Origin of the sequence: Lysinibacillus sp. RS11 (assembly GCF_042019215.1) — a bacterium.
GTDB lineage: Bacteria > Bacillota > Bacilli > Bacillales_A > Planococcaceae > Lysinibacillus > Lysinibacillus xylanilyticus_A.
On sequence record NZ_CP168124.1, the window covers coordinates 3,401,956 to 3,517,298 of the forward strand.

At 36.5% G+C, this 115,343-nt stretch carries 109 protein-coding genes, 1 pseudogene and 2 other annotated features (2 of these 112 only partly in view); of the genes and pseudogenes, 24 read left to right on the forward strand and 86 right to left on the reverse strand.

All coding sequences use genetic code 11. The annotated features are described in order from the left end of the window. On the forward strand, positions 1-980 hold the 3' portion of the coding sequence (locus AB9L17_RS17550) for a putative polysaccharide biosynthesis protein (RefSeq protein WP_068983750.1). The gene continues 538 nt to the left of window position 1, outside the view; the window shows 980 of its 1,518 coding nt (coding positions 539-1,518); its start codon lies off the left edge, out of view; the stop codon is at positions 978-980. On the opposite strand, the gene AB9L17_RS17555 is transcribed toward AB9L17_RS17550, so the two are convergent. The 8 genes from AB9L17_RS17555 to AB9L17_RS17590 form a co-directional block, all read right to left on the reverse strand. Then, positions 977-1,612, reverse strand: coding sequence for a DUF421 domain-containing protein (locus AB9L17_RS17555; protein ID WP_068983751.1), 636 nt, complete (start codon positions 1,610-1,612; stop codon positions 977-979). The two genes, AB9L17_RS17550 and AB9L17_RS17555, sit on opposite strands and share 4 nt — an antisense overlap. 141 nt (positions 1,613-1,753) lie before the next feature. Then, complete coding sequence (yajC, locus tag AB9L17_RS17560; protein ID WP_068983752.1) at positions 1,754-2,014, reverse strand: preprotein translocase subunit YajC; 261 nt, start codon at positions 2,012-2,014, stop codon at positions 1,754-1,756. Positions 2,015-2,187: 173 nt separating this feature from the next. Next, positions 2,188-3,333, reverse strand: a complete 1,146-nt coding sequence (tgt, locus tag AB9L17_RS17565; RefSeq protein WP_068983753.1) for a tRNA guanosine(34) transglycosylase Tgt — start codon at positions 3,331-3,333, stop codon at positions 2,188-2,190. A gap of 58 nt (positions 3,334-3,391) precedes the next feature. After that, on the reverse strand, positions 3,392-4,432 hold the full coding sequence (queA, locus tag AB9L17_RS17570; RefSeq protein ID WP_068983754.1) for a tRNA preQ1(34) S-adenosylmethionine ribosyltransferase-isomerase QueA: 1,041 nt from the start codon (positions 4,430-4,432) through the stop codon (positions 3,392-3,394). 17 nt (positions 4,433-4,449) lie between these two features. Continuing rightward, on the reverse strand, positions 4,450-5,454 hold the full coding sequence (gene ruvB, locus AB9L17_RS17575; protein ID WP_068983755.1) for a Holliday junction branch migration DNA helicase RuvB: 1,005 nt from the start codon (positions 5,452-5,454) through the stop codon (positions 4,450-4,452). An 18-nt stretch (positions 5,455-5,472) separates the two neighbouring features. Further along, entirely contained in the window at positions 5,473-6,093 is a 621-nt protein-coding gene (gene ruvA, locus AB9L17_RS17580) for a Holliday junction branch migration protein RuvA (protein ID WP_068983756.1), read from the reverse strand. A gap of 116 nt (positions 6,094-6,209) precedes the next feature. Beyond that, the gene (locus AB9L17_RS17585; RefSeq protein ID WP_068983757.1) at positions 6,210-7,007 is read right to left on the reverse strand and encodes a phosphotransferase; all 798 of its coding nucleotides are present in this window, start codon (positions 7,005-7,007) and stop codon (positions 6,210-6,212) included. Between the two features lie 70 nt (positions 7,008-7,077). Beyond that, positions 7,078-8,112 (reverse strand): LysM peptidoglycan-binding domain-containing protein, encoded by a 1,035-nt coding sequence (locus AB9L17_RS17590; protein WP_375199540.1) that lies wholly within the window; start codon positions 8,110-8,112, stop codon positions 7,078-7,080. Between the two features lie 141 nt (positions 8,113-8,253). On the opposite strand from AB9L17_RS17590, the gene AB9L17_RS17595 reads away from it, so the two are divergent. Then, positions 8,254-8,787, forward strand: a complete 534-nt coding sequence (locus AB9L17_RS17595; RefSeq protein ID WP_068983759.1) for a transcription repressor NadR — start codon at positions 8,254-8,256, stop codon at positions 8,785-8,787. 415 nt (positions 8,788-9,202) lie between these two features. Here AB9L17_RS17595 and AB9L17_RS17600 read toward each other — a convergent pair whose 3' ends face one another. The 23 genes from AB9L17_RS17600 to AB9L17_RS17710 form a co-directional block, all read right to left on the reverse strand. Beyond that, entirely contained in the window at positions 9,203-9,592 is a 390-nt protein-coding gene (locus AB9L17_RS17600; RefSeq protein ID WP_375199541.1) for a thiol-disulfide oxidoreductase DCC family protein, read from the reverse strand. Between the two features lie 24 nt (positions 9,593-9,616). After that, the gene (gene pheA / locus AB9L17_RS17605; protein ID WP_068983761.1) at positions 9,617-10,492 is read right to left on the reverse strand and encodes a prephenate dehydratase; all 876 of its coding nucleotides are present in this window, start codon (positions 10,490-10,492) and stop codon (positions 9,617-9,619) included. A 428-nt stretch (positions 10,493-10,920) separates the two neighbouring features. Next, positions 10,921-11,376, reverse strand: coding sequence for an ACT domain-containing protein (locus AB9L17_RS17610; RefSeq protein WP_053484814.1), 456 nt, complete (start codon positions 11,374-11,376; stop codon positions 10,921-10,923). A 24-nt stretch (positions 11,377-11,400) separates the two neighbouring features. Further along, positions 11,401-12,690 carry a GTPase ObgE gene (obgE, locus tag AB9L17_RS17615; RefSeq protein WP_068983762.1) on the reverse strand — a complete coding sequence of 430 codons (1,290 nt, stop codon included), beginning with the start codon at positions 12,688-12,690 and terminating at the stop codon, positions 11,401-11,403. A 5-nt stretch (positions 12,691-12,695) separates the two neighbouring features. Continuing rightward, positions 12,696-13,223, reverse strand: coding sequence for a Spo0B domain-containing protein (locus AB9L17_RS17620; protein WP_068983763.1), 528 nt, complete (start codon positions 13,221-13,223; stop codon positions 12,696-12,698). A gap of 1,175 nt (positions 13,224-14,398) precedes the next feature. Next, positions 14,399-14,698, reverse strand: a complete 300-nt coding sequence (gene rpmA / locus AB9L17_RS17625) for a 50S ribosomal protein L27 (protein WP_053484817.1) — start codon at positions 14,696-14,698, stop codon at positions 14,399-14,401. After that, a complete protein-coding gene (locus tag AB9L17_RS17630; protein WP_068983764.1) occupies positions 14,695-15,051 on the reverse strand; it encodes a ribosomal-processing cysteine protease Prp in 357 nt (118 codons plus the stop codon). The genes rpmA and AB9L17_RS17630 overlap by 4 nt, the downstream gene beginning before the upstream one ends. Before the next feature lie 16 nt (positions 15,052-15,067). After that, the gene (gene rplU / locus AB9L17_RS17635; protein ID WP_036124117.1) at positions 15,068-15,376 is read right to left on the reverse strand and encodes a 50S ribosomal protein L21; all 309 of its coding nucleotides are present in this window, start codon (positions 15,374-15,376) and stop codon (positions 15,068-15,070) included. 14 nt (positions 15,377-15,390) lie between these two features. Next, positions 15,391-15,466 (reverse strand) — a sequence feature (ribosomal protein L21 leader region). Between the two features lie 45 nt (positions 15,467-15,511). Further along, positions 15,512-16,141, reverse strand: coding sequence for a stage IV sporulation protein FB (locus AB9L17_RS17640; RefSeq protein WP_254660125.1), 630 nt, complete (start codon positions 16,139-16,141; stop codon positions 15,512-15,514). Next, positions 16,113-16,667, reverse strand: a complete 555-nt coding sequence (locus AB9L17_RS17645; protein ID WP_068983766.1) for a M23 family metallopeptidase — start codon at positions 16,665-16,667, stop codon at positions 16,113-16,115. Before AB9L17_RS17645 ends, AB9L17_RS17640 begins: the two co-directional genes overlap by 29 nt. 93 nt (positions 16,668-16,760) lie before the next feature. Continuing rightward, on the reverse strand, positions 16,761-17,558 hold the full coding sequence (minD, locus tag AB9L17_RS17650) for a septum site-determining protein MinD (RefSeq protein WP_068983767.1): 798 nt from the start codon (positions 17,556-17,558) through the stop codon (positions 16,761-16,763). 1 nt (position 17,559) lies between these two features. Beyond that, positions 17,560-18,228, reverse strand: a complete 669-nt coding sequence (minC, locus tag AB9L17_RS17655; protein WP_223553552.1) for a septum site-determining protein MinC — start codon at positions 18,226-18,228, stop codon at positions 17,560-17,562. Between the two features lie 27 nt (positions 18,229-18,255). Beyond that, positions 18,256-18,780 (reverse strand): rod shape-determining protein MreD, encoded by a 525-nt coding sequence (gene mreD, locus AB9L17_RS17660; RefSeq protein WP_068983769.1) that lies wholly within the window; start codon positions 18,778-18,780, stop codon positions 18,256-18,258. After that, on the reverse strand, positions 18,780-19,694 hold the full coding sequence (mreC, locus tag AB9L17_RS17665) for a rod shape-determining protein MreC (RefSeq protein ID WP_068983770.1): 915 nt from the start codon (positions 19,692-19,694) through the stop codon (positions 18,780-18,782). The genes mreD and mreC overlap by 1 nt, the downstream gene beginning before the upstream one ends. Positions 19,695-19,707: 13 nt before the next feature. Beyond that, positions 19,708-20,727, reverse strand: coding sequence for a rod shape-determining protein (locus tag AB9L17_RS17670; RefSeq protein ID WP_068983771.1), 1,020 nt, complete (start codon positions 20,725-20,727; stop codon positions 19,708-19,710). Between the two features lie 722 nt (positions 20,728-21,449). Then, positions 21,450-22,121, reverse strand: a complete 672-nt coding sequence (radC, locus tag AB9L17_RS17675) for a RadC family protein (protein ID WP_083226948.1) — start codon at positions 22,119-22,121, stop codon at positions 21,450-21,452. Between the two features lie 34 nt (positions 22,122-22,155). Beyond that, complete coding sequence (locus AB9L17_RS17680) at positions 22,156-22,749, reverse strand: Maf family protein (protein ID WP_223553551.1); 594 nt, start codon at positions 22,747-22,749, stop codon at positions 22,156-22,158. Positions 22,750-22,848: 99 nt separating this feature from the next. After that, positions 22,849-23,496: a hypothetical protein gene (locus AB9L17_RS17685; RefSeq protein WP_068983773.1), complete on the reverse strand. Its 648-nt coding sequence runs from the start codon at positions 23,494-23,496 to the stop codon at positions 22,849-22,851. 539 nt (positions 23,497-24,035) lie between these two features. Next, positions 24,036-25,289 carry a bifunctional folylpolyglutamate synthase/dihydrofolate synthase gene (locus tag AB9L17_RS17690; RefSeq protein WP_068983774.1) on the reverse strand — a complete coding sequence of 418 codons (1,254 nt, stop codon included), beginning with the start codon at positions 25,287-25,289 and terminating at the stop codon, positions 24,036-24,038. Then, complete coding sequence (locus AB9L17_RS17695) at positions 25,286-26,578, reverse strand: bifunctional folylpolyglutamate synthase/dihydrofolate synthase (protein WP_263297415.1); 1,293 nt, start codon at positions 26,576-26,578, stop codon at positions 25,286-25,288. Before AB9L17_RS17695 ends, AB9L17_RS17690 begins: the two co-directional genes overlap by 4 nt. Before the next feature lie 362 nt (positions 26,579-26,940). Next, entirely contained in the window at positions 26,941-29,586 is a 2,646-nt protein-coding gene (locus AB9L17_RS17700; RefSeq protein ID WP_068983776.1) for a valine--tRNA ligase, read from the reverse strand. Between the two features lie 125 nt (positions 29,587-29,711). Beyond that, positions 29,712-30,000 (reverse strand) — a binding site (T-box leader). Positions 30,001-30,277: 277 nt separating this feature from the next. Continuing rightward, on the reverse strand, positions 30,278-30,946 hold the full coding sequence (locus AB9L17_RS17705) for a valyl-tRNA synthetase (protein ID WP_223553547.1): 669 nt from the start codon (positions 30,944-30,946) through the stop codon (positions 30,278-30,280). Between the two features lie 327 nt (positions 30,947-31,273). Next, positions 31,274-31,720, reverse strand: a complete 447-nt coding sequence (locus tag AB9L17_RS17710; RefSeq protein WP_068983778.1) for a CoxG family protein — start codon at positions 31,718-31,720, stop codon at positions 31,274-31,276. A 668-nt stretch (positions 31,721-32,388) separates the two neighbouring features. On the opposite strand from AB9L17_RS17710, the gene AB9L17_RS17715 reads away from it, so the two are divergent. Both AB9L17_RS17715 and AB9L17_RS17720 read left to right on the forward strand, forming a co-directional pair. Beyond that, a complete protein-coding gene (locus tag AB9L17_RS17715) occupies positions 32,389-33,084 on the forward strand; it encodes a VC0807 family protein (protein WP_068983779.1) in 696 nt (231 codons plus the stop codon). Between the two features lie 696 nt (positions 33,085-33,780). Then, positions 33,781-35,343: a glycoside hydrolase family 10 protein gene (locus AB9L17_RS17720; protein ID WP_068983780.1), complete on the forward strand. Its 1,563-nt coding sequence runs from the start codon at positions 33,781-33,783 to the stop codon at positions 35,341-35,343. A 453-nt stretch (positions 35,344-35,796) separates the two neighbouring features. Here AB9L17_RS17720 and hemL read toward each other — a convergent pair whose 3' ends face one another. From hemL to AB9L17_RS17770, 10 genes are all read right to left on the reverse strand, one after another. Then, a complete protein-coding gene (gene hemL / locus AB9L17_RS17725) occupies positions 35,797-37,089 on the reverse strand; it encodes a glutamate-1-semialdehyde 2,1-aminomutase (RefSeq protein WP_068983781.1) in 1,293 nt (430 codons plus the stop codon). Continuing rightward, positions 37,090-38,070 carry a porphobilinogen synthase gene (hemB, locus tag AB9L17_RS17730; protein WP_068983782.1) on the reverse strand — a complete coding sequence of 327 codons (981 nt, stop codon included), beginning with the start codon at positions 38,068-38,070 and terminating at the stop codon, positions 37,090-37,092. It lies immediately after the preceding gene. Further along, complete coding sequence (locus AB9L17_RS17735) at positions 38,067-38,828, reverse strand: uroporphyrinogen-III synthase (protein WP_068983783.1); 762 nt, start codon at positions 38,826-38,828, stop codon at positions 38,067-38,069. Before AB9L17_RS17735 ends, hemB begins: the two co-directional genes overlap by 4 nt. Next, positions 38,818-39,750, reverse strand: a complete 933-nt coding sequence (gene hemC, locus AB9L17_RS17740) for a hydroxymethylbilane synthase (RefSeq protein ID WP_068983784.1) — start codon at positions 39,748-39,750, stop codon at positions 38,818-38,820. The genes AB9L17_RS17735 and hemC overlap by 11 nt, the downstream gene beginning before the upstream one ends. 18 nt (positions 39,751-39,768) lie before the next feature. Further along, positions 39,769-40,596, reverse strand: a complete 828-nt coding sequence (locus AB9L17_RS17745; RefSeq protein WP_068983785.1) for a cytochrome C assembly family protein — start codon at positions 40,594-40,596, stop codon at positions 39,769-39,771. A gap of 194 nt (positions 40,597-40,790) precedes the next feature. After that, complete coding sequence (hemA, locus tag AB9L17_RS17750) at positions 40,791-42,155, reverse strand: glutamyl-tRNA reductase (protein WP_068983786.1); 1,365 nt, start codon at positions 42,153-42,155, stop codon at positions 40,791-40,793. A gap of 408 nt (positions 42,156-42,563) precedes the next feature. Continuing rightward, positions 42,564-45,470 (reverse strand): vWA domain-containing protein, encoded by a 2,907-nt coding sequence (locus AB9L17_RS17755; protein WP_068983787.1) that lies wholly within the window; start codon positions 45,468-45,470, stop codon positions 42,564-42,566. Between the two features lie 17 nt (positions 45,471-45,487). Next, the gene (locus tag AB9L17_RS17760; RefSeq protein WP_068983788.1) at positions 45,488-46,939 is read right to left on the reverse strand and encodes an S-layer homology domain-containing protein; all 1,452 of its coding nucleotides are present in this window, start codon (positions 46,937-46,939) and stop codon (positions 45,488-45,490) included. Between the two features lie 170 nt (positions 46,940-47,109). Continuing rightward, positions 47,110-48,783: a hypothetical protein gene (locus AB9L17_RS17765; protein ID WP_223553538.1), complete on the reverse strand. Its 1,674-nt coding sequence runs from the start codon at positions 48,781-48,783 to the stop codon at positions 47,110-47,112. Positions 48,784-48,946: 163 nt separating this feature from the next. After that, a complete protein-coding gene (locus AB9L17_RS17770) occupies positions 48,947-49,120 on the reverse strand; it encodes a YjfB family protein (RefSeq protein ID WP_083226928.1) in 174 nt (57 codons plus the stop codon). A gap of 160 nt (positions 49,121-49,280) precedes the next feature. Here AB9L17_RS17770 and AB9L17_RS17775 point away from each other — a divergent pair, with 160 nt between their 5' ends. Continuing rightward, on the forward strand, positions 49,281-49,457 hold the full coding sequence (locus tag AB9L17_RS17775; protein ID WP_175401690.1) for a hypothetical protein: 177 nt from the start codon (positions 49,281-49,283) through the stop codon (positions 49,455-49,457). Positions 49,458-49,483: 26 nt separating this feature from the next. Here the strand turns inward: AB9L17_RS17775 and yihA are convergent, their stop codons facing one another. The 5 genes from yihA to AB9L17_RS17800 all read right to left on the reverse strand — a co-directional run bounded on the left by yihA (position 49,484) and on the right by AB9L17_RS17800 (position 57,002). After that, positions 49,484-50,065 carry a ribosome biogenesis GTP-binding protein YihA/YsxC gene (yihA, locus tag AB9L17_RS17780; RefSeq protein WP_068983790.1) on the reverse strand — a complete coding sequence of 194 codons (582 nt, stop codon included), beginning with the start codon at positions 50,063-50,065 and terminating at the stop codon, positions 49,484-49,486. Positions 50,066-50,069: 4 nt separating this feature from the next. Next, positions 50,070-52,394 (reverse strand): endopeptidase La, encoded by a 2,325-nt coding sequence (lon, locus tag AB9L17_RS17785; protein WP_068983791.1) that lies wholly within the window; start codon positions 52,392-52,394, stop codon positions 50,070-50,072. A 229-nt stretch (positions 52,395-52,623) separates the two neighbouring features. Next, positions 52,624-53,895, reverse strand: coding sequence for an ATP-dependent protease ATP-binding subunit ClpX (clpX, locus tag AB9L17_RS17790; RefSeq protein ID WP_068983792.1), 1,272 nt, complete (start codon positions 53,893-53,895; stop codon positions 52,624-52,626). Positions 53,896-54,609: 714 nt separating this feature from the next. Further along, positions 54,610-55,899: a trigger factor gene (gene tig / locus AB9L17_RS17795; RefSeq protein WP_068983793.1), complete on the reverse strand. Its 1,290-nt coding sequence runs from the start codon at positions 55,897-55,899 to the stop codon at positions 54,610-54,612. Positions 55,900-56,012: 113 nt separating this feature from the next. Further along, entirely contained in the window at positions 56,013-57,002 is a 990-nt protein-coding gene (locus tag AB9L17_RS17800) for a hypothetical protein (protein ID WP_068983794.1), read from the reverse strand. Positions 57,003-57,615: 613 nt separating this feature from the next. Between AB9L17_RS17800 and AB9L17_RS17805 the strand changes: the two genes are divergently transcribed. The 6 genes from AB9L17_RS17805 to AB9L17_RS17830 all read left to right on the forward strand — a co-directional run bounded on the left by AB9L17_RS17805 (position 57,616) and on the right by AB9L17_RS17830 (position 64,381). Further along, positions 57,616-58,458: a DUF2785 domain-containing protein gene (locus AB9L17_RS17805; protein ID WP_068983795.1), complete on the forward strand. Its 843-nt coding sequence runs from the start codon at positions 57,616-57,618 to the stop codon at positions 58,456-58,458. A gap of 823 nt (positions 58,459-59,281) precedes the next feature. Then, on the forward strand, positions 59,282-60,235 hold the full coding sequence (gene qoxA, locus AB9L17_RS17810) for a cytochrome aa3 quinol oxidase subunit II (protein WP_068983796.1): 954 nt from the start codon (positions 59,282-59,284) through the stop codon (positions 60,233-60,235). A gap of 27 nt (positions 60,236-60,262) precedes the next feature. Beyond that, positions 60,263-62,206 carry a cytochrome aa3 quinol oxidase subunit I gene (gene qoxB / locus AB9L17_RS17815; RefSeq protein ID WP_068983797.1) on the forward strand — a complete coding sequence of 648 codons (1,944 nt, stop codon included), beginning with the start codon at positions 60,263-60,265 and terminating at the stop codon, positions 62,204-62,206. Between the two features lies 1 nt (position 62,207). Beyond that, a complete protein-coding gene (gene qoxC / locus AB9L17_RS17820; RefSeq protein ID WP_068983798.1) occupies positions 62,208-62,807 on the forward strand; it encodes a cytochrome aa3 quinol oxidase subunit III in 600 nt (199 codons plus the stop codon). Then, positions 62,807-63,091, forward strand: coding sequence for a cytochrome aa3 quinol oxidase subunit IV (qoxD, locus tag AB9L17_RS17825; protein ID WP_068983799.1), 285 nt, complete (start codon positions 62,807-62,809; stop codon positions 63,089-63,091). Before qoxC ends, qoxD begins: the two co-directional genes overlap by 1 nt. A gap of 429 nt (positions 63,092-63,520) precedes the next feature. Then, positions 63,521-64,381 (forward strand): DUF6612 family protein, encoded by an 861-nt coding sequence (locus AB9L17_RS17830; RefSeq protein WP_068983800.1) that lies wholly within the window; start codon positions 63,521-63,523, stop codon positions 64,379-64,381. 131 nt (positions 64,382-64,512) lie between these two features. Here AB9L17_RS17830 and AB9L17_RS17835 read toward each other — a convergent pair whose 3' ends face one another. From AB9L17_RS17835 to AB9L17_RS17865, 7 genes are all read right to left on the reverse strand, one after another. Beyond that, on the reverse strand, positions 64,513-64,935 hold the full coding sequence (locus AB9L17_RS17835) for a universal stress protein (protein WP_068983801.1): 423 nt from the start codon (positions 64,933-64,935) through the stop codon (positions 64,513-64,515). Positions 64,936-65,216: 281 nt separating this feature from the next. Beyond that, positions 65,217-65,378: a hypothetical protein gene (locus AB9L17_RS17840; protein ID WP_175401692.1), complete on the reverse strand. Its 162-nt coding sequence runs from the start codon at positions 65,376-65,378 to the stop codon at positions 65,217-65,219. A 377-nt stretch (positions 65,379-65,755) separates the two neighbouring features. Next, complete coding sequence (locus AB9L17_RS17845; protein ID WP_254660126.1) at positions 65,756-66,907, reverse strand: DUF418 domain-containing protein; 1,152 nt, start codon at positions 66,905-66,907, stop codon at positions 65,756-65,758. Positions 66,908-67,360: 453 nt separating this feature from the next. Next, on the reverse strand, positions 67,361-67,564 hold the full coding sequence (locus AB9L17_RS17850) for a GNAT family N-acetyltransferase (protein ID WP_083226929.1): 204 nt from the start codon (positions 67,562-67,564) through the stop codon (positions 67,361-67,363). Between the two features lie 215 nt (positions 67,565-67,779). Continuing rightward, positions 67,780-68,241 carry a tRNA (N6-threonylcarbamoyladenosine(37)-N6)-methyltransferase TrmO gene (gene tsaA / locus AB9L17_RS17855; RefSeq protein WP_068983803.1) on the reverse strand — a complete coding sequence of 154 codons (462 nt, stop codon included), beginning with the start codon at positions 68,239-68,241 and terminating at the stop codon, positions 67,780-67,782. 237 nt (positions 68,242-68,478) lie between these two features. Further along, positions 68,479-69,684 carry an MFS transporter gene (locus tag AB9L17_RS17860; protein ID WP_068983804.1) on the reverse strand — a complete coding sequence of 402 codons (1,206 nt, stop codon included), beginning with the start codon at positions 69,682-69,684 and terminating at the stop codon, positions 68,479-68,481. Further along, entirely contained in the window at positions 69,668-70,723 is a 1,056-nt protein-coding gene (locus tag AB9L17_RS17865) for an ArsR/SmtB family transcription factor (RefSeq protein ID WP_068983805.1), read from the reverse strand. Before AB9L17_RS17865 ends, AB9L17_RS17860 begins: the two co-directional genes overlap by 17 nt. Before the next feature lie 198 nt (positions 70,724-70,921). Here AB9L17_RS17865 and AB9L17_RS17870 point away from each other — a divergent pair, with 198 nt between their 5' ends. Beyond that, positions 70,922-71,926, forward strand: coding sequence for a hypothetical protein (locus tag AB9L17_RS17870; protein WP_375199542.1), 1,005 nt, complete (start codon positions 70,922-70,924; stop codon positions 71,924-71,926). A gap of 153 nt (positions 71,927-72,079) precedes the next feature. Here the strand turns inward: AB9L17_RS17870 and AB9L17_RS17875 are convergent, their stop codons facing one another. From AB9L17_RS17875 to AB9L17_RS17895, 5 genes are all read right to left on the reverse strand, one after another. Beyond that, positions 72,080-72,805, reverse strand: coding sequence for a metallophosphoesterase family protein (locus AB9L17_RS17875; RefSeq protein ID WP_223556059.1), 726 nt, complete (start codon positions 72,803-72,805; stop codon positions 72,080-72,082). Between the two features lie 22 nt (positions 72,806-72,827). Next, complete coding sequence (locus AB9L17_RS17880; RefSeq protein ID WP_068983808.1) at positions 72,828-73,331, reverse strand: DinB family protein; 504 nt, start codon at positions 73,329-73,331, stop codon at positions 72,828-72,830. Positions 73,332-73,420: 89 nt separating this feature from the next. Then, complete coding sequence (locus tag AB9L17_RS17885; RefSeq protein WP_223556065.1) at positions 73,421-73,963, reverse strand: TlpA family protein disulfide reductase; 543 nt, start codon at positions 73,961-73,963, stop codon at positions 73,421-73,423. A gap of 528 nt (positions 73,964-74,491) precedes the next feature. Then, positions 74,492-74,977: an NUDIX hydrolase gene (locus AB9L17_RS17890; RefSeq protein WP_223556068.1), complete on the reverse strand. Its 486-nt coding sequence runs from the start codon at positions 74,975-74,977 to the stop codon at positions 74,492-74,494. 71 nt (positions 74,978-75,048) lie between these two features. Continuing rightward, positions 75,049-75,972, reverse strand: a complete 924-nt coding sequence (locus AB9L17_RS17895; protein WP_223556071.1) for a substrate-binding domain-containing protein — start codon at positions 75,970-75,972, stop codon at positions 75,049-75,051. Positions 75,973-76,133: 161 nt separating this feature from the next. Here AB9L17_RS17895 and modA point away from each other — a divergent pair, with 161 nt between their 5' ends. Beyond that, on the forward strand, positions 76,134-76,922 hold the full coding sequence (modA, locus tag AB9L17_RS17900) for a molybdate ABC transporter substrate-binding protein (protein WP_068983812.1): 789 nt from the start codon (positions 76,134-76,136) through the stop codon (positions 76,920-76,922). Between the two features lie 3 nt (positions 76,923-76,925). Next, entirely contained in the window at positions 76,926-77,582 is a 657-nt protein-coding gene (gene modB, locus AB9L17_RS17905) for a molybdate ABC transporter permease subunit (protein WP_223556113.1), read from the forward strand. A 95-nt stretch (positions 77,583-77,677) separates the two neighbouring features. Here the strand turns inward: modB and AB9L17_RS17910 are convergent, their stop codons facing one another. From AB9L17_RS17910 to AB9L17_RS17935, 6 genes are all read right to left on the reverse strand, one after another. Beyond that, positions 77,678-77,983, reverse strand: coding sequence for a hypothetical protein (locus AB9L17_RS17910; RefSeq protein WP_068983813.1), 306 nt, complete (start codon positions 77,981-77,983; stop codon positions 77,678-77,680). Positions 77,984-78,184: 201 nt separating this feature from the next. Continuing rightward, the gene (gene moaD / locus AB9L17_RS17915; protein ID WP_068983814.1) at positions 78,185-78,418 is read right to left on the reverse strand and encodes a molybdopterin converting factor subunit 1; all 234 of its coding nucleotides are present in this window, start codon (positions 78,416-78,418) and stop codon (positions 78,185-78,187) included. Continuing rightward, positions 78,411-78,890, reverse strand: a complete 480-nt coding sequence (locus AB9L17_RS17920; protein WP_068983815.1) for a molybdenum cofactor biosynthesis protein MoaE — start codon at positions 78,888-78,890, stop codon at positions 78,411-78,413. Before AB9L17_RS17920 ends, moaD begins: the two co-directional genes overlap by 8 nt. Positions 78,891-78,892: 2 nt before the next feature. Next, on the reverse strand, positions 78,893-79,411 hold the full coding sequence (gene mobB, locus AB9L17_RS17925) for a molybdopterin-guanine dinucleotide biosynthesis protein B (protein ID WP_375199543.1): 519 nt from the start codon (positions 79,409-79,411) through the stop codon (positions 78,893-78,895). After that, complete coding sequence (glp, locus tag AB9L17_RS17930; RefSeq protein WP_375199544.1) at positions 79,372-80,664, reverse strand: gephyrin-like molybdotransferase Glp; 1,293 nt, start codon at positions 80,662-80,664, stop codon at positions 79,372-79,374. The genes mobB and glp overlap by 40 nt, the downstream gene beginning before the upstream one ends. A gap of 13 nt (positions 80,665-80,677) precedes the next feature. Next, positions 80,678-81,694, reverse strand: a complete 1,017-nt coding sequence (locus AB9L17_RS17935) for a thiazole biosynthesis adenylyltransferase ThiF (protein ID WP_375199545.1) — start codon at positions 81,692-81,694, stop codon at positions 80,678-80,680. 206 nt (positions 81,695-81,900) lie between these two features. Here AB9L17_RS17935 and AB9L17_RS17940 point away from each other — a divergent pair, with 206 nt between their 5' ends. From AB9L17_RS17940 to moaC, 3 genes are read left to right on the forward strand one after another with little or no spacing between them, the layout of a single operon-like run. Next, positions 81,901-82,395 (forward strand): MogA/MoaB family molybdenum cofactor biosynthesis protein, encoded by a 495-nt coding sequence (locus AB9L17_RS17940; RefSeq protein WP_068983818.1) that lies wholly within the window; start codon positions 81,901-81,903, stop codon positions 82,393-82,395. Continuing rightward, positions 82,392-82,982, forward strand: a complete 591-nt coding sequence (gene mobA / locus AB9L17_RS17945; protein ID WP_375199546.1) for a molybdenum cofactor guanylyltransferase — start codon at positions 82,392-82,394, stop codon at positions 82,980-82,982. Before AB9L17_RS17940 ends, mobA begins: the two co-directional genes overlap by 4 nt. Beyond that, the gene (gene moaC, locus AB9L17_RS17950) at positions 82,975-83,457 is read left to right on the forward strand and encodes a cyclic pyranopterin monophosphate synthase MoaC (RefSeq protein ID WP_068983820.1); all 483 of its coding nucleotides are present in this window, start codon (positions 82,975-82,977) and stop codon (positions 83,455-83,457) included. The genes mobA and moaC overlap by 8 nt, the downstream gene beginning before the upstream one ends. 337 nt (positions 83,458-83,794) lie before the next feature. Here the strand turns inward: moaC and moaA are convergent, their stop codons facing one another. The 3 genes from moaA to AB9L17_RS17965 form a co-directional block, all read right to left on the reverse strand. Continuing rightward, the gene (moaA, locus tag AB9L17_RS17955) at positions 83,795-84,811 is read right to left on the reverse strand and encodes a GTP 3',8-cyclase MoaA (RefSeq protein ID WP_375200809.1); all 1,017 of its coding nucleotides are present in this window, start codon (positions 84,809-84,811) and stop codon (positions 83,795-83,797) included. Between the two features lie 257 nt (positions 84,812-85,068). Further along, positions 85,069-85,872 (reverse strand): formate dehydrogenase accessory sulfurtransferase FdhD, encoded by an 804-nt coding sequence (gene fdhD, locus AB9L17_RS17960; RefSeq protein WP_375199547.1) that lies wholly within the window; start codon positions 85,870-85,872, stop codon positions 85,069-85,071. Between the two features lie 12 nt (positions 85,873-85,884). After that, positions 85,885-86,232 (reverse strand): DUF2294 domain-containing protein, encoded by a 348-nt coding sequence (locus AB9L17_RS17965; protein WP_223556087.1) that lies wholly within the window; start codon positions 86,230-86,232, stop codon positions 85,885-85,887. 788 nt (positions 86,233-87,020) lie between these two features. Between AB9L17_RS17965 and fdhF the strand changes: the two genes are divergently transcribed. From fdhF to AB9L17_RS17980, 3 genes are read left to right on the forward strand one after another with little or no spacing between them, the layout of a single operon-like run. Continuing rightward, positions 87,021-89,954 (forward strand): formate dehydrogenase subunit alpha, encoded by a 2,934-nt coding sequence (gene fdhF / locus AB9L17_RS17970; protein ID WP_375199548.1) that lies wholly within the window; start codon positions 87,021-87,023, stop codon positions 89,952-89,954. 4 nt (positions 89,955-89,958) lie between these two features. Beyond that, positions 89,959-90,435: a DUF1641 domain-containing protein gene (locus AB9L17_RS17975; protein WP_068983825.1), complete on the forward strand. Its 477-nt coding sequence runs from the start codon at positions 89,959-89,961 to the stop codon at positions 90,433-90,435. Between the two features lie 16 nt (positions 90,436-90,451). Further along, positions 90,452-91,498 carry an Mrp/NBP35 family ATP-binding protein gene (locus AB9L17_RS17980; protein ID WP_068983826.1) on the forward strand — a complete coding sequence of 349 codons (1,047 nt, stop codon included), beginning with the start codon at positions 90,452-90,454 and terminating at the stop codon, positions 91,496-91,498. Between the two features lie 88 nt (positions 91,499-91,586). Here the strand turns inward: AB9L17_RS17980 and AB9L17_RS17985 are convergent, their stop codons facing one another. Next, positions 91,587-91,874 (reverse strand): hypothetical protein, encoded by a 288-nt coding sequence (locus tag AB9L17_RS17985; RefSeq protein ID WP_068983827.1) that lies wholly within the window; start codon positions 91,872-91,874, stop codon positions 91,587-91,589. Between the two features lie 799 nt (positions 91,875-92,673). On the opposite strand from AB9L17_RS17985, the gene AB9L17_RS17990 reads away from it, so the two are divergent. After that, positions 92,674-93,618 (forward strand): tetratricopeptide repeat protein, encoded by a 945-nt coding sequence (locus AB9L17_RS17990; protein WP_375199549.1) that lies wholly within the window; start codon positions 92,674-92,676, stop codon positions 93,616-93,618. Positions 93,619-94,072: 454 nt separating this feature from the next. Here AB9L17_RS17990 and AB9L17_RS17995 read toward each other — a convergent pair whose 3' ends face one another. From AB9L17_RS17995 to AB9L17_RS18005, 3 genes are all read right to left on the reverse strand, one after another. Next, positions 94,073-94,450: an SET domain-containing protein gene (locus AB9L17_RS17995; RefSeq protein ID WP_068983829.1), complete on the reverse strand. Its 378-nt coding sequence runs from the start codon at positions 94,448-94,450 to the stop codon at positions 94,073-94,075. Positions 94,451-94,816: 366 nt separating this feature from the next. After that, complete coding sequence (locus AB9L17_RS18000; RefSeq protein WP_068983830.1) at positions 94,817-96,052, reverse strand: chloride channel protein; 1,236 nt, start codon at positions 96,050-96,052, stop codon at positions 94,817-94,819. Positions 96,053-96,299: 247 nt separating this feature from the next. Beyond that, complete coding sequence (locus AB9L17_RS18005; RefSeq protein ID WP_375199550.1) at positions 96,300-96,491, reverse strand: hypothetical protein; 192 nt, start codon at positions 96,489-96,491, stop codon at positions 96,300-96,302. Between the two features lie 579 nt (positions 96,492-97,070). Here AB9L17_RS18005 and AB9L17_RS18010 point away from each other — a divergent pair. Further along, entirely contained in the window at positions 97,071-97,328 is a 258-nt protein-coding gene (locus tag AB9L17_RS18010; RefSeq protein WP_375200810.1) for a histidine phosphatase family protein, read from the forward strand. Positions 97,329-97,599: 271 nt separating this feature from the next. Here AB9L17_RS18010 and AB9L17_RS18015 read toward each other — a convergent pair whose 3' ends face one another. The 12 genes and pseudogenes from AB9L17_RS18015 to AB9L17_RS18070 all read right to left on the reverse strand — a co-directional run bounded on the left by AB9L17_RS18015 (position 97,600) and on the right by AB9L17_RS18070 (position 109,869). Then, the gene (locus AB9L17_RS18015) at positions 97,600-97,800 is read right to left on the reverse strand and encodes a hypothetical protein (protein WP_068983831.1); all 201 of its coding nucleotides are present in this window, start codon (positions 97,798-97,800) and stop codon (positions 97,600-97,602) included. A 139-nt stretch (positions 97,801-97,939) separates the two neighbouring features. Continuing rightward, on the reverse strand, positions 97,940-98,359 hold the full coding sequence (locus tag AB9L17_RS18020; RefSeq protein WP_375199551.1) for an NUDIX hydrolase: 420 nt from the start codon (positions 98,357-98,359) through the stop codon (positions 97,940-97,942). 490 nt (positions 98,360-98,849) lie between these two features. After that, positions 98,850-99,555, reverse strand: a pseudogene (locus AB9L17_RS18025) (DNA alkylation repair protein). A 393-nt stretch (positions 99,556-99,948) separates the two neighbouring features. Continuing rightward, a complete protein-coding gene (locus AB9L17_RS18030) occupies positions 99,949-101,481 on the reverse strand; it encodes a thiol-activated cytolysin family protein (RefSeq protein ID WP_375199552.1) in 1,533 nt (510 codons plus the stop codon). A 190-nt stretch (positions 101,482-101,671) separates the two neighbouring features. Beyond that, positions 101,672-102,799, reverse strand: a complete 1,128-nt coding sequence (locus AB9L17_RS18035; protein WP_375199553.1) for a DUF4261 domain-containing protein — start codon at positions 102,797-102,799, stop codon at positions 101,672-101,674. A gap of 313 nt (positions 102,800-103,112) precedes the next feature. After that, positions 103,113-103,538 carry a YfmQ family protein gene (locus AB9L17_RS18040; RefSeq protein ID WP_223556094.1) on the reverse strand — a complete coding sequence of 142 codons (426 nt, stop codon included), beginning with the start codon at positions 103,536-103,538 and terminating at the stop codon, positions 103,113-103,115. Between the two features lie 455 nt (positions 103,539-103,993). Beyond that, positions 103,994-105,424 (reverse strand): PLP-dependent aminotransferase family protein, encoded by a 1,431-nt coding sequence (locus tag AB9L17_RS18045; RefSeq protein ID WP_223556096.1) that lies wholly within the window; start codon positions 105,422-105,424, stop codon positions 103,994-103,996. Positions 105,425-105,645: 221 nt separating this feature from the next. Beyond that, a complete protein-coding gene (locus AB9L17_RS18050; RefSeq protein WP_223556119.1) occupies positions 105,646-105,888 on the reverse strand; it encodes a DUF6241 domain-containing protein in 243 nt (80 codons plus the stop codon). Next, the gene (locus AB9L17_RS18055; protein WP_068983837.1) at positions 105,884-106,240 is read right to left on the reverse strand and encodes a hypothetical protein; all 357 of its coding nucleotides are present in this window, start codon (positions 106,238-106,240) and stop codon (positions 105,884-105,886) included. Before AB9L17_RS18055 ends, AB9L17_RS18050 begins: the two co-directional genes overlap by 5 nt. Positions 106,241-106,985: 745 nt before the next feature. Next, positions 106,986-107,777, reverse strand: coding sequence for a putative hydro-lyase (locus tag AB9L17_RS18060; RefSeq protein ID WP_375200811.1), 792 nt, complete (start codon positions 107,775-107,777; stop codon positions 106,986-106,988). Positions 107,778-107,846: 69 nt separating this feature from the next. Beyond that, a complete protein-coding gene (locus AB9L17_RS18065) occupies positions 107,847-109,064 on the reverse strand; it encodes an NRAMP family divalent metal transporter (protein ID WP_068984076.1) in 1,218 nt (405 codons plus the stop codon). Between the two features lie 40 nt (positions 109,065-109,104). After that, positions 109,105-109,869, reverse strand: a complete 765-nt coding sequence (locus AB9L17_RS18070; protein ID WP_068983838.1) for a LamB/YcsF family protein — start codon at positions 109,867-109,869, stop codon at positions 109,105-109,107. Between the two features lie 278 nt (positions 109,870-110,147). Between AB9L17_RS18070 and pxpB the strand changes: the two genes are divergently transcribed. Both pxpB and AB9L17_RS18080 read left to right on the forward strand, forming a co-directional pair. Then, on the forward strand, positions 110,148-110,888 hold the full coding sequence (gene pxpB / locus AB9L17_RS18075; RefSeq protein WP_068983839.1) for a 5-oxoprolinase subunit PxpB: 741 nt from the start codon (positions 110,148-110,150) through the stop codon (positions 110,886-110,888). Continuing rightward, positions 110,879-111,868 (forward strand): biotin-dependent carboxyltransferase family protein, encoded by a 990-nt coding sequence (locus tag AB9L17_RS18080; protein ID WP_068983840.1) that lies wholly within the window; start codon positions 110,879-110,881, stop codon positions 111,866-111,868. Before pxpB ends, AB9L17_RS18080 begins: the two co-directional genes overlap by 10 nt. A gap of 116 nt (positions 111,869-111,984) precedes the next feature. Here the strand turns inward: AB9L17_RS18080 and AB9L17_RS18085 are convergent, their stop codons facing one another. From AB9L17_RS18085 to AB9L17_RS18095, 3 genes are all read right to left on the reverse strand, one after another. Next, positions 111,985-112,743, reverse strand: a complete 759-nt coding sequence (locus AB9L17_RS18085) for an IclR family transcriptional regulator (protein WP_139114387.1) — start codon at positions 112,741-112,743, stop codon at positions 111,985-111,987. Positions 112,744-112,972: 229 nt separating this feature from the next. Beyond that, positions 112,973-114,232: an MFS transporter gene (locus tag AB9L17_RS18090; protein ID WP_375199554.1), complete on the reverse strand. Its 1,260-nt coding sequence runs from the start codon at positions 114,230-114,232 to the stop codon at positions 112,973-112,975. Positions 114,233-114,430: 198 nt separating this feature from the next. After that, positions 114,431-115,343, reverse strand: the 3' portion of a protein-coding gene (locus AB9L17_RS18095) for an aldehyde dehydrogenase family protein (RefSeq protein ID WP_375199555.1). 560 nt of this gene lie beyond the right edge of the window; 913 of the gene's 1,473 nt are visible here — the last part of the coding sequence; the start codon falls outside the window, past its right edge; it ends in the stop codon at positions 114,431-114,433.

Genomic DNA, 115,343 nt, shown 5'->3' on the forward strand with positions numbered 1-115,343 from the left:
CCGTTACAGCAGCTTCTGCCATGGGGATTACGCTTCTAGCTGAAGTCGTTGCTTTCTTGTATTTATGGTTGCATTATACTGTCTCAAAGAAAAAATTATTGACACGAAAAAGCAAAATCGAAGCTTATCCTGCCTCCCCGATGTTACGAATTGCCCTTCCTTCTGCAGGAAGCAAGCTATTCGGATCTTTTACTTGGTTTTTAGAGCCCATAATTTTTTTAAAAGCTTTAACAATGGCTGGATTAACTGCTTCAGCAGCGACAATTTTATATGGGGTTATTTCAGGTGTATTAGTCCCTCTATTATTATTCCCAGCTTTTGTGTCTGTAGCACTTTCGATAGTCCTTATACCGGCTGTTAGTGACGCTGTTGCCCGTCAACATATACCGCTCCTACAGGAACGTATTTCTGTATCATTACGACTATCTTCCTTGGTAGGCTGTGTTGCCGCTACGTACTTTTTCGTTCATGGCGATGAATTAGCAGTGAAGCTCTTTCACCTAGAAGAAAATCGTGGTTATGTGAAAATATTAGCGCCTATTTTTTATTTTTATTATATTCAAAGTCCATTGCATTCGATCTTACAAGCAATTGGTGAAGCCCGTGCTGCCATGATGAACTCCATTTACGGTGGTCTTGGAAAGCTCTTTGTCATGTTCGTACTTGCTTCTCAGCCTGGTATACAGGAAAAAGGTGCCGTTGTAGCAATTGGCTTTGGTGTTTTACTAACTTCGTTTTTGCATATCGCAACAGTAAGACAGCGCAAAAATTTACGTGCCGGCTTTAGAATGTTTGTTGTTCCATATAGTTGCTTTATTGCTGTTTGTGTTACCCAGTATTTCCTGATGCAAATGTTGCCACTACCATTCATTTTAAGTAGCTGTGTGACCTTATTTTTACTATTTACATTTTTACTATTATCCAATCAGTTACGCATTACAGACTTGCGCTACCTTCGTAAGTTGGCCAAGAAAGTTTAATTTTCTTTCAACTGAATATGCAGCCGATTATCCTCCCAAACACAAAAAAATACAGTGCGACTATCTTGAATATTATTTTTAGCGAGTTCTGCCATTAACCAATCAATATCTTTATGCAATATTTTTAAATGTCTATCCTGAATATCACCATCAGTAATAAGTGGGTAAACAAATGCCTTTTCATCTTTTTTATAAACAGAAAGATTGCCTGAAGGCTCTAAATAGGCATAAGCAATATCTGTGACAGAAGCAGTACCATTTTCGCGTAGTTGTTGACATAAATCATCTAAATTATAGCGTTGCTTGCGCATTTCACTTTCTAAAAGGACACCATCTCTTATGAGTAATACTGGATCACCATCAACTAGGTCACGGAATTTTTTACTTTTTAGTGAAAAATACGCACTTGTTATTTGAATGAAAAATAATATGATGATTGGTAAAATTACATTAAATAAAGGACTTTCAAAGTCATCAAGCGCAAACGCTGCAACTTCAGCCATTAAAATGGATACGACTAAATCTATTACAGATAATTCGCCGACCTCACGTTTACCCATTAAACGAAAAATTATTAGGATAAACACATATAAAAAGCATGTTCTAAAAATAATCATTAAATAATCTTCCATGCAGTCACCCCCCATATTATCAAGGTGACCGTGTAAGTTACTTTTTATACAAAAAGCCTGATCAAAATGGTTATTTTGACAAATCTAAATAAAATAAGTAAGGCGTTGTCCACATAAATGATGGACAACGCCTTATAAATGTTAGTTATTTACAATACGTCCGATTGCTTGACGATCAAATTTCACGCGCACATTGTCTGCGATTTTTAATGTTACAGCAGTGTCCTCAATTGAGTCGATCTCTCCGTGTAAGCCACCGATTGTAATAACTTTATCTCCACGTTGCAAATTACTCTGCATATTTTGTGTTTCCTGCTGTCTCTTTTTAGCAGGGCGGATTAAAATAAACCACATTGCAACGAACATTAGTAATATTGGTGCTAATCCAATTAGTTGTTCCATGATTCTTGCCCCCTCTCCAATTCTCACTTTTTTAGTATAGACTATTTCACCTTAAAAAAGCGATGACCAAGCCCAAAATTTTTCTATATTACTAATATTTTTTCTATAATAGACAATTTTTTGCTAGTAATATTCACAATTCACATAAATTTACATGATTTTTTTACTAAAGATTAGAAGTTCTTTGCATTTGGTCCGTTAAAACCATATTTCTCGAAAAATTCTTCTCGGAAATCGCCAAGACGATCTTCACGAATTGCCTCACGTACTTGCTCCATTAGCTTCAATAGGAAGTGTAGGTTATGGTATGTCGTTAAGCGGATACCAAACGTTTCTTCAGTACGAATTAGGTGGCGAATATACGCGCGTGAATAGTTTTTACATGTATAGCAATCACAGTTCGGATCAATCGGCCCAAAATCACGTGCATATTTTGCATTTTTAACAACTAAACGACCTTCTGAAGTCATTAATGTACCATTACGGGCAATACGTGTTGGTAGTACACAGTCAAACATATCAATACCTCGAATAGCCCCATCAATTAATGAATCCGGCGATCCTACGCCCATTAAATAGCGCGGTTTGTTCGCTGGCATCATTGGCGTAGTAAACTCTAAAACTCGGTTCATGACGTCTTTAGGCTCCCCAACAGATAGCCCTCCAATTGCATAACCTGGGAAATCTAGCTCTACTAAGGCTTCTGCAGAACGACGGCGTAAGTCCTCGTATTCTCCCCCTTGAATGATACCAAATAGACCTTGTTCTTCTGGACGGTTATGAGCTTCTTTACAACGCTTAGCCCAACGCGTTGTGCGATCTACTGATTGTAGCATATAGTCATATGTCGCAGGATAAGGTGGACATTCATCAAATGCCATCATAATATCCGAACCTAAATCATTTTGAATTTCCATTGCCTTTTCTGGACTTAAAAACAGTTTATCCCCATTCAAATGATTACGGAAGTGAACCCCTTCTTCTTCAATTTTACGGAATTGACTAAGTGAGAACACTTGGAAACCACCTGAATCTGTTAGAATTGGGCGATCCCAGTTCATAAATTTATGCAAGCCCCCTGCTTCTTTCACAATATCATTACCTGGGCGAAGCCATAAATGATACGTATTTGACAGAATAATACCTGCATTCATTTCTTTTAAGTCCTCAGGTGACATTGTTTTTACAGTTGCTTGTGTACCAACAGGCATAAATGCTGGCGTTTCAAAAGAGCCATGTGGCGTATGCACGATGCCAAGGCGTGCTCCTGTTTGTTTACAAGTATGAAGTAGCTCATAACGAATTGCTGGTTGTGTCATAAAATAAATATTCCTCTCTTATCTAAAGTAAAAACAGTACTTCGATTTTTTCTTTAGTTTATCCTTTTGGACGGATAAACATAGCATCACCAAAGCTAAAGAAGCGATATTTTTCTTCTACAGCTTGTTTATATGCACTTAAAATTGTTTCTCTTGTCGCAAGTGTGCTAACAAGCATGACAAGGGTTGATTTTGGTAAATGGAAGTTTGTTATTAAACCATCTACAACCGAAAATTCGTATCCTGGATAAATGAAAATGGACGTCCAACCTTGCTCTGCACGAACCTCGCCTCCATATTTAGAGCCGATCGTTTCCAAAGTACGGTTAGAAGTTGTCCCAACTGCTATCACCTTTCCACCATTACTCTTTACACGGTTAATAATAGATGCCGCTTCTTCCGTTACACTATAAAATTCGGCATGCATTTCGTGATTTTCAATTGAATCTACACTTACAGGACGGAAAGTTCCTAGTCCTACATGTAAAGTGATAAATACAACTTCGACCCCTTTTGCTTTAACTTGCTCTAGTAATTCTTCTGTAAAATGAAGACCTGCAGTTGGTGCTGCTGCTGAGCCACGTTCTTTAGCATAAACGGTTTGGTAACGATCCTTGTCCTCTAATTTTTCACGAATATACGGAGGCAATGGCATCTCACCAAGTTGTTCTAAAATTTCATAAAAAATCCCATTATATTTAAACTCAAATGTACGCCCACCATGATCAAGCTCTCCTGTACAAGTAGCAGTCAATAAACCATCTCCAAATGTCACAACTGTACCGACCTTTACACGTTTAGCTGGCTTAACAAGTGTTTCCCATTCATCCGTACCAGCCATTTGCTTTAATAGCAGTACCTCTATATGAGCACCTGTTTCTTCTTTAACGCCCATTAATCGCGCTGGTAAGACCCTTGTATCATTTAATACAAGACAGTCTCCTGCTTGTAGCTCCTCTAAAATATGAGCGAAATGATGATGCTCAACATTTTGTGAGCCTGGTGTCACGACCATTAATCGACTAGCTGTACGATCAATAAGTGGTGTTTGTGCTATGAGTTCCTCTGGCAATTCAAAATCAAAATCTTCTACACGCATGAAAATACTTCCTTCTTCTAGGTTTGTTGGGGATATTCATATCCAAAATGTTCGTAGGCTAAATTTGATGCCACACGTCCACGTGGCGTCCGTTGAATAAAGCCTATTTGCATCAAATACGGCTCGTACACATCCTCTATTGTTACACGTTCCTCACCAATAGATGCTGCCAACGTATCTAAGCCTACAGGGCCACCACGGAAGCGCTCAATCATATTGGTCACAAGTTTATGATCAATATGGTCAAGTCCTCTAGGATCGACTTGCAATAGCTCAAGAGCTTGCTTAGCAAGTCCCTCAGTTATCATACCATCTCCAAGCACCTGTGCATAATCTCGCACTCGTTTAAGCAGGCGATTGGCAATACGTGGTGTCCCTCGCGAGCGTCTCGCCATTTCAAGTGCTGCTACTTGTTCAATATCAACATCAAATAAGTGTGCACTACGCTCTACAATTTCTGCAAGTGAAGTATTATCATAATACTCCAATCTTAATAATACGCCAAAGCGATCCCTTAAAGGTGCTGATAATGCGCCAGCTCTTGTTGTTGCACCAACTAGTGTAAATGGCGGTAAATCAAGCCGTACAGAACGCGCTTCTGGACCTTTACCAACAACTATATCTAAACAAAAATCCTCCATGGCTGGATAAAGCACCTCTTCTATTGCACGAGGCAGGCGATGTATTTCATCGATAAATAGCACATCTCCTGGCTCCAGTGAGCTTAAAATCGCCGCCAAATCCCCAGGACGTTCGATTGCAGGACCACTAGTCATGCGCACATTAACATTCATTTCATTAGCAATGACCGCAGCTAATGTCGTTTTACCAAGTCCAGGTGGTCCATATAACAGCACATGATCTAAACTTTCCTGACGAAGCTTTGCCGCTTCAATGAAAATTTGTAAATTCTCCTTTACCTTATGCTGTCCAATGTATTGTGCTAATCTTTGTGGACGTAAAGATAATTCAAACTGTTCATCATAGCTACCCGCCTCACTAGCAATCATACGTTCAGACATGTACTTCCCCCCCTTCCACTATTTTAACTTTAATAGCAATTGTAATGCTTGTTTCATAAATGCATCTGTTGTTTCAAGCTTGTCATTTTCCTCAAGCTGTGGACGTATTTTTTCAAGTTCTTTTTCAGAATAACCAAGTGCCATTAACGCAAGAATAGCTTCTTCAAGCTCATGTTTAAATGGATTCACACCAAATAACGGCAGCTCATCCTCTGAACTAGGTAGCTCGATAGTCTCCATTAATCCACCAAGTTTACCTTTTAAATCTAGAATCATTTGACGGGCCGTTTTCTTGCCAACACCCGGGAATTTTACTAAAAACGATTCATCCTCTCGTTCAATGGCACCTATCACCTGTTGCGGGTTCCCAGTAGCTAAAATAGCTAACGCACCCTTTGGTCCAATTCCTGATACTAATATAAGCTTTCGAAACAGCTCTCGTTGGTCTAAATTTGGAAAGCCATATAACACTTGAGCATCCTCACGCACATGCAAATGTACAAAAATTTGCTGCTCAAGTGCAGATGTCCTAAACGCAAATGGATTAGGTGTATTGAGCTGCCAACCAATTCCTTGTTGTTCAAGCACAATATACTCAGGAGTAATACGCTTTATTTGTCCTTTTAAATAATCATACATTTTCTATAATCCCTCACAATCATCGTCTTCGATTATAGCATATAGCGAACGAATGCTCGACTATAAGAAAAAGCACAAGTAATCGTTCACACACAAAAATGACCGCCTAAAGACGGTCATTTCTTCATCATTCTATCAATATCGTACCACAGTTTTGGCCAATATGTGAGGGCACGTTTTGTAAACGGCACTAAATAATCTAAAAACACTAGCTGTTGATCTAATGGTAAATCCACTGCGAAAAGCCATTCACGTAAAAGCTCATTTGGATATTTTAAACGATGTAGCTTTCTTTTATCTAAACGGTTCAGCTCCGGTAACTCTGCAAATATTTTACTAAGGTCATAATCTACAGCTGGCAATACACGATGTAACCATAAAATATATTCATCATCCGCTTCTCCAAGATGAGCTAAATCAAAATCAATTAAACGCAATTCCCCATCTGAGCACCATAAAAAATTATGATGTACGACATCTCCATGTAAAAGCGTTATTTCTTTTTCGGGTACATCCTCCCGTGCGATTAACTGTAACGACTTCTCACTATAGTGTAAAATTTGATCGATTTCTTCTTTCGTTAAAAAAGCACGAAATTCATTCCGCCTGCTCTTAAAACGCATATGACGCATTTGCCATTTTAAAAGCTGTGAATAGGTATGCAAGCCCGGCATCCGCTGCCAAGCAATTTTCTTATGTGTATCATGTAAGGTATTTAATAACTTAAGTGATTCCATCCGATCTTTTTTATGTGCAAAATTTGCACTATGACTTCCTTCTTGCCAAACTTGCACGATTAAGTACTCATCATCACTTTTCATTAAAGGTAAAATCAGTGAGGGTTCAAGTCGTCCAAGCTGTCGATGGATAACCCTCACCTTATCTGCTATTTCTAACTGCTTTGCACGTTTCACAAAATAATTATTAGATTGATATTTATACTTCCAAATATTAGACTTTACTTCTTCAATGATATACGCTTTTTCACCATCGATAAGGCGTCATCCCGCCTGGGTACATGTGCGGTGACATCCATGGCCCTGATGAAGAATACGGCGTTGGGCACTGGGATGGACATGGCATTGGACATGGTGGTGGGCACGGTGGTGGACATGGCGGTTGGCATTGACATGAATCCATTTTCCAATTCGGCATCATGATTGGTTGTGCATTACAACCACAGGATTGCTTCATTTCCATCTCCTGCATAGGCTCATATCCAGGCTTCATAGGGAAGAATGGAGATGTACTAGATTCTAAGAAATCAGGCATTCCAGCAACTTTACTGCATGGCTCACATGATGGTTGCTCCGGCATCGTATATGCTTCTACTTGTTGTTCCATTGGCATTGGCATCGGCATCGGCATATGCCACCACATATGATGATGCACCGGCTGATGACAGCTTACACAATGAGGTACTACTGGCATATGTGGCATTGGTTGTGGCATTTGTGGCATGATATAAATCGGTTGTGGCATTGGTTGTGGCATTGGTTGTGGCGGTAGTTCCGGTTGTGCTACAGGCGGTGGTGGTTGAATTTGAACTGATGGCGGTATAACCATTTGAGTTTGTTCTACTTGTGGCATGACTACTTGTTGATGCCAATTAAGCTCTACAGGCTGTGGTACAAACGTCGGTTGCTGAGGCATTGGCATTGGATACGGAATTGGAATCATCTGTGGTTCTGGCATCGGTGGTGGTGGTGCAACAATAGGTGGTGGCATCGGTCTTTGCACCTCTTTTTTGATACTTTCTTTAACAGGCCTTGTAGGTGACTCCTTATGCATAGGTCTTTCCTTATGCCCTTCCCTATGCATATCCCAATTTGTATCTCTATTTCCTTCTCTATGCGGTTCTTTGTTTATTTTTTCAGGCAAAATAATTTCCATGCCCGGTACTATATAATCTGGGTTGGCAAGATGGGCATTGAGTCGTTTTAAATCTTCAAATGAAATACCATACTCTTTTGCAATCTTCCACAACGTATCTCCCTTTTGAACAATATGAATACGCAATTTTTTCCTCCCTTCCTCTCTACGTATCATATGTTCAATGTTTCATTTGGATACAAAAATTTCACGCATGTTGCAAAGGCTTCATGGTACACTAGTTTTAAGGAAAACGGCTTCCTTTATTACAGGCAGAGGTGATCTCTTATGAAAAAAATGTTAGGCGAAGAACGCCGACTGCAACTTCTCGCACAGCTAAAAAAAAGCAACACACCTATAACAGGGACGGACTTGGCGAAATTTGCTAACGTTTCTAGACAAGTCATTGTCAATGATATGACATTATTAAAGGCTAGAAATGAACCTATTATTGCAACTAGCCAAGGATATCTTTATATGCATCAGGAACAATTACATCAAACTGTTGAACGTACTATCCCTTGCTTCCATACCTCAGAGGATGCAGAAGATGAACTTATAACAATAGTTGATTGTGGCGGTACAGTAAAAAATGTTATTGTAGAACATCCTATTTACGGAGAAATTACTGCGTCTATTATGGTCTCTAACCGTCATGAAGTAAAAAAATTTATTCAACGTGTTACTGATACACAGGCAAGTTACTTATCCGAACTAACGGGTGGTACACATCTCCATGTTATTTCTGCGCCTTCTGTTGAAATTTTAGATTTAATTGAGCTTACCTTACACAAAAAAGGCTATTTAGTAGTTGATCAATAATCAATTTTTACTTAGCTGCTGGCTTTCACAAAGGCTAGCAGCTTTCTATTTTTATGAATTTAAATGATTTACTATCAGGTGTATTGATTAGCCATTTTTATACAGAATTAATTCAAAGAGGCTGATTTCCGCTACGAGCGACTCGATTACCCGCGAGAAGCTTTGCCCTGCGATGATAGTGAAGCAACAGGAGCACTCGAGTATCCCTACGCTACAATCAGTTAAAATGGAAATATATTAGCAACATAGTAACAAAAAAAGAGGCTGAGACAGAACTCGATTATTTTGAAAAATAGCGAAAATAGGTAATAACTTTTTCGCTTTAATGAGTAGAGTGTTCCTTCCTAAATCAAAAAAATGTTAGACCAATGCAATCGGTCTAACATTTTTTCTTTTTGTCCCAGCCTCTTCAAAGTTAGAGAAACCTTTTACGCTGTGAAGGCGTTGGCAATAAGCACATTTCTTTTTGACCGAAAAGGCGATACCGATTTTTTGCAAATATTCGATACATCATATTCCGTATAAATGATGGGATCAGGATGAAAACATAGAAGACTGGCCAGAAACTACCTAATCTCCGACAGATTTTAAGTGCAGCTGTAGATTCAAAATATGCCTTTCCATGTTCAAATAATATGACACTATCTATATTTTCAGGTACTTCGTATTGTGCAAGTAATGCCTGCCCTACATCACTTTGGATTGAGGCAAATTGAAAATAGGCTCCCTGATCATGTTTGATAATAAATTGCACACTACTGTCACAAAAATTGCATACTCCGTCAAACAAAATAATGCCGCCCACAATGATTCCTCCTAGCCACTTTGGTTACTCTTCTGACGTTAGATAAGTAAAGTATGTACCAAGTGACTTCACCTTGCAACCAAGTGCAGCTAGTTCTTCCATGGCCCCACGCATCATAGGCTCCTTTTCATCTGCCAATACATCAATCATAAAGAAATAATCACCTAAGCCCGTTTTTAATGGTCGTGATTCGATTTTACTTAAATTTAGCTGTCGCCATGCAAATACTGATAGTACTTGATGTAATGCCCCCGAACGGTCCGTTGGCAATGTTATCATGAAAGTTGTTTTTGCCTGTCCATCCGATAATTCTTGCGGTAATCGTATGTTTTGCTTAGATAATACGAAAAAACGAGTATGGTTAAAATGGAAATCATGAATATTATCTTGAACAATTTCTAAGCCATATTTTTCTGCCGCAGCTGCATTACCAACTGCCGCAATACATTCGCTTGGATTTTCGGATACATATTTTGCCGCTGCCGCTGTTGATGTCGTTTGATGTAACGGAACATGGCTGAATCGATAAAATAAGTATTTATGACATTGTGCTAGCGCATGTGGATGTGAGTAAACTCCATTAATTGATTCCCAATTGTTCTTCTGCTCTTGATTGACCATTAAATGCTGCTGTATTTTCAACTGAAGCTCCCCTGTAACATATAGTGTTGCCTCATGAAATAAATAATCGAGCGTTAAAGGAACGGAGCCTTCTAAAGCATTTTCCAACGGTACAACTGCTAAATCTACCTTCCCCTTTGCTACTGCCTCAATACATTCTGGAATTGTAGCACAAGGGACAAGCCACTCAGTTGGAAAGGTGGCTTTAGTCGCTAAGTATGTAAATGATGCTTCCGGCCCTAAATAGCCAATTCGTTTTTCCCATTGTTCTTTTGTCATGATATTTACCTCCCTCACTACAATTGTAGTATAAAGTTTGAGTTTAATTTACTGTGTGTAATATTTGCAAATAAAAGATTTAACATTTCTATTTTTCAGAAAATTAATTTTATGGTACTACATAGAATGTTAGGTACGTGCGAAGTTCTCAACACATGTCGGTGACTGCCCGACCCTTTATGAATGTTCTATCCGTCTCTTTGCTTGTTCTATACAACGACTTTTTTTACTCTTTAGTTATAGAATAAGGAGCTGTCCCATCAGACAGTATTACATCATGTGGGACTGCTCCTTTTTGAGCTTTATAACATATTTGCTAGTGCTTTTATAGTTGAATTCAATCTGCAAATTAAACACGGCTGTTTACATTTGTCAATAATTCAAGCTTGCTTATAAATTATGGTTTTAATTATTACTATCAACAGTTACTACAATGCACCAGAACTAATTACTTCCGCAGACTCTACAAAATCTAAACGTTTGAGTTGCTGTATTAAATCATCAAGTTCACATGTCATGCTAGTTACATCTAATGACAACGTAACATTGGCACGTCCTTGAATCGGTATAGTTTGATGGATAGTCAGTACATTGCAATGCGTAATTGTCACTGTTTCTAAAAGCTTTGCAAGTGTTCCTTTACGGTCCTGAAGCTGTAAAAAGACTGTTAAAATGCGTTCCTGCACAATTGAGTGAAAAGGAAATACAGCATCACGATATTTGTAAAACGCACTACGCGATAAATCCACCTGCTTTACCGCATCCCAAATGGAAGATACCGAACCACTTGACAGTAAGTGTTTCGCCTCCAAAGTTTTTTGCATAGCATCCGTTAAAACATCTTCACGAACTAAATAATATCGCTGATTCGCAACATTCTTCATACGCTTCCCCCTAAAACTCTTGTCTTAATCGACAAATTCAAATTCAAACTCTTGCAGACGAACTGTATCGCCATCTTGTGCTCCACGTTCGCGTAGTGCTTCATCCACGCCCATTGCACGCAATTGACGAGCAAAACGGCGAATACCATCTTCACGGCTGAAGTCAGTCATTTTAAATAGGCGTTCAATTGCGTAACCACTAATGATAAATGCACCATCATCATCACGAGTAATTTCGAAATCTTCACCTTTTCCTTCATGTTTATACATTACCGTTGCATCTGATTGCTCTTCTAAATCATCGTATAGAGGGAATTCAGGCGTTACTTCCAGTAAATCAGCAATGGCAAATAGTAACTCTTTTAAGCCTTGACGTGAAATTGCTGAAATCGGGAAAATTTGAATGTCTTCTCCCACTTTTTTGCGGAATTCCTCTAAGTTTTCTTCTGCTTCTGGCATATCCATTTTATTTGCCACAATAATTTGCGGACGCTCTGTTAAACGAAGATTATATTGTTTTAGCTCTTCATTAATCGTTAAATAATCCTCGTATGGATCTCGACCTTCCATCCCAGACATATCAATTACATGGACAATAACACGTGTACGCTCGATATGTCGTAAAAACTGATGGCCTAAGCCCACTCCTTCATGAGCTCCTTCAATAAGTCCAGGTAAATCTGCCATCGCAAAGCTACGATGATCATCCGTTTCAATCATCCCTAAATTTGGAACAATCGTTGTGAAATGATAAGCACCAATTTTTGGCTTAGCAGCAGAAACAACAGATAGAAGCGTTGATTTACCAACACTTGGGAAACCTACTAGTCCCACATCCGCTAAAACTTTTAACTCTAATATAACATTTAATTCTTGTCCTGGCTCACCTTTTTCAGAAAGTTCTGGAGCTGGATTTGCTGGTGTTGCAAAGCGGGAATTTCCTCGTCCACCTCGACCAGCTTTGGCAATTATAGCTGTTTGACCATGCTCGACTAAATCAGCAATTACGGCATTTGTTTCTTCATTGATAACAACTGTGCCTGGTGGTACTTTAACGATTAAATCCTCTGCACGTTTACCATGCATTCCTTTACTCATACCATGCTCACCACGGTCAGCCTTGAAGTGGCGTTTATAGCGAAAATCCATTAATGTTCGCAAACCCTCTTCAACTTGAAATACTACGTTACCACCGTGTCCACCGTCACCACCGGCTGGACCACCATTCGGTACATATTTTTCTCGGCGGAAGGCAACCATTCCGTCACCACCGTCGCCACCTTTTACATAAATCTTAACGTGATCGACAAACATTTAGTTCACTCCCTATTTGCATTCAATACATATTGCCAGCACGTATTCGTCTGTTCAATTGTTTGAATGTCTAATTGTTTCAAACCTTTTTCGGTGAATGCATCAGCACTCCATAGCCCATTTAGCGTGAATGTCACGGCAAATGTATGATCGTCAACACGTACATCGAGCGCTAAGCTCTGCTCTGTAAATGGATCTAATGTATCATAAACATGCATAACTGTTTTGTTTAAGTAATCTACAATTTCCGTATCAATATTATTTGTGACGGGCTTTTTTATCTCACCGCTAAGTTTCATTGGTAATGATTGATAGCGCCAGCCTGCTGTTTGCAGCCACTCGATTGTTTGCGGTAATTGTAGACGATTAAGGATAGAAAGTGCTTGTAATTGTTCCGAATAATTTTGAATAAGTTTTTTTGATTCATCAATTCTACCTAAATCTAAATTCATGCGAATAAGCTGGAGCTGATTCACATAATCATGATTTGCAAAACGTAATACTTCACTAATGGTTAGTGATTGATTGTTCATCCCATTCACTCCAATAAAGTTATCCTTACTAGTATAACAAGTTTTGCTGTATTTTTCCCTTAAATCTTTATCAATTATTCCTCGGTATAATTGTGTCCGAAATCGGCTTTGTGCTTAGGCCTGCAAATGTTTTATGTGCGAAAGCGTAGTGTTAACGTAGCGACAGCAACAAATGTTTTTTGTGCGAAAGCGTAGTGCTAACGTAGCGGCAGCAACAAATGTTTTTTGTGCGAAAGCGTAGTGCTAACGTAGCGGCAGCAACAAATGTTTTTTGTGCGAAAGCGTAGTGCTAACGCAGCGACAGCAACAAATGTTTTTTGTGCGAAAGCGTAGTGCTTAACGCAGCGGCAGCAACAAATGTTTTTTGTGCGAAAGCGTAGTGCTTAACGCAGCGACAGCAACAAATGTTTTTTGTGCGAAAGCGTAGTGCTAACGTAGCGACAGCAACAAATGTTTTTTGTGCGAAAGCGTAGTGCTTAACGCAGCGGCAGCAACAAATGTTTTTTGTGCGAAAGCGTAGTGCTAACGCAGCGGCAGCAACAAATGTTTTTTGTGCGAAAGCGTAGTGCTAACGCAGCGGCAGCAACAAATGTTTTTTGTGCGAAAGCGTAGTGCTAACGTAGCGGCAGCAACAAATGTTTTTTGTGCGAAAGCGTAGTGCTAACGTAGCGGCAGCAACAAATGTTTTTTGTGCGAAAGCGTAGTGCTAACGTAGCGGCAGCAACAAATGTTTTTTGTGCGAAAGCGTAGTGCTAACGTAGCGGCAGCAACAAATGTTTTTTGTGCGAAAGCGTAGTGCTAACGTAGCGGCAGCAACAAATGTTTTTTGTGCGAAAGCGTAGTGCTAACGCAGCGACAGCAACAAATGTTTTATGTGCGAAAGCGTAGTGTTAACGTAGCGACAGCAACAAATGTTTTTTGTGCGAAAGCGTAGTGCTAACTTTTTTGTCCGTTCGAAAGCGAAGCGACAGCAAAAGGGTTTTAACTGCGCGACAGCATAGCGGCAACACAGCATGATGTTGGTCACTCAGTCGTTGCCACAGGACGTAGCGTTCTTAGACTGAGTTCCATATTTCAGCGGATGTTTGGACGCCCACTGAACTAAGTTGAAATTTAGCCAAAAAAAGGACTGCAATAAATGCAGTCCTACGCTTTATGTTTATCTTTTTTAAAGATTAAGCTTCTTGTGATGCTGGGTAAACAGATACTTGTTTGCGATCGCGACCTAAGCGTTCGAATTTAACAACGCCGTCAACTTTAGCAAATAGTGTATCGTCACCACCACGACCTACGTTTGTACCTGGGTAAATTTTTGTACCGCGTTGACGGTAAAGAATTGAACCACCAGTTACGAATTGGCCATCAGCACGTTTAGCACCAAGTCGTTTTGACTCAGAGTCACGTCCGTTTTTAGTAGAACCTACCCCTTTTTTAGATGCGAAAAGTTGAAGGTCTAATGCTAATAATAATTTCATCGTGTTCCACCTCCTACTTGGTTGTAGTTGATTTGGATGTATTGTCCGTAATTTTGCACCATAGAATACACTTGGGCAGTCATTACTTGGACAATTAACTGTAGTTTTGCATCAATCTCAGGCTCTAAATCTGATGGTAAATCTACCTTAAGATAGCCTCCACCTTCAGCAGCTTGTTCGACTTCTGGCTGTAATTGTAATAGTGCATAAATAGCATTCACCGTACCTATGGCAATGGTAGATGCTCCTGCACATACTAAATCCTTACCAGATTCATCGTATTCAGCATGTCCTGAAAATTCGAATGCTGACACATGTCTATTTTCATCGTGATGAATCGTAACTTGTATCATTCGTTACACCTCACAATTAAGCGTTGATAGCTTCAACAACTAATTTTGTGTAAGGTTGACGGTGACCTTGTTTACGACGGTAGTTCTTTTTAGCTTTCAATTTGAAAACAACGATTTTTTTCGCACGGCCTTCTTTAACAACTTTAGCTGTTACAGTAGCGCCTTCTACGAATGGAGCTCCAACTTTAACGTTTTCGCCACCAACGAATAAAACTTTATCGAAAGTTACAACCTCGTCAGCTTCTACACCTAATTTTTCAACATAGATTTCTTGACCAGCTTCTACTTTGATTTGTTTACCACCAGTTTCAATAATTGCGTACATTTTACTGCACCTCCTCATAGACTCAGACTCGCCTGTTTATAAAGGTGATCATACGATACTTAAACCTTTCCAGTGCGGTTGTAGTAGCACAGGTGCTACAAACAATAACATTAAGATATTACCACACGATTTATTTTAAGTCAATCTATTCATTACATATTTCTCAAATGCTAAACGATATTTTCGATAATTCCATTCTTTTAACGCTTGAAGCCATATAAATAAACATAGAATTGCTAAAAAAATAGATTGTGGGAGGTAATATAAAGTTATCATGAGTAGTATAGTCGCAATTGCAAGAGATAGCCAGTAGTAATATTCAAATACCCGAACACTTGGAAAGACTAAAAATAAAGACGCTAAAAGTATTCTGCCACCGTCCAATGGAATAATCGGTAATACATTGATTGCTAATAGCACAAGTTGTGCATTGATGAGCTTTGCAGCAAGTAGTTCAGGCATAAAAAAAGCAAGGCCAATCCCTAATATTGTAGCGATTGGTCCCCCTAAGGCAATCCAAAGGAGTGACGTAGCTGGCACAACCGCTGGATTTTCAAATTCTATTTCCCCTCCATAAGGTGTTATAACGCATGATTTTACCTTAACACCACAAATCATTGCAGCTAACACATGACCTGCTTCATGCCATAGTAACGAAGATAAAATAATAGCATAATAAGCAATTTGACCACTAAAAATCATTATAAATACGAAAGGGATACATAGAAGATGCAGTTTAATTTTCATTGGACGCCGCTGTTTCAAGCCACTGTACAACCTGCTCTAAACTATAAGATGTCTTATCTTTTTCAATCGAGATATAGAGTTGTCCGGCCTCTTTCATGCCGATTAAATCATTTGCCTGTACTGTTGTATACGGCAGTTGCGCTAAACTATCAAGCATCCCATAGGAAACTGTGGTGCCATCATCATAGCTAATCGTCATTGTTTTACCAGTATATTTTGTATGACCAGTGAAAACAACAAGACCATTCTGCCCAGCATACACTGGAAGACCAGCATCATACTGCAATAAAAAGCCCTCCTTAAAAACTTGCGCATCGGCAAATGTTAATAGTTCAGTTTGCCCAACATCACTTGATACTAAAATGGTTTCCTCCTCTTTATTTAGCCAGCTTTGTCCGAGCTCGCTTAAATAAGTTAAATCTGCTGATGTTGTAACAAGTTTTCGCACAGGTGTTTCCAATATACCTTGATCCTCTAAACGAATTACAAGCATAATTGCAGCCACAAGTAATATTGTGACTAACCATCTCCATTTCTTAAACAAGCCCTCACCCTTTTTTCACACTATATGAGGCCGCATGTCCATTCATGCACAAGAAAAAAACCTTCTCGTACTAATGCACGAAAAGGTTTAAGATTATCTTGAAAATAACGCTTTAAGTTTTGAGAATACACCTCTATGTTCATCTTCAATTGACATAAGTGGCACAGATTCCCCAAGTATTCGACGGGCAATATTACGATAGCCTAGAGAGGCTTTGTTAGTTGGATCCATCACTACAGGTTCACCTTTATTGGAAGACGAAATAACCCCTTCACTATCTACAATTATCCCTAATAGATCGATAGACAAATGTGTTGTAATTTCATTCACATCCAAAGTATCGCCGCTTCTCATCATATGTTGGCGAATACGGTTAATAATTAGTTTAGGAGCCGTGATTTCTTCCTGTTCAAGCAAGCCAATAATTCGATCTGCATCACGTACAGCAGAGATTTCTGGTGTTGTTACGACAATTGCATGATCTGCACCAGCAACAGCATTACGATAGCCTTGTTCAATGCCTGCTGGACAGTCTATTAAGACATAATCATAGTCTCGTTTTAATTCCTCTACTAAGCTCTTCATTTGCTCAGGATTAACAGCATTTTTATCTGTCGTTTGAGCAGCAGGTAATAAAAATAGTTTCTCATCTACACGTTTATCTTTTATTAACGCTTGATGAATCTTACAGCGCCCTTCAATAACATCTACTAAATCATAAATAATACGATTTTCAAGGCCTAAAATTACGTCTAAATTACGTAGACCAATATCCGTATCTACTAGACATATTTTTTTACCCTGTAGAGCCAATGCAGTCCCAAGGTTAGCCGCGGTCGTTGTTTTTCCGACACCGCCTTTACCTGAAGTTATGACGATTGCTTCTCCCACACTAGCTTCCTCCCTTAGACACATTTAACAATGGTCGAATATTTTTTAACGCGTGAATTTGATCATACGTAATGCGCCCATCATAGCCGATAAATGCACAAGTCATCTCTTCCTGATTTTTTGCTTTTACATGTTCGTCTGACATTACCTGAACCTGATCAGCAATCATGATATGTGTAGCTTCAAGGCGAGATGCTGCAATAATCGCTTCTTTATTACCATGAACCCCAGCATGTGCAATCCCTTTGAGTTTACCTAGGACATACACATTGCCACCAGCTTCTACACGTCCATTCGGATTGACATTCCCGACGATAATAATATCGCCTGGCGAACGCAGAATTTGACCAGATCTGACCACACCTAAATATGTATCTTGTTGACTTTCAATCCTTTTCTGGTCGCTCTCATGGACAGTCAGTACTTCACTTTGCACCTTTGAGACGATTAATTGCTCTGTTTCTTGAACAATTTTAATAAGCTCTTTGATTTGTTCATCAGAACAGTATCGATAACCTAAATATAATTGTACATCTACTTTGCTATCGATACCGCTTTCTGAAACTTTCTTTTTAAGCTCTTCTACTAAATCGACATACGCGCATTGATCGTCTAAATGAAGAACAAATCCATCCTTTGTTCCCTTCATATTAACCAACTGTTTTTTCATGAATGCCTCACCCCACGTTGCTCTTTGTTAAGAAACTTCACGTGCTCTCTGTAAGACACGCGCATTAATTAGATATTTGAAGGCCCAACCAAGAATCATTAAAAATAGTGCATTAGCAATGATCGTTGGTAATAGTCGTGAACGTAAGAAATCCGATAATGGGATCGATGTAAAGTCGATAAGATAGAAGAATTGATAGAGTATAAATTCTAAAATCGCTACTAAAACAACTGAAATCGTCGTTGTCACAACTAAGTGCTGATGAATAATTTTCACAATAGACCCTGCTAAAAAACAAATAAGCGGAAACAGTACTGAATATAATCCAATAATATCAATGTAAAAGACATCATACAAGACACCAAAAAAAAGTCCATACATTACCGCTCTCTGACGGCTGTAATAGATGGAAATAAATATTAAATATAAGATTAAAAATCTTGGCACTAAATAATAGATTTGTCCTTTGATTTCAATGGGTGAAAGCATAGCAAACTCTGGTTCTAGTAAAAATAGTAAAACCGCCACAGAGGGGATGAGAAATCGAACCATTATTTTTCCTCCTCTTTACTCGCCTCTGGTGGATGTGTTAAATCCTCGTTCGTTGCACTACCATCAGATCCATCTACCACAGTAGTGGAGCGTTTAGCAATAACAACATAGTCTAAAATTGAAAAATCTGCAGATGGTTTTACATAGGCCATTTTTGTTAAGCCAAAATCATCTGTACTTACTTCAGTAATTTCTCCGATTGGCACATTCTTTGGGAAAATACCCCCAAGTCCTGATGAAACTACTTGCTGACCTTTTTTAACTGGTAAACTTGAATCGATTCGCTTCATAATGAGTTCATTACGTTCTTTATCAAAGCCCTCAATTAAACCGTATGCTTCAGTCTCTCCTAAAACCATCGCAGAAACACGATAATTTGGATTACTTGTATATAAAAGCTCTACCTCAGAAGTGAAAGGTGTCACTACTGTAACTTTACCGACTAACCCTTTCGCTGTCATAACTGCCATATTTTTTTCTACACCGTGTGAAGAACCTTTATCTAAAATAATTTTTTCTTCCCACTGGTCAGGATTTCTAGCAATAACTGTGGCATGAATCGGATTAAATTCTTTTAAGCTCTCTGATTTGTCGAGAAGCTCACGAAGCTTTTTATTATCTGATTTTAATTCCGTAGCCTCAGCTTGTACAGCTGCAAATTCTTCTAAGCGTGCTTTTAAACGTTTATTTTCTTCGTACGTGTTTAAGAGGGAATCAATATTATTAAAAACACCTGCAATATAATTCGCCGGCTTCGCAACAATAGATTGTGCGACGCCGACAGTATCTTTAATAATTTGCTCTGGTAAAGTTGCATTCGTCCGATCACGTAATGAGAAGCTAATCAATGCCACAAGAAAAACCATGCCTACAAGCAGCAAAATTAATTTCTTATTGAAAAAAAAATGTGGCATTGCCTAAACCTCCTTACCCTTTAACTTGTTGTGAACGGATTAAATCAATATGTTCTAGAGCCTTACCTGTACCAATAGCAACACAGTCCAGTGGATCTTCTGCGATAAATACTGGCATATTCGTTTCTTGGCTAATAACTTTGTCTAAATTTGTTAATAGCGCACCACCACCTGTTAAAACAATTCCGCGTTCCATTACGTCTGCAGATAATTCAGGAGGTGTTTGTTCAAGTGTTTTGCGAACGCCATCAATAATTGATGATACCGCTTCACGTAAAGATTCAGAGATTTCTTGTGAAGAAATTTCGATTGTTTTAGGTAAACCTGTTAAAAGATCGCGTCCTCTAATGTCCATTCTACTTTCTGGACCCTCAGCCAACGCTGTACCAATTTCCATTTTCACTGCTTCTGCAGTACGTTCACCAATTGTTAAATTATATGTTTTACGAATATACGAAATGATGGATTGGTCCATTGCATCCCCGCCAACACGCACGGATTCACTTGTTACAATACCACCTAATGATATAACAGCTACCTCTGTTGTACCACCACCGATATCAACGACCATTGACCCTGTTGGATCCCAAACTGGTAAGTTAGAACCGATTGCTGCTGCAAATGGCTCTTCAATTGTAAATGCTTCTTTAGCTCCTGCTTGGCGAGCAGCATCAATAACCGCACGTTGTTCAACCGATGTAATACCATAAGGCACACAAATCATAACATTCGGCTTTTTCCAATTTCCACCAGAATTTTTACAAGCTTCTTTTAAATAGTATCCTATCATTGCTGTAGTAATATCAAAGTCAGCAATAACGCCATCTTTCATAGGACGGATTGCTACGATTGAACCAGGTGTACGACCAATCATATTTTTGGCATCATTACCAACTGCAACGATATCTCCAGTTTTTGTATTTTTCGCTACGACTGAAGGTTCGCGTAAAACGATTCCCTTCCCTTTAATAAACACTAATGTATTCGCTGTGCCGAGGTCAATCCCGACATCTTTACTTCCTAATCCAAACAATTTGTGTACTCCCTTTCTATTTAAGCCATACTTTCGTTGACATCATCTACACTCCTGCGCGTGAAAAAACTACACACTCAATCATCTCACACCTGTTGAAGTGAGAGGCTTCTTCTGAATAAAGATAAAATCATACCGTTCATTATAACGGATAAACGCAAGAATTTATAGTGCTACATGCTCTTCTCGCGGAAAAGATACTATTTTAATTCCCTCCTAAACTAAAAATAGTACGTATAGATTAGCATATAATTTTTATTCTTGTAAGACAACGTGTAATAGGCTACCAATTTTTGTGAATATTATAGACATTTCTACGAGTACAATAACGTTTTATTTAAAAAAAGGTTCGCTTTCATTTTAGTTTTTCGCAAAAAAATACAAAAATATTTATTTTTAAAGTAACGAAGAGATTTGAAGCAACATCAAATGTTAAGATGCGAACAACGCGAGGGATTTCTAAAGCATTCCATATTCTCTCTTTTTGATGTTCTACCCGTTTCTTTTGAATGTTCCTGCGAATCCCCCTACATAGAACCAGCTATTTTTATTTTATATAGACTAAGTCATAAAAAAGAGGCTAGGACAAAAAGAAAAATGTTAGACCGATTGCATCGGTCTAACATTTTTTTGATTTAGGAAGGAACACTCTACTCATTAAAGCAAAAAAGTTATTACCTATTTTCGCTATTTTTCAAAATAATCGAGTTCTGTCCCAGCCTCTAAAAATATCCTTTTTCTTTCAAACTAATAAATTGATGATCGCCGATGATAAGGTGATCAATCAAATCAATGCCCATAATATATCCAGCCTCTAAGATTCGTTTCGTCACTTCAATATCCTCTTCACTGGGGGTCGGCACGCCGCTGGGGTGATTATGCGCACAAATTATCGAAGCCGCAGATCTCTTTACAGCCTCGCGAAATATCTCTCTAGGATGGACGATTGAAGCATTTAGACTGCCTATAAAAATCGTCTGCCTATGAATAATTTGATTTTTTATATTTAAAAAAAGAACTACAAAATGTTCTTGATTCAGTGAGGTCATATCAGGCATTAAATAGGCGGCGGCATCTTGCGGTGAACGTATCGTATATTTTTCATCGCTTTGTTTCTGAGCAAGACGTCTACCAAGTTCAATGGCTGCTAATATTTGAATGGCTTTAACCTCACCAATCCCTTTAATCGCAACCATTTCTTCTATAGTTGCATGTTTTAAATAATGTAAACGCTCAAAAACACTTAGTATGCGATTTGCAAGTACAAGTACAGACTCTTCTTTAGTGCCTGTCCTTAGTAAAATGGCCAGTAGCTCCTGATTCGATAAACTCATTGCCCCTTGTCGCAGTAGTCTTTCACGAGGTCGATCCTGTATATTAACGTCTCGTATCATCATTCTTGGTAAAACATCATTTGGCAAAAAAGCCTCACTCCTTCGCAAATTGGATAATATCGAGACCTACCAAATGCGTAAACAACGCTGCAAGTGGTAAGCCGACAACATTGTTATAATCTCCTTCAATTCGCTTAACTAAAAGTGTACCAGCAGTTTGAATGCCATAACCACCTGCTTTATCAAATGGGTCTCCCGAATCTACATATGCTTCGATCAGCTCCTGCGATAAATGATGAAAGACAACATTTGTCTCCTCGATAAATGTTGTTTCATTACCGTCAGGCTCAATAATGGCAACAGCTGTCATGACCGCATGATGCTTGCCTGATAAACGTAATAAGTGAGAAATTGCCTCCTCACGATCTGTTGGTTTATGAAGTAGCTTATTATCATAAACAACAATAGTGTCTGCTCCAATAATCGTTGCATTTGGCGCTTTTTTTGCCACATCCCTTGTTTTTAATAGAGCTACACCTTTTACATAATCTTGCATTGTAGTTGCCTGGACACTTGTCTCTTCTACTTCACTGGTGATTATGTCAAATGGAAGTGATAGCATTGCAAGCAATTCCTTTCGTCTAGGTGAGGCAGAAGCGAGCACTAGCTTGTGATTTGTATTAAACATTATCTGACCATTCCTCCTTATTAGTTATCATAACGGAGAATTTAGGTTTTGAAAATTTTCAAAAAATCAAGATAATGCTTATTTTGCCATCTTTCATGCTTAAAACTTCACTTGAAGACAAGTATTTTTCGATTTGTAATGGGCAAAAACATGTAAACGAATGATGCTAATATCGTTTGAAATTGAAGAGGCTGCCGCACCAATAGATTGCCAATCAGCAGGGAGTGTAGAATCCTTCGAATTATCCTTAAAATTTAATTTTGTTGCCTTTTTGTCAGCTAGCACAGATGGTAGCTCTGCAATCGTAGCCTCCTTACAGCTGTCACTACTTACACTAAATGCTTTTTTAAATGTGGGAGGATCTTTTAAAAAGACTAGCTGACTTTCATCGGTTACCATACTTGTCCAAACGTAAAACTTCCCATCAACCTCGACAATGGCACTCTCTTTTAATGAAGGGTGTTCAGCTACAAACGAGCTTGCACTTTCATAATTTGAATAAACCCCCGCTTGACTTGCAAAAAACATAGTTCCATCCATCGCTTCACCTGCTGTCGGAATTGTTTCTGCGTCTGTATTTTTATTATTACTATTACTGGCTATATCACCGCCATTATTTTCCAAAGAAAATTGAGTGCTCGCTTGAAGAACACCTAAAAAAATAGCTACACCAAAAAGTCCCACTACTCCTCCAATAAACATCGCACGAAATATTTGTTTTTTCATGACCTGACTGACAATTTTCATTCGTCCATCACCTCTTCCTTCACGTATCAAAGCCTATCTATAAAAAGACAAGACTGTTTATGACTACAATTTGATATAAGTATATGTATAAAAGTATGTGTAAATGCTAATTTACTTCATTTTGATTTAGTAGTGGTTTTTGAGGTTTATCATAAAAATTAAATATTTTGTATCCAAATTTTTTACCATCGAATTCCCTTTTTGCGAAACATAAACTAGATAAAACCGTTTATAGCCTCTCTAATCTAATGAAAAACGGGCAAGTCACAAAACAACCATTAGCTTTCACCAAGAAAAACTCTCCAATCAAAATGTAATAGAGGAAATAGAAACATATTAGGGAAAAGTGCTTGAAGAAATCCGAGAGAGGATATCAGAATTTTAATAGTAATAGTAATAGGAGAATTATAATGAACCCTATTTGTCCCAATGACCTTGGAATAACTAATCTGCAAAAAAGCCCTACCGTTCACACAATAAAAAAGAAAATCAGGGCCTCTCTTTATAATGAGAACCTGATTTTCACTAGAAATTACATATTATACATTTTTTAATCTACTACGTACTTCAGTTAATAAATACAACGAACCCGTTACAATAGTTCTCGACTTACTTTCTGACTGTCGTTGTAAAAATTGAACATAATCTTCTAACACTGCTTTATGAGAAGCATTGGACAGCTCAAGCATTTTTTGAGCAGCCATCGCACGAGAATTACTGAAATCAACAAAGTAAAAATAATCACTTACCTGCTCAAACTGAAGCAATATCTCTTTTACAGCTTTATCAGCAAGAATGCCAATGACAAAAGAAATCTGCTCTTCTGGGAACTCATGTTTTATCGTTTCTATTAATTTCTCAGCACTCGCCGGATTATGAGCACCGTCTAAAAAAATATAAGGCAAAATTTCTTCAAAGCGTCCTAAAATGGTTGCGTTTTCCACAGCTTTTTGAATAGCCTCTTTACTAACTTGTATCCTACATGTGGTCGCCACTTCAAAAAAGGCTGTAATAGCAAGTGCCATATTATTCGCCTGATGTGCTCCCTTCATTGTGCGTATGAGCTCTGTAATACGGAAGCCATTATCATTATGCACATAACTCTCTCCATCATTTCTCTGCTCCACATAAAACTGATGATTTAACTCAAAAACGGATGAATGTATTTTTTTAGCTTCCTGATAAACTATATTCTTTGCCTCTAACGGCAACTCACCGATAATAACTGGACGATCCGGCTTAATAATTCCGGCTTTATGGCGGGCAATACTTTCAATCGTATCTCCTAAAAAATTCGTATGCTCTAATGCGATACTCGGGATGATTGACACAATTGGTGTAACCACATTTGTACTATCAAGTAAGCCCCCCATCCCTGCTTCAATAAGGGCAATATCTACATTACTCGCAACAAAATGTAAAAATGTTACAACAGTTAAAAGTTCAAAATCTGTTAATTTCCCACTAAGTCCAGCTGCCTGCATTTGTTGGAATACCCGATTCATTTCCGCTTCCGTAATTGCTCGGCCCTCTACTTGAATTTGGTCATGTACGTCCAAAATACAAGGAGACATAAATTTACCAACACGTAAGCCATGTTCTTTGGCGATTGATTCTAGAAATGTAAGAGTCGAGCCTTTACCATTAGTCCCTGCAAAATGCACGACTCGCAATTTTTTCTCTGGATTACCTACTCGTGCCAATGCCTCTTCAATTGCAGTTAGACCAGGCTTAATAACATCATCGCTTAAAACATTCCATTTTTCTTTATAACTATTAAATTTGGGGATCATCGTTGTTCCCCCTGTAGCCATTGTCGTATTTCAGCTATGAAATACAATGAACCTGTAATGACTATAATATCCTCATCATTTCTTTGATGTAGCACTGTTTGAACCATTTCACGCCAATCCACACTATACGTTTTGTTCGTATTTGTCGATAATGAAGCTAATTTTTCAGCAGGCATAGCATTCGGCAGTTCAATTTGTGTAAATGCTATTGATGTAGCAATACTATCCATTAAAGCAATACTATTCGCATGATCTTTATCTGACAATGCTGCATATATAAATCGATAGTTTTGATGTGGATATACCGTTTTAAGTGTTTGAATTATTGCAGCTGTTCCTTCTGAATTATGCGCTCCATCTAGTACTATATTGCCAGATAATTGCTCAAAACGTCCTGCCCACTGAGCGATCGCCAATGCTTGACGAATTGACTCATCTGAAATGTCAATTGCTCCATTCTCTCTTAACACGAGGATAGCTGTAATCGCTAGACTTGCATTATCTATCTGATGTGGCCCGGCCATTTTTACTGGGACATCTACCATCTCTACATTTGCTTTTTGGTAATTAAAGAGCTGTATATTAGCACTTTGCACAATGTTTTCAACCGTAAAATCTTTTCCTAAAACAAAGCATGGCGCATGACGCTCATTTGCTATCTCCTGGATAACAGTAAGTGCCTCTTCACTTTTAACCCCGACAACAACTGGTACACTTTCTTTAATAATTCCTGCCTTTTCAAATGCTACCTTTGCTAATGTATCTCCTAAAAACGCAGTATGTTCTAGTGAAATCGTTGTAATAATTGAAATAAGTGGCGTAACGACATTCGTTGCATCTAAACGTCCACCAAGTCCTGTTTCAATCAGTACAATATCCACTTCTTCATCCGCCAAGTATTGGAACATAATAAGTGTCACGACTTCAAAAAAGCTTGGATATTCACCTTTATAATGTGTCTCAATAATAGTAGAAACTTTGTTCATATAATGTAAAAATTGCGCATCAGAAATTTGATTTCCATTAATAGTTATTCGTTCATTGACACACTCTAAATGAGGTGAAGTAAAGGCACCAACTTTGTAGCCAGCATGTTGTAGCATTTCTCTTAGTGCATTCACTGTTGAACCCTTACCATTTGAACCCGCTAAATGAATAGCGCGTAGCTTGTCCTGCGGGTTACCTAGAATCTCCAGTACCTCTCGCATCAATACAAGTGGTGCCCGTTTATGATCAACTGCCTTTAACATAAAAATAAAATCTGTACATTCTTTCATCGATTTAAACAAAAGAAACACTCCCTCTTACTACAATATCTCTATTTTAGTACAAGTGATGCCCAATACACATATATTTCGAAAAAAACTCTTGTTTACTTACACCATTTCACTGAATTTTGAGGTGGGCGTCTTGTACCTGCCTCTTTGCTTTCGATACGATAAATTACTGCCCGTTCATCCGAGATAAAAATACCTTTCGCTATAATAATTACGAAATTCCGACAATTTACCATCAACTGGTAATTAATTAGCGAACCATACTATTCAACAACGGGTATAATGAATTGTTTTAAAAATACATTCCCTATAATGTATATCTTTTGGCGCATATAAAAACAGCGGATGACTTTTCATCATCCGCTGTTTCCTATTTACATATTTTTTAGTTCTTCTAAACGTTTTAATACAATCGCATGTTTACTTTCGTAATCGGCTAATTTTTCACGCTCCGCATTAACTAATGCTTCCGGCGCTTTAGACACGAATTTCTCATTCGATAATTTACCAGTTACAAGCTTCACTTCTTTTGCCCATTTTTCTAATTCTTTTTCAAGACGAGCAATTTCTTCTTCTAGATTAATAAGTCCAACAAGCGGTAAGAATAGCTCAGCTCCAGTTACTACTGCTGTCATTGACTGACCAGGAGCCTCTAAACCTTCTCCAATTGTTAGTGATTCTGGATTACAGAATTTTTCTAAGTACGCTTTATTGGCTTCAAGTACTGTAACCGTTGTAGCATCCTTCGCTGAAATATATAACGGCACTTTTTTGCTCATTGGTGTATTAACTTCCGCACGAATATTACGTACTGAACGTATAATATCCATTAGGAGCTTCATATTGTCTGCTTCCTCTGCAAAATGAAGATCCTCACGTACAGTTGGCCATGCTGCCACTGTGATTGATTCACCTTCATGAGGTAAGTGCTGCCAGATTTCTTCCGTAATGAATGGCATGAATGGGTGTAATAGACGCATCGTTTGATCTAAAACATAAGCTAAAATAGAACGAGTTGTTTTCTTAGCTGCTTCATCATCACCGTATAACGGTAATTTCGCCATTTCAATATACCAAGAACAGAAATCATCCCAAATGAAGTTATACAGCTCGCGGCCAACTTCACCAAATTCGTAGCGCTCTGCAAGAGATGTTACACGTTCAATTGTTTCATTCAAGCGAGTAAGAATCCATTTATCGGCAACTGATTTTTCACCAGTTAAGTCGATTTCATCATATGTCATACCTTCCATGTTCATTAAAGCGAAACGAGAGGCATTCCAAATCTTATTAGAGAAGTTCCATACAGCTTCTACTTTTTCAGTTGTATAGCGTAAATCTTGACCAGGTGATGATCCAGTAGCTAAGAAGTAACGTAATGAATCGGCACCGTATTGATCAATAACGTCCATAGGGTCTACACCATTGCCAAGTGATTTACTCATCTTGCGTCCTTCACCATCACGTACTAAACCGTGAATTAATACATCTTTGAATGGGCGCTGACCTGTAAATTCAAGACCTTGGAAAATCATTCGAGATACCCAGAAGAAAATAATATCATAACCAGTTACAAGTGTGCTTGTTGGATAGTAACGTTTATATTCTTCATTTGTCTCATCTGGCCAACCCATTGTTGAAAATGGCCATAGCGCTGAAGAGAACCATGTATCTAATACGTCTTCATCTTGTGTCCAATTCTCTGCATCTGCTGGCGCTTCTTTTCCTACGTAAATCTCACCTGTTTCATTGTGATACCATGCTGGGATTTGATGACCCCACCATAATTGGCGAGAGATACACCAGTCACGGATATTTTCCATCCAGCGAGAATATGTGTTTTCAAAACGAGATGGTACGAAGTTTACTTTTCCTTCTTCATCTTGTTGAAGCGCAAGTGAAGCATCAGCAAGTGGTTGCATTTTTACGAACCATTGTGCTGAAAGATATGGCTCTACAACAGCACCAGAACGTTCAGAGTGACCTACTGAATGGGTATGCTCTTCAATGCGAATAAGCACGCCTGCCTCTTGTAGATCAGCTACAATTTGCTTACGGCATTCAAAACGGTCCATACCATTATACTTGCCAGCAAGCTCGTTCATTGTACCATCTTCATGCATTACAAGAATACGTTCTAAGTTGTGGCGGTTCCCAACCTCAAAGTCGTTTGGATCATGTGCCGGTGTCATTTTTACAACTCCAGTACCAAATTCCATATCTACGTAGTCATCTGCTACGATAGGGATTTCACGACCAACAATTGGTAAAATAACTGTTTTACCAATTAAGTGTTGATAACGCTCATCATTCGGGTGAACTGCTACTCCCGAGTCACCTAGCATTGTTTCAGGGCGTGTTGTCGCTACTTCCACAAATCCTGAGCCATCAGCTAATGGGTATTTCATGTGATAGAAAGCACCTTGAACATCATGATAGATAACTTCAATATCTGATAACGCTGTTTTCGCAGCAGGGTCCCAGTTAATAATACGTTCACCACGATAGATTAAACCTTTTTCATATAATTGAATGAACACGGTTTTAACTGCATCGGAAAGACCTTTATCAAGTGTGAAACGCTCACGAGAATAATCTAATGCAAGGCCAAGCTTCGCCCATTGGTCGCGAATATGACTAGCGTACTCCTCTTTCCATTCCCATGTTTTTTCGAGGAATTTTTCACGACCTAAATCATAACGTGTAATATTATCTTCACGCAGTTTAGCCTCTACTTTTGCTTGTGTCGCTATACCTGCATGGTCCATTCCAGGTAACCAAAGTGCATCATACCCTTGCATGCGCTTCATACGAATTAAAATATCTTGTAACGTTGTATCCCAAGCATGACCAAGATGTAGTTTACCTGTTACATTCGGTGGTGGAATAACGATTGAATAAGGTTCCTTTTCACTCGTAGGCTGTGCCTCGAAAAATTTCCCTTGTAACCACCATTCATAACGACCCGCTTCAATGGACAGCGGATCATATTTTGTTGGCATTGAGATGTTTTCTGTCATTTTGACTCCTCCAGTTGATTCATTAGTTTCACCAATGTGAGATCGTACCAATCATTCTGTTTTATGTCTCATACCGAGGCACATTGACCAGAAGATTTAATGAAAATAAAAAAACTCCTAACGTCTAAAAGGACGAAGGAGTTTAAATTCGCGGTACCACCTTTAATTCCAGCAGAGGCGAGTTAAGCAGTCACTTTACACACATTCCATCAGGAAATAGCATGCACTACTTTGCTTAAGCCTTTTACTACTGGCTCTCAATTCGGTAACGGTGTTTAACCGGCTTTAACTACTGTTAGTTCACTAAAGCTGCTCGAGGGCTACATTCAATTAGGTACATATAGAAACTTTTCAGCTACCGTTTCCTCTCTTAAAATGTACTATTAATTTACTCTTCCCTGTCATAGCATCTATATTCGACTTTTTCACATTGTACCGCAGAATCGTACAATTTTTCAAGTGATTTAGTCATTTTTTAGGAAGCACTACAAAGTAAGTAGAAAAGGAAGTGAAAATTCAAATGCGACGACGTAAGTATAATCCCTGGCTTTTACCACCATGGATACGACAAGTTCGTTTTTATTGTAGAACGATCATCGTGCCAATTTGTGCTTTTCAATTTATACGTGTCATCATTATTCCAACATCCGGTGATTTCATCATCCTATTGCTCTTGCTACTTCTATGCTATTTACTTTTGAATGATATTATTTAAAACACGAACCTTTAGCGGTGTATAGTCTTCCGTTAAATCCCAAATCATTGATGGAACTTCATGCCAAGAGCTAGACTCACGAACTACAATATGACTTGAGGATTCTCTCAACACTGTTTTTTGCTCAATCGATGTAGTTTTTTCTTTTTTGGCTGAAGCTACTGTAGCTTCAGACTTTTCCTTTTGTGCTGAAAATGTTACAGCTTTTGATTTTTCTTCTTGTATCGAAGCAACTACAGCTGCAGGTTGTTTTACTTGCGCTGTTTCTTCTACAAGCGTAACCTTCTCTATTTGGGCTGAAGCATTTACAGCGATAGACTGTTCTTCTAAAACATGAGCTTTTTCAAATGTTTGCTCATGCTCATTAAAAATACTTGTAACCGTCCATTCGAGCTGACACATTTGATTTGTCAGTGTAGGTCGAATATCCTTGACCATTAAATCTTCAATAGCAGAATCCCTAGGTAAATCCACATTTAAAGGAACTGCATACTCAAAATACCCAGTATCTCCTTGAATATCAAGTGTATCAATTTGTACTAATTCTTCATCATCCATGAAAGCTTGCATGTCTCGAAAATCAAAGCGAACATGTGCAGTGATGTGATAAATACCCATTAATCTTAGTGAATCTTCTAGCTGCATTGTCTGCCACCTCGGTTTAATTTGCACAGCTGCTATTTCTGTTGGGCAGCCATAACCAGGAAAACAGAAAGTTTCACTCATATTCCAAGTTTTGTGTTCGATAATAATCCCTCCCCTTGCATCATATGAAGCTTCGGAGATTAATATGCTATAAGAATAGTAAATAAGGGTACTGATGATCAAGAAGGTTTTTCGACGCTCATCCCTTCTTGATAACTAATATAATTGCTTACAAAAGTTCACGTAGAAATTTTTATTTTTTCATTAAAAATGGCATACTAGAAAATACTTCTAGCATGCCATTTTACTGTTGGTTTAACAGCTTTATTATACATTCACCAATTTAATTTTATTTGCTACACGATCTGTTAACATTTGTGTTGCTTTTGGTACGATTGGCTTAAAGATTGGATTTAAAACAGGACCAGCTAATCCTCCTGCCTTTACTTCTAAATAGCCTGTCATTTTTGTATGATCTGCATCAATACTTTCTGCAAGGAAATAACCGTTCCCTGAAAAGTTATCAGAAAGTCCCTTTAATTCGAAAGTTACTTTAGTAGGTGCTAACCACTCTAAAATAGTAATTTCTACTTCAACTGTTTTTTTCAGAACACCGACGTTACCTTTAAACGTCCATGTTGAATGTTTTTCATCAATCATTTCATGTGCATTATAACCTGGGACAAGCTTTGCCCATTTTTCCATATCACTGACGAAATCCCATACATTTTCAATTCCTACGGGTACTTCGACTATGTGTGTGCCTGTTGCCATATCAATTCACTACTTTCTTTTATGAATAGATATATTATAAACGATTTCGCCCACAATTTGGCTATGCTGAAAGTTTTAATTTTGACAAAAAAAAATCTTCCAGTAAAAACGCTCGTCTTCCGATTTACAAAATTCAGAAAATCCATTCAAGATAAATCCATAGCTGTATTAAAGTGAGACTTTGAGTTGTTGCTCTCTATTTACATGCTACTTTCACGTAGAGTATGTTGATCGCTGTTTCACTTTTGCAGACACCTACTTTCCACTATGTAATTATCTGTATAAAATTATTACCTTTAAGGAATTTCATATTTTTACCTATGTACTGCTGCTTTTTCAGCTATCTAACTAATAGAGCAATTAAACAGGTTTACGAAGTGTTTTATCATGGATAAGCCAATGATTAGATTAGTGGAGGTTTAGACTTCATCGTCTCACCCTGCTGTAACAGTAAATCTTTCTTGCTAGTCATACCTGTTCATATTACCTAATATGTATAAATGTAGTATACTAGAACGAAATGTCCGATTATTCAGTCATTAAAACAACATAGCAATTAAGTTTAAGAACAATATTTTAGCTTGTTCAACTATTGGGCAAAATTATGTAGTTTAATCTTCTATAAGTATTAAAAGGCGCAAGCTGAATAGGGATAAATGGAGGGAAATATGGTGAAAAAACAACGTTCAAACAAAATATTAATTTTATTCGAGTTGATTTTTTATGCAGTATTACCTTATTTTATATGGAATTTTGGTAGAGAGCCTTTAGGTGATTATACAGCAATGCTAATTTCAACCATTCCCGGGATTGTTTATACCATTTACCGCTTTATTTTAGATAAGCAATTTAACATTACAGGCTTATTAATTTTATGCTCTCTAACACTAGGTACGACGGTTAATTTGCTATCAGGTTCAGCAGAGCAAATGATTTGGAATGGTGTATATCTAAGTCTCTTCTATACATTTCTTTATATTGTTACGCTAATGATTAAGCGTCCTCTTTCTTTATATTTTGCTGTTGATTTTGTATATTTGCAAGGTTATGCACGAATGGAGAGCCGAGCATTATTTTTTCAAAAAGGCATCTTTAAATGGTTTCAATTTATTCAGGTTATTTTCATCATAAGAGGACTTTTTATGGCAGGATTAACAGTATACCTACTCCAAAAATACGGAATTGATGGTTATGGTGGCATGTTGATATATAAGCAAATCGCAGGTTGGGCTTTCTCGATTTTACTTATAGGTATGTTCTTTTATATAAATGTCCCAGTACGAAACTTTTTTGCTCAGCAACAAAATAAATTACAAGACAACAATAATCTAGCTCTCCAACAATCAAACGCAACTGTTGAATAGGCTTTATTTTCTTCTTCTCCTAACAGGGGCTTTCGTTTAATAAAAATAGGGCATCAACGAAGTAGTTATAGAAGGCCCTAACAAGAAAAATGATTGAGCTGATTGAGTTTATTCCTTTTCTCTTGGCATTGCCTTAGATATTCCCGCAAATGTAAATGAGTTACGTCCTCAACATTGATTGTAGCTTTGTAAAAAAGATTGATTGTTTATAATAAAGATTGATAAAAATCATCTCTTTAGTTATCCTTTGAGATGATTTTTTTATTGGACATTTATGTTAAAACTGATCCTTATCTTGTAAAGAATTTCTTCCAATCCTTCCACCGTATGGTCCACTTTATCAAACGAACTTAACAATTGACCAAATGGTTGCTATTCAACGCTCTCATAAAATTGGCGTCAAGAATATAAATAAATGGAATTTACCGGTGAAGGGAGAATAATTGGGGGTTTGTGGTATTATATAGTTAGCGAAGAAATAGAATAAAATTTTCCAACGAGCTTCGCAAACAATTGAAATTACCAATAGAGGGTCCTACCGACAAAATGCTACAGACCAAATTACTGTAAGACACTTTTTGGAAGGATAAATCAGTTCCTACTTTTATAGAATAGGCTCTAAATGGTATTTACTTAGGTTATAGTAACAGCTAGGTTTTTAATAGCTGAGAATTAAAAGGAGAGATTTCATTATTTATGTTTAAAAATTTTTTTGGAAAGTGCTTAGTAACTTTTTTTGTTTTACTTTTACTTATCCCTGTATTTACAAATCAAAAGGCTTCAGCTAATTCACTACCTCAAAATGAAATGCGTGCAGCCTGGATTGCAACAGTATCTAATATTGATATGAAGGCAGGTATGAGTAAAACCCAATATACTCAATGGGTTCAAAGTACCTTAGACAAATTAAAAGCTGATAACTTTAATGCAGTTATTTTTCAAGTTAAGCCATTAAATGATGCACTGTACCCGTCTAAGCTTGCTCCATGGTCATCGTATATAACAGGCAATACACAAGGGACTAATCCGGGTTTTGATCCATTGCAAATAATGCTAGACGAAGCACATAAGCGAGGATTAGAACTTCATGCTTGGGTAAACCCATATAGGGTCACTATGCCTTCGCAATCTTTGACTAATCTTGCTGCCGATAATGTAGCCCGTAAAAATCCTAATTGGGTAGTGAAATACGGTAAACAATACTATTTAGATCCTGGTTTGCCGGAAGTTCAAAATTACTTATTATCAACCATAGAAGAATTAGTAAGCAACTATGATATCGACGCTGTACATATGGATGATTACTTCTATCCTTATAAAATAAAAGGAGAGACTTTTCAAGATCAACAAACTTTTAAAAAGTATGGTGGCTCATTCAAGAATATTGAAGACTGGCGCAGAAATAATGTTAATCAATTAGTAAAAAAGGTTTATGCAAGCATTAAGGCAATTAAACCTCATGTTCAATATGGAATATCTCCGTTTGGAATTTGGCGAAACAAAGGGCAAGATTCTACTGGTAGTAATACGAATGGAATGAGTAACTACGATGATCTTTATGCTGATACAAGACAGTGGATTAAAGATGGAAGTATCGATTATATTGCTCCTCAAATCTATTGGTCCAGAAATCATAAAGCAGCAAATTACTCTGTTTTATTAGATTGGTGGGGAAGAGAAGTTCAAACGTACGCAAAAGTCCATCCAGTTAATTTATATATTGGCATGGCCAATCATAAAGTTGGAAATGATTCTGATACTGCATGGAATAATAAGACGGAACTTGTCAACCAAGTAATCGCCAACAGAGCAAATAAAAATGCTCAAGGACAAATGCATTTTTCTCTAAGAAGTATTAACAATAACGCTCTTGGATATGCTTCTTATCTAAATCAGCAACTATACAATTATAAAGCTTTAACACCTACAATTTATTGGAAAGGCTCTGCAATACCTTTATGTCCAACTGATGTTAAATTGAGTAAAGAGTCTTTCGGCATGAAGCTTACTATTACAGATGAAAATAGTACTCAACCAAGGAAATATGTAATATACCGATTTGATGGAACAAAAGAAGGATCATATGAAGACGTTAAAAATATAGTAGACGTGGTTTATAACACACAAGGTAATACTATTTATGTAGATACTATTGCAAATAATAGTAAAGTATACACATATGGTATAAAGTCTATATCTGCTACAGGTGTGGAAAGTAAAACTGCTTTTGTTCTAAAATACGGAGATCCTTACCAGTAGCAATAAAGCCAACACCTGAAGGGCCAGAGAAACCAGAATAACCTGTAGATTCAAAGTCTATTAGTAGAAAATAATCGATCTTTTTTATTAAAACCAATCTTATATTTGAGGGATAAGAATCCATTTTGATCAATCTTTTTTCAAAATGGATTCTTTTTATTTATCGAAAAATGCTGGCTTGTGAAGAATTTTTGATCAAACTTTATTTTAAAGCAACATTGATTAGCCCCTTATCAAGGCAATGTTCAATAAATAGATAGAGTTTAATTTTGCACGTTTACTTAAGTATGTTGTTGAATCGTCTATCTGCAATAAATCCTCATGTGCAAATTTTATAAGCATACAAAAAACCACCTCCTATCAAATGTTAGAATTGATAAGAAGTGGTTACTAATTTGTTAATGGATTGAGAATTACACTACTTCATAAAAGGAACGTATTTTCGCTCTCTTTTTATCTTGCTAATTGTGCAAATACTTTATGGAAGGCTTCAACCGTTTTTGCGATATGCTCCTCCGTATGTGCAGTAGAAATGAATAATCCTTCAAATTGAGATGGCGGTAAGAAAATACCTTCCTCTGCCATTAGACGGAAATATTCAGCGAATAATTGTAAATCAGACGTTTTTGCTGAAGCAAAATCAATAACATCTTCATTCGTAAAGAAGAAACCTATCATGGAACCGGCACGATTAACAGTGTGTGGAATATTGTATTTCGTTGCTGCCTCTCGGAAACCAGCTTCTAATTGATCACCTAATTTTTTGAAGTATTCATACGTACTTTTATCTAGGCGAGATAATGTTTCATAACCAGCAGTCATTGCTAATGGATTACCTGATAATGTTCCAGCTTGATAAATTGGACCTGCTGGTGCTACTTGCTCCATAATCTCTTTTTTTCCTGCAAATGCACCGACAGGAAGTCCACCGCCAATTACTTTTCCTAATGTTGTCATATCTGGTGTTACATCAAAATAACCTTGTGCACAGCCATAGTCAACACGGAAGCCTGTCATCACTTCATCAAAAATCAACAATGTTCCATGTTCCTTTGTTAATTCACGTAAGCCTTGTAGGAAGCCTGGTAGTGGAGGCACTACGCCCATATTACCTGCGACTGGCTCAACAATTACTGCTGCAAGCTCTGAACCAAATTTTTCGAAAACTAGTTTTGCCCCTTCCAAATCATTGTACGCTACAGTTAATGTGTTACGTGCAATATCTGCTGGGACACCAGGGCTGTCTGGTAAACCTAATGTAGCTACACCAGAGCCAGCCTTAATAAGCAAGGAATCTCCGTGACCATGATAAGAGCCCTCAAATTTTAATATTTTATCGCGCCCTGTAACACCGCGAGCTACGCGTAAAGCAGACATCGTAGCCTCTGTCCCTGAAGACACGAAGCGAATCATTTCCATACCAGGAAGTCGATCTAATACTAATTTAGCTAATCGATTTTCTGTATAGCTTGGTGCTCCAAACGAAGAGCCTTTCGCCGCCGTTTCTGCAATTGCTTTGACAACTTCTGGATGCGTATGACCTAAAATAAGAGGTCCCCATGATAATACATAATCAATATACTCATTGCCATCAATGTCTTTAATGATAGCGCCATGACCAGACTCCATGAAAATCGGATCCATATTTACGGATTTGAATGCACGTACTGGACTACTAACACCACCTGGCATTAAGTTAATGGCTTCAGCATAAGCTTGTTTTGATTTTTCGTAAGAACGCGTCATTTATTTCTCCTCCAACCAACGTACAACATCTTTAGCATGATACGTAATGATTAAATCTGAGCCTGCACGTTTCATGCTAAGTAACGTTTCAAGCACTACTTTTTTCTCTTCAATCCAACCATTAATTGCAGCTGCTTTAATCATTGCATATTCACCAGAAACGTTGTATGCAACAATCGGTAATGTATAGTTATTTTTCACATCACGAATAATATCTAAATAACTTAGAGCTGGTTTAACAATTAAGAAATCTGCACCTTCTGCAATATCCGACTCTGCTTCACGGAATGCCTCCATACGATTCGATGGATCCATTTGGTATGATTTACGATCGCCAAATTGAGGCGCACCATCAGCTGCTTCTCGGAATGGGCCATAGTAGCTAGATGCATATTTTACGGCATATGACATAATCGGAACATTTTCAAAGCCAGCTTCATCTAGACCTGCACGAATCGCTGCCACAAAACCATCCATCATATTGGAAGGAGCGATGATATCCGCACCAGCTTTTGCTTGTGATACTGCTGTACGTGCTAAAACATCTAATGAAGAATCATTTAGAATTTGATCGCCTTCAATTAAGCCACAATGACCATGGTCTGTAAATTCACATAAACATGTATCTGCAATAACTAAAAGCTCTGGGTAACGAGCTTTAATAAGTCGTGTTGCTTCTTGAACAATACCATGATCATGGAATGCACCAGTTCCGACTGCATCTTTTTCTGCAGGTAAGCCAAATAAAATAACCGCAGGAATACCCAAAGCAACAACTTCATCAATCTCAGCTTCAAGTTTATCTAATGAAAATTGAAAAACTCCCGGCATAGAAGATACTTCGTTTTTAATATTTTCGCCTTCAATAACGAAAATTGGATAAATTAAGTCTTCTTTGTGTAAGTATGTTTCTTTTACCATAGATCGTATTGCAGCATTTGCACGCAAACGACGATGTCTTTGAAATTGTAATTTTGTCATTTTCTTTCTCCTACTTTCATTATTTCCTCGATGACTGCTTGCATTGTATATACGTTCGGCATAACATCCACAGTAGCACCGTAATGTAAAATAGCTGCTTCTGTAATATGACCGATTGCTGCTAGGCGTGCTGTCTCCCAACCAATTACCGAAGCTACATCCTTTGCGTAGACATCAACAGCGGAAGGGCTAGCAAAAATCACGGTGACGTCACTATTCTTATGGATACAATCCATAATTACTAGTTTTTGATCGTGTCGCTCAATCGTTTCATAAACTGTCCATTCCTCCAATTTAAAGGGCAGCCCTTCCTTCAATGTCTGTTTCGCTTTTTCTCCACGAATAAATAGACAAGTAGAATTGCTACCTACTACGCTAGGAAATTCTTGGACAAATACATCTGCACTAAATATAGAAGGCATAAAACTCACATGGAAGCCTAGGTTTTCTAATGCTGAAGTAGTTTTAGAACCAATAGAAGCAATCTTCACTTGAAAATTCTCAGTACTCAAATTAAAGCGTTGCATTTTACTAGCAAATGCATCTACAGCGTTTTGACTCGTAAAAATGAGCCAATCAAATTGACGCGCAACCTCTAAACGCTCATCATCATTTCTATCGATCAGCTCGCAAGTTTCAATCAACGGGGCAATTACTGCTTGTCCACCTAAAGCTGTAATGTCATCTATAATGGTTGTCGTCTTAGATGTACCTGTCAAAATAATTGTTTTACCTTCTAAAGGCAAATTACTTTGCATCTTGCTCTGCCTTTACTCGTTGAATTAATTCAAAAGCACCTTGCTTCGTTAAAATCTCAGCAAGCTCTTTCCCAACTGTTGCCGCATCAGTGCCAACTACTGTTTCCTTGTAAACAACTGAGGCATCTGGTGCAGCAACAAGACCAGTTAATGTAATTTCTTCCCCATTAGACTTCGCATATCCTGCAATAGGTACTTGACAGCCACCATCCATAGCCGCTAGGAAAGCACGTTCTGCATGTGCTTCTTGCCATGTAATACTATCTGTTAACTTGCCTAATTCCACTAATAGCTCCGTATCGTCTCCACGGCATTCAATACCTAGAGAGCCCTGTGCTACTGCTGGTAGACAATCCTCTACAGGTAAAAACTCAGTAACTACTTCATCGCTCCAACCAAGGCGTTTTAGTCCAGCCGCCGCTAAAATAATGGCATCGTATTCATCAGTTTCAAGTTTAGCTAAGCGTGTATCTACATTTCCACGAATCCATTTAATTTCTATATCTGGGCGGACTGTTAAAAGTTGAGCACTGCGACGAAGAGAACTTGTCCCAACTACAGCTCCTGCTGGAAGATCAGCAAATTTCACATGCCCTTTTGAAATAAATGCATCACGCGCATCTTCACGGGGTGGAATACAGCCAATTACTAATCCTTCTGGCAGTATAGCAGGCATGTCTTTCATAGAATGAACAGCAAAGTCAATTTCTTTGTCATAAAGTGCTTGTTCAATTTCTTTTACGAAAAGTCCTTTACCTCCTACCTTAGATAGCTGCACGTCTAAAATTTGGTCGCCTTTCGTGACAATTTCTTTCACTTCAAACTCAAATGGTGCACCAGCTGCTTTTAACTCATTAATAAACCAATTTGTTTGCGTTAAAGCTAGCTTACTTCTTCTAGAACCTACAATAATTTTTCTCAACAGTCTCCAACCTCTCTTCTAATACCATAAATGGAATCGCGATAAACTACTTCCTAAAAAGAAGTTAACAACAACTAAAAGATAAGCGTATATATGTACCCACGCATAAGTTGTCCCTGTCAGCTTACTTTTACGATTCACATACAATATAAAGCAATACAAAATTAAAATAATAAAGGACCCAATAATCTTCGCATCAAAAACCGAAAGAGTATCTAGCGTTAGTAATGCCCATTCAAACCCTAAAACTAAACTTATAAACAGCACTGGGATCCCAATGAAAAATGACACATTCATCCAGCTGCTTGTCTGTTGTAGTGATGGTAGCCTTGTCCATAAATGTGACCACTTTTTCTTTTTAAGCAAACGATATACGACTAAATACAATATCGCAAAAACAAAAGTTAATGTAAATGCTGCATACGATAACATCGCAAACGATATATGAATAAAAAGCATTTCCGAAATTAAAGTATCGCTAACTGCTCCCGTTGGTCGTTTCGGCATAAAAGTAAAAATACTAGCGAACAAAAACCCTAGTATATTAATAATGAACACCGGAAGATCAACTCGTGCAATACAGTGCAGAATAATAGATAGTGTTACGAGCAGCCAGGAATAAAAGAGAATCCCTTCAGACAAGGATAAAATCGGAAAACGCTTCGTTTCCACAAAAGTTAATATAATAACGGCACCTTGAATTACCCATACGAATGAAACAAGCCAAAAAGCAATTCGCCTTGCACGTACTTGCTTATAAAAGTAATCAGTAAAGTAAAATACTAGACTGATCGCGTACAAGACGATTATCACTTCGTAGAGCCTTGTCATTGTCAAATCAGCCAATAGACATCCCTTCTTTATATTGAAAGTGCTAAAGTGGTGTACTTTAGCCTAAAAAAAAAACGTTTTCGTATCCTTAGTTTACCATACAGATACGAAAACGCCTCATTTAATATCAGTAGAAAATCTCGTTCGCGGGAAAAGCTCAAAGGATCAACTTTTACTTCTAAAGTTGCACCGCGAACATTTAGACATCTTTAGAAAGAGTACTTTGGTTCAGTGGAAGATTGTGATGACTGTAAGCGTTCTTTGCGTTCAAGCTCTTGCTTTGTCATTGTAGCAATTTCAGCTTCCACAGCGTCCTCAATACCGAAAATTTGTTGGAATAAACGTAACTGTTCATTTGCTTTTGATGAATTTGCCATTTCCTTAGCTTGTAGAATCGGTTCTTTTAACAATTGATTAATAATGGACTTTGTATGCTTACTCAAAATTTTACGTTCTCGATCCGTTAAATCTGGCATTTTATTTTCAATACTAATCATTGTCTCTTCTTGAATATGACTCGCTTTTTTACGTAATGCTGAGATGACTGGGACAACGCCAAGAGTGGCAACCCAATCTTTAAACTCTATAACCTCTTTACTAATCATTGAAGTAATATCAGCCGCAGCGTGTTCACGCTCAGCTAAGTTTGCTTCAACGATGCCTTGTAAATCATCTATATCATATAAGAAAACATTTGGTAAATCCCCAACATGTGGATCAATATCACGTGGAACTGCAATATCTACCATAAATAATGGTTTACCTTTACGCAAACGTTCAACAAATTGCATCAATTCATAATCAATAACATAATCTGTTGCACCTGTAGACGTAATTAAAATATCTGCTTCCAGTAACGAACATTGTAGTTCCTTCATGGATTTTGCTTCGCCGTGGAATTTAGCTGCTAAACTTTCTGCTTTTTCGAACGTACGGTTAATAACGGTTACTTTCCCTACACCGCTACCGTAAAGGTTCTCAATTGCAAGTTCCCCCATTTTTCCTGCACCTAAAATTGCCACATGTTTACGTTTTAAAGATCCGAATATTTTCTTTGCTAATTCAACTGCTGCATAAGAGACTGATACCGCGTTCTCACCGATAGCCGTTTCATTATGTGCACGCTTCGCAAATGTCACCGCTTGTTTAAATAGCTGATTGTATATCGTTCCCGTTGTTCCAATCTCTTGTCCACTTAAGAAGCTTTTCTTTACTTGTCCTAAAATTTGAGTTTCGCCAAGTACCATCGAATCAATTCCAGCTGTCACTTTAAATAGATGCTCGATTGCCTCATCTTCTTCACGAATTGTTAAATACGAAGAAAATGACTCCACCGGCAAGTCGAACCAACCTGCTAAAAATTGTTTAACAAAATGACGTCCAGTATGCAATTGATCAACTACTGCATAAATTTCTGTACGGTTACATGTCGAAACAATCACATTTTCTAATATACTTTTCTGTTTTTGTAGCGCTTCCATTGCCTGTGGTAGTTCACTCTCAATGAATGATAACTTTTCACGAATTTCAACTGGCGCTGTTTTATAATTCAAGCCTACTACGATGGCATGCATGAATAACACCTCTCACGTTCTAATTCATAAATCTCATTATAGCACAGTTCGACAAGAGTTCATCTATTATTTGTGAACATGTCATGAAGAACTGTAATTCGTCATCTACATTAGAATTATTATAAATTAAGTGTACCAAATTATACGTCCTGTTTCAAATTTAATGTTTGATCCTAAATCTTTATAAAGAATCCAGGTGTATTAATTAACCATTTTTATATTTCCTTATTAATCGGAAGGTAATGATTTGCTCTGTGCGAAAGCGGAGCGGCAGCAACAAATGTTTTATCTGTGCGAAAGCGGAGCGGCAGCAACAAAGCGCCTATCACAACCCCACGTTATGGTGATGAGCAAAAAAAGCTGAACTAATTGTTAGAATTAGTTCAGCTTAAAAATAACTTTTATCTATTAATTTGTGATTGTCGCAGTTTTTAAAGCAATAATTTTACCATCTTTATCATATGCTATAAACTCTATTTCATCATTCACTTTGAAGTCCTGCATCGTTTGAACTGGTTTTGTTAGCATGTAGACATTATCACTACGCTTCGTCAATTCAAATTGTACATCACCACTTAGAGAAGAGAAACGTACATTTACCTTTTCAACATTTGCACAATTACCATTAATTCTAGCATTCATTGTAATATTGCCTTTGCGTAATGTGACAGTCGTTTCTTCAAATAAATCTTCAGGATTTACGCAACTTGAAGACGATGTTTTATATAAAATTGAATCAATAATTTTTTGGAATACTTGATGTAATTGTAAATTATCAATCGCGTGATAATAAGCGCCACCAGTTTCAGCAGCCAACTGCGTTAAAATCACATCATTCACTTGTGATTTTTTGCCCATACTCACTGTATAAACTTTAACGCCTTGCTTCTTGGCATCGTTCAGCACTTTTGTCATCTTCGATTTACTTGTCTTACCATCTGATACGACAATGATCGCTTTCGAAGTTTTCGTATCATTTGAGAATTTAGACAGTGCTAGTTCTACACCTGCAAAAATATCTGTAGCACCCTTCTCTTTTGATGCTTTATACAGATCTTTTTTCAACACATTTTCTGTACTACCTTCTCCAAGTACAGTAGCTTTTGTATTTGTTTCAATAACAATATTGTTTTTAGCTTTGAGTTGATCGATGACGTCAATCATTTTCTTACCACGATAATTTGACTGATCCATAGCTTTCATAGACGCAGAGTAATCAACTACGTATGCGACCTCCGTTGCTAAAGAAGAAGAATTTTTACTGAAGTAAGGATTAGTGAAGATTTCCTTAGTAAATGTTTTATCTTTTAAATCTTTCAATATTGTTGCATAACGAGGATCAATTTTATTTACTAATGTTGCTTCAACTTTAGATTTCCCATAAATAACTGAATCGAAGTAAGCTACAGCTGTTCCTGGTCCCCCTGTTTTATCTAGATAATCCGAAGTATTTGTAACAAATGAAGCTGTTTTCTCAACACCGTTAAATTTAATTTTTACTGTTCCTTGATAGTCAGTAATAGGTTCTCCACCTGGTCTCACTAATGTAACCATTACTTTTGTATAACGATCTTTACCAGATGGTCTTGATGCCGCGTCCGCACTTTCCTTTAATGCTTCCACTCGTTTTTTATAGGCTTCTACTTGACCGAGCAATTTCCCACCTTGGTATTTTAATAATACTGTTCGATCATAATTACTCAAACCTGTTAAAATAGCATAGATTTTCATCACACTATCATAATGCTCTAGCGTCAGTTGTTTTTCCTCTGGCATATAGCTCATAAGTTGAATAATAGAACCAACTGGGTTAATGTTCTCAACCTGCGAGGCAATCGCATCATCAATTCCTTGAATACGATAAATTGGACGCCCATCCTCTGAAATCATATACATAATTTCTATCGTCTTTTTATCATTAACAGAATCTTTTAAGCGTTTTTGAATAATCGTTTCAAATAGCCAGACTGAAATATTGTAGTTTTCAAATTGTAAAATGGCATTTTTATAACCTAATGCAGGATATTTTTTATCACTACCACCATATTGTAAATAAACATTTTCAACTTTTCCTAAAGCATTCGTTACATTTGTTTGTTGTCCAATACTAAATAGCTTTTCTTCTGGATTAATCCAATGGACATTAATTATATTTTCTGTAAAGAACTCTGGTAATTTTTCAAACGGTACATATGGAGGCGTTACACTTCCATTATCATCAGTATTTGCCGGATCATACACTTGATAATCAATGCGCATTTCTGGCTGAGGCGAATAATGTACTTGTGCATTTAGTTTTTCACCCTCAAGACATTTCATAGCAGGGTCTGTGTTGTTAATAAGCTCAAACGAAATTGTATCACGTACAGATTTTGTTAGTTTTGGCGCAATAACAATTGCAGATACAGTTGAGCCGTCTGATTGTACATTACGAACAGCTTCACCTGATGTGTCAACGATTTTTGCACCATATGATGAAGTTACACGGAATGTGTAAGACTTATCGTCAGGAATTGGATCTCCTTTACAAGTCTTTAAAGATACAGTAATTAGCGTTGAATCTTGGTCATTTGCGATTAAATTTGGTTTTTCAATATCGATACTTTGTAGTGCATTATTGACATACTTTGGTCCAGTAAAATCATTAGAATTGTCCTTCGGCTCTTCAAAGTCTGCGTTGTTTGAGCCCATGAAGCCTGGTGGTAAAGTGATTTTATCGTTATCACGGCCCGCTGCAGTACGTTTTAATCCTTGTACAGCAAAGTTGCCGCTTTGCACAGCACGATATAAAAACTCAGCAATATCTCCACGAGTTAGCTTTGTAGAAGGATTAAAATCGGCAAATGTCTTTTTACCAGTGCTTCCTATTGAAATATCGTTTGTGTATAAATATTGAACTGCCTGAGGCTCATCTAAATCTAAGCCTTTAAAGGCAGCATATATACGTGCAAACTGTCCGCGTGTAACAGCTTTTGAACGATTGGCTGTAGTATAGGTACCATTAAAAGGTAAATAAAAATCACTATAAAAATTATAAGCTACACTGTCGTTATATGTTAATGCATAGTTTCGATCAAGCTTTGCAAACATTACGACAAGCTCTCGCTCAGTAATCTGTTCATTAGGTAAAAAGTTATTAGCGCTATTCAATGAAAGTAAATCATTATCGACTGCCCATGAAATAGCTTTGTAATTGCTATTATTTGTTGGTACATCATTTATTGTCGTAGCTGCCTGAGTAACCGCTGGAGTTGCTGTCACAAAAACTAGTACGAAACAAAGCAATGATAGAAATGCTTTTTTAGCATATGTCATTTGTTTCAGTCCTTTCTTTAATTAAAGAACAAGATGTCGTCGCGATAGTTTTGTTTTAAGTCGTTTTCTAAATATTTTAAGAAACGTTCTAATGCTACAGATGCTTGCGCTCGCGTTAACTCTTGGTTTGGATTAAAACGACCTGTTACAGAGTCACCAGTCATTAACCCTAATTCATTTGCAATGTAAATACCGTCTTTAGCGTACGGTGGAATTTGTGCATCATCCTTAAATTTTGTTACATAACCTGGGTCTGGCGCTTTGTTTTCAAGTCCTAATGCACGCACAAAAATCGTAGCGGCTTGGGCACGTGTAATTGGATTATCTGGTTTAAAATACTCTGGCGTCACACCTTTAATAATTCCCTTTTTAACCGCAGATTCAATATAGGCATAATCTTTTAAAGAAGGTTTCACATCTTTAAAGATACTTGTAGCCGTTGTTTTTTTCGATTTTTTTTCTTCCATAACACGCAAGTCAACTGCCTTACCAATGGCTGTTGTAAAATCAATTCGCTTCATTGGTGTATTTGGCGAGAAGAAGTTACTTGCATCAGAATAAATACCTAATGAGTATAATTTTTCAATAGCTCCCTTAGCGTAATGATTTGTTAAATCACGGAACTTAGGAATAATTAAACGTTCAATTGTTGGCATATATTCTTTGTCTAAGTTAACTGTACCTTTTTGTCCAGAGGCTAAATCATACGTATATTCAGAAATTATATCCTTGTTACTAACAACTGCATAGCCTCCATCAAAGCTACCTAAACTCCCTAGATTTTCCTCGTAGTTTAGTACACGTGATTTACTTGTAGATAATCGATTTTTAACATGACTTGTCTTACCATCACTATAATTATATACAGATTCTGTAATTTGCGTTTCTGTTGCTCCCCAGAAGTTTTCATAGCCCGCATGTCGACTATCCGTATCAATCGTTACAGTATTTTTGACTGCATTTTTCCCAGTCCCAGTTTGATAAGCATATGTTTTTCTCGAAATCACATTCCCTGAGTAATAATCAGAGGCTGCACGATTGTCCGTTACTGTACCTTGAGAAAATTGGTAATCTACCAATGTGTATGTTATTTTCCCAACAACAATTTTCTCTGTATACTTTTTCACTACACCATTCGATGTTTTTTGACCAATCGAAGCATGATCTACAACATCAGATTCATATGCAATATTTCGTGTCAGTGTAGCACCATTACTCGCTGTAAGCTTTAAACTATGTGTTTCAGTTACCTTACCTTTAGATTCTTTTTGTGAAATTTTAATGTCTTTACTAGTGCCTTTAAATATAATAGGTGTTCCTGTAATAAAAACAGCTTCCTCATATGTATACTCATTTTTTACTGCACCTGTTGTTTCTAATGTAGCAGCTGATGCATTTACTGGGATCGTCATTCCAATAACTACAAAAGCAAGAACAACTAACATGAATTTAGATAAATGTTTTCGCATTCGTTTTTGTGTCCCTCTCTTTCATTCAAATGCATACTTCATATACGAAGTTGTCAAATATGTTATTCAACTCAAACTTAAAATCTGCTCGTCTTCTGCAAGTATGCTTTTACGTTTCACATAACTAAAATAAAGAATACTATTTGCAGAAGATTTGCAGATTCTATTTATTAATCAACTAATACAAAATGAGCTTTGCCAAAACGATCTGATAATACTACTAAACGATCAGCTGGTTTTAAATCCGATGGTTGAATAACTTTACCAGCTTTAATAAGCGTAGCTTGGTTAATATTCATATCTACCATTTCCCCTGCTTCATACCATCGACCATTTTGCCATTGACTAACGCTCTTCACATTAATCGTAGCTGGATATGTCGATTTTACTGACTGTAGTTTACCAGTTAACATCAATGGTGCAACAGGCTTAGCTTTATTAAGAATATGAAGGGCCTGTACATGTCCATCTTTCACATAGAAGTAACCATATTCACCTTCAGATAAATGAAGCTCAATATCAGGGACTACACTATATGTTTTGTTGCCATCATCGACCATTGCCTTCGTTGAATTACTAACTGACAGTACAGTACGATCTGTTTTCTTGAAAACATTTGACTCGATCTTCATTGCGTCATCGATTTCAATTAAATAGCCGTCCGCTTGTGATAAACGTCCATAATATAATTCATGACCTGATAAGTTTGGTGACATAAAGCTGTCACTTGTTACTTGAACAACTTGTGCATAATGATCGCGCGCAGCGCCGTCTGAAATAACAAAAGCCGTACCATAAGCCATCAATCCAGTAGGTTCGATTAAACGACCATTTCGAATTAATATCGTTCCATCGTGGAAGTACAATGTACCTGCCGATTTAAGTTTTAATAATTTATATTCTGTATCTACAGAAAGCATAGGCTCATAATAAGTACGCTCGTTATTTTTCAAAACAACAATCTTCTCAATGACTTCTTTGCCGAATTGTTTAACGGTCGCATAGTATGCTTCACTGCCAATATAATTTTTTAGTTGGCCTTTTTCAATCTTTGTATTTCCAACATAAATCGGTACCTTTGATGAAAAATCCATCGTTGATAAAGCTGTTGTTGTGCTTGAGCCAAATTGCCAATTTACAAATGCATGTTGATTTTTTACAGTTAACTTATTTGTATTGGCATTAACTGCTTGTATTTCACCTTTATATAGGTTTTCAACTAATGTACCTGTCTCACTAATTTCTATTTTTGTGACAATGGATGTATTTGGGTTTTTAAGATTAAGTTTTACTCGATCCCCTACGTACAGTGCACTAATATCGACAGCTGAAGAGTTCTTTTGATAAGTTGTATCTTTATTGATATAGTAGGTTGTTTCCTCCCCAATATCTGGCTTCAGCGTAATGAATAACCCATTTGGATCGATACTTGTCACTACTCCAGCAAGTTTTTTAGTATTTTGTCCAACTGGTGTAGATTCTGTTTCTTTTTCTTTTTCTGCTGTGGTATTGGAAGTACCTCGTAGCTCAACAACACTTCGAAGGGAAATATCCGCTTCTACTTTCATACCCATCTTAAATCCTTCAATTGTTGTTACTGTATTATTAATATACAGACGGGCATTATCATTTATATTGTATGTAACTGTACGACCGCTATCATTTTGCAAAGTAATTTTACTAAGCTTTTTTTCTATTACTCCATTAGAATTTGCATATTCCGAAAATGTTACATCAACAAAAGTCCCAGTTACCATTTGCTCAGCATGCGCTGTTTGATTTGATGAAAATCCGAGAACCGTTAGAAATAAAATCAGTAATATGTATGGAATTTTCTTCAACAAATCCCGCCTCCTTTAAAAGTTGCTATTTATACAGTATATCGTATTATTGGTAGTTTTTCCTATTAAAAAAGTTACAAATTAGCATATTGTCCTTTCTTTATAACAGCTACCATTAGATATAAAGATAGAGGTAGCTTCTAACTTCAAGCTACCTTTTCCTTCATCACACTTGAATGTCAATTGTATGTCCAGATGTCGGATGTGGAGCATCTAACATTTCAACTAACTGTTCAGAATTTTGTTGCTGCATGTCCATAGCTTGCTTTGTTACAGCTAGCGATACGTTTTGCATTAAAGTCGCTTGATTCATTGCAATTGATAAAGCCGCGATATCCATATAGTCCACCTCCTATCTGATTTATCGGCCAAATGTTTCAATCATCAAGCGATTTCCCCTTTTTTCTACATAATTTTCTGTTGCTCTCGCTACTGGGAACCTCCACAACTTTCGTAACAAAAAAAAAAACATCTACTGTCCTAAATATTAGACGCAATAGATGTTTTTTTATCTTCATTTAGCAGATCTTTTCTGTGCGAAAGCGAAGCGACAGCAACAAAATGTTTTAGTAGCAAAAGGAAAGCCTCAGTTACAGAGGACTCCTACCTCTAAAGGTGGTAAGTTGAAATGTGGAATAGTTCCTTTTTCAATGGATGTCCAAACACCTACTGCATGAAGATAAATATCCTCCGAAGGATAGCATTACATTTTATTTTCGATAGTACGCCAAGCTTCTTCAAAGCCAATTCCTTTTTCTGAAGAAAAGACAATAATTGGATCATTTTTCTCCATATCTAGCGTTTCTTTCACGATTTTTTTATGCTTATCCCATTTACCTTTTGGAATTTTATCTGCCTTTGTTGCAATGATAATACAAGGAATATTGTAATGCTTTAAAAAATCATACATCAAACGATCATCAGCTGTAGGGGGATGACGTAAATCAACAATTTGTACGACTGCCTTTAATTCATTGCGCCCTGTAAAATAGCGCTCGATCATTTTTCCCCATGCTTCACGCTCAGTCTTTGAAACCTTTGCATAACCATAGCCCGGAACATCTACGAAAAACAACTGTTCTTCGATTTTGTAAAAATTAAGCGTTTGTGTTTTTCCGGGTTTAGAAGAAATACGTGCTAAAGCTTTACGACCGATCATTCGGTTAATGAAGGAAGATTTCCCTACATTTGAACGACCGGCTAGTGCAAATTCTGGCAGTCCATCTTCTGGATATTGGTCTGGTCTTACAGCACTTATGACCATTTCGACATTATGGACTTTCATGTTCTTAAAAACCTCCGTCCAGTGCATAGGCCAATACTTCATCAGCCGATGACACTAGTTTAAATGTTAGTTGTTCGCGTACACTCTCAGGAATATCTTCAATATCTCGCTCATTATCTTTTGGACAAATAATTGTTGTTAAGCCCGCTCGATGTGCACTGAGTGTTTTTTCCTTTAAGCCACCAATTGGCAACACACGTCCGCGTAATGTAATTTCACCCGTCATGCCAACCTCACGGCGTATTGGTCGATGTAACATTGCGGAAACAATTGCGGTTGCCATTGTAATACCTGCTGAAGGTCCATCTTTTGGCACAGCTCCTTCAGGAACGTGAATATGAATATCATGTGTTTCAAAATATTCTGCATCCACTTTTAGCTCTTCCATCTTTGTACGGACATACGATAAAGCCGTTTGAGCAGATTCCTTCATGACATCGCCTAGCTTCCCAGTCAGCTGCAATTTCCCTTTACCAGGTGTTAATGATACCTCAATTTGCAATGTATCACCACCCACAGTTGTATAAGCAAGCCCCGTAGCTACACCGACTTGATTTTCCTTCTCTGCTTGTCCATAACGGAAGCGATGTTTGCCTAGTAATTCTTCTAGTGACTTTGAGCTAACTGTTACTCGTTTCTTCTCACCTGAAACGATAATCTTAGCAATTTTACGACATAGTGTTGCGATTTGACGCTCTAGTCCTCGGACTCCTGCTTCACGTGAATAATAACGAATAATATCTATTACCGCTTCATCTTTAATAATAACTTGTGTTTTTTTCAAGCCATGCTCTTTTAATTGTTTTGGTATTAAATGGTTTATTGTTATTTGCACCTTTTCAATTTCTGTATAACCAGCAATTGAAATTACTTCCATACGATCTAGTAACGGTCCAGGAATTGTACTTAAATCATTGGCAGTTGCAATAAATAATACATTTGATAAATCGTAAGGTTCTTCGATGTAATGATCGCTAAATGTATTATTTTGGGCTGGATCTAAAACTTCAAGCATTGCTGCTGCAGGATCTCCCCTGAAATCATTAGACATTTTATCAATTTCGTCTAGTAAGAACACGGGATTAATCGTCCCTGCCTTTTTCATACCTTGGATAATACGACCTGGCATTGCCCCAACATACGTACGACGATGACCACGAATTTCTGATTCATCACGTACCCCACCTAATGAAATACGGATAAATTTACGATCCAAGCTTTCCGCAATAGATCGAGCTAACGACGTTTTACCGACACCTGGAGGGCCAGCTAAACATAATATTGGTCCACGTAACGAGTTTTTCAACTGTCGTACAGCCAAATATTCCAATACACGTTCTTTTACTTTTTCTAAACCATCATGATCACGATTTAAAATGTTTTCTGCATGTTCGATATTCATACGGTCTTCAGTCGCATTTGTCCATGGTAGCGCTACAATCCAATCAATGTAGTTTCGGATTACGCCACTTTCCGCACTAGCTCCTGGTAACTTTTCATAGCGATCTAACTCTTTAAGCACTGCTTCTTTCGTTGATTCAGGCATTCCTGTTTCGTCAATACGCTTACGTAATTCAGCTACTTCGCCAGTTTTTCCTTCACGATCCCCTAGCTCTGTTTGAATAGCTTTCATTTGTTCACGTAAATAATATTCTTTTTGCGTACGTTCCATAGATTGCTTAACTTTTGTACTAATTTTCTTCTCAAGATCAAGCACTTCTTGCTCGTCGTGCAAACGAATAATTAAATGATCTAGACGTTTTTTGACACTGAGCATCTCCAATACTTCTTGTTTATCAGCAATCTTAATTGGCAAATGTGATGCAATGATGTCTGCTAAACGACCTGGCTCTTCAATGTCTACCACAGTATTAATGGTTTCAGATGTAATCTTATTAGAGGCTTTCGCGTATTTTTCGAAATACGTTAACAACGTGCGCATTAAAGCCTGTGTTTCAACATCCTTATCGATTGGTTCTTCCTTAACATCGATGTCTACAACCGTATATTTTTCCAACGCTTGATAGTTACTCCACGAAGCACGGGCTACACCTTCCACTAAAATACGCAGTGTTCCATTTGGTAATTTTAGCATCTGCTTAACATATGCAATCGTGCCAATTGTATATAAATCTTGTTCATCAGGCTGTTCATCATGCATTTCTTTTTGTGTTACCAATAATATCAATTGGTCCTCTAACATTGCCTGTTCTAGCGCTGCTACAGAACGATTTCTACCCACATCAATATGTAACACCATCGACGGGTATACTAAAAGTCCACGTAAAGGCAATAATGGTACATTTGTTGTTTTTTGTATTGTCACCATGCGGGTATTCACCTCCGTCAAAATTTTCTTGTTCACATCCCGCGCTACTAGTATGTGTCTAAAAAGTCGATTCACACTAGTTTATCAAGCGAGCCAAAAATTTCATTTTTTATAGCCGGCTTTATGTATGAATGAATAAAAAGCTGACTATCGATATGTGCGAATATTGCACAATCGAAGTCAGCTAAATTACTCTTTATCTCATAACAATAGACAGCCACGCTGTTCGTTATGCTGAAGTTTTTGTGTCGCTACCTTCATCGAGTTCCGTGCCATCTTCAAGAAGCAATTTCGGTTTTTCTTTATCCGTAATTGTTTTTGCAGTAATGATACATTTTTTCACGTCTTCACGTGAAGGTAATTCGTACATTACATCAAGCATTGTTGACTCAATAATTGAACGAAGACCACGTGCACCCGTTTTACGTTCAATTGCTTCTTTTGCAATTTCCGCAAGGGCACCTTCATCAAACTCAAGCTCAACACCATCGAGTTCAAGCATTTTTTGATATTGCTTAGCTAGTGCATTTTTAGGCTCCGTTAAAATTTGAACAAGCGCAGCCTCGTTTAATTGCTCTAGACTTGCAAGTACTGGTAATCGACCGATGAATTCTGGTATAAGACCAAATTTCAACAAATCCTCTGGAATTAGCTTTGCCATTATTGAGCCTTCATCCACATCGATTTTGTTTGGATCTGAACCAAAGCCAATTACTTTTTCACCCTGACGACGTTTAATAATGGATTCTATTCCATCAAACGCTCCACCCACAATGAATAAGATGTTTGTAGTATCGATTTGTAAAAACTCTTGATGAGGGTGCTTACGTCCGCCTTGTGGTGGGACACTCGCAACTGTTCCTTCTAAAATTTTAAGAAGGGCTTGTTGTACACCTTCACCTGATACATCACGTGTAATAGATGGATTTTCAGATTTACGCGCAACTTTATCGATTTCATCAATATAGATGATTCCTTTTTCAGCACGCTCAATATCGTAATCTGCCGATTGAATTAATTTTAATAAGATATTTTCAACGTCCTCACCTACATAGCCAGCCTCTGTTAGAGAAGTAGCATCCGCAATAGCAAAAGGAACATTTAATATACGCGCCAATGTTTGAGCTAATAAAGTTTTACCGCTACCAGTTGGGCCGATTAACACAATGTTCGATTTTGCTAATTCTACATCATCAATTTTACTATTCGTATTAATGCGTTTGTAGTGATTGTAAACCGCAACTGCTAAAGCTTTTTTAGCACGTTCTTGTCCAATTACATACTCATCTAAAATCGCTAAGATTTCTTTTGGTTTTGGAATATCTTGGAATTCAATTTCCTCTTCAACGCCCAGTTCCTCTACAACGATTTCTGAACAAAGCTCGATACATTCATCACAAATATAAACACCAGGACCTGCAACTAATTTACGCACCTGTTCTTGTGGCTTTCCACAGAATGAGCATTTTAAATTGCCTTTTTCATCATTAAATTTGAACAATATGTTTCACCCCTATTCAAGCAACAATCTTACAAGATTATTGAATCTTTATCAAATAAATTGTCTGCACCCATTTACACCACGGCGTTTATGGTTCGAGATTTTAAAATATGTTTACGACATGCATAGTGCGGAAACACTGATATTTACCGTAAAGCTAATCATTATTATAATTGATGAATTTACAATTATACCTTTCATTTCCACACATGTGTAACTTACTCGTTCTTCAGAAACTCATAGCAACCAGAGAACTTACGCTTTTCTTAAAATCTTTTACATTTGCCAGAGGCTTAACTTCATTCAGAAGAGGATGTATTTGCTGTATAGTTTAAACCTTCAGAGCATTGTATCTCATTTGGAAGAGTGAGACATTTTTTATCTTCATTCAGTAGATGTTTGGACACCCACTGAATGAAGATAAAAAACTAAGCTCTGCTCTGCTGTAATGAAGTTAAAATTTAGCATCGTGTGAAAAGTCAAACAATACTATGTATAAGAGAAGTGTAAAGGCTCTGCTTATCCCCTCTTCAAAAAAGTACTTCCTTTGGGAGAATGCTTTTTGCGGTGAAAGTAGTCGTAACATCTAGTAACTATGTCCAACCAAACCTAAAGGGGAATCTGGCTCAACCTAAACAAAATATATGTGATAAAACAAGGCACGGTTTAATGCCGTACCTTGTTTTCATTTATCTATCCAGTTACAAAAAAATCCTATTCAGTAATTTTAGCGTTTTCTACTAAAAATTCAACTGTTTTTTGAATTTTAATGTCGTTTTCAAGAACTGTAGTACCACCTAAAGCTCCTGTAATTTGCTCTTTTGTCATGTTGAATTGAGCAGCCATTTTTTCTAATTCAGCTTCGATATCAGCTTCAGTTGCTTCAATTTTTTCTGCTTCAGCAATTGCTTCAAGTGTTAAAGATACACGTACACGGCTTACTGCTTCTTCTTTCATTTGTCCACGTAAATCTTCTTCTGATTGACCTGAGAATTGATAGTAAAGGTCTAAGTTCATACCTTGCATTTGTAAACGTTGACCAAATTCTTGTAACATACGATCAGTTTCAGAGTTAATCATACCAGCTGGCACTTCGAATTCTGCATTTTCAGCAGCTTTTTCTACTAATTCATCACGAAGAGCTGCATCTGATTCTGCTTGTTTTTGGTTAGCAGTTTGCTCTTTGATTTTAGCACGTAAAGCTTCAACGCCTTCAACTTCTGGGTCTACTTCTTTAGCGAACTCGTCGTTTAATTCTGGAAGAACTTTTGTTTTAACTTCTTTTACAGTTACTTTGAAAGTAGCTTCTTTACCAGCTAATTCAGCTGCATGGTATTCTTCTGGGAAAGTAACAACTACGTCTTTTGATTCGCCAGTTTTCACACCTACAAGTTGCTCTTCAAATCCTGGGATGAATGAACCAGAACCGATTTCTAGTGGGTAGTCTTCACCTTTACCACCTTCAAACGCTTCTTCACCTACGAAACCTTCAAAGTCGATAACAGCTGTATCGCCTTCTACGATTGCTTCGTCTTCTTTAATTTCAAGCTCTGCTTTACGAGCTAATTGATCTTGAATTTGTGCTTCTACTTCTTCATCAGTAACTTCTACTGGTAGTTTCGCAACTTCTAAACCTTTGTACTCACCAAGTTTTGGCTCTGGTTTAACAGTTACTTGAGCAGTGAATGCGAAATCTTTACCATGTACAAAGTTTTCTGTACCAGAAATCTCTGGGTAATCAACTGGCATAATACCAGCTTCATCGATCGCTTTTGAATAAGCCTCAGGAACGATGATTTCTAATGCATCTTGGTATAAAGATTCGATACCAAAGCGTTGTTCAAACATTTTACGAGGCATTTTACCTTTACGGAAACCTGGTACGTTAATTTGTTTTACAACTTTTTTGAATGCTTGATCCATTGCTGCGTCTACTTCTGCAGCTGGTACTTCGATTGTAAGAGTACCGATATTACCTTCTTGTTTTTCCCATTTTGCTGACATGTATAAATACCTCCAAATAAATAATCAAGTTTAAAATGTTAGACAATTCATTCGTAACTACGATTTTGACAACCATTTTAGTATAACATAGATGCGTATAGTTTCAACTTATTTCATACTTCATGTAGTTCTGTGAGTTTTTCTAACATTTGTAAAAAGTCGATGATTTCATAGTCCATTTCCTGCACTTTTCCAAGCATGGATTGTACAAAGTCAATATAACCATAGGCAATATCATCAGCTTCGAATGAGTGCCATTCAAACGGAAACGTCACAATGGCATGCTTTGCCATTAAATATTGTACCATTTCCTGCGTCGATGGGTCTTGCTCTAATTTACTTTCAATTATTTTTTTCACTTCCCCATACTGCGGCAACTGATTTGGTAGTACTAAATTAATAGGATTAATAGTCATTTTTTTATTAAACTTTGAAACAGTAATCTCAATTGAGACTTCTTGTTCCACTAATAATATTAGTGCTAAGCTCTGGACAAATGGATGGATCGTTGGACATTCAATAATAGCTTTCAATGCTGTTTTTAATTGTCGTACATTCGTATCCATTAAGCGATGTAATCGAATAGATTGTTCGTCTGGTGTTAATGCACTAAATTTCGACAGTTCGAATTCTTGCTCTTCTAATAATCGTTGTGCATCTTCTTTTTTTTGGAGATTCTTAGCTACTTCTTGATTCAAGCTTCTCAAACGTTCAAATTTCTCTAGCTGATCTATCGGAAATGCATTTTCTTCAATTAATGTCGTAATTAACGACTCGACTTGATGGAATTCCTTTAGCTGCATACATACAGTAACATACAGTTCCATTACTTCCACATATAATGTCGTTCCCATAGCAAGCAATTGCTCACAAACATTTTTAACTTTATCGTATGCCTTTAATTCGTATAAAGCATATGCATAGGCACTTAATGCTAATTCATCTCCATCTTCATATAAAAATGCTTTTTCAAAGCTTGCCACTGCCTCTTCATATTGATAATTTTCCGCATACATATGTGCTTCACGTATTAATGTTTGAATAGCACCAGGAAATACAACAATATTGTCATGTTTTATAACATGTCGTTTTCGTTTTGTCATTCCCCTCACCTCTTTACTACTATTTTCTTATTAGGTCATATACTAGCTCATCACCCTAACGTGGGGGTGATTGACCCTAAGAGTCACAAACTCTTCACGCCAATCCACTTACACGGCATTCATTTTAACAAATGTCAGCTTCAACTTTCCGTGATCAATTTCTAACCCTTGTTTATTTTAACGAAAAGTCATTGCTCTAAGTATCGACAAAAAAATATGTAACGAATCTTACAGCACTATTAACCGAATTTTCATTATAGTGAATGGCTGTTCGGTATAAAGTCAGCCGTTATATCGGAATCAGGAAGAGACACATTTAAAATAGGTGGTATGTCTTGCTATTGTGCAACCCTTCATAAGTCTATCCCTTTTTGTTGCTTTTCTATCATATCAACTTTATATAGATTCTGGAATTCCCATTGTAAATATACTCCTATATCACTAGAAAACTTCACAATTCAGCAAACTTGTCTTTGAAAGGCTATAATGAAAAGACTTAGCTCCATAGTAAGCAATTTAATAAAAGTAGTGGCAATGACAAGTGATCTTTAAGAAACACTTAATAAAAATTGCTTTTATAGAGAACCTAACTTAACTTTCGGGGGAATTATATATGAATATCAAAAATGCATTACAATCATTTTCAACTATGACACATTCAGCACGCCAACAATTTATGTTACAAGAAGGCGATTGGTTGTTACAAGAAATGTTAACACACATCGGTTCACCAGATGCAGAACTACGAGACCAATTAATTTATCGTACTTTTATCGATTTACTCAGCGACAATTTACTGAGCACTCAACAGCTACAAAATTTATTTGATACAACGACAAGCGACGATTTTTTATATAGAAACATAGGCGAAGAAATGACAGATAGTGTCTTTACACGTTCGTTTTCTGCTTTACTTGTAGCAAATCTTCTTGCAAAGGATGCCGAACTACTGATTTTAAATGATGATCGTCTACAAATTTTCTTTCAAAAGATTGGTCGTTATTTATTATTGGAAAAAGATACGAGAGGTCATGTTCAAGACAAGGGGTGGGCGCATAGTATTGCACATGGTGCCGATTTAGCAGCAATGACGATTAAACATCCTAAGTTTGATTTACAACATGCACCTTCAATCTTACATGCATTGAAACTTGTTTCATGGAAAGGTACTGTCTTTGTCAACGATGAAGAGGAACGCTTAGTTAATATAGTTGAAGCGTTATTGACTTGTGACTACTCCGAGGAAGCATTAATAGAATTTATCGAGCAAGTATTCGATAAATTTGAAATTCATTTAATGACACAAGGCTATAACGAATCCTTTTTTAGTGGACGTACATGCACATTAAATTTAATGAAAACATTGTATTTTGCCTTAAAAATGAATAACCTAGCCCCAAAACTTCAAAATACTATCTATGGACAAGTAGCAAAATGGCTAAAGCTAGGGGCATAAAAATTCACGTTCTTTCTGCTTAGAACATCTATTTTCGTCCTCATAACCTAAATTTAGCAAACTAGGAATATTCTTAGTTTGCTTTTCACCCTGATACAATTTTTTACTTTTCAGACAAAACATATCACCTCCAATATATGGTATTAAGTAGTTATATTAACATAATTAATATCAGTTCCCAATAAATCCCTTAGCATTCATTCCTTACATTGAGAATATATCCTGATATATCCTTTTCACCGCTTTTCATCTACTCCTTTTTTTAAAAAAACGCAACAAAAAAGCATTCAATCCCTTAAACTAGCGCTGATTTTATTACAAATTGACGTCTAAAATGTGAAATGATATTTTCACAAAAAAAACTATTTACTTAGTTAAAGATGATAAACTCAGTATTTTCAACGTTTTAACAGTGTTTATTTTATAAAACACAATAATACCAATATTGAAATAACATTTTTTGTTCAAAAAATGTTCATATTCACCCCTTCTTTGCTATTAATTCAATAACAAAATAATTTTTTTTCTTCGAAACGAGGCGTATAATCACTGTTGCAAACATCAACATTTGTGTCTCTCGATTTTGACAACATAGTCTAAAAATCGGTTGCACAGATTCATAACTTTGCGAACGCTTGCACAAGACCAATCAAATACTAGATTCAATGTTTCATATTGAACCATATCATTGTAAGTATTTCTGATTATTTGATTGGTACGACAATTAAAAGAGGTGACCTTATTTACCCACTATTTATAAATTCGAATCAATACTCAAACACATGAAATTTATGAATAGCCGTTTTATAGAAAGGAGACAAACATGAAGAAAAAGTTAAGCTTAATGTTTATAGCATTTGGTGCATTAGCAATTCTTACTGGCTGTGAACCGCTAACAGTCTTTGATACAAAAGGTCCAAACGCTAAAACATTATCAGACACAATTATTTTATCCATTATTACAATGGCCTTTATATTACTAGTCGTGTACGTGCTTTTAGTAGTTATGCTAACTAAATACCGTGCTTCAAAAACACCTGCCGATTATGAGCCACCTCACGAAGAGGGAAGTCACGTGCTTGAAATAATATGGACAGTTATTCCAATTATCATCGTAGCATTCCTAGCAGTTGTTACAGTAAAAACAACAAGTACAGTAGAGTCTCAACCTGAAGGTTATGACAATAAAGAGCCACTTGTTATTTATGCATCGTCTTCTAACTGGAAATGGCACTTTAGCTATCCAGAGCAAGGGATCGAAACTGTTAACTATGTTAATATGCCTATCGACCGTCCAATTGAGTTCAAACTTTACTCATTCGGACCAATCACAAGTTTCTGGATTCCTCAGTTAGCTGGTCAAAAATATGCGATGAGTGACATGTTAACAACTATTCACCTTGCAGCAGATGACATTGGCTCATTCATGGGTCGTAACTCTAACTTCAGTGGTCGTGGTTTTGCTGAAATGGAATTTGAAGCACAAACGATGACACAAGAAGACTTCGATAAATGGGCTGCCGATGTAAAGGCAAACGAAAAACCATTAACAGAAGAAAAATTTGATGAACTATTAAAAGCAGAACATGTTGGTCGTTCAAGCTATTCATCTACACACTTAGAATTTAGACCTGCTCCTATGGAACATAGTGAACACATGAAAATGGGTGACATGGATCATAGTGATATGGATATGTCTGAAGATGAAATGGATCATTCTAAAATGAACCATGAGGATCACTCACAAGAAAAGTCTGAAGAAACACATTCACATTAATTTTTAAACATGAAAGGAGCGCATCCAATGAGCATGGAAGAAATTTTCCATCCACTGAAAGAACCGATGATTATGGGGGCAGCTATTAGTATCATAGTTGGAGCAGTGGTTATCGCAGTTGGCCTTACTTATTTCAAAAAATGGGGCTATTTCTACAAAAACTGGCTATCAACTGTTGACCATAAAAAAATCGGTATTATGTATATCGCCACAGCACTTTTGATGCTATTCCGCGGTGGTATCGATGCATTGTTAATGCGTGCACAAACTGCAGTTCCTGATAATGGACTTCTTGATGCACAACACTATAATGAGATTTTTACAACACACGGTATAATCATGATTTTATTCATGGCAATGCCATTCGTAATTGGTTTAATGAACATTGTTATCCCACTGCAAATTGGTGCACGTGACGTTGCCTTCCCACGTCTGAATGCAGTCAGCTTCTGGTTATTTGCAGCTGGTTGCGGTTTACTAAACCTATCATTTATCATTGGTGGTTCACCAGATACTGGTTGGACAGCCTACTTCCCACTAGCAGGGACAGAATTTAGTCCAACTGTCGGGAACAACTACTATTCTTTAGCTTTACAATTATCAGGGATTGGTACGTTACTGACTGGTGTTAACTTCATCACGACAATCATTAAAATGCGTGCACCTGGTATGACATTAATGAAAATGCCAATGTTTAGTTGGTCAATTTTAATTACAAACGTTATTATCGTATTCGCTTTCCCAGTGTTAACTGTAGCGCTTGCATTAATGATGTTAGACCGTCAATTCGGTACACAATTCTTTGCAATGCAAAATGGTGGTATGGACATGCTTTGGGCCAACCTATTCTGGGTTTGGGGACATCCTGAAGTTTATATCGTTATCCTACCTGCATTCGGTATTTTCTCAGAAATCATTGCGACATTTGCACGTAAAAACTTATACGGCTATAAATCAATGGTTATGAGTATGGTTGTTATTTCGTTACTATCATTCTTAGTATGGGCCCACCATTTCTATACAATGGGTCACGGCGTTATGGTAAACAGCTTCTTCTCTATTACAACAATGGCGATCGCTGTTCCGACAGGGGTTAAAATATTTAACTGGTTGCTCACAATGAGGCACGGTAAAATTCAATTTACAACCCCTATGCTTTATGCACTTGGTTTTATTCCAATCTTCACAATTGGTGGGGTTACAGGGGTAATGCTAGCAATGTCTAGTGCGGACTATCAATATCATAATACGATGTTCTTAGTTGCCCACTTCCACTATGTATTAATTCCAGGTACAGTATTCGGTGTACTTGCAGGTTACCACTACTGGTGGCCAAAAATGTTCGGTTTCCGATTAAATGAAAAACTAGGGAAAGCTGGTTTCTGGTTTATCGCAATTAGCTTCAACGTTGCTTTCTTCCCTCTATTTATTTTAGGTTTAGATGGTTACGCTCGTCGTATGTACACTTACTCTGAGTCAACTGGATATGGTCCATTAAGCATGGTATCGTTCATAGGTGCAATTGGTCTTGCTGTTGGCTTTGCGTTAATCGTATACAATATTTACTACAGCTGGAAACATATGCCTCGCAACGAAAAAGCAGATGTTTGGGATGGTCGTACGTTAGAATGGGCTACTCATTCTCCAGTTCCTGAATACAACTTTGCAGTAGTTCCGACTATTTCACGTTTAGACGAATTCTGGTTCGCTAAAAAAGAAGGTCGCGATATTACAGCAGGTAAGATCGAAAAAATTCATATGCCTAACAACACTGGCGCACCTTTCTGGATGAGTGGATTCTTCTTCCTTGCAGCATTCTTCGCTGTATTTAGTCTATGGACTCCAGCCATCATTAGTATGCTATTTGTATTTGGCTTTATGATACATCGTTCATTTGAAGACGATCATGGTCGTTACATTTCAGTTGAAGAAGTTATGGCAACTGAAAAAAGCTTGAGAGGTGATAAATAAAATGAAAATCGATTCTTCACTTCCATTAGAATATAGTACAGAGGAAAATCGCCTGAAAATCTTTGGTTTCTGGATTTTCCTTGGTGCCGAAATCATGTTATTCGCTACACTATTTACAGTGTATTTCACACTTCATACACGTACAGGTAGTGGCCCGAATGGCGCTGAAATTTTTGAATTAACACCAGTATTATGGGAAACATTCTTATTATTAGCAAGTAGTTTCACAATTGGCCTAGGTGTTCATGCAATGCGCCTTGGTAATAAAAAAGCTATGATGACGTTTTTCATCATCACGCTTCTATTAGGTCTTGGCTTCTTAGGTATTGAGATTGATGAGTTTGTCACTTATGTTCATGAAGGTGCTACAATTCAAACTAGCGCATTCTTATCAGCATTAATGACTTTACTTGGTACGCACGGTGCCCACGTAACATTCGGTTTCTTCTGGGGCGTTGCAATTTTAATCCAAGTAGCAAAACGTGGTTTAAACCCACAAACGGCTAACAAAGCGTTTATCTTCTCACTGTACTGGCACTTCCTAGACGTTGTTTGGATTTTCATCTTCAGCTTCGTCTACTTGAAAGGACTGATTAGCTGATGAAGGAATTATTCCCAAAACAACATGTGATGGGCTTCGCCTTCTCACTATTACTAACAGTTGTAGCTTTAGCTGTTGTTAAGTTTGATATGTCTGCTAACATGGCATTTGGTATTTTACTAGTAACTGCTATTGCACAAGCAACTGTACAATTAGTATTATTCATGCACATCGGTGAATCTGAAGATAAGAAAACGTTATATATAACGATTTTATATGCAGTATTCGTAGGTGTTGTTACAATCCTAGGTACATTATTCGCAATGATCTGGGGCTATAACTGATAAAAAAAGCCGAGAAAATGATTTCATTTTCTCGGCTTTTTCTTTTCTGACAAATAGTATTTTCATTAAATGAACAATATCTCCTACTCTACAAGCAATTAAGCCTCGAACACTGGATCAACACTACATACTGAGCTCACCTATTTCAAATCATTTGGAGCCTATCGCAAGAAACTGATCTACTAGCCATTTGTATCAGCACTATTGCAATACAAAGCTATATGAATTTTTGAAACAACACTATTATTCATGTACTATTTTTTCTTGTACTTAGTGTGCAAGAAGGCCATATTAATAAAGGTATACATTAGGTATTTACTATTATTTTAATATTATAATAGTATTTTTTTCAAAATAACGAAACTTTTCCTTTTATAGTAATGTATACTAATAGATATTGTTTTTTATTATGAATAGGAGATGAAATTAATGAAGAAAGTTTTTAAAGTTTTAAGTGTTGGAGCACTAGCACTAACACTAGCAGCTTGTAACAGTAGCGCTACCCCAACGAAAGACACATCTAAAAAAAGTGATCTCACTTTAGAGCAAGTATATGACAAAGCAGTAGAACGCCAAGCTGACATTAAAAGCGTAAGTGCAACAATGGAGATGTCACAAAAAACAAAAGCTGGATCAGGTGATCAAGCTATGGAGATTGCCATGGATTCAAAAATGGAGATGGATGTAATTTCTGATCCACTTGCTGCGCACATTACAGGATCAATGACAGTGCCTGATATGGCTAGTGAAGATAAAAAAACTATGGATATGCCGATCGATATGTACATGAAGAAGGAACAAGGCTTTTTCATGAAAGATCCAACAACTGAAAGCTGGTTTAAATTACCAAGCGAACAGTTTGATGCAATTTTAGAGCAAACTGCATCATCTGCAAACGCTAAAGAACAATTAGAACAGCTTAAAGAGTTTATTGGTGATTTCAAATTCGAGCAAAATGATGATGCATATATTTTAACTTTAGACGCAAAAGGTGATAAATTTAAAGAACTTATCGATTCTGAAATGCAAAAGTCAATGAAAGACCTTGGTCTTGAAGAAAATCCACTTGATAACATAACAATCGATAAAATAAACTACGTTCTACAAATCGATAAAGAAACTTTCGATACTGAAAAAATGGATATGAATTTTGATTTGAAAATGAAAGTTGAAGACCAAGAAATTTCAACTTCAACAAAATCAGTTGTAACTTATACTGAATTCAATCATCTAAAAACAATCGACATTCCACAAGACATTATCGATAAAGCAGCAACACCTGGACAATAATTAAACATAGCTATCTTCAAAGCTATAAAAAAGAAATCTGCTTGCTTCTATAGGAATGCATGCAGATTTCTTTTTATTTGATTATAAGAATTCTTAAAGTGTAAAATTTAAACACCCTTTTTATAACCTTATTAACGAACAATTAGAACATCGCATTTGGCGTGTCGGACGATTCTCTCTGCAACTGAACCTAGTACCATTTTCTCCATTCGATTCAACCCTGTTGCGCCACATACGATTAGGCTCACATCAGGTAGTTCAGTTAAAATCCCTTTCGGAGAACCAGTTACTACAACTGCTCCTACCTCTTTTACTCCTGCTGCTAAAACTTTCTTTTTTAGCTCTTCCATTTTATTTGAGTTGTCGTTTTTTAATTCCTCAGCGTATTTTAAATCATAGGCTGAAATTGCCCCAAAGGACTTTGTATCAATAACGTTAACTAATTCTAAAGCGGCATCATACTGTAAAGTTAATTCAATAGCTTGTTCCAATGCTTTTAATGATTGTTCTGAAAAGTCAATTGCCACTGCAATTTTTTTATAATTTGTAGTCATAGTAGATCTCCTTGTCCATCAACATCATTGAATGTTTTTTATTTCATTATATCACAAATGGAATACAATACAGTTATTGTCATAATCTACCCCTAACGTAGCCTTAGTTTTATTATTGGCCGTTGTAAAGCGCTGAGCAACCATCTCTTGCCGTTTTTCGCTACCATCAATAATCGGCCTTTTACTTTGATACAGAGCATCCTACGAACAGCAGCATTGTTAGCCATTTCGAGTTAACGGCTTTCTTCCCCCTTTTCATTTAACTCCAAAAGAAAAAGACGTCACTTAGACGCCTCTCCCATTATGCTTTCAAACTCTAATATTTCACCTTTAGCCTTTGTTTTTTCCAGCACCTCTAAATACTCTTCTTTTCGATTGATGAGTCGTTCCTGCTGCAATTTTTGGTATGAATTAAGAAAATCATAACTAGCTGCTTTTTCCATTAACTCACCTCATAAAGTATGTTTTATTGTCACTATTATAATGTTGGTATTTTTTCCTGACAATTATATTTATTGTTTTTGATTATAACGTACCAATTGCATGAAGGCTAAAAGATATAACCTATTAGCTTAACATTCATATTTTTCTAAACTTCTTAGACATATTCCCTATATAGAAGAATTTTACTTTTGTTTCAAGCCACTCTCCCTGTCTAACTTAGTGTAGCCTATCCACCCTAGGTATCTAAACTCAACGGGTAAGATGGACTATCAATTTTGCCTCGGCATAATTGATTAACGTAAGCGAAGGGGATTCTCCAATCCCCTTCGTTGAAAAGTTATTAACTTAAAATCTATTATAGAAAATTTCTTTAAAATCACTCTATTATATTATTTATATTCTGTACTTTTTGCTTTAATCGACCATCAAGGGACCAATTCGTCCACATCCTTAGAGCCTGCTCAAATGGACCACGTTTAAATCTTTTAAAATACAATACACTGCCAATGCATTGTGCACTATAAACTACTAACCCAAACAGCATTCCATTCAAGATTCCTAATTTTCCGTACAGCCCAAAACCGTAGCCGAAAAAAACAGTTGTACAAATAATGGATTGCATTAAATAATTAGTTAAAGACAGCTTGCCAACACATTCAAAAGCATAAATAAAAGACGACGTACACCATTTCTTATAAAGCAAGGCAGCTACACATACATAACCTAACGCTAAAACTTGTGCCCCACTCATCTGAAGCATAGTAGATAAATCTCCTTCTTTTAAGCTCGAATATTTACATAATACTCCAATCGGTACAAGTATCAGACCTAACCTATACCACTTTTGCTCCCGCTCCATATTTTCAAATGCTCGCATTTTCGCAAGAGCCATGCCAAGTAAAAATAACGGTACATAGAATAAAGGGGCTACAAGTAATAGAATGGATCCTTCCTGTTCAGGCATCAACCTATTTAAACGATGATTCACGACATCTAAATAACTACCATTTGCATAAACGTTATTTGCTTTTTCAATATACACATCTATCTCCTGCTGATTTGCCGTAAAATTCAAGTTAATATTCATCATAAATGCAACGGAGAATACAAAGAAGATACTAGCCCATATGATGATTGTTTTTACTTTTCGATTAATGAATGGTAACAAAAACAAAATCATAATACCGTAGAATAAAAGTATGTCACCTTCCCATATAAAAGTAGTGTGCAGCCAGCCTAATAAAATCAGGCCCAAGCTTCGTCTAAGTATAATCCATCGACTTTTTAGTCCTTTTTCACGAACAGATTCTATTAACTTTATAAACGAAAATCCAAACAACAGCGTAAAAATAGGCATAAAAGATCCGCCGATAAACACTTTTACAAAATCCCCTGCACTTTGCGACGATAAATTTTTTAAGGCTCCATGCATACCATATTGAAAAACTACTAAATTAGCGAGTAAAATCCCTAGCAAACTAAATCCACGTAGACTATCAATAAATGAAACCCGTTTCACTCCCATCATGTTTCCCCTCTCCATTCATTTAATCAAAGGATAAAGAAATAACCTTATGGCCATTTAATGGTTATCTTAATATGGTCTTAAAATTTGGAAAATAAGTGTTATTTAGGATCATTACCATAACGTGTAGATGATTTACGTTTCGACTTGGCGCTTTCCTCGGGGCCGACACGATAGTGTTCACGAAGGCGTTATCATAGGACGTGTGCCCTTAGCCTTCGATTCTCTACTTGCTCGCTCCTGGTCTCATCTGTAACTAATCCCCAAAGAGTCACCTAATCTCTAACCAATAAAAAAACTTCTACATAATAATAAGTAGAAGCTTGTTCGCTTAACACATCTATTTACTTTTTTGAAATGTAGCAGTTTCAATAGAATATTGCATGAACCCTTCAAAATCTTTTAATTCTGGATTTAGATTGTTATACGGATATTCATAGTTCATTCCCAGCTTATCTAAAATTCGGATAGATGCAACGTTTTCAGGATGACGACAGCGATAATTTTAAGTAAACCAATTTTATAAAATACATAATTCATTAAAGCATTTGCAGCTTCATACGCAATCCCTTGTCCTCTTGAAGTTTGTGAAATACCGTAATAAATTTCGATTTCTGATCCCTTTACATCATCTGGGCCTAGCCCGCATAGCCAATTAATTTTTGACTTTGCTTATTTACAATGGCTAGATTAAGCTTATGAATTTGGGTAGGCGTGTTTTTTTCGTTACAACGAATAAACCACTATTATTCGCTGAACATCGCCTCGACTAGGCACATCCTCTGGGATAAATTGATAAAAATTAGGCTCAGAAACGAAAAAATTCAAGATTACCCTTTAACTTTAAAAGGTGCAGTAATTGTTGTGTAAATATACTAATCCCAATAATTCTTCATTAACTCTGTTGCCCAATATGGTTGTTTTATTTCACCTTTTGGTAGAAACTCTTTCATTACTGGTTTTATATCTATAATAGGTGTTCCATCAATAGCGTCTAAGCCTTTAACGATTAATGTTCTATCCTTCAATTCTAGTAATTCCACAACCGTTACACCTATTTTATTTGGCCTATTTTTACCTCTCTGTGCAAAAATACCGACTTCTGGATAGTCCTTATTTTTTCTTGGATGTCTCGCTTCATATTGGATTTTCTCATCTGAAACTTTGTCAAAATAAAATATAATTTCTAAATGAGAAAAATCATCAATTCCTTTTAAAGAAGATTCATGCATATCCTTTGTCAATTCAATAGTAGAAATAACGCCACCCCAATTGTCATCTTCAATCATCTTTCGACTATTGCTTACTGCAGCTATTGGTTTAATGTTATATTGCATATAATGACCCTCTTCTATTGTGGATTTCCTTTCGATACACCTTCCGTTTAATTCCAGTATACTCCAGCTACTAGCAATGTCAATTTACGACAATTAGCCTACAATCATTGGCTTCATAACATTTAAACAAAAAACCGTACGCTATAATTCTTCTAACAGGCGTGTAGAAGGAAAATAATCAACACCTATTGAGACACTACAAACTAAACAAAGTATCATATAACAATCGTACGCTAATTATTCACTTTCAAGTATGTTATTTATTGTCTTGAAGAAAAACAGATAAAATAATCCTGGGAGAACAATTGCTAAACCAACAATTCCATACGCTTGTCTTGTACTTAAATCAAAAAAAGAAGTCGAAGCAAATACTATTCCTATTGGCATTGTCACTCGAAGAAAAAGTAATCGAACAGCACTTAGTTGAGCTAATCGTTCTTTAGGAGCCTGCGATTGAAAAATTGCTGCACTCTGAGAGTTGAATAAAGGAAATAAAACCCCTCCTATTAACTCACACATCCACGCAGCTGGAATTGATTTAACAAAAAAGAGTAAAACAAATGAAAGACCTCCACCAATTAAACCTACATGCATGGTGATATATGTCTTCGGAATCTTTTTAAGTAATAACATCCCAATTACATATCCAATTGGAAAAGCCCCAGCAAATATTCCATACTCCCATGACTCTCCATTAAGGTCGCTTCGAATAAATGGAATACTTAACACGGTTGTTGCTCCTACAGCAAACTGAACTGTTGAGGAGAGAAATGTAAGTCGTAAAAGATACTTATATTTAAAAAACGTACGATATCCCTCTTTCATTTCCCCCCACCATAGCTTCTTGGTCCAAACTGGTACTGTTTGTTTGCTTGATGAAGACATTTGACAGAGTGATATATAACTAATACCAAACATAATGCAGGAAAACATATAAATAAATTGCATATGGACAGCTAATAACAGTAAAGAAGTTATTCCAGGAGCAAGAAAACTCATAAGTCGAATAGTTCCATCTAATAGCCCATTAGCTTCAGTTAAATCTTTTCTCTCACATACCTCAGGTAAAAGCGAAAACGAGAGGCTAGCGTAAATTGGTTGCATTAATCCTAAAATTAATTGTAAAGCAATTAACCCTATAATTGTCCCAATGTTTTTATCAATTACAAAGCCTATTAAAGGAAGAAGATAGGCACTTGAACGAATCAACTGTATATTTCGAATCATTTTCCCCTTCTCAACATGATTCAAAAACGGTGCCGTGACACTTTGTAGAATCAATGAAGGGATAAAATAAACTAGCCAAAGGATCCCCATCCATTCTTTCGATCCCGTTATTTCATAAAGTAACAATCCATTAGTAATCCCACCAGCTGCACTACCCAGTTCTGATACTATTTCACCTATCCAAAGTGCTTTAAATGACTTAGAATACTTCTTCATCTTTAATCCTTAGATATTGCGTGAGACGTGAAAATATTTTTTCTATTTCCATTGGGTTTGCAGAATAAATCCCTTTATCAACTTTAATTAATCTCGCAGCCTTTAACAGAGATAGTTGATGATGGAGTGTCGTTTTATTCATAGTGAACTGTGCACTCAACTCTTGCAATGAGGAAGGCCCTCTTAATAACTGATATAGTAATTTCAAGCGCAATTCGTCTCCCAGCGCTTTATAGCTACGAACTAAATCCTTTGGAGGGACCCCAAGCTCTTGTAGTAGTTCCTCTTTTAAAGGATAAAAGAAAAGTTTTGTATCACTTGTTCTTTTTTCTAAAATCCAAGGTCGATATGATACATGTGGTATAAGTTTGACAGTCCAAATTGAAGGCTCAAGTTGATATTTTACGCCACCTGTAATATGTTCAATCTTTTCCATTGGGTTTGTAACATTTAATGACTGATATTGTTTCTCTTCAAAATCAAGTGCTTGCAACCACTTGTCCCATTTTTCGTGTTTACTTATCCAGCTATGCCATTCATTTAATACACTAGAAAATAGTTCACATAACTCTTGATACGAGTAGTGGCAGAGATATCGTATGTATTCTCCTAAATAGTCATGATCGTCGAAATGAACTGCATACTCTTCAAATAGATTAGGATTATTGTAACTAGCAGCAGTTTCCCTTCTCCTAAGTTCTGTTTCACGATTTTTATAAGGTAAAAGTATTTCATAGAAGCTTTCAATTGCTATATCGTAAAGTTGGTTTGAAAAATCTTGAATGGTTAAAGATGAAATCTCATTCTGTAGCATAATCAAGCCATACCAAAAATTAGTTTTCTCAATTAATTTTAACGATTCTACCAATGATTTTGGCATCGATTCTCGAGCATTTGTCCATTCTTCATCAAATTCAAACGTATGTCGAAGCTGGATATGTGTGTATCCAGCTATTCCAAGAATGACTTCCCATACAGGTGATGATTCAACTTGTAAAGAAATTTTTTCAGTAGGCTGTGGCGAATAAAGGTAATTCATGAAAATCCCCCTTTGATTTACGTTAGTATAATTCTAAAATATTTAAATTTAAAATTCAATATTTTTCGAACAATTAACAAACTCAGAAGTATTAAAAACGTTAGATCACTAATCTTTTGAACTAAAAAATATTATGAAATGTTGTGAGGGATGTGATATGGTATAGTATCTACAATGAATTTTTAGAAGGTGAAAAACATGCTAGAAGTAAGTGATAGTAAGTTAGCACAATATATTATACATTTTATTGGGGATACACTCGTGTTAGGCGAGGAGCCCTTTTCGCAACCAGAGGTTATGCTAGAGGCAGCTTTTACACAGCTAGCATTTAGTAAAATCGATTTAGAGCAGCAATACGAATTTTTTCATGAAACAGATATTGGATTAAATGAGGTATACACATATGTGAGGGCTATTTTTGATGAAGAGAATAATCTCCTTGAGCAATCAAAAAACATTGCTACACACTTACATAGTGTATCTCAACATCCTAACATTAAAAGTGGCGAATTGTTTATTGGGTTATTTGACAATTGTTTTCTGTCTACAGAAGTTAAAAAAATAATTGCCATTATTAAAATTGATGAAAAAGAAATGTTTTTAGATGTAAAAAGCGACCAAAACAAAATGGTGGTCAATGGCATTGACGGAATTAATGTCAAGAAGATCAATAATATGGCCATCATCGTAGATATGGGGACGGATGAGGCACCTGCTGTCTTTATGAAAACAAAAAGAAAAGAAGATATTGTTTATTGGCAAGAACGATTTTTAAAGATTAAAGCAGCGGATGAACATTATTATAAAACGAATTTAGCGCTAACAGAATGTAAAAAATATATTTTAAAAGAAGAGAGCTTTACGAATACTGAAAAATTGGGGCTTTTGAACAAAACGCTTGATTATTTTAGAAATGAAGATGAATTCCAAGTAAACGATTATATTGAAACGGTATTTGAAAATGCAGAGCCAACACAAAAAGATATCATCATAAATTCGGTAAAACCTTATGAAACCGTTATTTCTGAGAGTGCACTTGAAAAGGCTGAAAAGAAATATAAACGTAAAATTAAACTCGATTCGAATATTGAAATTCAGGTGAACGTACAGGACATTGAGCAAGTGGATGAACTCATTGAAGTAGGCTACGATGAAGCGACAAATCGAAAGTTTTATAAAATTTATTTCCAGGAAGAACTATAATATACTCAGAGGCTTTCCTAAGATTTATCGGAAAGCCTCTGATATTTTATTTATCCAAAAGAAGAACCTAAGACAAAGCCCACGATAATATTTAAGTTCATAGAATAAAGGACTTGTTTTAATGTTTTATCAAAAAATCCTTTTACTCTTCTATTATACTCTTCCACATTTTAATGCTCTGGCCCAATCAGGTCTATTTTGGTCTTCACTTTGTTTAATAACTTCCGTAGTATCATAAGGAACGCTTAACTGCTCTATAATCCATTCATCATTCCTTTTTTCTACAACTGTATAATTCGCAAATGGTGTGCCTGATTCAATCTTATAATAGAACGGTTCTTCTTCTTCATAAGCAGGCAAACCGACACTCCCCGGATTAATAATGATTTTGTTATTAGGTAAATAAACAATCGTCGGTAAATGGGAATGACCACAAAAAATAATATTTTGAGGAATATCTTTTACAAAATTCATTATTTCTTCTGTCTGTTTTATAGTAACACCATTTGGAGTAATTTCATTCAACATATACAGCTCATCATTTTCAGGTGAAGCATGACAAAAGTAAAAATCATCTGTCTGAATTGAAAATGGCAGGTTTAATAACCAGCTTTTATGTTCTTCCGTGAGCATATCTAAGACATATTGAATAGTTGGATTTTCCGATGAAGACTGTAATAGTATCCGATCACAATTTCCACTTACACCTTTAATATCTGTACTCTTTATCATTTCATATGTTTCTAACGGAAATAATGGTCCATAAAGAGTATCACCTAAATTATAAACCCTATCGATATTTCTATATTTTATATTCTCTAACACTGCTTTTAACGCATCTTTATTTCCATGAATATCTGATAGTACAGCTATTTTCACAATATCCTCACCTTAATTATTTTTACATTTCCGGAGCTTCCATCCCAAAATTTCCCCATTCCTCTTTAGCTGGACCATAAATGCCTGGGACAGTTAATCCCGCCTGTCGCATAAGAACCGTCATTTGTCCTCGATGATGATTCTGATGTTGAATTAAAAACATTAAAAGTGTACCAATTTCCATTTCTTGACCGAAAAATTCAATGTGCTCTTGAAGAGTTTGATCAGTCCAATTGGTTTTTACTGCTTGCACAAACGCATTATTGACTTGAGAATAGCTATCTGCAATAAATTGTGCTGAAGTAGGAACAGGATAATCTTTAGTTGGAGCATCAAATGTTACACTTGTATTTGAAGTAATGATGCGAATTGCAGTAACAGTATGCCAAGCAATACGTCCTAAAGTCCAATTTTCAGACGTTATTTCCTGTCTTAGTGATTCATCAGTTAGATTATTCAATAATTTCTGTGTACAATTGGCTTCAAACTCCCAAGACTTAAAAAAATCATTTAAAGTCTGATACATAATAATCCCCCTTTTTCCTTGCGTGATCATTCATAATTTCATCTTTAAAACAGAAAAGTGCTCTCATCTAAAGGAACTGCGTTTCCAGATTAGTAGAGTTGATCAATATACTTATTTAATTCTTGTTGATTAATCTGTCCTTTTATTGTGTGCTTTAATATACCTTTAGAATCAAATATAAAAGTTGTTGGGTAAGCCAATACTTCAAATGATTTTTGAAGTGTATTATCTAAATCAAGAAATATAGGGAAACTCAAATTGTATGACTCTTGGAACTTTATTGCATTTTCATGACTATCATGTGAAGTAGCATTGATTGCTAACAACTCAACATTTTCAGGTTTATTGTTATAAAAATCCCTTAAATCAGGAGCTTCTTCTTGACATGGCTCACACCAAGATGCCCAAAAGTTAACGATTAGGACCTTTCCATTGTATTCTTTAAGTGTTGTTGTTGATTCGTCTAATTTTGTTAACTTTGTATCGAAAACAAGCTGTTTTGTTCCATCCTCTTTTTCTACTATCGGATCAACCGTTGCTTCTTTTATGAATACATTTTTCAAAACAATTCCTACAAGTAATACGACTAACAAAGCTGAAAAATACAAACCTAAACGTTTTTTAAATTTCATAAACGATCACCTAAGATTCCCTTGTGTATTTGTACCTTATAAGTATATCTATTATATCACGTGTTAAATTTTTACATTATATTCAGGGAAATAATAGCAGTAACAGATTAAAATTCACGCTTGCTAATAATAGAATCTAAAAAAATATTTAAATAAAGACACTCCTAAAATAAGAGTGCCCAAATTCGTCTATTAACATTTTAGTGGCAAGTGTTGTTTTAAATATCACATTCCTACCACCATTAGTTTTTGGCTGGTTTGGTCTGCCTGAGTTTGGATTAAACGACGAAGCCCCCTATTACCTTCTGTGTGCATTTTGTATTACAATATGCATGCTTCAAGCTCGGCTGACAAAAACGAACTTTAATAGCAATGCTACGCGATTAATTATCATTATAAATCCTGTAGATAAAGTGGAATGCAACTTTGCCTACAGGAATTTTTTATTATCGATTTTAATCGCTTTTAATTTACAATATCGAAATACACGCTATCCTTCAAATTTAAGATCATCATGGAGTTGTCTTTTTAAAAACAGATTACTTTAAAATATTCAAGAGTTGGTACTATGTAATTAGAGTTATACATATTTTCAAGCTCGGACTTTGTTACCCATTTAATATCGCTCACTTCATCTTCTTGGAGTACTGTTTCTGGAATTTCAAAACTTTGATCAAAAAGCCATACATCGTAAAAATCATTGTACGCATCCCTACGTTCACTCTTTATCATTTTACCGTTCGACCTAGATAAATTTATCCCGATTTCTTCTTTTACTTCTCTTATAGCACCATCGAGACTACTTTCACCTGCTAAAATAGAGCCGCCTGGACATTCCCATAAGTTAGGGAAAGATTGATCCTTATGCCTTTTCGTTAAAAGAATTTCACCCTTATTATTCCTTATCCATACATGTACAACTATATGATAATCACCATCTGCTAACTTAGCTCCACGTACATGACTTTTATTTGTTTTACTTCTATTTTTATCGTAAACATCCCAAACCTCCATGAACGACCTCCTACACTCCATAATCATGAAAATATACTACCTTACACAAAGGGGATTGGCGTCATACTTTATTAAAGCGTTTCATAAATAATTTGTCCCATTTGAGTGACGTCATAATCACCTAGTGCGGCTACTTCTGATTGGAAATCTGGTGACGTTAAAATCTCTTTCACCGATTCAATCAGTTGTTGGTTTTCAGGCGTTTTTAATAGCACAATATCATAACGTTCTCTAATAAGTGGTATAAAATCAACCTCTATGAGTTTAGATATTTTTTCAATGCCTATGCCAATATCTGCATTCCCATTTGCCACAGCAGAAGCCACATCGATATGGCTCATTTCCTCTTCGTTATATCCTTCAATTGAGGATGGAGCTATGTGGTGAACTCGTAATTGTTCATCTAATAAAGTTCGAGCACCTGAGCCTTTTTCACGGTTAATCAGTTTTAGTGATTTGGTCTTAAAATCATCGAATGATTGAATTTGCAATGGATTTCCTTTTGGAACATAAAAGCCTGCTCGGCGTGAAATTAGATTGATGAGAACATAGGCGTGACTCACAAAAATCTTTTTCAAATAAGTCGTATTATAATCCCCTGTATCACCGTCGTACAAATGTAAACTCGCAATATCACATTCTCCATTATACATCGCCATGACACCATTAAAGCTACCTTCATGGGAGCGTAATACTTTATTGGATTGTTTTTTCTCAATATATTTTCCTAATAAGTCTAATACTAAATCTTGTCCACTAATAATAATTTTTTTATTCTTTATCGTAAGGGTAGTCGGTGCAGTAGACGAAGTAGGAGTGGCTCCCGTTTTGCTCTTTTGTATATATATTTGTAAATCTGTTCGGTCCACACGCATTTGTCGACCTACACGAAAAACAGGTAAATCTCCCTTTTTCACCAAATCATAGATCGTTAATTTGGAAACCTTTAATAATTGCGCAACCTCTTCAATCGTATAGGAATGTTCATGTGACATGTAAAAATCTCCTTCAATGCTTCTATTGATACCATAGTAACGTATTTATGCTTTTTTAACATCTTAAAGGTTACTAGCAATTAGGTATTTCTTTTTTAGACATAACTAATTATAATTAGTTATGTCTTGTTATAACGAGTTATATAAGGAGTATATTCAAAGTGAAAAAGTTTTATAGTTTATTCGCTTCATCGTTACTACTTGTTGGTATTTTAACAGGTTGTGGTAGTCAAGGTAGTAACAACAAAACAACAAACGAACCTGTTGAAATAACAATTTCCGCAGCGGCTAGTTTACAAGAGTCATTAGAAGAACTTCAAAAAACCTATGAAAAAGAACATGATAATATTAAAATCATCTATAACTTTGGTGGCTCTGGAGCATTACAGCAACAAATTGTAAAAGGTGCTCCTGTAGATCTTTTCTTTTCAGCAGCAGAAGATAAATTTGATGAACTAGTAAAAAACGGTTTAATCGACCAACAACAAGGAACGGACCTTTTAGCTAACGAATTAGTTTTAATCGTTCCTAAGAAAAATGAAAAACACATTCAATCTTTTGAAGATTTAACGAAGGCTGATAAGATTGCCGTTGGTACACCAGAATCGGTTCCTGCTGGCAAGTACGGTGTAGAAACATTGACAAATATGAAACTTTGGGAAGATGTAGCATCAAAAGTTGTGTATACAAAAGACGTACGACAAGTACTTACTTATACAGAAACTGAAAATGTTGATGCAGGTATGGTATATAAAACAGATGCCCTTGTTTCAGATAAAGTGGATGTTGTTACTACAGCACAAGGTGATACACATACACCTATTATTTATCCTGTAGGTGTTATCAAAGATAGTAAGCATGCTAAAGAAGCGGAAGATTTTTATAACTATTTACAAAGCGATACGGCGATGAAAGTATTTAAAAAATACGGCTTTCAAGGAGCTCATTAATTGATGAGTACCGATTTCTGGTCACCTCTTAAACTTTCTGTTGAAATTGCATTTGTGTCAGGAATCATTGTTATAGTAGCAGGTATTCTATTTGGTAAATGGATGGCAAAACGCAAATTTAAAGGGAAATTATTTCTTGAAACGGTACTGCTTTTACCATTGGTATTACCTCCTACGGTAGTAGGCTTCCTTCTGATTATTATTTTCGGCAAAAACAGCGTGTTAGGTAGCTTGATTACATGGCTTTTCAATCAACCCGTTATGTTCACATGGTGGGCGGCAGTTATCGCCTCTACTGTTGTTGCATTTCCTTTAATGTATCAATCGGCAAAAACTGGATTCGAAGCTGTTGATGAGGATATCGAGAACGCCGCACGTGTTGATGGTGCTAACGAATGGCAAGTCTTTTTCTTCATTTCTATTCCTCTTGCATTAAAAGCGATTGTGGCAGGTGGAATTTTAAGTTTTACACGAGCTTTAGGTGAATTTGGGGCAACTTTAATGTTTGCGGGAAACCTTCCAGGCAAAACGCAAACAACGCCACTTGCTATTTATATGGCGATTGAATCGGGTAACATGTCACTCGCTTGGTCATGGGTGATTTGTATGATAGGTATTTCCTTCCTTATGCTTCTGAGCGTCCATCTATTGAAAGCATAACAATACAACTGTATCTTTGTAGCAAAAGAGCATGTTTTGAAAAGGATTGATCAAAACATGCTCTTATTTAATGTGTCAGACCTAGTTGTACTATTTTAGGAATCTTTTTCATCTGTGAATATTTTAAGTGCGCCAAATGCGACTACTAAAGGAATTACCACTAACGTAAATCTAAGAAAATAAATATCAAAGATGAAACTAATGACAACGATGGGTAATCCAATCATAACGACCATTGAGGCGAATTTAGTATAACGGATTATTTCATTCGATAACTGTGGTTCTTCTTTGTACATCCATCTTTTCCCGAACAACAGACTTTCTTCAGGATAAAAATAAGACCAAATTACTAAACCATAAATGGGCATCATTAAAATAAAAAATAAAATCTTTTCAGCCATACTATCCCACCTTGTTCTTTTACCACTATTTTACTAACATCTCATCCAATTTTCTTGTTTTAATAACCTGCTTCGTACAAAAATTTACAATCCACACAGTCAAATTCACATGAATATCCAACAAAAAAATTATCTTACCTCTAAGAAATAGAGGCCAGATAATTTTAAACAGACTATATTATCAAGCTACATCTTTACTCTTTACCCACCACTAATTGGTGGAATAAAGGCGATTGTGTCCCCTGTTTTTATAACCGTTGAATCGGTTGCAAATTCCTCATTTACCGCTGTCATAACATGTTGCAAAGAAATTTGTGGATATTGGCTTTCCATCCATGCTTTAATTTGTCCAACTGTACGGTCTGACAGCTCTACAGTTAATTTTGGCTCACCGATGATTTCTTGTAAGTGTGCAAACAATAATATGTTAATCACCAAAATCCTCCTCACTGATTGTTGGGTTTCCTTTTGGATAAGGTACATTTTCTAATTGATCGCCAATCCACTCGGTTCCATCTTCCCAATACTCTTTTTTCCAAATAGGCACAATTTGTTTAATACGATCAATAGCAAATTCATTTGCTGCATAGGCCATTTTACGATGGGGTGATGAAACCGCAATTACTACAGCAATATCCGAGATTTCTAAATGACCAACACGATGCGTAATGGCCACTTTCGCCTCTGGCCATCGCTCTTGTATTTCTTTAGAAATTTGTTCAAACATTTTAATGGCCATAGGTGGATAGGCTTGATATTCCAAATGTAATGTTTTCTTTTCTTTCGTCATTTCACGTACTGTTCCGATGAAAACAGTGATTGCACCAGCGTTTCGACTTGTTACTTTTTGTCTAACTTCCTCAACATCAATTGGTTTATCGATGATTTCAAACAACGATGTAGTCATGATTATTTCCTCATTTCCTTCATAAGAACTTCCATATATTGTGCTTTTTCATGAATTAAAAAAGTTGGATAATCTAGTGGTTTATCCAGTGGATAGGTCGGCCAGTAAAGAACACAGACGATATTACTTACTTTTTGCAGCAAAGATTGATCTTCCGCTTGTCGCAAAAGAACAACCTTCGGAAAGTGTTCATTTTTATAGCCTTCAATTAAAATGATATCCATTTCAATTGACTCATAAATAGCTAGTATATCAGCAAGTTGCCAGTTACTTTGGTGAATACTCATGCGCAAAGTACCTTCTCCTTCAACTGCTGTTACACTTGCTCCAGCCTTTTCATGCCGAGCACTGTCTTTCGAACTTTCAATGGCAGGGATACCACCATGTCCATGATGCTTAATTGTTCCTACACGCAAGCCTTCAGTCTTAGCTTGTGTAATGAGTTGTTCCATTACCGTTGTCTTCCCACTATTTTGATAGCCTACGATTTGTAGGATTTTTCGATGTTGTCCCAAGGCCACTCACTTCCTTGCAAATCTTCTAACAATAAGACAGCTACTTGCATGCCTTTTTCGTATCCACGTGATCCACCTGGTAATACAATAAAGGCATTGGCTTCCGCTAAAGACGAAACAGCACTAGATTTATCAAAACCAGAAGAAACTGCAACTAATTGACCTTTTTCATAAGAAACACTAGCACGCACAAAACGGGTAAACGGATTCGGTTTTTTAAAATCCGCACCTAAAATAGCCTGCTCTCTACGTAGATGTGGCTGCTTATGGCCAAATGCCTTTCGAATAATAGGTCGTGTAAATAGTTCAAAGCCTACATAGCAAGCTGATGGATTACCTGAAAGTCCAAATAATAATTGACCTTTTCGAGCAGCAACAGTTGTTACACTACCTGGTCGCATCGCTACTTTATTAAAAAGCACTTTTGCGTCAATGGCTTCATAAATGGCTGGTAAGTAATCATAATCACCTACTGATACTCCTCCTGTTGTAATCAATATGTCTACTTCTTGTAGCGCTTTCTCTACAACATCAATACATAAATTTATGTCATCACTAAATTTACCAAAATATTTAACTGTTGCCCCAGCACGTTCAATTTGGGCCATTATCATGTATGCATTACTATTACGAATTTTCCCTGGCTGTAAAGATTCACTCGGTTCTAGTAACTCACTTCCTGTTGCAATGACACCTACGATTGGCTTCCGAAATACAGGTACTTGATCATAACCAAAAGTAGCAAGTAATGCGACAACACCTGGATTGATAGATTGTCCTTTTTCAATCAGGATTGCGCCTTTTTGAACGTCCTCTCCCTGATATGAAATATTTGTTCCTGTTGCATAAGAGCGTTTAATCGACATATACATTTGATTGTCATCTTCAAATGTATGCGCTAATTCTAACATAACGACTGCATCGCATCCTTTTGGGATAGGTGCTCCTGTCATAATTCGGACCGCTTCTTTAGCACCTACTACTTCCTCAAATACATAGCCCGCGCCAATTTCTCCGACTACTTTAAAGGTTACTGGATTTTCTGAACTTGCCTCTTGACTATCGACCGAACGAATAGCATAACCATCATAAGGTGAACGGTCAAAAGCAGGTACATCTTGGTCTGCTGCAACGTCTTCTGCTAAAAAACGCCCATATGCTTGCTGTAGTGAAACAATCTCTATTTTTTCTTGGAATGCAAACTCCATAACACGTTGAACAGCTTCACCTACAGCAATTGGTTTTCTTTTCTCTAACATTTGGAACACTCCTTTATCCGAGTAAACGATAATAAATGGTTTTAGCTTTCTGTACATCTTGTATCCCATGAATAACAACACGTCCATCCTGGAAAATCACCAGTCGATAATCCTCCGCTTGGCAAGAAAGTAAATAGGGGTTTTTTTGAATATCGCCATAGGGCCGAATTTGGACAGCAAGCTGATCAAGATTATAGTGAATCGGTTTAGGTGGACGAATTTGAATGGCATCGCGACCACATAAAATATCTAACTTTGTTTGATTTTCATAGGACAAATACGGATATGTGGGTTTGTTTCCACAAGATGGACAATCACTTTTACGTATTTTTTCCACATTTATTTCATAGTGTTGATTTTGCCAAACATCAAAGGTTAAAAAACTTTTTCGTACCGCTTCTTCATCTCCTACTAAAAGTTTGAAAACCTCAGCTACTTGATAAGCTGCTACTATTTGAACAGTCGGACTAATAATTCCTACTGTATCGCATGTCATCCCTGTATTAGGCATCGCCTCTAGCAAACAATGTAAACAAGGTGTTTTGCCTGGTACAATCGTATAAGTAGCGCCATAACTACCAATACAGGATCCATAAACCCAAGGAATTTGAAATTTTTGTGCAAGGTCGTTCATCATAAAACGAATATCAAAGTTATCTGTTGCATCTACCATGACATCTACATTTGCAAGTAGTGCTATTAATTGCTCTGAACTTGCATCCAGAATATATTCGTTGATTTCCACCTCTGAGTTTATACTTTGTAGTCGTTTTTTGGCAGCGATTACTTTAGGAACTTTTTCTTGTGCATCTTGTTCGGTATATAGTTGCTGTCTTTGTAAATTGCTCCACTCCACATAATCACGATCAATAATCGTCAACTTTCCGACGCCTGCCCTCACTAGAGCCTCTGCGCTAGCACTGCCTAATGCACCAACACCTATGATTAGAACATGTTTTTGTTTTAGTAATTGCTGCCCTTTTTCTCCGATTGGGCTGAATAATTGTTGTCTAGAATATCTATTATGCATAAATGTTTTTGCCTTTCTATCTATGAATTTTAGTTTGACCTTTTAATTTATAGCTTTATAATAAGAAAAGCGCATTCGAGCCCGTTTAACCGCGACAAGCTTTGGCGAGCCCGAAGCGACCTCGAACGGCTGGCACGAATGCCTAGACATTATTTTAAATAGAAAAATTTTATACTTTCTTACTCTATAAAAGGAGGTCTTTACCCTTGCATCCTACACATCATCAACTTCCTATACGAGCTGCCATTTTAACTGTGAGTGACACACGCACAAAGGCAGATGATCGCGGTGGCCAGTGTATTCAATCGTTACTTCAAGAAGCTTCATTTGAATTAGTGGACTACCAAATATCAAAAGATGAACCACTTGACATCGCAAATCATGTAAAAAAATGGTGCGTTGATCACACCATCAATACAATTATCGTAACAGGTGGAACAGGATTTACTCCAAGAGACCAAACATACGACGCCCTTCTCCCTCTTTTCGAAAAAGAGATGATGGGATTTGGTGAATTATTTCGAACATTAAGCTATGAGGAAATCGGTCCAAAAGCCATGTTTAGTCGTGCCACAGCAGGGAGTCGCGATAAAACGGCTATCTATTTGTTACCAGGTTCCACCAATGCCGTGACACTTGCCATGACAAAACTAATTCTTCCGACTGTGCAACACTTTGTCGGTGAGCTGAATCGTGTATGAAAATAGCTGGTGTTGTCTTAGCTGGTGGTCAATCTTCTCGATATGGTCAACCGAAAATGTTTGAGTTGTTTGCTGGCCAGCCACTATATAAGCACAGTCTCATAGCCTTACAAAAAAATCAACTACAGCCTTTAATTATTGCTACTAATGCTAGCTTGCAATCGAAGTTTGTAGAAGAAAAGGTCCAATGGATCATTGAAAAACAGCCTCATCAAGGACCTCTGTTTGCCCTGCAAAATATCATGACTAATTTTCCCGATGTCGAATGGTTTTTTGTTGTAGCTAGTGATATGCCATTTATCCATGCAGATTTTATCCAAACTATGCTCACATTTATCGATCATCGTTATGATGCTATTGTCCCGAAACAAGATTCAAGAATACAACCTCTCGCTGCTTTATATCGACGCAGTGCTTTACCGATAGCAAATCAATTAGTGCAACAAAACAAGCGAAGTATGAAAGTCTTGTTAGAGCAACTTCAAGTATGTTATGTTCCTTTTGAAGAAGAAAGCTCAACATTTATCAATATCAACTCTCAACAAGATTGGCATCAAACATTTGAAAGGAAGTCTAATAATGAGTAATTTTACACACTGGAACGAAGAAGGTCGTCCTAAAATGGTCGACATCTCTGAAAAAACAAGCACCAATCGCACAGCCATTGCTCGTAGTACGATCACTTTATCCGATGAAGTCTATCAAGCCATCCAACAAGGAGGCATTAAAAAAGGTGACCCTACGCAAGTAGCGCAAATTGCCGGGATTATGGGTGCTAAAAAAACAGCTGATATTATCCCTATGTGTCATCCGATCATGTTACAAGGTACCGATCTCCAATTTGAATATACAAAGGCACAGGTTGGTTACGAACTTCATATTCAAGCAACAGTAAAATGTAGTGGTAAAACAGGCGTCGAAATGGAAGCTCTAACTGCTGTATCTATTGCCGCACTGACTTTTTATGATATGTGTAAAGCCGTTGACAAATCTATGGTCATTAAAGACACATACCTTGTTGAAAAAACAGGCGGAAAAAGTGGCACATTTGTGCATAAATAAACATCAAATCAATTTCGCCTCGGCGTAATTGCCGCTGCCGCTTCACTTTCGCGCAGATAAACAATGCGTCCGGATTTTTGAATTGTGCTAGCACAATTCATTCCTTTGAAAATCCGTGACATCCGCCGGAGGCTTTATCTTCATTCAGCAGGTGCCTTTTGTACCAAAAGTGTAGCGACAGGTACTTGGACACCCACTTTAAAAGAAACCTCATACGCATCCATCCTTCTAGGGCAGTAGCTTTCTGCTGAATGAAGATAAAAATCCGGCATTATTGTGCCGACTTTTTTCTGTTTTTTTTACGTAGCCAATCCTAACTAATACCTCTCTATTGCGTCTAACCACCGATGTGTGACATTTCGATTTTTGAGTTTTTCCGTTTTTTCATTGTCTGTTCATTTCGTTCATCGGAATAGCGATCTTTTCTATCTTCCCAAACAGTTGAAATGCATTGGGTGATCGCTTCATCGTCTGCGCCAGACCTTAACAACTCTCGTAGATTCGTACCCTCTGTTGCAAATAAACACGTATAAAGTTTTCCTTCTGCAGAAATACGAGCACGCGAACAATTTGAGCAGAAAGAATCTGTTACAGATGATATTACGCCGATTTCGCCCTTAGCATCTTGATATTGATAACGCGTCGCCACTTCCCCTTTATAATTAGGGTCAACCGGATGCAGAGGAGAAAACTGATGAACTTGGTCAATAATTTCTTTCTTCGATACAACCTCATCTAGTCGCCAACCATTCGAATTACCGACATCCATATATTCAATAAAACGAAGAATGTGCTGTTTCTCTTTAAAAAATTGTGCCATCGAAACAATATCCTGTTCATTTTTTCCTTTTTGAACAACCATATTGATCTTTACTTGCAAGCCTGCTTCGGCCGCTTTTTCTATACCTTCTAACACCGTTGTCACTTTTCCACGATGACCATTCATCTCGAAAAAACGTTCCTCATTTAGAGAATCTAGGCTAATGGCTACTCGTGATAAACCTGCTCTCGCCAATTCATTGGCATACTTTTTCAACAATGTACCATTAGTCGTTAAAGCAATATCTTCTACTCCATCTATGCGATGAATACGTTCAATTAATGTCGGCAGATCACGACGTAGTAAAGGCTCACCGCCAGTAATGCGTACTTTTTTCACACCTAATGAAACGAAAATCTTTACTAATCGTTCGATTTCTTCAAAACTCAATACTTTATCGGACGGTAAAAAAGCATAATCTGGACCAAACACTTCTGCAGGCATGCAATATTGACAACGAAAATTACAACGGTCTGTCACGGATATCCTTAAATCTCTTAATGGTCTGTGTAGTTGATCTTGTAGACTAGTAATTGTAATCTCCTTCTTTCATTTTGATCAATTATGCCTCGGCATAATTGTGTCCGGAATCGACTTTGTGCTTAGGCCTGCATGATGTTTTTTGCGCGTAATAGTAGCTGCAGTAGCACCGATGCAGGTCAGTTAGCCGTTATCGCATGGAAGCGATGATTTTAGGCTAACATCCTTTGTGAACTCCTTTTCGATTCTGTGACATCCGCCGGAGGCATTAACTTCTTTTAGCGGATATTTGGACCTCCTGCTGAAAGAAGTTAGAGCGATTGTGTAGGCAAGTGAATACGCTCTTTGTGTGTATAAATGTTAAGTGTATTTTGACGAATAAAACCTACCGTTGTAATACCGAGTTGCTCTGCTAATTGCAATGCTAATTCTGTTGGCGCTGATTTAGATAATACTATTTCACAGCCAATCTTTGAGACTTTCAGTAAAATTTCAGATGAAATCCGTCCGCTAAATACGATAATTTTATCTTGCATGCTAATGTTGTTTCGTAGACAATGTCCATAAATTTTATCTAATGCATTATGTCGTCCAATATCCATTCGACTTAATACAATACCATCCACATCACAAAGCGCTGCATTATGAACACCACCCGTTTGTTTGAAAATCTCAGCCGAATCTTGCATATCACGCATTAAACGAAAACAATCATCTGTTGTAATACGCACATGAATACCTTCCATTTTTTTAGCTACTAATGCATCATTAGCAAAAACAAAACCTTGGCGGCTCATGCCACAACAAGAAGTAATGTAACGTTTATTTTGAATTTGTTGAAAGTAAGGATTCACACGCTTTGTTTTAACATGCACAAAACCTTCTTTTTCTTGGTGCCAAATGGCTTCAATATCTTCGTAATCGCGAATAATTCGTTCAGAAGCCAAATAGCCAATCACCATATCTTCTACATACTCGGGTGTGCAAACCATCGTCACAAATTCTTGCTCATTAATCTTCACTGTGACAGCGTATTCAGTGACAACGGTATCTTCTATTTCTTTAATTTGATTACCTTCAACACGTATAATTTCTCTTGCTACTGCTCTATCCATAAGGCATCCCCTTTATTCACTAATATTATCTTCAAAAACAAAGACAGAAATAGCAAAATCCTCTTCAATTTTGATATCCGAAAATAAATGGAGTAACTTAGAGCCCATCAATTCTTCCATGCCATCTGGAGGACTTTTAGTATACAAATCTTGAATCATCCTTGTACGTGCAGCATGTACCATTTTTAACCCTTCAGGCGTACTTGCAATAAATTTTTCAGTTGGTGTGATATTACCATATAAAGTTGAAACAGCCATGTTCTCGACGAAAACAGTATGAATACGCTCTGGTCCCTTCCCAAATATATCTTTGCGTAGTTTTCGAATAATATCGTTGAATTCATGCACCTTTTTTGACATTTTAACGATTCTCCCAACGTAATTAATCTTTTTATCCTATGTTCATGGGGGTCACCCTTACAGTTTGTTAATAATATAGCAACTTAAATAAAAATTAAAGAGAAAATACCCAATGACAATTATTATCAATTATCGATCAATTTCGCCTTGGCGTAATTGCGTCCGGATTTTGAATTGTGCCTGCGCAATTCATTCCTTTTAAAATCCGTGACATCCGCCGGAGGCTTTATCTTCATTCAGTAGATGGTGAACACCTATTGAAAAAGAGCTATATCTGAATTCATCTAATCACCTTCTGAGATAGGATTTTCTACTGAATGAAGATAAATTTTTATTATAATTATTGTCCATTTTGGCTTAAAAGGCTATAATAATTGGTATTACACATGGAATGAAAGTATTTTGATTCCTATGTCATGGTTTCATACAAATAAGTTTGAACTATAGGCATGGTGGTTTTAATATTTAAATTCTATAGTTATATTGAATAAAAAATAAAAGTTGATTGAATTTTTAGCAAGGCCTGTTAAGAATTTTATCCACCATGAATAAATAGCATGATAATACATGCCTTTTCATGGTGGATTTTTTTATTTTTGAGCAATATCAACATCGACAACAAATAATAAATGTTTCTTCATCTATGTTGGAGTAGAAATTGGACAAATTGGGAAATGACATTATAACAAGACAATCAAAATAAAAAAACTCATAACTCTATTCCCGATTTATCCTAAGTATTAACCTGTTGTTAAATAAGTCTCAAAGAGCAAAAGGAGGAAAATATCTTGACTAAAATTAACATTAATGGCGTATCGTACGATGTGGCAGATGGAGCTACAATACTGGATACCATTAATCAACACGGAATCGCCCATCCACAAATTTGTCATGTACCATCAGTTGATCCTATCGAAACTTGTGATACATGTATCGTTGAAGTGAACGGCCAATTAGTTCGTTCTTGTTCAACAAAAGCAGTAGCCGGCATGGATATCCAACTTACTTCTGAGAAAGCGAAAGCAGCACAAACAGAAGCCATGGATCGTCTACTAGAAAACCATTTGCTGTATTGTACCGTTTGTGACAATAACAACGGGAATTGTACATTACACAACACTGCAGAATTAATGGAAATTGAACACCAAAAATATCCTTATCAACCAAAAGTGGAACCACATGAAGTGGATATGTCTCATCCATTCTATCGATATGATGCAAACCAATGTATCGCATGTGGACAATGTGTAGAAGTGTGTCAAAACCTACAAGTTAACGAAACGTTATCGCTAGATTGGGAAGCTGATAGACCAAAAGTAATTTGGGATGAAGGCGTAGCTATTAACGATTCTTCCTGTGTAGGTTGTGGTCAATGCGTTACCGTTTGTCCATGTAACGCCTTAATGGAAAAATCAATGCTTGGCGAAGCTGGTTTTATGACTGGGCTGAAACAAGATACGTTAGATCCGATGATTAATTTAATTAAGGAAGTTGAACCTGGCTATAGCGGTATCTTTGCTGTTTCTGAAGTCGAGGCTGCTATGCGCAGTAAACGTACGAAGAAAACAAAAACAGTTTGTACTTTCTGTGGAGTAGGTTGTTCGTTTGAAGTTTGGACAAAAGACCGCAAAATTTTAAAAGTGCAACCTTCTGAAGGTCCTGTCAATGCTATTTCTACTTGTGTAAAAGGGAAATTCGGTTGGGACTTCATCAACTCGGAAGAACGAATTACAAAACCATTAATTCGTAAAAATGATGCATTTGTTGAATCCTCATGGGATGAAGCGCTTGACTTGATTGCTTCTAAACTAGGTGGCATCCAAAAAGAATATGGTTCTGGATCTGTCGGCTTTATTTCTTCTTCAAAAATTACAAACGAAGAAAACTACTTAATTCAAAAAATGGCGCGTCAATTATTCGAAACAAACGACGTTGATAACTGCTCACGCTATTGTCAATCTCCAGCTACTGATGGCCTACTACGCACAGTTGGTATAGGTGGCGACGCTGGAACGATCAAAGATATCGCAAAAGCTGGCCTTGTTATTATTGTTGGGGCAAACCCTGCAGAAGGTCACCCTGTTTTAGCTACTCGTGTAAAACGTGCCCATAAGTTACACGGTCAAAAATTAATTGTTGCCGACGTTCGTAAACATGAAATGGCTGAGCGCTCTGATATTTTCATGCGCCCAAAACAAGGAACAGACCAAGTATGGTTAATGGCCGTTACAAAATATATGATCGATCAAGGCTGGCATGATGAAGCCTTCATTAAAGAGAACGTGCACTTCTTTGATGATTTTAAAGATGTACTTGAAACATACACACTAGAATATGCAGAAAAAGAAACGGGCATTTCAAAAGAAACGTTGATAAATGTTGCTGAAATGATTCGTGATGCAGACGGTACATGTGTACTTTGGGGTATGGGTGTTACACAAAATACAGGTGGCTCCTATACATCAGCTGCAATTTCTAACCTACTTCTAGCTACTGGCAACTATCGTCGTCCAGGTGCAGGTGCCTACCCTCTTCGTGGTCACAACAATGTTCAAGGTGCTTGTGATATGGGTACACTACCAAATCTATTACCAGGTAATCAAAAAGTAATAGACGACGAAGCACGTAAGAAATTTGAAGAAGCTTATGGTGTAAAAATCAAACCTGAACCAGGTCGTACAAATATGGCCATGTTAGATGCGATCATGGAAGGTAAAATGAAAGCAATGTATTTAGTTGGGGAAGATATGGCACTTGTAGATTGCGATGCTAACCATGTAGATAAAGTACTTTCACAATTAGACTTCTTTGTTGTACAAGATTGCTTCCTTTCACGTACAGCACAATATGCGGATGTTATTTTACCAGCAGCACCTTCTCTTGAAAAAGAAGGTACGTTCACGAATACAGAGCGTCGTGTGCAACGACTATATCAAGTATTACCAACACTTGGTGAATCAAAAGCCGATTGGGAAATCCTTCAATTAGTAGCACGTCGCCTAGGTGCTGACTGGAATTACAGTCACCCAAGTGAAATCTTTGCTGAAATGGCTAGTCTTGCTCCATTCTTCTCGCAAGCGAACTATGATGTATTAGAAAATTGGGGTAGCTTCTGTTGGGGTAGCCATGATGGTAAAGACACACCTTTACTATATGAAGATGGCTTTAACTTCCCTGACAAAAAAGCTCGCTTTGCTTTAAACGATTGGATTAGACCGGTTGAATATGAAGCGCAATATGATTGCCATATTAACAATGGCCGTATGCTTGAACACTTCCATGAAGGTAATATGACAAACAAATCAAAAGGTATTCAATCGAAAGTACCTGAAATTTTTGTTGAAGTATCACCAGAGCTAGCAAAAGAACGTGGCATTGAAGATGGAGCTCTTCTTCGTTTAGTGTCTCCTCAAGGCGCATTAAAATTAAATGCCCTAGTGACAGATCGCGTACAAGGAAATGAACTATTCTTACCAATGAACTCTGTTAGCAAAGACTCAGCGATTAATTTCTTAACGGGTCCGGCTGGAGACATCAATACATCGACACCTGCTTATAAACAAACAAAAGTACGAGTAGAAGTATTGAAACAAAAAGGAAAAACGCCACTTCCTAGAACAAACCCACGTTATAAAAAACGTCATCCGCAAAATGGTGTTGAGGTACAACGTAAATGGAACCGTCCTGGTTACGTTCACTTAACAACTAACGAAAGGGAGTGATTTTATGGCTGCACCAATTACGACAATTAAAAAAGCTCAAGTAACAGAAGAGCAACTAAAGGAAGAAAAGTTAGACAATTTAAAGCAACTTCTTTCTGAGAATGAAGAAATGGTGAACCAGGTCTTTACGATCATGGCAGAATTAAATGATATTGGAGCGCTAGAAGCCGCTACGAAACTACTTGAAGCAAAAGAGGATGTTGCACATATCGCTCTTGGTCAATTAACGCGTAAGCCTGTTACGAATATCATCAACAACTTAATGGGTGTTGCAGGAGCATTAACCGAACTGAACCCAGAAACAACAACAAAGCTTATTGAAGGCTTAAATACTGGCTTAGATGAAGCGAACAAAGCAATTGAATCGGACGAAAAAGTTAGTGCCTTTAAGTTGTTCAAAATGTTAAATGACCCTGATGTTAATCGTGCTGTAAACTTTGGCGCTCACTTCTTAAAAGGGCTTGGCAAAGGCCTAAAATAGGAAGGTGGTTTCTAATATGCTAACGAACGAACACATTTTAAAAACTTTGCAGAAAATCGATGATCCAGAGCTTCATAAAAGCATCGTTGACTTGAATATGGTAAGAAATATTCAAGTTAACGGTACACATATCTCACTGGATCTTGTCTTGACTATTCAAGGTTGTCCATTAAAAGCCAAAATTCAAGCAGATGTTGAAGAAGCGTTAAAAGCGATCGGTGCATCAAAAATATCCATCCAATTTGGTTCTATGACAGATGACGAACGCCGTAGTTTAACAGCTTCTTTAAAATCAGAAAAAGTTACGGATAAAGGAATGCCTAAAATGCTTCTACCCGACTCTGGTGTCAAATTTATTGCCATTACTAGTGGTAAAGGTGGCGTCGGTAAATCTACTGTGACGATTAATTTAGCAGTAGCCCTTGCCCGTCTTGGTAAACGAGTAGGGATTTTAGATGCTGACATTTATGGCTTTAGTATTCCTGCCATGATGAAAATTCATCAAAAACCAACAATGCTTGACCAAACAGCTATTCCAGTGATGAGTGATGGTGTAAAGATCATGTCGATGGGCTTCTATACTAACGACAACCAACCTGTCATGTGGCGTGGGCCAATGCTCAACAAATGGATTCGTAATTTCCTTGTCAATACACATTGGGGCGAATTAGATTATCTCCTCATCGATTTACCACCTGGTACAGGAGATGTAGCCATTGATATGGCAGCAATGATTCCACAAGCGCAGGAAATTATTGTAACAACACCTCACCTTGCAGCTTCTCATGTTGCTTCTCGTGCAGGTCTGATGGCTCAACATACGAAACACACGATTCTTGGTGTTGTCGAAAACATGGCTTACTTCGAAAACTCAAATGGTGAAAAGAACTATTTATTCGGTCAAGGTGGCGCAGAAAAATTAGCAGATGAGCTCCAATCAAGTATCATCGCTCAAATACCATTTGCCCAACCTGAGGAGAATACAGGTTCTTCCGTTTATGACGAAGACTCTATCATCGGTGAGGTATTTACCCACCTTGCAGAAGATATAACGTATCAATAAAAAATAATAACCCTTGACTCGTTCTTACACGAGACAAGGGTTTTTTTATATAGCAGTGTTCTAATGAAACACTCCCCTACTATTTAGTTCAATAACCAGCCTTTTTTAAAACCTGCATAAAATAAAAACGATACGTATTTTTCACGAAAGTATCTAAAGGAAGCCCAACATTTAATTGATACTTTGTAAAAATAAAATAAAAACGCTTATCCCATTTTAAACGTAATAATTCCCCAGCATCTTCCCCGTATTTCTCTGTAAATTCCTCAATTAAAGGTTCGACCATATAGTAGCAATAGTCTTTTAAGTTTGCGAGGGCCTCTATATCTTTCTCCTTCTGAAAACGCGTAATCCAATCAGCTAATTGTTCATTCATTTAAAAATTCATCTCTCTTTATATTGAGTTTCTTCCTATTATATTATAACTCTTTTTCTATAAATTCTCGCTTCTCACGTTTCTTCGATATTTTGTTTTGGGTTGATAAAATAATGAGCTTTATACCTTATTCAACATGTAAGATGCTCACCTAATGAATAATAGATTGTATCCCTTTATAATCGATCAAATACGTTCTTATAGTATGACTACGATGAACACTTATGATCATTTATTGGAAGAAACTATTTAAGAGCGAGTACTAAGACGTGATGATTTTAGCCTTCGTTCTTCTATTGCTAATCCCCAAGGAGTAGCCAGCCGGAACGAAGATCAACTAAAATACAGCGCATATATTTTAAAAATTTCATCCTCAACTTTTGGTAATGAACCTAAATATTATAATGTTTACCTTATTTTATAGACCCCCTGTCACGGAGTGGTCTTTTTATTGTTTATTCAGCTAAGCACAAGACAGAAACCCTTTCACTTTCAAGTAACGATGGGAAGAATGGTCAAAAAAGTTCGCCATCAGTTATACAGACTTACGGCGATTGCGGGAATAGACAGAATCATCAATGACAAAAGCTGGAACACGCTATTTTTTTCTGTAAAGAACCTTTCATCATTAGGTTGGGAGTCCCAAAACTGATAAATGTTATTTGTTATGTAAAAAAGTCAAATAGATTTTTGAATATCGAAATAGCTAATAATATGAAGTGTTAATAAGGATTTTTTTACTACGATAGTTGAGTTATAATGAAAAGGCTATAGGCATTTTCATAGAAGGAGTAATTACATGACTGGAAAACAAATTAACCCAATATTAATTCAAGCATTAACAAATCAAGAAATCACTGAAATCCCATCATCCCCTACGTTCAAGTATTTAGGCGGGACATATGTAAAGTCTATCGTCGATAATTTAAAAAAAGTAATGACTCGGCATGAAAAAAATGAAATCATGATGACTTGTAAAAGCTGTAACAAATCAGGCAAATATAATATTGGAACTATGTTCATTAATGTTCCTACAAATAACCAAAATATACAGAATCCAGAACAACAGTACACTGGGTATTTCCGTTGTAAGTATTGCAATACTGCTGGACAGTGGGAAGAGTCGTCAGAACTATATATGTTTAGCATTGCAGCTTTATTGGCACCCGATAACGAAAATACTCTTGTTCAATTTGGTGAAATACAACTTTTTGATGGAACTTCACCAAAATATGCTACAGATGGGGAAGAACACCTCTTACATTTAATTTCCTCTTCACCAAGCAACGCTTTATTATGGAATAAACTAGGTAATTTATACATTGCTGGTGCGAGACCTGAACTTGCAATGGCAGCTTTCGAAAAATCTATTGCTATCGATCCAAATCAAATGGAGTCACACCTGTCTATTGCCAATATTCTTATAGACATTAAGGATTATCAACATACTATTCATCATTTGCATCAGGTGATGTTATCCGCGGAGCATTATGAGCATCTTAATGCAAATCGTTTAAGAGAATTATTAGCGCACGGAATTTGCACAAGTTTCATCGCTTCGGTTGAATCAAAGCAGAAATATTCACCGCTTCCTATAAAAGAGCAAGTAATGTCAGCTGATAGAGAAATTAATCTAGCTACTCAAGAACTCCTCCAAGGTATTGAACTATATTCGGATGACGTAACTTCATTTTATCCGCTCGCCGAAGCATTTATGGGAAAACAAGCTCAGGAGTTAATTTAGAAGGTACTATTAATTATACTAAAAGCTTCACGGGTGAAGTCTTTTAAAATTTTTGGTTATACTCTTTAAGCCTGGAATAGAAATCAAAATGTTGATTTAAATTTTCGTCGTTTTGCAAAATAATGATAAATTTCACCATATCTGATCGTTCAAAAATAGAAGCTTATCTCGCATTAGTTTACTCTATTCATGAAGTTGCCGAACGTATTAAACGCAGCCCTTCAACGACTTCAAGCTGCAGTTGCGTCTCCTCTTTAGCAGAAGCTGTTAACTCTCTAGTTGTACGTACATAATCGTTTTCTAAACATTGGTAAAAAAACGCTTGAAACCCTACTAAAGGATTTAAAGCGTTTTTTCTCGCGTTTCACAATATTATTATGAAAGGTTTGCAGCAATGCTTCCCGAATTCAATATAAAGATACTATGTTGAATAGACGACTCATCACTATAGCATTTATTCTTCGTTAAACCACAGTTCATCTTTGTTATCAACGTCGCCATTATAATTGATCAGAATTTCTTCTCCAGCTTTTATATCTTTATAAGCAAAAAAATCAAATGTTTGATTTTTAAAATTAATCTCATATGTTGCATTTGGTTCATAAGAATGATTAAACAACATTCCATAACCAAGAAGGATCGCAGAACGACCAATTCCATACTCAAAAGCGTAATCAGCGAGCAAGGTTTGCTCAATGTATTGATGCTCTTCATTTGGATAAGCAATTACAGGTGCCTCATGTAAAAGCTCTCCTTTCTGGATATCGCATGTAGCAAATACCCCTCTATTGAATTCTCCATCACTTAATGGAGATGTTTTTATTTCAATCATGTTTGTTCTCCTACTCATTAATAAAATTTTCTTTTTAACTGTAACATTAATTTGAACATTGAGGTCTAAAAAAATGAAATTATTTTAAATAAAACACCTTTAGTGTCACCGAATAATGGCTCATCACCATAACATGTGGTTGATTTAACAAATGTCTTCCACAACTTTTGGTGATGAGCACGAAAAATTGAAGATCAATAAGGAGTATCAAAAAAATCTTTTTGTTTGTTCAGAAAATGTGTAAAGTCTTTTCATTTTCTAGCCTTGTCAAACGTATTTTCATAAAAGGAAAAGCGCCTCGAACCCTTTATACTAAAGGATCCAAAGCACTTTTCAATTGGTTTGGACTAGCGTTCCCAACTAAAATTAAGCAGTTACTTTTTGCGTATTTTTTTTACTCATTTTACTTAACCAAATAAATATAAACACAATAATTAATATAACTGGGGCTAACTCTTTTGGGAAAAATAGCATTAGTGAAATTCCTACTAGTAAAGGTGTCTTTAAAATAGCAATCGAAGCACTACCACCTATAACAGCTACGATAAAAAGCATATCTAGTTGCGGGAAAAAAGTCGCGATCGCGTAGCCCTGTAAAATGGAAGCGAAGATAACTGGTAAAACATTTCCACCAACCCAACCTGACTTAAAACAAAACTCCATAAAAATCAGTTTTAAAACAGAAGCTAAAATTAAAGTGGCCATCGAAAGTGTCGGTACTAAACTAGGTAAAGCTTGCATAGACAGTTGACCGGAAAAAAGTAATTTAGGAGCGATTAAAGACATCAAACCAATCCCGATACCACCGATAACAGCACTTAAAATAATTTTATTGTTGATTTTAGAAAAGATTTTATTCATTGCTCTTTCCATTAGTTCATAAAGTTTACTAAACAAAATACCAAACAACACAAAAGGAATAAAAAGAAACAATTCATCCAATCCCCAGTTCGTTTCACCTAACTTGGTCACAAAGGGAGGTTGATCTGATATTTTAATAAAAATCATAAAGGTCACTATTCCATTAATGATAAATAATAAATACAAGAATTTCTTCAATAAAAGCAGTTTTTTCTCTTTAGGTGCCTGATCAGGATTATAGGGAATAAGGTAATGATGAGGTAAAGCAAATTGTTTTAGCCTAATTAACCAAGATTCCTTTTTCCATTCATTGTAGGAAAAATAAAAGTAACGCATTTTATCTGCCTGCCATACTGATAACGCAATAACAGAACTTAATATGGCTGCTGCAGGACCAACACTTGCACCAAAAATTAAAATTAAAAAAGCAATTAAAAAATTGAGACCTACATTTGAATAGTTCATTCTTTGAGTTGTTTTTAATTCAACAATAGCTTCATTAGCCGTTTGAGGCAGTCCCCCCCACTTATACTTGCTAACACCGACTAAAACACCACCCAAAATACATAAAAGTAATGTATAAATAGCAGGTACTTTTAAAGTATTGGATACGTCAGTCCATAAAAAATCCGCCAAGCCATTAACTACTATTAAAAAAACAGAAGAAATAAAACCGATCATCCCACTTAAAATTAAGCCATAAACTAGTAATCCGATTATTTTAAAATACTTCTCATTCAATACAAAATTCACCACTTTTATACATATATTAAGACACTCTCTTGTTAGTAACTATATTTATTTGAAATACAGCAGCCATTTTTATAATGCCAATATAACTATACTAGACTTTGTGCTGAAAGAGCTAGTATTTTCCTCTCTAGTATCTAAACAAACTAAGAGATAGATTGCCTAGTTTATGATTGTCACCATTCCCGTTTCTTTGCTTCTCATATTCCATAACTGTAAATAAACCTTCGATGCACTATTACCATTTGTCTACCAAATTACAATTTACTATGTTATGATTTGGTTCATCACCAAAACGTGTGGTTGATTTCCGTTCCGACTGGGCGCTTTGCCGCTGACGCTTCGCTTTCGCACAGATAAAACATTGCCGCTGACGCTTCGCTTTCGCGCAGAGCAGAGCTTCCTGGGGGCGTCCGATGAGCCGCTTCACTCGCGTTGCTCGCTCCAGGGTCTCGGGCCTACACGATGTAGGTTACGAAGGCGTTATCACAGGACGTGATGCTCTTAGCCTTCGTTCCTCTACCGCTGATCCCCAAGGAGTCACCCAGCCTCCACTCCAATCAACTTATTTACATAGTATATGTTTTAACAAATGTCATCCAAAACTTTTGGTGATGAGCCTATGATTTCCTTATAAAAGGAATTTTTAGTTAATTAAGATATGTGTAATTTTATTGAATAAGGGGAAGAGGAACCGAATAATAGATACCATCATCTATATGATAAGACACGCAGAATCACCATTTGTTTTCGGTCAAGAACGAACGAGAAAACTATCCAACCAAGGTGCAATAGACGCAAAAAAAGTAACGGCAATAATGAATGAGCAGAAGTTTGATCTGGTAATCTCAAGTCCTTATACAAGATCAATTTAAACAATCGAGGGAATTGTCGATTCCTAAAATATAGAAGTAAAGGTAGTTGAGGAATTAAGGGAAAGGCAATTAAAGGGGCTTATAAATTACCTGAAGAAGAAATACAACAGGCAATAAAAAAATCCTATGAAGATATTGATTTTAATTTATCGGGCGGAGAATCAGTAAGATGCGTCCAAAATCGGGCTATTCCTATAATAAAAGAACTTCTAAATAATTATGAGACACAGACTATTATTATAGGAACTCATGGAAATGTTATGACTATTATTATGATTTATTTTAAGAAAGAATACGGATATCATTTTTGGAAAAACACTTCAAAACCTGACATATACAAGTTGGTATTTTCAAGAGAAACACTAAAATTAGTACAACGGAAATGGGAATGACTTAAGCAGAGGCTATTATCCCCTTTTCAAAATCAAAAACAATAGCCATCAGAATCAAACTAGCGGGCATTTGGATATAAAACATACACAAAAATACTTTTGTTATGCTTCCCCAATCACTTCTGTAGCTCCACTGTCTAGTTTTGTTCCAGATACTTTTTCAATAATGCTTAACTCAGCCAATTTTGACACTAAAGTGATTAAATTTATGAAATTAGCTCAATCATCAATGTAAAAAATTCTTTTAATTAATGGATATATGGACATTCAGTTAATTTATGAGCCTTTGGTTATATTCAATCCACTTTTCCATTTCTTTCTCAACTGCTCGATTTTGCCATTCAAACCATATGCCCGAACACTCACTACAATGACTATCTACTCCACTTTTTTTATGTGCATCTTTACATGTAAATACAGTCTTTTTACGACAACTATAGCAGTAAACTTCTTTATCTTTATAAAATTCCATAACCATCAACTCCCACATTTTACACATATTCATTTCCGTTTTGTACACAAATTATTCTTATTTACAAAGTAAATCATTACGGACAATGAATAGCCTTTAAAAACCGTGGTTTTGTAGTTTCCTCAATAATAAAATTGTATTACAGTCCTAACTCCGCACATTTAATATATTCTTTTAGAAATATAGGTGCTTGAGGGTTGTTAAGTACTTCTTCCGTGGTTAATAACAATACTTTTTCTACTTCTTCGGGTTGTTTAGCATATAATTCACCTGATTCATATTCACAGAGGAAAATAATATCAACAACGTTTTCACCTTTATCTGTTACAAACGAAGTACTATGTATATATTTCAAATTCTCTTTAACCTTAATACCAATTTCTTCAAAAATTTCTCTTTTCAAAGTATTTTCTAATATATTTGATGAATTTCCTACTATATCTACCTTTCCTCCAACAAGTGAAAGTAATCCACCTGCATGTTCTTCTTTTTTACTTCTTTCAATAATGATCCACTTATCATCTTTTCTTATAGCCCCTTCAACATTGACGATAAACAATCGAATCCCCTCCCATATAATCTGTCTTTTTCCCATTTAACTAGAAATTCTTTCTATGAAAAATATAACATAGTAAAGGATGATTTGGTGATGCAATGGTAAATACGTAACAACCGAGAGTTTCCGTTATACTAGGGCCATACGATAAGTTCAAACGCATTTAACGAATCTGCGAGGGTTGATAATGAAGGAAAGGAATTAAATTGCAGAAGTTGTCTAAATGGAGCTATCACGCCATATGTGGGGCTACAGGAGTTTCCATGAGCAAATAAAAGGACTTGCAGATATGAAGGATAATCATCATGCAAGTTCTATCTTGATGTATATGTCAAATTAGATTATTGTTTCAAGAATCGAATCTTTAAAAATCACACTTTCAACAATCGAAATTCAATATCAAACATTTAAATTTACCTGCCTCCATTAGTCGAATAACAGGTACTCACCCCTTCTTGAATCAACGTACCGATGCAAAGATGCAAAGCTAATTTTAACATCTAACATACTTGCGTTTGAATCCGATTCTCCCTTTATCCATTTCTTTTAGAATACTTTCGTAAGCATTTAGGAAACTTGTTTTTTTCTTGTCCCGTTTGACTTCTACAATACCTACTTCCTTTGCGGTCTCGACAGCTTTTTCATGTAGTGGCAAATATGAAAGTCCTACTGTGTATAGAAAATTATTCATAGCAGATTTCGTTCTTTCTGGCGAATTATGAAGAGAATTTTTCACAATATCAAGCATATTAGAAATCTTGCTTTCGGAAAATTCATTGTCTTTGCGATTCCCTAAAAGCCAACAGTAGCAACTCCAACCCGCTGACATTCTTAGCTCGTCACCGCTTGCAATCCATTTATCTGCAACGTCTTGTGCAATAGCTGACTCTGATAAAGTTACTGCCACTACATAATCAGACAGCATATAAAAATACGCTTCATCTATCCAACGATCAAAATCCGACAGTCATAGCTTTTGGGTCTGCTATGATGCCTGCAAAATACATTGCACCATAGTTACCTGTAGCATAAAGCTCTTCAGCTAAAGATTGATTTATTTTTATTTTCTTCGCGATTGGTTTCATAGCACCTGTAGCCACACCAAAAACAGGCTCGTGTGCACCATTAGATATGTACATTTTTTTAGTTCGTTCCTTACTGAGGGATTCAAGCTCCTGCATAACTGTTTTGAAATCCATAGTTTTATACTTCCTTCCTTAATATTAATACCTTTTTAATGATAACCAACTAGTTTCTATTCCTTATCAAGTCTTCCATACTTCCTGATATTTTAACCCTAATCATTATTCAAGTATTCCGCTTCGTTTGTTTTAGTACATTCCTACACAATTTTTAAATCGAATTTAACATAAATATCCAATAAAAAAATCACCTCTAAGACTAGAGGTGATTTTATCAAACTTTATTACAATTTATCAATCTTTATAGTGAAGTTAATCTAGCACATTAAGTATGAACATGTTTTGATCAACCTTTTTCAAAAGATACATTTATTATTGATTTTCATTTCAATGTTAAACCTTAAAACGAAGCTACATCATATTTGAGAAAGTACCTCTCATGACTAATACCTAATTAATAATACCTGTTGGGTATAATGTAGTTCCTCCAATTGAAACATTTATTTCATTCGATAATGGAACATTGTATTCATCAATAATTGTTCTCCACCACTCCCATGCAAGACCTGTACATTCTCTTGCATAAATTCTTATATTTTTTGAATTAGGCGGAAGTGGTATTACTGTAGAGAAATGAGCTGTTTTATCTTTCCAGTTTCCATCCCAAGTTTTATGGGATAGTATTTCATTTCCATTTTCATCATATGAAAATTCATCCCAGGCTACTTCAAATTGAGCAACATATGCACCAGAATGATCAAGATTGATGCTTCCTTTAGAATATTCGGTAGTTGTCGTCTCGATATAATCTGTATTGTTATGAACAGCAGCAATTGAATTGTCCTTTAAGAAAACACTTGTATATGATATTGGGTATGCTGGATTTTTAAGACTAAATTCTGCATTATCTTTAATTATTTTTCTAATTTCATTAAAGTCTTTTGACACAACCTGGTTATGCGTTTGTGAATCTCCGCCTAATACTACAGCAGTAAAGGAACTTTCTTCAAAAATATCTTTGTATTGTCCACTAGTTTCTACATTGGTATTGACATCATTCAGTAAGGCTTTAAAAGCAGCTTGTACATCCTTGCTCTTAGAGCTTGTTTCTAATTTCACATAAATTGTTCTGCCATAAGCTACATTTGACACCATAACGGGAGGAGCATCATTACTTACTCCTTTACGAGTTAACTCTTCAAAAAGAACACTTTCATCAAAAAGGTCTGATGGATTGTTAGGTAGTTCTGCACTTACGGTATAAAATATTTGTTTATATGCCGCAACCATCACCTTTTTCTCTCCACTTTCAATCGCATTAAAGTCAATTCCCAGTGAATTTTCAAGAACTTTGGCGTTAACATTCAGCGTGCTTGCTATTTGAGATTTGCTATAAACCATAGATTCTGAATATTGTAGTCTTGCAGGTAAAGTATGGGTTGTTGAATATTTTTCATTCCAAGTAGATACTAATTCATCTACTGCCCCAGATACATTACCATATGTTGGATTATCCACAGTTATAGTATTTTCTCTTTTCATACCAGGTAAGTCTATGCTAATATTTAGCGGTTTTCTTTTGGCAACCAATAAACTAGGTTGATTGTCTACAAAAGCTTTGTTTGCAAGTTGTAATGCTCCTGGATAGGTACGATTCGCCATAGAATCGATAATTGAAATATCCACCGGTGAAGTTGTAAGTGATTTTTTATTACGTTCAACTACTATAAATTTATCTTTTGAGTTTTTACCTTCTTTTGGAACAAAACTATTAATCTTATCACCATTCACTGCCAAAACTTCGCTGTTATTGTAGTTCAAGTTTGCTATACCAGTATCAATGTCATTAGGTATGCTTGTTTCACTAGCTAAATTAGTATCAAGTGTTTCAGCAAAGGAAATAATCGGATAATTAATAATGCATAAACAAACAGATAAACTTACTAAAAATTTTATGACTTTAAAATAATTTCGCTTTCCCAAAAAAATCCTCCTCCTTTTTTAGGAAATTATACCACAGGAATATTTTAAATAAATATAGTAGTTTAGTTTCATATTTTAACCACTAAGTAGTACATTTGAAGGAATTCTCTGTTAGTTAAGCAAAGTATTTTTGATTATGCAAAAAAAAAAAAAAGACACCTACTTGTGACGATGCCTTTTTGGAATGAAACTAGTATTTGATTTTGAGAGTATCCCCCTCGACATAAACTCCCTCGGAACGGGAAATCGGCAGCTTTTGCTCCGCTGAGAAGCCGATCGTTTCTCCATCCCTTAAAGTGACGTTTTCATCTACAATATATCCTGAAATAGTAATCAAAAAGTCACGCATCTCTTCAGGGGATGCTTGGCTGTCCAGGATTTCAATTTCATCCTTGCCAAAGGCTTTTAGCCCATAGGTATATCCATCGACCCCGGCTTCTGTTCCGACTAGGCCGAAATAAACCAGATTCAGTAAAGGGAACATGTCGTCATCCTTCATCATTTCAGCCATATCTAGATAAAGTTCAGGCTGAAATACAGTGCCGCATGTATAGATCCCTATTGCGTTAGGAAGCTTTAGGCAACTGGCCGCCAGCTTGGTATATAGCCTGCCGCTGTCTAGCGGGGAGCCCGAGCGTGTAAATACAGCCAGAATGATTTGAGCTACATGTGTTTGGGTAACCTCCACGGCTTCTTTCCACAGATAGTTTCCCTGTGCATAAAACTCAGCCTCACCATCCGGTACGGGAGCATCGACAAAACTTACCGCTAACATGGAGTCGTCCACTTCAAAGACCAAAGTTCCTTCATTTGTTTCTTCGGCGTTTTCCTCATCCTCTCCTGACGAGCAGGAGATGTTCCAATCATTGAAAAGGTTGGCTTTGATCTGATCAATATCACATTCTGCGGAGTTAAGCAAAACGAACCCGTTAAAAATACCAGAACCATTGTCTTGCGTTTCTGCCTCATCCTCCATGGATTGGGCAGCTTCATATGCTGCAGCCTGCTGCATCCAATATTCTCGGATTAATTCTACCATCTTTACAGCTTCTTGCTCTGCAGTCGCAGGGTCATAAGGTTGCATCTCGCTGAATATATGGCCGCAATGCTCGATGTCAGACGGATCCTCATAGCCTCCACATACGCCAAGGAGCCATTTTCCAAGCATTGCTTTTTTATACCTGAATATATAGTAGTGCATATCATGTAAATCAAACTCTCCAGCAATTTCTATTTTGCTAGGTTCTCTCCCGAGTTCGCGTTCATCCGCAAGCCAGTCAATCATGGATTGCATCGCTGCTTGTTGTTGAGCTGTCATTAATTTCTCCCCTTTATGAATGTATTATTCTACCATTATTATACCAGCTTTTATGGCAAGAAATAGTGAAGCAAGGATTATTCCTCCTATGGTAGATTACTCCTATTTCTATTATAGGAAGTCGTTCATCAATTATTGAGTGCTGGGATAAGTAGCAATATAATCCCGACTTTTTGGTCATAAAAAAATCCTCCATTCAATTGAATTGGAAGATAATTTCGGTACTATATTCACGTAATTTTAGGAGTAATAATAAAGGGATTCTACGTCAGTGACCGAATCCCCATTCTTTTCAATGGTTTGCATTTGTAGTTCAAACGGTGAAATTTTGTAGATGTTCAGAGCTAATACTATATGAAACAACCTTCTTCTTGTACTTCTTGACTACATCAACGCGATTGTCGTAACTAAAAACAAAGAAATTAACATCTTTTTTGCCTCTTTTTACATTCATGATAAATGGAGTAACATTAGTCTCTGGCTGTAAAAATAATTTTTCATTACCTGGAAATATATAGTGTTTTTTCAAGAATGAAGCTTTATTAAAATAGTTTGTAAATCTATTTTTTTCTTCCTCTTCTAAATTCTTTCCATTAAATGTTACCGTAACATCTTTTGAATCAAGTTTTTTATGAAGTTCAAATTTACTTACACCCCATCCCACAACTATACTGGGAGGGCTCGTTAACAATTTAATAATAGATCCAATCACTATCGTAATAATCAAACCTGTTGTCATACCATACCAACTCTTTCAAAAATTTTATCATTTTAGTAGCAATTACTATATTACTATATTTTTACCTATATTGCACATTATTTTGTAAAAATCAGGTGTGTTGAGTAACCATTTTTATACATCCAATTAATTCGAAGAGGCTGATTTCCGCTACGGGCTACTCGCTTTCCTGCGGGAGTCGGGTAGCCCTACGCTACAATCAGTTAAAATGGGCATATATTTGCAAAATAGCAACAAAAAAATCCTTTTTTTCGCGCAATAATAAACCTATTTTTTCCCAATCAACACGCCTGATAAAAAATAATTAGAAATTAGGCTATATCGATGTTTTATCATCCACCTCTCAATGATAAGGGATTTATATTTTTTATAACCATCCAATTCGATGCTTTTTTGACCATCCATTTATCTTAGGGATAAGACCCAATCTAACACATTTTTAGTCATCCAACTGTCTATAAACTATTAAGCGCTTCTGCAAACCTTTTGATTCCTTCATCTATTGAATCTTCATCTTCCTTTGCGAAAGTAAAACGAACAAATCCATCTTTGGATCCCAGTGTAGAACCAGGAACATAAATGACGCCTCTTTTAATGGATTCTTCAAGCAATTGGATTTCATTATAATTTTTAAGTATTTGACACCATATATGAATACCACCTTGAGGGATAGAATATTCCACCAGATCTTTTAAATAAGTATCAAGGCTTCTTATAATTTTATCTCTCCTTTTTTCTAATTCCTTAACCAAACTTTTTATATGAATATGAAAATTTTCTGATTCTAAAAAATCATTCGCTATCCATTGTGTATAGCTAGAATGACCGAAGTCAACTTGTTGTTTTGCATCCGATAATCTTTCAATGACCGATGTTGGGCCAATAATCCACCCTATTCTTAATCCTGAGGCAACAATTTTGGACAAAGAACTTATGTATAATACGTTTCCATTCCTATCCATTGATTTAAGGGTAGAGATTTTCTCTCCCGAAAAAGCTGTTAAACTATACGGATCATCTTCTACTACTGGAATTCCAAACTTTGAGGATATGTCTAAAATCTCTTCTTTTTTCTTTTTATTCAATAAAGAGCCCGTTGGATTTTGAAAATATGGATTTAAAAAAATCATTTTAATTCGGTGTTTTTTATATAATGACAGCAAATCTTCCGGGTTCATTCCATCCTTATCGACAGGTAGATAATGTACTTTTATACCTGCCGATTTGAAAATTGGAAGATTATAATTGTAGGAAGGATCTTCTATTGCTATTGCATCTCCAGGCTTTAACAAACATTGTACAATTAAATGTAATGCTTGTTGCGCTCCTGATGTTATCAGTATTGAAGAAGGATTAGTTTCGATTCCCCGACTTTTTTTTACGTGTTTTGTAAGGGTATTTCTAAGGATTTCATTCCCCAGTGGATGATCGTATCCTAAGCTTCCAATAAAAGAACGTGTTGAAGTTATCTCGCTTAAAAAGCTTTTTGGGAAAAGTTCTTCTGACAATTCACCGGAAGCTAAATTTATTAATTTATGTTCAACAGCTTCTTTTCTTATTTTTTGCGTTACAGGTTGACTAGGTAAAAAAGAACCCGCCTCAATATACCTATTCCAACTAGGTATCCGTTTTTTTGTTATACCCCATATATCTTTACTAATGGTAGTACCGCGTCCTCTATTTCTTTCAATTAGCCCCATCGATTCTAATTCGTCATATGCATTAACGACAGTACTTCTATTTACACTTAGAGCACTTGCTAAATATCTCTCTGATGGTAATGGTTTATCAGGTGGAAATGTACCATCTGCAATTCCCTTTTCAATATATTCTGCGAGTTGTTTATAAATAGCTTTTTTCGCTTGTCTATCAGGTTTCCAATCCAACTATACTCACCTCATTAGTTCCTTCAAACTTGCTCTTTCTTCTTTAGCAGTGTTATTTCAGGTAAAAGATTATATATTAATATTATTTCAATTGTATTTAACCATCCACTTCATTGTTATTCTAGCCATCCACTAAAATAATCAATCCTCATTTTCCATTTTATATCCAATGTTACAATGAGCGTGAAATAAACTCCTATTTCATAGAAAAAAAGCAGAATTTAACTCTGCTTTTCTACTGGAATACCAAAGACTTGGAATATATAATCTTTCTCTTGTTCTTTTGTAGTAATACCAGTGGCTATACCACCTTCTTTTGTTCCTTGAATAAACCACATATCATTATGGTCTTTGTCAACCGACTTAAAATCACCTTGTTTCCAACGATTTAAAATTTCTAAATATTTTTCACTATGTTCGTATCCATCTTTATTTTCCTCTACAATTTGCAGTAAAGTCTCAATTCTTTTTCGTAGTAATCATAATTGATGATTCTTTCTCATCAGCAATGATCTTCTGATGTGACATTTCTTGAATAACTTCTTGCATTAGATTATCAATAAAGGGTTCATCTCCACTCTTCCATTCATCAAACCTTTTGGAATACGTAGTGTTTTCCCAACCAAAATTCGTATCCACTGTCGATACAAACTCTTTCTTATCATCTTCTTTTGAAATTGATTGACCGCTATCTAATTCACTCTCGACGCTATTAGAAGTTTCGTTTTCATAGTTCTTTTTCATAATCAAAAACGTACCACTTATACTCAATAATGCTGTTAAAACAACTATACCTAAAATATGAATCCGCTTCATTTTTTTAACACATTCATTAATTTTACCATTAAATTTCCATATATACTTTTCTCTGTAAACATCAGCACAAAAAACAGAAGTCTCCAGCTATACAAGATACCTTTTTTCATAAAAAGTTTTATTCAAGTTCATATTTGTGGTGACAAAACTCTCTAGCTTGATTTTAAGATTATCGTTCAAGTTATACCAAAAAGCCTTAACCCCGTTTTTAGACGTCTGGATTTCCTTGACCTTGATTCGCCATTCCAGTAGCAGGGCAGCACAAAAAAAAGGCGTTTGAAACCTACGAATAATAGGGGTTTTGTGTATTTTTCTTAATTCCTATGTATGAAGAAATTTCAAACAAACATAGGCAATAATCGCTGCGAACAGTTTAGATTGAATACGGCATTTTTGGTTACCTCGAATAGTACAAGCACGTTCGAGTTTTGTTTATTCCAATGAAAAAAATCCTAATCGCCCAACGAGACTTATACATGTTGGTATTTTCTTCAGCAGTGATATCGATTAAACTTGTCACGACAAGTATTTCTTTACCCTCAAGTTCCATGAATTGAACGACACCTTGCGCTTTTTCGTTTATTTTTTCGGTGTCCAAAGAAATTCTTTTTTATAAAAAATCAAAGCTGGTGAAATTTTACTCGTCGTAAAATTTCACCAGCTTATTAGATTTCAGAAATTGGTTTTGTCCCAACTTCTTGACACTTACTGATGAAGAAAATAAATAGATGGCTTCGAACATACCTTAAAGTATGCTCAAGCTTGTTTCCTTTATATCAGTAATTAGCATATGACCCGGTGCATGGGTAATTATAATAGAAGGTTTACTTTCCATTGCTACTGCCTGAGGGGTTACGCCACAAGCCCAAAATACTGGTATTTCCCCTGGCTTAATGGACACGGAATCACCGAAATCTGGTTTTGAAATATCCGTAATCCCTATTTGTTCTGGACTACCAATATGAATTGGTGCACCGTGTACATTTGGAAAACGCGAAGTAATTTGAATTGCACGAATCGCATCCTCTGGTGTCATAGGGCGCATACTGACAACAGTTGGTCCTTCAAACACACCTGCTTTTTCACACGCGATATTTGTTTTATACATTGGCACATTACAGTTTTCTTGAATATGTCTTATTGGAATACCCGCTTCCAGAAGAGGTGTTTCAAATGTAAAGCTACACCCTATTAAAAAACCTACCATATCCTCTTCCCAATAATCTGTAATATCTAATACTTCTTCAGTTAAAATACCATCCCGATAAATACGATATTTCGGAATGTCCTTGCGAATATCTGCATTTTTAGCAATTTTTGAAGGTATAAATGATCCAGGTTCTGTCACATCTAATAATGGGCATGGCTTTGGATTGCGATGACAAAATAGTAGAAAGTCAAAGGCATGCTCCTTCTTCAAAATCACTAAATTTGCTTGTGTAAACCCAATAGACATGCCAGAAGTTGGTCCAGAAATTTCTTGATTACGAATAAGTTTACGGATTTCATTCGGCTCTAAAGCACTATATGTTGTCATCATCAATTCACTCCTTATAAATGAACCATCCATGAAAAGATGCTCATGGATGGTTGGTTGGTTGTTAGATTAACTAAAAATTTTCGGAATTTCTTCAATAAATGTAATAATGCTGAGACATCCCATAATAAGTACCACAATTGCTCCAGTTACAGTTAACCAACGTGGATGCTTATATGTGCCAACAATATCTTTTTTGTGTGCAGCAACTAATATAATGCCAAGTGATAATGGTAAAATCAGTGCATTTAATGCACCTACCAAAATTAACACATTAACAGGCTTACCAACCAAGGCAAAAGTTGCTGTTGAAATGACGATAAATGCTATAATCACCCAATTATGATATTTATCAATGTTAGGGTGGAATGAACGAATAAATGAAACGGATGTATAAGCTGCACCTACAACAGAAGTAATCGCTGCAGCCCACATAATCATACCAAACATACGATAACCAATATTACCCGCAGCTAGTTGGAAAACAGATGCAGGTGGATTGGCAGGATCAATGACTAAACCTTTCGAAACAACACCAAGGACCGCTAAAAATAAAGCAATACGCATTACGCCAGTAATCAAAATCCCTGTCACAGAGCTTTTTGTTACTTCTGACAAGGATTCTTGTCCTTTGATGCCAGCGTCCAAAAGGCGGTGACCACCAGCAAAAGTAATGTAACCTCCAACTGATCCACCCACCAAAGTTACAATCGCAAACCAGCTAATTTCTTTAGGCCAAACAGTGTTCACAATCGCTTCTCCCACAGGTGGTGACGTTTTAAAAGCAACGAATAGCATGAGTAGAATCATGACACCGCCAGCAATTTGCGCAACCTTGTCCATTGCCTTCCCTGCTTCTTTATAGATAAATATAAAAATAGCAAAAAGTGCACTTACAATGGCACCTATAATTGGGTCTACGCCAAGCATTGCATTTAACCCTAATCCAGCTCCAGCAACGTTACCAATATTGAATGCTAAACCACCTATAACAATCATAATTGCAAGGAGAACACCTAATCCAGGTAACACCTTGTTGGCAATTTCTTGCCCTCGCAAGCCAGAAACAGCAATGATTCGCCAAACGTTTACCTGTGCGACAATATCTAGAATTAATGAAATTAAAATGACAAATCCAAAGCTAGCCGCTAATTGCTGTGTAAATACTGTCGTTTGTGTTAAAAATCCTGGTCCGATAGATGAAGTTGCCATTAAAAAGGCTGCTCCTATTAACACACTTTTACTTGCTGTTTTCTTAACAAATTTCCCTTTTTTCTCTTGCTCGATCGCTGCTTCATTAACTTCCGTTTTTTTTGCTACCATTGACTTACCCCTCCTTGATTGCACGTACTGATATTTGATGTTCTGCTAATCTTGAATGAATATATTTTGCAAACTCTATAGCATGTTCCCCGTCCCCATGAATACAAATAGTATTTGCGTGTAATGGGATTTCGATTTGCTGTTGTGACAGCACAATTCCTTCTTTCACCATGCGCACAACCTGATTCACAGCTTGTTCCTTATCGGTAATCAATGCATCCGGTTGGTTACGAGATGTTAAAGAACCATCCTTCTGATAGGTACGATCTGCAAACACTTCATGAGCTGTTTGAAGCCCTACTTTTTCTCCGGCTTTTGTTAATTCACTACCTGAGAGACCGAATAACACAAGTGAAGGTGAAATATCATAAATGGCTTGTGCAATTGCCTCAGCAATCGCTGGATTTTTAGCAGCCATATTATAAAGTGCTCCATGCGGCTTAACATGCTGCATGGTTTCATTGTAAGTCGTTAGAAAACCTTGCAATGCTCCAACTTGATAAATAACCATATCATAGGCTTCCTGTGGTGTGATGTTCATCTCACGTCGTCCAAAGCCATTTAAATCCGGTAATCCTGGATGTGCCCCGATTTTCACACCATTAGCAATGGCTAGCTTAACTGTCTCTCGCATGACTGTTGGATCTCCAGCATGGAATCCACAAGCAATATTAGCAGAGGTTACATATTTTAAGATTTCTTCTTGCTCTCCAAGTCGATAACGACCAAAACTTTCCCCTAAATCACAGTTTAAATCAACTCGAAACATCTTCTTCCCCCCGTTTTCTTCCCACTAAAGTAATTATAATGAATACGTTTACAACTTTTTTGTACCGATATTCGGAACTTGAGTTTTGAAATTTAAAAAAATCTTAACATATTTTATAATTGCTGAAAAGTATAAATTTATAATTTTGAGAAAGAATATTTTTTTTAAAATTTTCATTCAAATTAAACTTGTTTTTGTTTATTGTTTAAATATAATTATAATAATCCGTTATTTAAAACTTATATACCGAATTACGAAACTTCAGGGAGATGGTTTTTATGCTGAATTTAAAAGAGAATGTACAGATAAGACCTTTGAGCGATTCTGCACTAGTTATACATGTAGGTGAAGGAATCAGTGAGGCAATTCACAATAAAGTTAAAAATATATTAAATTTATTAGAGAGAAATCCATTTGAAGGATTCATCGAGGTTGTGCCTGCCTATAATAATGTGACAGTTTATTACAATCCGATTGAAGTATACTTTTCAAATATAGAAAAAGGAGGCGAAATGCCTTACGAAAAGGTGAAAGCTACAATTCTTTCTTTATTGAATCAATCTCACATAGTTGAAACAACGAAGGAGCGTGTCGTAAAAATCCCTGTAGTATATGGTGGTGAAATGGGACCCGATTTAGAATTTGTAGCCTCTTATCATGGTTTAACACCTAATGAAGTCATTAAAATTCACTCTTCTGTAGAATATCTTGTGTACATGATAGGCTTTGCTCCAGGTTTTCCGTTTATGGGAGGAATGGATAGACAAATTGCAACACCTCGTAAAGAAACTCCACGGTTATCGATTACTCCGGGATCAGTTGGAATTGCGGGCAATCAAACAGGGATTTACCCATTAGAAACTCCAGGTGGATGGCAAATCATCGGACGAACACCTTCTCGTTTGTTTCTACCTGAACAATCTCCTCCAACTTTATTACAACCGGGTGATCGAATTCAGTTTGTACCAATTTCGTTGGAAGAATATAAGAGCGAATGGGAGATGGAAACATGGGCATAAAGGTATTACAGCCAGGTATGCTGGCAACCATTCAAGACCTAGGAAGATATGGGCTACAAAAGTTTGGTGTTATCGTCGGAGGAGCAATGGATTCAATTTCCTTACGAATTGCGAATTTACTTGTTGGAAATTCGGAAGGAGAAGGCGCTCTTGAGGTGACACTTTATGGAACAACCCTTTTATTTGAAACTGATGAACTGATCGCAATTACAGGTGGCAATTTACAACCTACAATAGACGGAAAAGAAGCACCAATGTGGCGACCACTTTTGATTCAAAAAGGATCTGTTTTAAAATTTAAAACTGCGATTAGTGGTTGTCGAGCCTACGTATCGTTTAGTGGCGGAATTCAAGTGCCAAAAGTGATGAGCAGTAAAAGCACCTACATACGTGCTGGAATTGGAGGATTTCAAGGTAGAAAATTGCTGAAGAATGATGTCTTTGAATTAGATAGACGATCAGAGTTAGGCGAGGATCTTTTCAAACTATTAAAAAAAGAACCAACGAACCTTTCTTGGTCAGCTGATTACACATCCTTTGTTACATTTAAAAAAACGCAAACAATCCGCTTTATAAGAGGCTCTGAGTATCAGCATTTCGATGAGGAGAGTTTACAAAAATTCCTTTCAACGCCTTACACCATCACAACACACGCTGATCGAATGGGCTATCGATTAGAAGGAGAGGCTATTCAATTAAAAGAGCCCTTTGAATTATTATCCGAAGGGGTTACATTTGGAACGATTCAAGTGCCCGCCAATGGGCAACCTATTATTTTAATGGCAGATCGTCAAACAACTGGTGGATATCCTAAAATAGGACAAGTGATTTCTGCCGATTTACCATCATTAGCACAAATGCAAACAAATGGTCGAGTCTATTTTAAAGAGGTCACTCTTGAAGAAGCTCAATTAGCATTAATACATCAAGAAAGAAAACGAAATGAATTAGCATTTGGACTCCATTTAAAAAGGTTATAGAAGCATTAGAGGCAATTCAATCGTCCAAAATTCGATCATTTAGATAGTAATGTTTTCAGTTAGCAATTTCAGCGCAAAATGGGTAATCTCAAATGACTTTTGAGACTACCCATTTTTTAAAGCTGTTCATACCCCAATTGTTTAGAAATCTCTGCGGTAGCCTTCTTAAGTTTATCAACGAAGATTTCAACGTTTTCCCCTTGATAATTGGTTTCTAGTCCCGCAATACTCATTGCTGCAACGACTTCTCCTTTATGATCGTAAATCGGTGCTGCAACAGCAGATGTATAATTTTCTAATTCTGAATGGCTGATTGTATAACCAAGTTCTCTAGCCTGCACAATCGTTTCAAAAAGCCTTTCCTTATCTGTAATCGTCCCCATTGCAAATGATTTAAGTTCTACCGATTCGAGATATTCCTTTATTTCTGCATCCGGTAAAAAGGATAATACAGCACGAGGGCATGCCCCTGCATAAAGAGGACTTTTTCTACCAATTGCAGTGTAGAGTCGAACTTTTTGCTTCGTATCTATTTTCTCGATATAAACAGCATCATCACCATCACGAACGATTAAATTAATCGCTTCTTTTACATCATTATGTAACTCATTCATAATTGGATCTGCAATTTTTCGCACATCTAGGCGCATTGATACTAGATGTCCAAATTTAAGGAAGAGAATACCTAACCTATATTTTGCATCAGCTCCCTTTTCTAAAAAATCCATTTCCTCGAAAGATTTCAACATGCGGAAAGCAGAGGTTTTAGGGATTCCTGATAACTCAATTACTTCTTGAAATGACAGTTCAGCATGATCGATAAATAGATTTAAAATATCCATTGAACGGACAACCGTTTTATTATTATTTGGCAATTTAAGTTTCCCCCCTTCTATACTAGATTTAATCTAATCATAATTTTTCTTTTCTAATTAATAATTATACCTAACATCTTACTATTTTTATATACCCTGTAAATAAGGTTGACAAAGGCATAAAAACAGGAGCAGAGAATGGTTGCTTTGCTTCCATACTCTTTACCCCTGCTTGTTATTCTTACTTTGATTCCCTCGATTACTATGCTAGTTAAAAAATGCGGATATTCTATTTTTGTCCTACGCTCTGACGTTTTTCCTTAAATAAAATCACTCCAATCAAACCAACGATGGAGAAGATCACTGGCGTGATGAAACCATAGTAATATCCATCAAATAGATTTCCTGAAGTTGATTGAAAATGATCCAATATATATCCAAAAATGATGGGAAGCAATACAGCACTTAGAAAGCCGCCCGTATTCGCAATCCCCGAAACAATTCCAGATTCTTCTAGACTAAAAGATTGACGTACAGCTGCAAAGGTTAATGCACTTGCCCCATATCCAAAGCCTATGATAAAGAAAATAATAATTAGAAAGTAAAAGGAAGGATGCCCATTACATAAAAGGAAGGAAAACCATCCTAATAAAACAATGATATGAACGACAATATACGGTCTTTTAATTGTTTCTAACCGACTTGAAATCCAACTAGCTAGAGGTGCTCCAATAAGTGCCCCGATAAGACCGATCATAATCAGCTGGCTGGCATCTGAACGAGTCATTTCATACATATTCATCCCATATGGTACTGCCCACGAACTGATAAACCCTACATAACCGCCGACTACCCCAAAATGGCAAAAGAATAGGGCCCATGCTTGCGGATTTGAAAATATTCTTCGTAGTAAAACTGATGTTTTTTCACGTTGCACTTTTGCTGTATCAACTACTTGCTCATCCCCGAAAATTTGTTTTGTTTTTTTCACAAGTACAAAATAAAGGAGGATGCCACATAAACATAAGAGTAGTCCTACTGAGAAAAATGTTACCCTCCAACCAAATAAAAGTATCCATGTGGAGAAAGGTACTGTCGCCAATAAGAAACCAAGACTTCCAGTCATGCCCGCCAGGCCAATTAATCGAACAAATTCCTTTGTATGAAACCATTGGGCCAAAATTAGCACCATGTTAACCCATATGGTCGCATCCCCTACCCCAGTTAGTATTCTGGCAAAAAACAGGACGAATTCATGTGTACTTAGACTATAAATGATTGTACCTAAACCTGTAAGAGTAGCACCAATAATTAGAAAAAAATTTGGCCCAAATCGATCAGCTAAAATCCCCATCGGAATTTGCAAACTCGTGTAGACAAAAAATTGTATACTCGTCAATAACCCAATCGTTGATGCTGTTACATTAAAATCTCGCATCAATTGGTCTGTAATCAATCCTGGGGCGGTTCGTTGACTCGCCATGAACAAATAAGTAAATAATACAGAAACAAATACAACCCATCTATATTTGCTATTTTGTTTGTCCAAAGATTTCTACTCCTATTAGCTTTTACTCTATATATATGAATTACAGGTAACGTTAAAAACCTATTTTTCAAAGTAGTTTTATATATGAATTTGGTTGAAGATGCTTTTAGTTCTCAATGTTCAATATAAAACTTAAATTCTTTCTATTTTAATTTTATTTGCTTCTAATTCATTAAGAGAACTTCCTTATTTAAAAGACTAATTAGAAAACCACCCAACTGGCTTGGCTTTAAAGCTAATATTAACTTGCTTCTGTTCCGAAAATTCATCAAGACCAAAGACTCCTAAACCTCTTCCAACTCCACTTTGTTTATAACCACCCCATGGGGCTTGCACTGTTGCAACATGATAACAATTTACCCATGTGATACCGGCCTTTATTTTGCTGACTACGCGCATTGCTTTCTCCAAATCCTGACAAAAGACAGCACCAGCCAACCCAAATACTGTATCATTTGCTAAAGTAATTGCTTCTTCTTCATCTTTAAATTTTTGAACGACTAAAACAGGACCGAAGATTTCTTCTTGTACAATTCTCATATCCGGAGTAGTGTTGATAAAAATAGTAGGTTCAACAAAAAAGCCGTTTTCAAACCCGTTCGCTACAATTCTATTTCCTCCACAAGCAAGTGTTGCACCTTCCTGTATCCCTATTTCAATATAATTTAATACCTTTTGCATATGTGCTTCACTTACAAGCGGCCCCATTTCACTTGTAGGCTTATTTCCATGACCAACAACAATCTTCTTTGCACGCTCTATCAGTCTTTCAATAAATTGATCGTGAATGCTTTCTTCAATTAAGAGACGGGAAGCTGCTGTGCACACTTGACCACTATTAAAGAAGAGATTAAATAGTGCATTATCTACTGCAATTTCTATGTCATTATCAGCGAATACAATGTTAGGAGATTTTCCTCCTAATTCTAAGGTGATTTTCTTTGTCTGTTCTGCAGCAACACGCATAATATTCTGACCTGTTTTCGTTCCACCAATAAAAGCCACTTTATCTACTAAATTATTTTCGACCATTTCACTACCAACAGAACTTCCAGCTCCCATTACTAGATTAGCGACTCCTGCTGGTACACCAGCCTTTTCTATAATTTCA

Excerpts from the sequence above, each read along its gene's own strand:
- AB9L17_RS17555 (WP_068983751.1), bottom strand. The coding sequence starts at position 1,612 with ATGGAAGATTATTTAATGATTATTTTTAGAACATGCTTTTTATATGTG.
- yajC (WP_068983752.1), bottom strand. The coding sequence starts at position 2,014 with ATGGAACAACTAATTGGATTAGCACCAATATTACTAATGTTCGTTGCA.
- tgt (WP_068983753.1), bottom strand. The coding sequence starts at position 3,333 with ATGACACAACCAGCAATTCGTTATGAGCTACTTCATACTTGTAAACAA.
- queA (WP_068983754.1), bottom strand. The coding sequence starts at position 4,432 with ATGCGTGTAGAAGATTTTGATTTTGAATTGCCAGAGGAACTCATAGCA.
- ruvB (WP_068983755.1), bottom strand. The coding sequence starts at position 5,454 with ATGTCTGAACGTATGATTGCTAGTGAGGCGGGTAGCTATGATGAACAG.
- ruvA (WP_068983756.1), bottom strand. The coding sequence starts at position 6,093 with ATGTATGATTATTTAAAAGGACAAATAAAGCGTATTACTCCTGAGTAT.
- AB9L17_RS17595 (WP_068983759.1), top strand. The coding sequence starts at position 8,254 with ATGAAAAAAATGTTAGGCGAAGAACGCCGACTGCAACTTCTCGCACAG.
- pheA (WP_068983761.1), bottom strand. The coding sequence starts at position 10,492 with ATGACAAAAGAACAATGGGAAAAACGAATTGGCTATTTAGGGCCGGAA.
- AB9L17_RS17610 (WP_053484814.1), bottom strand. The coding sequence starts at position 11,376 with ATGAAGAATGTTGCGAATCAGCGATATTATTTAGTTCGTGAAGATGTT.
- obgE (WP_068983762.1), bottom strand. The coding sequence starts at position 12,690 with ATGTTTGTCGATCACGTTAAGATTTATGTAAAAGGTGGCGACGGTGGT.
- AB9L17_RS17620 (WP_068983763.1), bottom strand. The coding sequence starts at position 13,223 with ATGAACAATCAATCACTAACCATTAGTGAAGTATTACGTTTTGCAAAT.
- rpmA (WP_053484817.1), bottom strand. The coding sequence starts at position 14,698 with ATGAAATTATTATTAGCATTAGACCTTCAACTTTTCGCATCTAAAAAA.
- AB9L17_RS17630 (WP_068983764.1), bottom strand. The coding sequence starts at position 15,051 with ATGATACAAGTTACGATTCATCACGATGAAAATAGACATGTGTCAGCA.
- rplU (WP_036124117.1), bottom strand. The coding sequence starts at position 15,376 with ATGTACGCAATTATTGAAACTGGTGGTAAACAAATCAAAGTAGAAGCT.
- minC (WP_223553552.1), bottom strand. The coding sequence starts at position 18,228 with ATGAAAAAACAGTTGGTTAATATGAAGGGAACAAAGGATGGATTTGTT.
- mreD (WP_068983769.1), bottom strand. The coding sequence starts at position 18,780 with ATGGTTCGATTTCTCATCCCCTCTGTGGCGGTTTTACTATTTTTACTA.
- mreC (WP_068983770.1), bottom strand. The coding sequence starts at position 19,694 with ATGCCACATTTTTTTTTCAATAAGAAATTAATTTTGCTGCTTGTAGGC.
- radC (WP_083226948.1), bottom strand. The coding sequence starts at position 22,121 with ATGATACGAGACGTTAATATACAGGATCGACCTCGTGAAAGACTACTG.
- AB9L17_RS17680 (WP_223553551.1), bottom strand. The coding sequence starts at position 22,749 with ATGTTTAATACAAATCACAAGCTAGTGCTCGCTTCTGCCTCACCTAGA.
- AB9L17_RS17685 (WP_068983773.1), bottom strand. The coding sequence starts at position 23,496 with ATGAAAATTGTCAGTCAGGTCATGAAAAAACAAATATTTCGTGCGATG.
- AB9L17_RS17690 (WP_068983774.1), bottom strand. The coding sequence starts at position 25,289 with ATGATCCCCAAATTTAATAGTTATAAAGAAAAATGGAATGTTTTAAGC.
- AB9L17_RS17700 (WP_068983776.1), bottom strand. The coding sequence starts at position 29,586 with ATGACAGAAAACATCTCAATGCCAACAAAATATGATCCGCTGTCCATT.
- AB9L17_RS17705 (WP_223553547.1), bottom strand. The coding sequence starts at position 30,946 with ATGCAGCTAGAAGATTCACTAAGATTAATGGGTATTTATCACATCACT.
- AB9L17_RS17710 (WP_068983778.1), bottom strand. The coding sequence starts at position 31,720 with ATGGCAACAGGCACACACATAGTCGAAGTACCCGTAGGAATTGAAAAT.
- AB9L17_RS17715 (WP_068983779.1), top strand. The coding sequence starts at position 32,389 with ATGGTGAAAAAACAACGTTCAAACAAAATATTAATTTTATTCGAGTTG.
- AB9L17_RS17720 (WP_068983780.1), top strand. The coding sequence starts at position 33,781 with ATGTTTAAAAATTTTTTTGGAAAGTGCTTAGTAACTTTTTTTGTTTTA.
- hemL (WP_068983781.1), bottom strand. The coding sequence starts at position 37,089 with ATGACGCGTTCTTACGAAAAATCAAAACAAGCTTATGCTGAAGCCATT.
- hemB (WP_068983782.1), bottom strand. The coding sequence starts at position 38,070 with ATGACAAAATTACAATTTCAAAGACATCGTCGTTTGCGTGCAAATGCT.
- AB9L17_RS17735 (WP_068983783.1), bottom strand. The coding sequence starts at position 38,828 with ATGCAAAGTAATTTGCCTTTAGAAGGTAAAACAATTATTTTGACAGGT.
- hemA (WP_068983786.1), bottom strand. The coding sequence starts at position 42,155 with ATGCATGCCATCGTAGTAGGCTTGAATTATAAAACAGCGCCAGTTGAA.
- AB9L17_RS17755 (WP_068983787.1), bottom strand. The coding sequence starts at position 45,470 with ATGACATATGCTAAAAAAGCATTTCTATCATTGCTTTGTTTCGTACTA.
- AB9L17_RS17760 (WP_068983788.1), bottom strand. The coding sequence starts at position 46,939 with ATGCGAAAACATTTATCTAAATTCATGTTAGTTGTTCTTGCTTTTGTA.
- AB9L17_RS17770 (WP_083226928.1), bottom strand. The coding sequence starts at position 49,120 with ATGGATATCGCGGCTTTATCAATTGCAATGAATCAAGCGACTTTAATG.
- AB9L17_RS17775 (WP_175401690.1), top strand. The coding sequence starts at position 49,281 with ATGTTTTTTTATCTTCATTTAGCAGATCTTTTCTGTGCGAAAGCGAAG.
- yihA (WP_068983790.1), bottom strand. The coding sequence starts at position 50,065 with ATGAAAGTCCATAATGTCGAAATGGTCATAAGTGCTGTAAGACCAGAC.
- lon (WP_068983791.1), bottom strand. The coding sequence starts at position 52,394 with ATGGTGACAATACAAAAAACAACAAATGTACCATTATTGCCTTTACGT.
- tig (WP_068983793.1), bottom strand. The coding sequence starts at position 55,899 with ATGTCAGCAAAATGGGAAAAACAAGAAGGTAATATCGGTACTCTTACA.
- AB9L17_RS17800 (WP_068983794.1), bottom strand. The coding sequence starts at position 57,002 with ATGACAAAACGAAAACGACATGTTATAAAACATGACAATATTGTTGTA.
- AB9L17_RS17805 (WP_068983795.1), top strand. The coding sequence starts at position 57,616 with ATGAATATCAAAAATGCATTACAATCATTTTCAACTATGACACATTCA.
- qoxA (WP_068983796.1), top strand. The coding sequence starts at position 59,282 with ATGAAGAAAAAGTTAAGCTTAATGTTTATAGCATTTGGTGCATTAGCA.
- qoxB (WP_068983797.1), top strand. The coding sequence starts at position 60,263 with ATGAGCATGGAAGAAATTTTCCATCCACTGAAAGAACCGATGATTATG.
- qoxC (WP_068983798.1), top strand. The coding sequence starts at position 62,208 with ATGAAAATCGATTCTTCACTTCCATTAGAATATAGTACAGAGGAAAAT.
- qoxD (WP_068983799.1), top strand. The coding sequence starts at position 62,807 with ATGAAGGAATTATTCCCAAAACAACATGTGATGGGCTTCGCCTTCTCA.
- AB9L17_RS17830 (WP_068983800.1), top strand. The coding sequence starts at position 63,521 with ATGAAGAAAGTTTTTAAAGTTTTAAGTGTTGGAGCACTAGCACTAACA.
- AB9L17_RS17835 (WP_068983801.1), bottom strand. The coding sequence starts at position 64,935 with ATGACTACAAATTATAAAAAAATTGCAGTGGCAATTGACTTTTCAGAA.
- AB9L17_RS17840 (WP_175401692.1), bottom strand. The coding sequence starts at position 65,378 with ATGGAAAAAGCAGCTAGTTATGATTTTCTTAATTCATACCAAAAATTG.
- AB9L17_RS17845 (WP_254660126.1), bottom strand. The coding sequence starts at position 66,907 with ATGATGGGAGTGAAACGGGTTTCATTTATTGATAGTCTACGTGGATTT.
- tsaA (WP_068983803.1), bottom strand. The coding sequence starts at position 68,241 with ATGCAATATAACATTAAACCAATAGCTGCAGTAAGCAATAGTCGAAAG.
- AB9L17_RS17860 (WP_068983804.1), bottom strand. The coding sequence starts at position 69,684 with ATGAAGAAGTATTCTAAGTCATTTAAAGCACTTTGGATAGGTGAAATA.
- AB9L17_RS17865 (WP_068983805.1), bottom strand. The coding sequence starts at position 70,723 with ATGAATTACCTTTATTCGCCACAGCCTACTGAAAAAATTTCTTTACAA.
- AB9L17_RS17870 (WP_375199542.1), top strand. The coding sequence starts at position 70,922 with ATGCTAGAAGTAAGTGATAGTAAGTTAGCACAATATATTATACATTTT.
- AB9L17_RS17880 (WP_068983808.1), bottom strand. The coding sequence starts at position 73,331 with ATGTATCAGACTTTAAATGATTTTTTTAAGTCTTGGGAGTTTGAAGCC.
- AB9L17_RS17885 (WP_223556065.1), bottom strand. The coding sequence starts at position 73,963 with ATGAAATTTAAAAAACGTTTAGGTTTGTATTTTTCAGCTTTGTTAGTC.
- AB9L17_RS17890 (WP_223556068.1), bottom strand. The coding sequence starts at position 74,977 with ATGGAGGTTTGGGATGTTTACGATAAAAATAGAAGTAAAACAAATAAA.
- AB9L17_RS17895 (WP_223556071.1), bottom strand. The coding sequence starts at position 75,972 with ATGTCACATGAACATTCCTATACGATTGAAGAGGTTGCGCAATTATTA.
- modB (WP_223556113.1), top strand. The coding sequence starts at position 76,926 with ATGAGTACCGATTTCTGGTCACCTCTTAAACTTTCTGTTGAAATTGCA.
- AB9L17_RS17910 (WP_068983813.1), bottom strand. The coding sequence starts at position 77,983 with ATGGCTGAAAAGATTTTATTTTTTATTTTAATGATGCCCATTTATGGT.
- AB9L17_RS17920 (WP_068983815.1), bottom strand. The coding sequence starts at position 78,890 with ATGACTACATCGTTGTTTGAAATCATCGATAAACCAATTGATGTTGAG.
- glp (WP_375199544.1), bottom strand. The coding sequence starts at position 80,664 with ATGTTAGAGAAAAGAAAACCAATTGCTGTAGGTGAAGCTGTTCAACGT.
- AB9L17_RS17935 (WP_375199545.1), bottom strand. The coding sequence starts at position 81,694 with ATGCATAATAGATATTCTAGACAACAATTATTCAGCCCAATCGGAGAA.
- mobA (WP_375199546.1), top strand. The coding sequence starts at position 82,392 with ATGAAAATAGCTGGTGTTGTCTTAGCTGGTGGTCAATCTTCTCGATAT.
- moaC (WP_068983820.1), top strand. The coding sequence starts at position 82,975 with ATGAGTAATTTTACACACTGGAACGAAGAAGGTCGTCCTAAAATGGTC.
- fdhD (WP_375199547.1), bottom strand. The coding sequence starts at position 85,872 with ATGGATAGAGCAGTAGCAAGAGAAATTATACGTGTTGAAGGTAATCAA.
- AB9L17_RS17965 (WP_223556087.1), bottom strand. The coding sequence starts at position 86,232 with ATGTCAAAAAAGGTGCATGAATTCAACGATATTATTCGAAAACTACGC.
- AB9L17_RS17975 (WP_068983825.1), top strand. The coding sequence starts at position 89,959 with ATGGCTGCACCAATTACGACAATTAAAAAAGCTCAAGTAACAGAAGAG.
- AB9L17_RS17980 (WP_068983826.1), top strand. The coding sequence starts at position 90,452 with ATGCTAACGAACGAACACATTTTAAAAACTTTGCAGAAAATCGATGAT.
- AB9L17_RS17985 (WP_068983827.1), bottom strand. The coding sequence starts at position 91,874 with ATGAATGAACAATTAGCTGATTGGATTACGCGTTTTCAGAAGGAGAAA.
- AB9L17_RS17990 (WP_375199549.1), top strand. The coding sequence starts at position 92,674 with ATGACTGGAAAACAAATTAACCCAATATTAATTCAAGCATTAACAAAT.
- AB9L17_RS17995 (WP_068983829.1), bottom strand. The coding sequence starts at position 94,450 with ATGATTGAAATAAAAACATCTCCATTAAGTGATGGAGAATTCAATAGA.
- AB9L17_RS18015 (WP_068983831.1), bottom strand. The coding sequence starts at position 97,800 with ATGGAATTTTATAAAGATAAAGAAGTTTACTGCTATAGTTGTCGTAAA.
- AB9L17_RS18035 (WP_375199553.1), bottom strand. The coding sequence starts at position 102,799 with ATGACAGCTCAACAACAAGCAGCGATGCAATCCATGATTGACTGGCTT.
- AB9L17_RS18040 (WP_223556094.1), bottom strand. The coding sequence starts at position 103,538 with ATGACAACAGGTTTGATTATTACGATAGTGATTGGATCTATTATTAAA.
- AB9L17_RS18055 (WP_068983837.1), bottom strand. The coding sequence starts at position 106,240 with ATGAAGCGGATTCATATTTTAGGTATAGTTGTTTTAACAGCATTATTG.
- AB9L17_RS18060 (WP_375200811.1), bottom strand. The coding sequence starts at position 107,777 with ATGACAACATATAGTGCTTTAGAGCCGAATGAAATCCGTAAACTTATT.
- AB9L17_RS18070 (WP_068983838.1), bottom strand. The coding sequence starts at position 109,869 with ATGTTTCGAGTTGATTTAAACTGTGATTTAGGGGAAAGTTTTGGTCGT.
- pxpB (WP_068983839.1), top strand. The coding sequence starts at position 110,148 with ATGCTGAATTTAAAAGAGAATGTACAGATAAGACCTTTGAGCGATTCT.
- AB9L17_RS18080 (WP_068983840.1), top strand. The coding sequence starts at position 110,879 with ATGGGCATAAAGGTATTACAGCCAGGTATGCTGGCAACCATTCAAGAC.